Source organism: Nocardia anaemiae NBRC 100462 (genome assembly GCF_001612725.1).
Taxonomy (GTDB): Bacteria; Actinomycetota; Actinomycetes; order Mycobacteriales; family Mycobacteriaceae; genus Nocardia; species Nocardia anaemiae.
In genome coordinates, this window is the sequence record NZ_BDAZ01000062.1 from 1 (window position 1) to 98,314 (window position 98,314).

The 98,314-nt window shown below is 65.4% G+C and carries 89 protein-coding genes and 9 pseudogenes; 52 read left to right on the forward strand and 46 right to left on the reverse strand.

Features of this window, described 5'->3' with window-relative positions:
- Window positions 1–293 precede the first annotated feature (293 nt).
- The 4 genes from NA5_RS30130 to NA5_RS30150 all read right to left on the reverse strand — a co-directional run bounded on the left by NA5_RS30130 (window position 294) and on the right by NA5_RS30150 (window position 3,829).
- Window positions 294–644 (reverse strand): S-adenosylmethionine decarboxylase family protein, encoded by a 351-nt coding sequence (locus tag NA5_RS30130; protein WP_169811381.1) that lies wholly within the window; start codon window positions 642–644, stop codon window positions 294–296.
- Between the two features lie 35 nt (window positions 645–679).
- Window positions 680–1,219, reverse strand: coding sequence for a hypothetical protein (locus NA5_RS30135; protein ID WP_157110707.1), 540 nt, complete (start codon window positions 1,217–1,219; stop codon window positions 680–682).
- Between the two features lie 1,472 nt (window positions 1,220–2,691).
- The gene (locus tag NA5_RS30145; protein WP_062992152.1) at window positions 2,692–3,000 is read right to left on the reverse strand and encodes a hypothetical protein; all 309 of its coding nucleotides are present in this window, start codon (window positions 2,998–3,000) and stop codon (window positions 2,692–2,694) included.
- 526 nt (window positions 3,001–3,526) lie between these two features.
- Window positions 3,527–3,829 carry a hypothetical protein gene (locus NA5_RS30150; protein WP_218020190.1) on the reverse strand — a complete coding sequence of 101 codons (303 nt, stop codon included), beginning with the start codon at window positions 3,827–3,829 and terminating at the stop codon, window positions 3,527–3,529.
- Window positions 3,830–4,197: 368 nt separating this feature from the next.
- Here NA5_RS30150 and NA5_RS41455 point away from each other — a divergent pair, with 368 nt between their 5' ends.
- The 5 genes from NA5_RS41455 to hemB are packed head-to-tail and all read left to right on the forward strand — an operon-like array spanning window position 4,198 to window position 8,089.
- Entirely contained in the window at window positions 4,198–4,482 is a 285-nt protein-coding gene (locus tag NA5_RS41455) for a glutamyl-tRNA reductase (protein ID WP_169811379.1), read from the forward strand.
- A gap of 17 nt (window positions 4,483–4,499) precedes the next feature.
- A complete protein-coding gene (locus NA5_RS30155; protein ID WP_371856471.1) occupies window positions 4,500–5,180 on the forward strand; it encodes a maleate cis-trans isomerase family protein in 681 nt (226 codons plus the stop codon).
- Window positions 5,177–6,325 carry an FAD-dependent oxidoreductase gene (locus NA5_RS30160; RefSeq protein WP_062992154.1) on the forward strand — a complete coding sequence of 383 codons (1,149 nt, stop codon included), beginning with the start codon at window positions 5,177–5,179 and terminating at the stop codon, window positions 6,323–6,325. The genes NA5_RS30155 and NA5_RS30160 overlap by 4 nt, the downstream gene beginning before the upstream one ends.
- 1 nt (window position 6,326) lies before the next feature.
- Window positions 6,327–7,115: an aspartate/glutamate racemase family protein gene (locus tag NA5_RS30165; protein ID WP_062992156.1), complete on the forward strand. Its 789-nt coding sequence runs from the start codon at window positions 6,327–6,329 to the stop codon at window positions 7,113–7,115.
- On the forward strand, window positions 7,112–8,089 hold the full coding sequence (gene hemB / locus NA5_RS30170) for a porphobilinogen synthase (protein WP_062992158.1): 978 nt from the start codon (window positions 7,112–7,114) through the stop codon (window positions 8,087–8,089). The genes NA5_RS30165 and hemB overlap by 4 nt, the downstream gene beginning before the upstream one ends.
- Before the next feature lie 66 nt (window positions 8,090–8,155).
- Here hemB and NA5_RS42485 read toward each other — a convergent pair whose 3' ends face one another.
- Window positions 8,156–8,908 carry a glycosyltransferase gene (locus tag NA5_RS42485; RefSeq protein ID WP_245672463.1) on the reverse strand — a complete coding sequence of 251 codons (753 nt, stop codon included), beginning with the start codon at window positions 8,906–8,908 and terminating at the stop codon, window positions 8,156–8,158.
- 33 nt (window positions 8,909–8,941) lie between these two features.
- On the opposite strand from NA5_RS42485, the gene NA5_RS30180 reads away from it, so the two are divergent.
- The gene (locus NA5_RS30180; RefSeq protein WP_245672464.1) at window positions 8,942–9,721 is read left to right on the forward strand and encodes a glycosyltransferase; all 780 of its coding nucleotides are present in this window, start codon (window positions 8,942–8,944) and stop codon (window positions 9,719–9,721) included.
- Between the two features lie 17 nt (window positions 9,722–9,738).
- On the opposite strand, the gene NA5_RS42490 is transcribed toward NA5_RS30180, so the two are convergent.
- Complete coding sequence (locus tag NA5_RS42490; RefSeq protein WP_245672465.1) at window positions 9,739–9,984, reverse strand: DUF5994 family protein; 246 nt, start codon at window positions 9,982–9,984, stop codon at window positions 9,739–9,741.
- 509 nt (window positions 9,985–10,493) lie between these two features.
- Here NA5_RS42490 and NA5_RS41460 point away from each other — a divergent pair.
- The 3 genes from NA5_RS41460 (at window position 10,494) to NA5_RS43055 (ending at window position 11,863) form a co-directional block, all read left to right on the forward strand.
- Window positions 10,494–10,637 (forward strand): hypothetical protein, encoded by a 144-nt coding sequence (locus tag NA5_RS41460; protein WP_169811382.1) that lies wholly within the window; start codon window positions 10,494–10,496, stop codon window positions 10,635–10,637.
- A gap of 425 nt (window positions 10,638–11,062) precedes the next feature.
- Window positions 11,063–11,563 (forward strand): esterase/lipase family protein, encoded by a 501-nt coding sequence (locus NA5_RS43050; RefSeq protein ID WP_307188887.1) that lies wholly within the window; start codon window positions 11,063–11,065, stop codon window positions 11,561–11,563.
- Window positions 11,564–11,566: 3 nt separating this feature from the next.
- Window positions 11,567–11,863, forward strand: a complete 297-nt coding sequence (locus NA5_RS43055; RefSeq protein WP_307188888.1) for an alpha/beta fold hydrolase — start codon at window positions 11,567–11,569, stop codon at window positions 11,861–11,863.
- 353 nt (window positions 11,864–12,216) lie between these two features.
- Here the strand turns inward: NA5_RS43055 and NA5_RS30200 are convergent, their stop codons facing one another.
- Both NA5_RS30200 and NA5_RS42495 read right to left on the reverse strand, forming a co-directional pair.
- On the reverse strand, window positions 12,217–12,825 hold the full coding sequence (locus NA5_RS30200; RefSeq protein ID WP_245672466.1) for a LysE family translocator: 609 nt from the start codon (window positions 12,823–12,825) through the stop codon (window positions 12,217–12,219).
- 112 nt (window positions 12,826–12,937) lie between these two features.
- A pseudogene (locus NA5_RS42495) lies at window positions 12,938–13,247 on the reverse strand (IS3 family transposase); the annotation flags it as partial.
- 3 nt (window positions 13,248–13,250) lie between these two features.
- On the opposite strand from NA5_RS42495, the pseudogene NA5_RS30210 reads away from it, so the two are divergent.
- A pseudogene (locus NA5_RS30210) lies at window positions 13,251–13,928 on the forward strand (ATP-binding protein); the annotation flags it as partial.
- A 194-nt stretch (window positions 13,929–14,122) separates the two neighbouring features.
- Here the strand turns inward: NA5_RS30210 and NA5_RS30215 are convergent.
- Both NA5_RS30215 and NA5_RS43320 read right to left on the reverse strand, forming a co-directional pair.
- Window positions 14,123–15,238 (reverse strand): hypothetical protein, encoded by a 1,116-nt coding sequence (locus tag NA5_RS30215; protein WP_062992170.1) that lies wholly within the window; start codon window positions 15,236–15,238, stop codon window positions 14,123–14,125.
- A gap of 1,278 nt (window positions 15,239–16,516) precedes the next feature.
- Window positions 16,517–16,849: a wax ester/triacylglycerol synthase domain-containing protein gene (locus NA5_RS43320; RefSeq protein WP_062992174.1), complete on the reverse strand. Its 333-nt coding sequence runs from the start codon at window positions 16,847–16,849 to the stop codon at window positions 16,517–16,519.
- Window positions 16,850–16,854: 5 nt separating this feature from the next.
- Between NA5_RS43320 and NA5_RS39665 the strand changes: the two genes are divergently transcribed.
- From NA5_RS39665 to NA5_RS30245, 4 genes are all read left to right on the forward strand, one after another.
- Window positions 16,855–17,199 (forward strand): hypothetical protein, encoded by a 345-nt coding sequence (locus tag NA5_RS39665; RefSeq protein WP_157110711.1) that lies wholly within the window; start codon window positions 16,855–16,857, stop codon window positions 17,197–17,199.
- 94 nt (window positions 17,200–17,293) lie between these two features.
- Window positions 17,294–21,295: a trehalose-phosphatase gene (gene otsB / locus NA5_RS30235; protein WP_281201767.1), complete on the forward strand. Its 4,002-nt coding sequence runs from the start codon at window positions 17,294–17,296 to the stop codon at window positions 21,293–21,295.
- Between the two features lie 683 nt (window positions 21,296–21,978).
- Entirely contained in the window at window positions 21,979–22,689 is a 711-nt protein-coding gene (locus NA5_RS30240) for a hemerythrin domain-containing protein (RefSeq protein ID WP_062992178.1), read from the forward strand.
- A gap of 147 nt (window positions 22,690–22,836) precedes the next feature.
- Window positions 22,837–23,196 carry an ArsR/SmtB family transcription factor gene (locus tag NA5_RS30245; RefSeq protein ID WP_062992295.1) on the forward strand — a complete coding sequence of 120 codons (360 nt, stop codon included), beginning with the start codon at window positions 22,837–22,839 and terminating at the stop codon, window positions 23,194–23,196.
- 227 nt (window positions 23,197–23,423) lie between these two features.
- Here the strand turns inward: NA5_RS30245 and NA5_RS30250 are convergent, their stop codons facing one another.
- Window positions 23,424–25,160, reverse strand: coding sequence for a SulP family inorganic anion transporter (locus tag NA5_RS30250; RefSeq protein ID WP_062992180.1), 1,737 nt, complete (start codon window positions 25,158–25,160; stop codon window positions 23,424–23,426).
- Window positions 25,070–26,902 carry a phosphoenolpyruvate carboxykinase (GTP) gene (locus NA5_RS30255; RefSeq protein ID WP_062992182.1) on the reverse strand — a complete coding sequence of 611 codons (1,833 nt, stop codon included), beginning with the start codon at window positions 26,900–26,902 and terminating at the stop codon, window positions 25,070–25,072. Before NA5_RS30255 ends, NA5_RS30250 begins: the two co-directional genes overlap by 91 nt.
- A 124-nt stretch (window positions 26,903–27,026) precedes the next feature.
- Between NA5_RS30255 and NA5_RS30260 the strand changes: the two genes are divergently transcribed.
- Window positions 27,027–27,398 carry a DUF5313 family protein gene (locus NA5_RS30260; RefSeq protein WP_062992184.1) on the forward strand — a complete coding sequence of 124 codons (372 nt, stop codon included), beginning with the start codon at window positions 27,027–27,029 and terminating at the stop codon, window positions 27,396–27,398.
- 100 nt (window positions 27,399–27,498) lie between these two features.
- Here the strand turns inward: NA5_RS30260 and NA5_RS42500 are convergent.
- Window positions 27,499–27,619, reverse strand: a pseudogene (locus NA5_RS42500) (universal stress protein); the annotation flags it as partial.
- A gap of 176 nt (window positions 27,620–27,795) precedes the next feature.
- A complete protein-coding gene (locus tag NA5_RS30265; RefSeq protein WP_062992186.1) occupies window positions 27,796–28,557 on the reverse strand; it encodes an SDR family NAD(P)-dependent oxidoreductase in 762 nt (253 codons plus the stop codon).
- Between the two features lie 249 nt (window positions 28,558–28,806).
- Between NA5_RS30265 and NA5_RS30270 the strand changes: the two genes are divergently transcribed.
- Both NA5_RS30270 and NA5_RS30275 read left to right on the forward strand, forming a co-directional pair.
- Window positions 28,807–29,427, forward strand: a complete 621-nt coding sequence (locus NA5_RS30270) for an Rv1733c family protein (RefSeq protein ID WP_157110712.1) — start codon at window positions 28,807–28,809, stop codon at window positions 29,425–29,427.
- A gap of 44 nt (window positions 29,428–29,471) precedes the next feature.
- Window positions 29,472–30,350: a universal stress protein gene (locus tag NA5_RS30275; protein WP_062992191.1), complete on the forward strand. Its 879-nt coding sequence runs from the start codon at window positions 29,472–29,474 to the stop codon at window positions 30,348–30,350.
- A gap of 348 nt (window positions 30,351–30,698) precedes the next feature.
- Here NA5_RS30275 and NA5_RS30280 read toward each other — a convergent pair whose 3' ends face one another.
- From NA5_RS30280 to NA5_RS30305, 6 genes are all read right to left on the reverse strand, one after another.
- Entirely contained in the window at window positions 30,699–31,865 is a 1,167-nt protein-coding gene (locus NA5_RS30280) for a site-2 protease family protein (protein ID WP_062992193.1), read from the reverse strand.
- Between the two features lies 1 nt (window position 31,866).
- Window positions 31,867–32,532 (reverse strand): DUF2267 domain-containing protein, encoded by a 666-nt coding sequence (locus NA5_RS30285; protein ID WP_062992195.1) that lies wholly within the window; start codon window positions 32,530–32,532, stop codon window positions 31,867–31,869.
- A gap of 113 nt (window positions 32,533–32,645) precedes the next feature.
- Window positions 32,646–33,644 carry an Acg family FMN-binding oxidoreductase gene (locus NA5_RS30290; protein ID WP_062992297.1) on the reverse strand — a complete coding sequence of 333 codons (999 nt, stop codon included), beginning with the start codon at window positions 33,642–33,644 and terminating at the stop codon, window positions 32,646–32,648.
- 202 nt (window positions 33,645–33,846) lie between these two features.
- Window positions 33,847–34,851 (reverse strand): Acg family FMN-binding oxidoreductase, encoded by a 1,005-nt coding sequence (locus NA5_RS30295; RefSeq protein ID WP_062992197.1) that lies wholly within the window; start codon window positions 34,849–34,851, stop codon window positions 33,847–33,849.
- A gap of 441 nt (window positions 34,852–35,292) precedes the next feature.
- A complete protein-coding gene (locus NA5_RS40765; RefSeq protein WP_157110713.1) occupies window positions 35,293–35,520 on the reverse strand; it encodes a hypothetical protein in 228 nt (75 codons plus the stop codon).
- Between the two features lie 151 nt (window positions 35,521–35,671).
- Window positions 35,672–36,124, reverse strand: coding sequence for a CBS domain-containing protein (locus NA5_RS30305; RefSeq protein WP_062992201.1), 453 nt, complete (start codon window positions 36,122–36,124; stop codon window positions 35,672–35,674).
- A 227-nt stretch (window positions 36,125–36,351) separates the two neighbouring features.
- On the opposite strand from NA5_RS30305, the gene NA5_RS30310 reads away from it, so the two are divergent.
- Entirely contained in the window at window positions 36,352–36,831 is a 480-nt protein-coding gene (locus tag NA5_RS30310) for a pyridoxamine 5'-phosphate oxidase family protein (protein ID WP_084484539.1), read from the forward strand.
- Between the two features lie 401 nt (window positions 36,832–37,232).
- Here the strand turns inward: NA5_RS30310 and NA5_RS30315 are convergent, their stop codons facing one another.
- From NA5_RS30315 to NA5_RS30375, 14 genes and pseudogenes are all read right to left on the reverse strand, one after another.
- Window positions 37,233–39,932 (reverse strand): cation-translocating P-type ATPase, encoded by a 2,700-nt coding sequence (locus tag NA5_RS30315; protein WP_084484545.1) that lies wholly within the window; start codon window positions 39,930–39,932, stop codon window positions 37,233–37,235.
- A gap of 27 nt (window positions 39,933–39,959) precedes the next feature.
- Window positions 39,960–40,109 carry a hypothetical protein gene (locus NA5_RS40770; RefSeq protein ID WP_157110714.1) on the reverse strand — a complete coding sequence of 50 codons (150 nt, stop codon included), beginning with the start codon at window positions 40,107–40,109 and terminating at the stop codon, window positions 39,960–39,962.
- A gap of 150 nt (window positions 40,110–40,259) precedes the next feature.
- A complete protein-coding gene (locus NA5_RS30325; RefSeq protein WP_062992204.1) occupies window positions 40,260–40,859 on the reverse strand; it encodes an Rv1733c family protein in 600 nt (199 codons plus the stop codon).
- A 5-nt stretch (window positions 40,860–40,864) separates the two neighbouring features.
- Window positions 40,865–41,176: a DUF1918 domain-containing protein gene (locus tag NA5_RS30330; RefSeq protein ID WP_062992205.1), complete on the reverse strand. Its 312-nt coding sequence runs from the start codon at window positions 41,174–41,176 to the stop codon at window positions 40,865–40,867.
- Window positions 41,177–41,195: 19 nt separating this feature from the next.
- Window positions 41,196–42,167, reverse strand: coding sequence for a hypothetical protein (locus NA5_RS30335; RefSeq protein WP_157110715.1), 972 nt, complete (start codon window positions 42,165–42,167; stop codon window positions 41,196–41,198).
- Window positions 42,168–42,578: 411 nt separating this feature from the next.
- A complete protein-coding gene (locus NA5_RS30340; RefSeq protein ID WP_062992207.1) occupies window positions 42,579–43,550 on the reverse strand; it encodes an Acg family FMN-binding oxidoreductase in 972 nt (323 codons plus the stop codon).
- A 31-nt stretch (window positions 43,551–43,581) separates the two neighbouring features.
- The gene (locus NA5_RS30345) at window positions 43,582–43,854 is read right to left on the reverse strand and encodes an SHOCT domain-containing protein (protein WP_062992208.1); all 273 of its coding nucleotides are present in this window, start codon (window positions 43,852–43,854) and stop codon (window positions 43,582–43,584) included.
- 139 nt (window positions 43,855–43,993) lie between these two features.
- Window positions 43,994–44,464, reverse strand: coding sequence for a GNAT family N-acetyltransferase (locus NA5_RS30350; RefSeq protein ID WP_062992209.1), 471 nt, complete (start codon window positions 44,462–44,464; stop codon window positions 43,994–43,996).
- Between the two features lie 126 nt (window positions 44,465–44,590).
- Window positions 44,591–47,290: a magnesium-translocating P-type ATPase gene (gene mgtA, locus NA5_RS30355; protein ID WP_084484540.1), complete on the reverse strand. Its 2,700-nt coding sequence runs from the start codon at window positions 47,288–47,290 to the stop codon at window positions 44,591–44,593.
- 109 nt (window positions 47,291–47,399) lie between these two features.
- Window positions 47,400–48,071: pseudogene (locus NA5_RS39670) on the reverse strand (HAD family hydrolase); the annotation flags it as partial.
- A 179-nt stretch (window positions 48,072–48,250) separates the two neighbouring features.
- The gene (locus NA5_RS30360) at window positions 48,251–49,123 is read right to left on the reverse strand and encodes a universal stress protein (protein ID WP_062992210.1); all 873 of its coding nucleotides are present in this window, start codon (window positions 49,121–49,123) and stop codon (window positions 48,251–48,253) included.
- A gap of 279 nt (window positions 49,124–49,402) precedes the next feature.
- Window positions 49,403–51,145 carry a GAF domain-containing sensor histidine kinase gene (locus NA5_RS30365; RefSeq protein WP_062992212.1) on the reverse strand — a complete coding sequence of 581 codons (1,743 nt, stop codon included), beginning with the start codon at window positions 51,143–51,145 and terminating at the stop codon, window positions 49,403–49,405.
- Between the two features lie 68 nt (window positions 51,146–51,213).
- On the reverse strand, window positions 51,214–51,855 hold the full coding sequence (locus tag NA5_RS30370; protein ID WP_062992214.1) for a response regulator: 642 nt from the start codon (window positions 51,853–51,855) through the stop codon (window positions 51,214–51,216).
- Window positions 51,856–51,886: 31 nt separating this feature from the next.
- On the reverse strand, window positions 51,887–53,437 hold the full coding sequence (locus NA5_RS30375) for a bifunctional aminoglycoside phosphotransferase/ATP-binding protein (protein WP_245672467.1): 1,551 nt from the start codon (window positions 53,435–53,437) through the stop codon (window positions 51,887–51,889).
- Window positions 53,438–53,771: 334 nt separating this feature from the next.
- On the opposite strand from NA5_RS30375, the gene NA5_RS30380 reads away from it, so the two are divergent.
- On the forward strand, window positions 53,772–54,767 hold the full coding sequence (locus NA5_RS30380) for an Acg family FMN-binding oxidoreductase (RefSeq protein ID WP_062992216.1): 996 nt from the start codon (window positions 53,772–53,774) through the stop codon (window positions 54,765–54,767).
- Window positions 54,768–54,945: 178 nt separating this feature from the next.
- On the opposite strand, the gene NA5_RS42505 is transcribed toward NA5_RS30380, so the two are convergent.
- The 4 genes and pseudogenes from NA5_RS42505 to NA5_RS30395 form a co-directional block, all read right to left on the reverse strand.
- Window positions 54,946–55,356, reverse strand: coding sequence for a DUF302 domain-containing protein (locus NA5_RS42505; RefSeq protein ID WP_062992305.1), 411 nt, complete (start codon window positions 55,354–55,356; stop codon window positions 54,946–54,948).
- 9 nt (window positions 55,357–55,365) lie between these two features.
- Window positions 55,366–55,920, reverse strand: a pseudogene (locus NA5_RS42930) (GyrI-like domain-containing protein); the annotation flags it as partial.
- Window positions 55,841–56,368 carry a flavodoxin family protein gene (locus NA5_RS30390; RefSeq protein ID WP_062992218.1) on the reverse strand — a complete coding sequence of 176 codons (528 nt, stop codon included), beginning with the start codon at window positions 56,366–56,368 and terminating at the stop codon, window positions 55,841–55,843. The gene NA5_RS30390 and the pseudogene NA5_RS42930, both read right to left, overlap by 80 nt.
- 114 nt (window positions 56,369–56,482) lie before the next feature.
- A complete protein-coding gene (locus tag NA5_RS30395; RefSeq protein ID WP_062992220.1) occupies window positions 56,483–56,896 on the reverse strand; it encodes a hypothetical protein in 414 nt (137 codons plus the stop codon).
- Window positions 56,897–56,966: 70 nt separating this feature from the next.
- Here NA5_RS30395 and NA5_RS43065 point away from each other — a divergent pair, with 70 nt between their 5' ends.
- From NA5_RS43065 to NA5_RS30475, 16 genes are all read left to right on the forward strand, one after another.
- Window positions 56,967–57,323, forward strand: a complete 357-nt coding sequence (locus NA5_RS43065) for a SulP family inorganic anion transporter (protein ID WP_062992222.1) — start codon at window positions 56,967–56,969, stop codon at window positions 57,321–57,323.
- Window positions 57,324–57,398: 75 nt separating this feature from the next.
- Window positions 57,399–57,995 (forward strand): Rv1733c family protein, encoded by a 597-nt coding sequence (locus NA5_RS30405; protein WP_062992224.1) that lies wholly within the window; start codon window positions 57,399–57,401, stop codon window positions 57,993–57,995.
- Window positions 57,992–58,915 (forward strand): universal stress protein, encoded by a 924-nt coding sequence (locus NA5_RS30410; RefSeq protein ID WP_062992226.1) that lies wholly within the window; start codon window positions 57,992–57,994, stop codon window positions 58,913–58,915. Before NA5_RS30405 ends, NA5_RS30410 begins: the two co-directional genes overlap by 4 nt.
- 69 nt (window positions 58,916–58,984) lie before the next feature.
- Window positions 58,985–60,304 carry a wax ester/triacylglycerol synthase domain-containing protein gene (locus tag NA5_RS30415; protein ID WP_063813693.1) on the forward strand — a complete coding sequence of 440 codons (1,320 nt, stop codon included), beginning with the start codon at window positions 58,985–58,987 and terminating at the stop codon, window positions 60,302–60,304.
- A gap of 62 nt (window positions 60,305–60,366) precedes the next feature.
- Entirely contained in the window at window positions 60,367–61,371 is a 1,005-nt protein-coding gene (locus NA5_RS30420) for an Acg family FMN-binding oxidoreductase (protein WP_062992307.1), read from the forward strand.
- Window positions 61,372–61,632: 261 nt separating this feature from the next.
- Complete coding sequence (hypF, locus tag NA5_RS30425; RefSeq protein ID WP_062992230.1) at window positions 61,633–63,960, forward strand: carbamoyltransferase HypF; 2,328 nt, start codon at window positions 61,633–61,635, stop codon at window positions 63,958–63,960.
- A gap of 2 nt (window positions 63,961–63,962) precedes the next feature.
- Window positions 63,963–64,226: a HypC/HybG/HupF family hydrogenase formation chaperone gene (locus NA5_RS30430; protein WP_062992232.1), complete on the forward strand. Its 264-nt coding sequence runs from the start codon at window positions 63,963–63,965 to the stop codon at window positions 64,224–64,226.
- Window positions 64,223–65,338 (forward strand): hydrogenase formation protein HypD, encoded by a 1,116-nt coding sequence (hypD, locus tag NA5_RS30435; protein ID WP_062992234.1) that lies wholly within the window; start codon window positions 64,223–64,225, stop codon window positions 65,336–65,338. Before NA5_RS30430 ends, hypD begins: the two co-directional genes overlap by 4 nt.
- Window positions 65,335–66,387, forward strand: coding sequence for a hydrogenase expression/formation protein HypE (gene hypE, locus NA5_RS30440; RefSeq protein WP_062992236.1), 1,053 nt, complete (start codon window positions 65,335–65,337; stop codon window positions 66,385–66,387). The genes hypD and hypE overlap by 4 nt, the downstream gene beginning before the upstream one ends.
- 107 nt (window positions 66,388–66,494) lie before the next feature.
- Complete coding sequence (locus NA5_RS30445; protein ID WP_062992238.1) at window positions 66,495–67,733, forward strand: 4Fe-4S dicluster domain-containing protein; 1,239 nt, start codon at window positions 66,495–66,497, stop codon at window positions 67,731–67,733.
- On the forward strand, window positions 67,720–68,226 hold the full coding sequence (locus NA5_RS30450) for a Crp/Fnr family transcriptional regulator (protein ID WP_062992240.1): 507 nt from the start codon (window positions 67,720–67,722) through the stop codon (window positions 68,224–68,226). Before NA5_RS30445 ends, NA5_RS30450 begins: the two co-directional genes overlap by 14 nt.
- A gap of 80 nt (window positions 68,227–68,306) precedes the next feature.
- The gene (locus tag NA5_RS30455; protein WP_062992309.1) at window positions 68,307–69,134 is read left to right on the forward strand and encodes an FAD/NAD(P)-binding protein; all 828 of its coding nucleotides are present in this window, start codon (window positions 68,307–68,309) and stop codon (window positions 69,132–69,134) included.
- Window positions 69,134–69,907, forward strand: a complete 774-nt coding sequence (locus tag NA5_RS30460; protein ID WP_062992242.1) for an NADH-quinone oxidoreductase subunit B family protein — start codon at window positions 69,134–69,136, stop codon at window positions 69,905–69,907. Before NA5_RS30455 ends, NA5_RS30460 begins: the two co-directional genes overlap by 1 nt.
- Window positions 69,891–71,183, forward strand: a complete 1,293-nt coding sequence (locus NA5_RS30465) for a Ni/Fe hydrogenase subunit alpha (protein ID WP_062992244.1) — start codon at window positions 69,891–69,893, stop codon at window positions 71,181–71,183. Before NA5_RS30460 ends, NA5_RS30465 begins: the two co-directional genes overlap by 17 nt.
- 55 nt (window positions 71,184–71,238) lie before the next feature.
- Window positions 71,239–71,730: a hydrogenase maturation protease gene (locus NA5_RS30470; RefSeq protein WP_062992246.1), complete on the forward strand. Its 492-nt coding sequence runs from the start codon at window positions 71,239–71,241 to the stop codon at window positions 71,728–71,730.
- Window positions 71,731–71,832: 102 nt separating this feature from the next.
- Window positions 71,833–72,126, forward strand: coding sequence for a hypothetical protein (locus NA5_RS30475; protein ID WP_062992248.1), 294 nt, complete (start codon window positions 71,833–71,835; stop codon window positions 72,124–72,126).
- 141 nt (window positions 72,127–72,267) lie between these two features.
- Here NA5_RS30475 and ppsA read toward each other — a convergent pair whose 3' ends face one another.
- The 3 genes from ppsA to NA5_RS30490 form a co-directional block, all read right to left on the reverse strand.
- Window positions 72,268–74,550, reverse strand: a complete 2,283-nt coding sequence (gene ppsA, locus NA5_RS30480) for a phosphoenolpyruvate synthase (protein WP_062992250.1) — start codon at window positions 74,548–74,550, stop codon at window positions 72,268–72,270.
- 157 nt (window positions 74,551–74,707) lie between these two features.
- Window positions 74,708–75,262: a flavodoxin domain-containing protein gene (locus tag NA5_RS30485; RefSeq protein WP_062992252.1), complete on the reverse strand. Its 555-nt coding sequence runs from the start codon at window positions 75,260–75,262 to the stop codon at window positions 74,708–74,710.
- A 388-nt stretch (window positions 75,263–75,650) separates the two neighbouring features.
- Window positions 75,651–76,631 carry a 1-phosphofructokinase family hexose kinase gene (locus NA5_RS30490; protein ID WP_062992254.1) on the reverse strand — a complete coding sequence of 327 codons (981 nt, stop codon included), beginning with the start codon at window positions 76,629–76,631 and terminating at the stop codon, window positions 75,651–75,653.
- A 173-nt stretch (window positions 76,632–76,804) separates the two neighbouring features.
- Between NA5_RS30490 and NA5_RS30495 the strand changes: the two genes are divergently transcribed.
- The 5 genes from NA5_RS30495 (at window position 76,805) to NA5_RS40780 (ending at window position 82,107) form a co-directional block, all read left to right on the forward strand.
- Complete coding sequence (locus tag NA5_RS30495) at window positions 76,805–78,193, forward strand: wax ester/triacylglycerol synthase family O-acyltransferase (RefSeq protein WP_062992256.1); 1,389 nt, start codon at window positions 76,805–76,807, stop codon at window positions 78,191–78,193.
- A gap of 362 nt (window positions 78,194–78,555) precedes the next feature.
- On the forward strand, window positions 78,556–78,888 hold the full coding sequence (locus tag NA5_RS30500; protein WP_062992258.1) for a hypothetical protein: 333 nt from the start codon (window positions 78,556–78,558) through the stop codon (window positions 78,886–78,888).
- Window positions 78,888–81,173, forward strand: a complete 2,286-nt coding sequence (locus tag NA5_RS30505; protein ID WP_062992260.1) for a heavy metal translocating P-type ATPase — start codon at window positions 78,888–78,890, stop codon at window positions 81,171–81,173. Before NA5_RS30500 ends, NA5_RS30505 begins: the two co-directional genes overlap by 1 nt.
- An 83-nt stretch (window positions 81,174–81,256) precedes the next feature.
- Window positions 81,257–81,400, forward strand: coding sequence for a CBS domain-containing protein (locus tag NA5_RS40775; RefSeq protein WP_157110716.1), 144 nt, complete (start codon window positions 81,257–81,259; stop codon window positions 81,398–81,400).
- Window positions 81,397–82,107 carry a dienelactone hydrolase family protein gene (locus NA5_RS40780; RefSeq protein ID WP_157110717.1) on the forward strand — a complete coding sequence of 237 codons (711 nt, stop codon included), beginning with the start codon at window positions 81,397–81,399 and terminating at the stop codon, window positions 82,105–82,107. The genes NA5_RS40775 and NA5_RS40780 overlap by 4 nt, the downstream gene beginning before the upstream one ends.
- A gap of 98 nt (window positions 82,108–82,205) precedes the next feature.
- On the opposite strand, the pseudogene NA5_RS42520 reads toward NA5_RS40780, so the two are convergent.
- Window positions 82,206–82,295: pseudogene (locus NA5_RS42520) on the reverse strand (universal stress protein); the annotation flags it as partial.
- A gap of 137 nt (window positions 82,296–82,432) precedes the next feature.
- On the opposite strand from NA5_RS42520, the gene NA5_RS30525 reads away from it, so the two are divergent.
- Together NA5_RS30525 and NA5_RS30530 are read left to right on the forward strand one after the other, a co-directional pair.
- Window positions 82,433–83,398, forward strand: coding sequence for an ABC transporter ATP-binding protein (locus tag NA5_RS30525; protein ID WP_245672468.1), 966 nt, complete (start codon window positions 82,433–82,435; stop codon window positions 83,396–83,398).
- Window positions 83,399–83,402: 4 nt separating this feature from the next.
- Complete coding sequence (locus NA5_RS30530; RefSeq protein WP_062992268.1) at window positions 83,403–84,197, forward strand: ABC transporter permease; 795 nt, start codon at window positions 83,403–83,405, stop codon at window positions 84,195–84,197.
- A gap of 69 nt (window positions 84,198–84,266) precedes the next feature.
- Here NA5_RS30530 and NA5_RS30535 read toward each other — a convergent pair whose 3' ends face one another.
- A complete protein-coding gene (locus tag NA5_RS30535) occupies window positions 84,267–85,706 on the reverse strand; it encodes a wax ester/triacylglycerol synthase domain-containing protein (RefSeq protein WP_063813686.1) in 1,440 nt (479 codons plus the stop codon).
- A gap of 493 nt (window positions 85,707–86,199) precedes the next feature.
- Here NA5_RS30535 and NA5_RS30545 point away from each other — a divergent pair, with 493 nt between their 5' ends.
- Window positions 86,200–88,038 (forward strand): AMP-dependent synthetase/ligase, encoded by a 1,839-nt coding sequence (locus tag NA5_RS30545; RefSeq protein WP_062992272.1) that lies wholly within the window; start codon window positions 86,200–86,202, stop codon window positions 88,036–88,038.
- Between the two features lie 263 nt (window positions 88,039–88,301).
- Here the strand turns inward: NA5_RS30545 and NA5_RS30555 are convergent, their stop codons facing one another.
- Both NA5_RS30555 and NA5_RS30560 read right to left on the reverse strand, forming a co-directional pair.
- Window positions 88,302–89,807, reverse strand: coding sequence for a DUF6119 family protein (locus NA5_RS30555; protein ID WP_062992276.1), 1,506 nt, complete (start codon window positions 89,805–89,807; stop codon window positions 88,302–88,304).
- A 475-nt stretch (window positions 89,808–90,282) separates the two neighbouring features.
- Complete coding sequence (locus NA5_RS30560; protein WP_157110718.1) at window positions 90,283–91,080, reverse strand: hypothetical protein; 798 nt, start codon at window positions 91,078–91,080, stop codon at window positions 90,283–90,285.
- A gap of 388 nt (window positions 91,081–91,468) precedes the next feature.
- Between NA5_RS30560 and NA5_RS30565 the strand changes: the two genes are divergently transcribed.
- The 6 genes and pseudogenes from NA5_RS30565 to NA5_RS43325 form a co-directional block, all read left to right on the forward strand.
- Entirely contained in the window at window positions 91,469–91,924 is a 456-nt protein-coding gene (locus NA5_RS30565; protein WP_157110719.1) for a DUF4760 domain-containing protein, read from the forward strand.
- Window positions 91,912–93,126, forward strand: a pseudogene (locus NA5_RS30570) (FAD-dependent monooxygenase). The gene NA5_RS30565 and the pseudogene NA5_RS30570 overlap by 13 nt, the downstream one beginning before the upstream one ends.
- Window positions 93,127–93,351: 225 nt before the next feature.
- Complete coding sequence (locus NA5_RS30575; protein ID WP_062992282.1) at window positions 93,352–93,660, forward strand: recombinase family protein; 309 nt, start codon at window positions 93,352–93,354, stop codon at window positions 93,658–93,660.
- A 167-nt stretch (window positions 93,661–93,827) separates the two neighbouring features.
- Window positions 93,828–94,139 (forward strand): annotated as a pseudogene (locus NA5_RS40790) (transposase); the annotation flags it as partial.
- Between the two features lie 16 nt (window positions 94,140–94,155).
- A complete protein-coding gene (locus tag NA5_RS30580; RefSeq protein WP_062992313.1) occupies window positions 94,156–95,304 on the forward strand; it encodes an IS30 family transposase in 1,149 nt (382 codons plus the stop codon).
- Window positions 95,305–95,316: 12 nt separating this feature from the next.
- Window positions 95,317–95,781, forward strand: a pseudogene (locus NA5_RS43325) (IS3 family transposase); the annotation flags it as partial.
- A 340-nt stretch (window positions 95,782–96,121) separates the two neighbouring features.
- Here the strand turns inward: NA5_RS43325 and NA5_RS41475 are convergent.
- The gene (locus NA5_RS41475) at window positions 96,122–96,277 is read right to left on the reverse strand and encodes a hypothetical protein (RefSeq protein ID WP_169811380.1); all 156 of its coding nucleotides are present in this window, start codon (window positions 96,275–96,277) and stop codon (window positions 96,122–96,124) included.
- Here NA5_RS41475 and NA5_RS43330 point away from each other — a divergent pair.
- From NA5_RS43330 to NA5_RS30600, 3 genes are all read left to right on the forward strand, one after another.
- Entirely contained in the window at window positions 96,236–96,628 is a 393-nt protein-coding gene (locus tag NA5_RS43330; protein ID WP_371856470.1) for an ankyrin repeat domain-containing protein, read from the forward strand. The two genes, NA5_RS41475 and NA5_RS43330, sit on opposite strands and share 42 nt — an antisense overlap.
- Window positions 96,592–97,368, forward strand: a complete 777-nt coding sequence (locus tag NA5_RS30595) for a HalD/BesD family halogenase (RefSeq protein WP_443093750.1) — start codon at window positions 96,592–96,594, stop codon at window positions 97,366–97,368. The genes NA5_RS43330 and NA5_RS30595 overlap by 37 nt, the downstream gene beginning before the upstream one ends.
- 118 nt (window positions 97,369–97,486) lie before the next feature.
- A complete protein-coding gene (locus tag NA5_RS30600; protein WP_218020193.1) occupies window positions 97,487–98,185 on the forward strand; it encodes an alpha/beta hydrolase family protein in 699 nt (232 codons plus the stop codon).
- The last annotated feature ends 129 nt before the right edge of the window (window positions 98,186–98,314 follow it).

Genomic DNA, 98,314 nt, shown 5'->3' on the forward strand with positions numbered 1-98,314 from the left:
ACCAGCGTCACACTGATCGACAGTTCGCCGCTGTTCCCAACACCCCAGGGTGGCCGTCGGCGGCCCGGAGGGTTCCGGCATGTCATCGCCAACTCTCTGGCCGAACGGCCTTGTCACGCTGGCCATTCAGTATGGGCATCTTCGCCAACCATATCGGGCAACCCGCAACTTCGCGATGGACGCCCTCGGCCAGATGAAGGCATCCGGTGTCCGGAACCTCATCGAGCCGTACTATGGCGAGCCCGCGGTTCGGCCGTTGTCTCGTCAGGACCATCACGGCGATCCGCCCCACGCTATCGGACGATGAGGGTTTGCCGAATCTCGTCCGAGCCGAACCAGTCCGCGCTGAACCGCAGCGCAAGTTCGGCGTCGAAGCGTCGGCACGAGAAGATGTTCAGATAGGCCCGACCCAGCTTCTCGCTGAAATGCCCTACGACGCTGGAGGTCTCGATCAACTGCACCAGGGTATAGCCGGAGGTGGCCGGATCGTTGTGGCCGAAGTGCTCGACTATCGGCTCACCGTAGGGGTTCATCTCGATCAGCCTGACCAGTTCACGGGCATAACCCCGAATGGTCTCGGCGTCGCTGATCGCCTCGGGGGCGCAGCCGCCAAGGTCCAGGATCAATTCCATCCCGAAGCTCATCGCGCCCACGCTGTCGTGCCGCCACCGGTGCACCATCAACGCTCCCCGAATTCGTAGGCGACGAATGTCTGGGTATCGAGTGTGCGCAATCGCGGATCGCTGTAGCGCCCCAGAATTCGCAGCGAGGACGCGAGCACGGCCTTCTCGTCGACGTTGAACGAGCAGTAGTCCATGAGCGCGACGCCACCGGCGTGGCGCTGCGGGGCGGACATGGCCTCCAGCATGGCCGCGAAGCCGCCGAACCGGTCTGGCCGGACACCGATGAAACCGATGTACCACAACGTGCGGGCCGCATAGTGCTCCGGATAGATGCGCCGGAAATAGGCGGACGAGATGAGCGGCCACGCGTCCAGGTCGTTCGTCGACACACCAAGCCCGACAAGGGAGTTGTCGTCGTCGAACAGCAGGTACTTGGCGATCCGCTCGTCACCCATAACATCGACGAACTCGTCGCGGTGCATGAGATGGCGCTGCGCGGCCATTGCGTTGATCTCGGTGAACGTTTCACGGTAGAAGGTCCACGCCTCGTCGCGGTCGAGCGTCGGACCCATTTCTGGCGTCTCGATGATTTTCACAGTCTTGCTTCCGCCGAGATTTCGGACCGAAGTGCCCTTCCGCCCGTTCAGGTCGGGGTTGAACGCTATCGGCGGCAGACTGGGCGGAAAAGAGCCAATATCGTCGAACTGCGCTGGGCCGGACATGCGGCGCGCGAACACCCGGCGCTGTTCGTGGCAGGGGTCCGCGCAATCGCAGCCCACCCGAAATCGCCACTAGGCGTGGTCACCGATTTCGGCGGCAGGCACTTCCAGCACGCGCGCCAACAATTGCCGCAGGTCCTCCGGGTCCACCCGCTCGGGAATGCTCCTTGTCAGCGTTCCTCCAGGTCGAGTTCACGGTTTCCGACGCTGCTTCCGACCGTGGCGGATGCCGCAGCGTGCGGTGCGCACAGCTGGAGGGGCACGGCCTCGCCGCCGTGCGGATCGCGGCGACCACCTGGTCGACACGGTCGCTGTGGCAACCACCACCGATCAGCGCCCGGACGATTGCTCGTGGTCACCACCAAATCCGGAGTCGAGCTCGGCCGCCTAGTCCTCGCCACCGCCGAATCCTACAATTTTGCAACGGATTTCAGGCGCGGAACACTATGTGGGTGGGCGTGGGCGGTCCTCGGCGGCCGATGCGCTGATGGCGGGAGGCTCCGGTGTCGCAGGCATGTTGGATTTCGATTCGGCAGAACCGGTTTCCGTTTCGTTCGTATCCTGATCCGATTCCGATTTGCGGTCGGTCCGCACCCATGGCGTGGGGCGTGTGGTGAACGTTGCCGTCCCCCTGGGTGGGCGGGTGGTCGACCACGGTGAGGTGACCGACTTGCGGTCGGTCGGCTCGAGTTCGGTCGGACGGTCGGCAGCCGGACGAGATGTCTTGCACAGCCGGTTTACCTGATGTCGGGCGGGGAGCCGACGCCCCGGGGGCGGCCGTCCATGGAGTCGCTGGTGCCGACTGGTCCGTCGGTCCGACCGCTTGTGGCACGAAGGGAGCTGACTCGCTGGCGGTTGTTGCGCCGAAATCGCTGTCTGCTCGGTTGCCGAGGGTGATCGGGCCGGATTCGCGGATATCGATCCGGCTTTCGGGTTGGTCGGCCGACTGGGATGCGGCCGCCGAGGACTCGGTCGCCGGAGAGTTAGTCGTATCGCCGCGAGGCGATACCTGCTCATTCGGTGCCGAACCCTCGGCTCCGCTCGGTGCGGTTGCGCCCGCCAACTCACTGGTTGACGCACTCATTGGGTTCGAGAGATCTGCTCGGGAAGCCGATGCGGTGGTCTGGGCCGTGCTCGACTGTCGGCCATCCGCAACTTTGGCGGAGTTCTCGACACCGGGGGCGGGTTTGTCAGTGATCTCGTGACCAGCATCGGGCGCCCAGACGTCTGCTGGGGTCGGATGGTGGGCGGTCGACCCTTCGGCCGACCGGTGCGGCGAGTCGACACCACTCGTAGTCGGCGGTTGGTCGAAATCGGTTCGGGTCGGTGGTAGATCGCTTGCGCCGCGCTCAGGAACATCCGAGTCGTAGGGAGCGTAGGGGCCGTACCAGCTTCTGATCGAGCGTGGTGTCAGCGAGGAACTCGCCCGGTTCGCGCGAACCCATGCGTCGTGGACCGAATCCGACGTGGGCCTCGGCGATCTGCTGGTCGGCCTTGCCGACAAGATCTGGAAGGGCAAACGCGTGCCCGAACTCGAACAGCTGGTCGTGCAACGACTCGCCACTGCCGAGGGTGAGGAGCCGTGGCAAGTTTTCATGGCCATCGACGACGAGCTCACCCGCATCACCGCCGATGCCGATCAGCGGCTCGCCTTCCAAGCCAACTACCCGATTACCGCTCGAGTTGCCCCGATTACGGTCAGGGGGTGGATCGTCCTCGGCGAGCGCGGCGAGATCGCCTTGACACGCCGGACCCACGATGAACGATCAGCGTCGGCGCGTCTGCGGCATGCAAGTCACCCGCGGCTGGGATGCGCAAATTCGGCGAACAGGACACGGCCGAGCGGGAACTCAACGTCGACGAGCAGAAAACCGTTGTCTGCCAGACATTTCTGCCCACCAGCAGCGAAATTCTCCTCGCCCCACGCCAACCCCGAAAGCCCGTGTTTCCGCCGTGCGCGCCGCGGCAAAGAGCAGGTCGATGGCAGCGAGGCGACCGTCGTAGCGGACAGCCCGGTCGCCGTGCGAAGGCCACGTACGAGCCCCGCACTGCGGCATCCCAGCGGTCGACCTCGGTGGTGCGATGTGCGTCGGCATCGCGACGCTTAGACCGGGTACATGTCCGCGATGACCCCGCCGTTTTCCAGTTGCCCATGTTTTGCGTGCCCCGCCGACCAGCACGAACCTACGGTCCGTCCTGCTCGTGGGCAGAACCCGGCCCGGACAATTCTTCGGGGTGAACGACCTTGCCGATGTCGTGGGTCGCCGCCCCGAACAACACCGCCACACGGTCGACCTCCACCCCCCCGTAGTTCGTTGCGACCCAGTCGACCAACTCGCAGGCCACATCATGCACTGCCCGCAAGTGCGCTCCGAGCCGGGGCGGAGCGTCCAGACTCTCCAGCAAGACCTCGACGCGCTCCGGCAGCCTCCGAAGATCCAGCCCGCCGCGATCAGTCAGGGCTCGTCGAAGTACTACCGAGGACACGGCGACAACGGTAATGCCAGAACCGATGGGACCAACCGTCCACACAACCCCAAGCAATGAAAGGCATTGTCCCCGTGCGCCAGGCTCGGTGTCTCGTCCCGTGCCGAACTTGCCGTGGTCGTCCCCAGCGTCCGGCACCGGCCATACCTCGACCAGGAGAGAACCCTTCCCGCACCCCGCGTCGTGATACCTCGGGGCGGGCTTCGGTCAGCCGTTATCGGTCGACAAGCGTGACGAATGTAGGGGTTTCCCGACTGCCTCGATCCACGCACAAGCGACAGACTTTGGGTGACCGACTCGCCGCAAAGGGGCATCGCCGGCCGAAATTCCTCGTGGGCAGACAACCGGAATTTCCGGTAGGAGCATCGATGACGACCAGTGGGAGACCCATTCGAGAGGCGCACGGGGGGGTCACCGAGACGTTGTCATCGCTGCAGAACTGGGTGGAGGCCGTGTGCGAGATGGAATTGCGGCGCTTGGGCTCCCGCGCACCCGGGCTCGACGCCGATGCCCGAGCGGAGGTGGCCCGTGCGATCCAGAGGGTAGTGGACGGCCTGCTCGGCGACCTCGGATCCCGGGTGGCCCGCGACGCCGCCCTTGTCGACGCGCTTCGGGTGTTCTTCGAATTCGACCGTGTAGGAGGCAAGCAGTGATCAGAGTGGGTGTGGCAGTGCCACCAGCAAACCCAGCGGTGGAGCCGGAGTTTTCCCGTCTCCTCGGCGCGCGGGCGGACCTCCATGTCACCCGCTTCCCGGTACGGCCCGGCTGCTCGCTGGCCGAGCGCCTGGATGCCTATAACGATGCGCTGCCCGAGATGATCCGTTCGTTCGGCGGCTTGCGGCTCGACGCGCTGGTCATGGCCTGCAGCGGCTCCCGCTACTTGCTGGGCCCGGCCGAGGACCGCCGCAATTGTGCCGAACTGAGCGCAGAGTTCGGTCTGCCGGTCGCCTCTGCCACCGAGGCCATCAGGCGGGCGCTGGAACACCTTGGTGCCGACGAGGTCACGTTGGTCTCGCCGTACCAGCCATGGTTGACAGCAAGCGCCGAACGGTTCTGGACCACGGCGGGCATCCGGATCGCGCAGGTGGTCGCGGTGCAGGCCGGGACGCATTTCGCGCCCTACGAGGTGACCACGGACCAACTTGTCGCTCAGATCGAGCAGGCCGCGGTGTCGCGGGACGCGGTGCTGCTGCTGACCGGCACCGGTATGCGAACGCTGCGCGCGATCGATCTGCTGACGGAGGGGAATGAATGGGTCGTTCTTACCTCCAACCTGTGTGGTGTCTGGTGGGCGCTGACCAGCGCGGGCCTGCGTGCAGGACTGGGGCGCGTCGAGCAGGTCGCGATATGAGCGTCGACGTGATCGTCGTGGGGGCGGGGCCGGTCGGGCTGGTCGCGGCGCTCACCTTGGCCAGGGCCGGGGTGTCGGCGCTGGTGCTGGAGCGCGAGCCGGAGCGGGCAACGCGCTCGCGCGCGGCCACCTTTCACCCGGCCACGCTCGACCTTCTCGACGAGCTTGCGGTGGCAACGGATCTGGTTGCGCGCGGCCTGCTCGTGGACCGCTTGCAGTGGCGCGACCTGTCCGGGGTTGTGTTCGCGGAGATGACGATGGGCGTTTTGGCAGGCATGACCGGCTACCCCTTCCGACTGCATGTGGAGCAGTCGGTGCTGACCACACTGTTGCTCGGCGCCCTGGAGGCGCACCCGGAGGCTGAGGTCCGGTTCGGTACTCCAGTCGAAACCGTTACCGACACAGGCACATCCGTGCGGATACGCACCGCATGCGGTTGGGAACGGGCCCGGTACCTTATCGCGGCCGACGGTGCGCACAGCACCGTCAGGATCTCGCTCGGTCTGCCGCTGCCTCAGTTCTTCTACCCGACGCAGGCGCTACGGATCTTCACCCGCTCACCGTTGGACGAACTGCTTCCGGGCCTGGCGCCGGTGACCTACATCCGCGACCCGGGTCAGTCGTGCAGTCTGCTGCAGTTGCCCGACCACTGGCGGCTCATCCTCCGGCTGCCCCGCGACGGGCCGACGCCGCAGTACGTGGCTGGACTGGAGCTGAGCGAGCTGAATGTCATCGACATGCATCGCTACAGCCTGGCCAGTGGCGTACTCGGCGCATTCCATCACGGCCGGGTGTTGTTCGCGGGCGACGCCGCCCACATCACCTCCACCGCAGGCGGTCTCAACATGAACGCCGGCATCCACGACGCGGTCGATCTCGGCAGGACCCTGGCCGATGTGCTCGCCGGGCACGCGTCATCGGGCGCGTTGGTGGATTGGTCACGGCGCCGCCGCACGGTACTGGTCGACCATGTCGTCCCGACCAGTGAGGCCAGGGTCGTGGGCGTGCAGGACGGTGACAGCGCCCAGTTGTCCGCGGCTGTCGCCGCGCTCAGTGCCATTGCCGCCGATCCTCAGGCCACCAGGGCTTATCTGGTCAAGGCCGCCATGCTCGACACTGTCCCTCTTCCGGTAAGGCACATCTGATATGCGAATTCGGTTCCAGAAGCATGCCGTCGAGGGGCGCTCACCGCTGCTCGACAAGCTCTATGTCGACCATCTGGCGAAAGTCTCCGATCCCGACACCACAGTCGAGATCCGCACCCTGCCATCGCAGCTCTATGCGGCAGAGCTGCCCGAGGAGTTGGTCGGGTTCGGGGCGCTCGGACTGCTGTTCGGCGACTATTTCGCGCGCGTGGCCGTCTCGGCCGAACGCGACGGCTGTGCGGCGTGGATCAGCGGCGCAGGCCAAGACCCGGGGCTGGCAGCCGCGCGGGTGCGCGCCACCATCCCCGTTGTCGGGTATGGCGATGCCACCTGGCAGGCCGCTCGGCACGAGCGTCATCGGCTTGGCGTGCTCGGCTTCATCCCGCATCTGGTCGAGCCGGTCACCGCCAATATCGCTTCCGCAGGCGCCACCCTGGCCTCCTACCAGGTGATCGATGACGGCGCCGTCGTCGCCCGTGCGCTGGCCGAGGACTTCGAGCCGTTCGTGCGGGAGTACACCGCTGCCGCCGAGCGGGCCGCCAAGTCCGGTGCGCAGTGGCTGGTGCCCGCGGAGGGCATACCCAACGAGATCCTCGTCCACCTGGAGATCCGGGAGCTTTGCGGGCTGCCGGTCATCGACCCCGGCGGGTTGGCGATCAAGACCGCTGAGCACCTGGTGAGACTCCGTGATCTCGGTATAACGGCCAGGGCTGCAACCGGATATTGGTGCAGGCGGCCGTCCCCAGACATCGTCGCACACGTCGAGCAGATCTTGGAGGTCAGGTCATGAGCTTCCCCGCCGACCGGCCCCGGCGACTCCGCCGTACCGCCGCACTGCGAGCGCTTGTCGCCGAGAACCGGCTGCACCCGTCGGAGCTCGTTCAGCCCATGTTCGTGCGCGAGGGCATCGAGGAGCCGAGGCCCATCCCCGCTATGCCCGGTCAGGTCCAGCACACGCGCGAGAGCCTGCGCAAGGCGGCCGCGGCCGCGGCGCAGGCGGGCGTGGGCGGCATCATGATCTTCGGTGTGCCCGAACTCAAGTACCCCGACGGTCGCGGTGCGTGGGACGAGCACGGCATCGCACAGCTCGCGATCGCCGACGTCGCGGCGGAGGTGGGCGACGCGACCGTGGTGATCGGCGATGTCAATCTCGACGAATACACCGATCACGGCCAGGTCGGACTCCTCGGCGCCGACGGCGACGTGGACAACGACGCCACGCTGCTTGCCTACGTTCGAGTTGCGTTGGCACAGGCCAGAGCTGGCGCCGACCTGGTAGCGCCGAGTGGGATGATGGACGGCCAGGTCGCCGCAATCCGTGCCGGACTGGACGGCGCCGGATATGAGCGCGTCGCCATACTGGCTTACGCCGCCAAATATGATTCCGCGTTCTACGGTCCCTTCCGCACGGCTGTCGAATCCTCGTTCATTGGCGCCAGATCCACACATCAACAGGATCCGGCCAACCTCCGCGAGGCGATCCGCGAGGTGATGCTCGACGTCGAAGAAGGCGCCGACCTGGTCATGGTCAAACCGGCAGGCCTCTACCTCGATGTGGTGCGCAGAGTGGCCGACGCGGTGGACGTGCCGGTCGCTGCCTACCAGGTTTCGGGGGAGTATTCCGCGATCGAGGCTGCGGCGTCGCACGGGATGTTGCAGCGGGACAGAGCCATCGAGGAGAGCCTCACCGCCATCCGCCGGGCCGGGGCGCGGATCATCCTCACCTATTGGGCCACCGAGTTCGCGCAGCGACTGCATGGGTAGCGATGATCGGCGGGTTTGGCCACTACCCGGCCAGGGTGAGTCGGCGCGCCTGTTGCTGCGTGGAGATCAGCGCGAGCGGGCGTCGACGTGCACGGCATTGGCGACGCCGCGGCGCCGAGCGCGCTCTACGAGGCCGCTGCGATAGGACTCACCGTGGCGCGCAAGTACTCTCGGATGTGTCTGTCCCACCACCCGGTACTGTGCGGCCGGGCGCAAGTCGGCGATGTGGGCCATCGCGTCGATGCCCCATTCGATGCCTTTTCCCTTGCCGAGCAGGCCCCAGGTCAGGATTATCGGCGTCCGGGAGATCGGCTGGTGTTGGTCGCCGGGCTGTCCGGAGCGATTGTCGGTGCCACCGTGCGGAATCACCCGGACCTTGGCCGGGTCGAGGGCGTAGTGGTCGATGAGTCGTCGGCGAGCCGTGTTCGTCATGGTGACGACGGCCGCGCAATTGTCAGCGAGCTGGTCGAGGATCATCCGCTGCTGTGGTGTCGGGTTGACCGGCACCGTATGCAGCACGACGATGGCCGGAACCCGAAGGGCGCGAATGACTTCGAGGACATCGACGCCGTCTCGCCCGCTATAGATGCCGTATTCGTGCTGGATGATCGCGATATCGAAGCGGTTGAGCGCGATAGCCGCGGCGGCGGCACCGCGGTGGTCGCTGCGCTCCCACTGGTGCGCCACCTCAGCGGGCGGTGTCGGATCCGGAGTGTCGACCACGGCAACGACACCGACGGTCGGGCGGCGCCCGATATCGACCGGCGCAGAACCGATTTCGCCGGGCGCGGTCAACGCATCGACGAGTGCGCAAACCATTTCGACTTCATGCCGCCGACCTACAGCAGGCTGGTGTCGACACCGATGGTGACGACGATTCACGGCTTCTCCTCACCGAAAATCCTTCCGATTTACCGGGAATTCGGTGACATCGCCCACTATGTGGCAATCTCCGACGCCGATCGCGACCCGGATCTGCGCTATGCAGCGACGATTCATCACGGTATCGATCTCACCCAGTTCACATTTCGGCCCGAGCACGGCGAATATCTGCTCTTTCTGGACAGAATTCATCCGGATAAAGGGACGCACCTGGCGATCGAGGTAGCGCGGCAGGCCGGACTGCCATTGATCATCGCGGGCGTGATCCAAGACGAGGAATACTTCCGCTCGGCGATCGAACCGCATCTCACCGGCACCGATGTGACCTACCTCGGTCCGGTCGGTCCGGCAGAGCGGGACGCGCTACTCGGAAGTGCCCGTGCACTGCTGCATTTGATCGGTTTCGCCGAGCCGTTCGGCCTGTCGGTCGTCGAAGCCATGGCCACCGGGACACCGGTCATCGCAACACCATTGGGTTCGATGCCGGAGATCATCCGCCACGGTCGCACCGGATTCCTCGTCGCCGAGGTCGCGGGTGCCGTCGCGGCGGTATCGGATATCGAGCGAATCGACCGCTCCGCCTGCCGGGACGATGTCTTCGAACGCTTCACCGCTGACCGCATGATCGATGCCTATCTGGCTCTGTTCACACGGACCGTACGAGATCGCGGACGTCGCGCCGAATCGGCCGAGCCGGCACCGCAACAGGCCATCGGCTCGCCCGGTCTGTTCTCACACGCCGGACTGTAATCGACAGTGCCCCAAGGCTACTGATTCTCAGACCGGATGCCGAGTTGGTTCGGCCTTTCGGTTCGTGATGCCCACCGCATTCGCTTGTTCGGGACGCTGATCAGATCGTGCAGTTCAGCGGTGAGATTGGCGGTCCACGGCCACCACGCGCCACCGAACTGCCCCGAACTGGAGTCGCTTCGACGCAGCAGCAGGCGTGGCGTGCGGGTAGGTGTCCGGAACGGTTGCAGGTCGCGTGGAGGCGGGCCAATGTTCCCGACCATGTCGCGGTGATTGGTTATCAGGCGCTGCGTGCGATGTGAGTCATGATCTGGTCTCGATTCCACCGACGGCCAGGGGCGCGGGTTCGGGCTCGACAGCGGCCAACAGGGCCGCGCGCGGTGGCCGACGGGATTAGCCGGAGCACGATCAAGCCGCTGTCACGGCCGGAGGCGAACATCGTGTTCCACCGCTCGAAGCGATAGGGATCGAGTCGGACCACGAGGTTGTCGACGATTATTAGCCGTTGGCCGACAACGTATCCGGGCCCAGCCGAACGTCCGTAAATAGCCGACGAGCGCATCCTAGGTCGGGTATGTGCCGTCGTGAAGCGTGAGCGCGTCGACAGGGCGTTGCTCATCCTCTCGGCACCCGCAGCGCCGACGATGATCGCGCTCGTCGAGGAAACGCTCGAATGCCAGCGCGCCTCGCCCTGCTCCGGGCCGGAATCTCCCCGGGGGCGTACTGTCTTGGGAACGAGACCGCCGAGGTCTTGCAACCAAAGGATGCCCAGTTGTCCGACAAATCTCCGCGTAGCACGATGTCCAAAAAGCAGGGGAAATCGATCAAGGAGAAACGAGCGGAGAAGAAGGCCAAGTCAGCCGCCGCTCAATCCGGCGTTGAAGCCTTGGAGAACAGGGACAAGAAGCGCAAGTAGACATACTCCTGTGCGGCATCGGAGCTCAGCCCTCACGGGCTCAGCTCCGATATGGGGAGATCGACGTCCTGCCGAGTCGACCAACGAATCTCCCCGGACTCGTCGAGCCACTGGGGACGCGCTCGATCCTTGCTCGGCGACCCACGCGCACCGCGTACGGCATGAGTCCGGCGGCGATCGCCCGAGACAGGCGATCTGACGGAGGTCCGAGGCTCCCTTCCTGAATGGTTTGGGACGTTCAGTCGAACGCCCAGGGCGGTGAGAGTGGGGCCGAACGTGGGCCTCGATCAACGGCAGCCCCACTATTCGTTGCCCTCGCCCAGGAATTGCGGTTCGACGGGGCAGGAGCGAAACTGTCCATCACGCATCCGCTGGACGTGTGGCAGGTCACGAAGGTCCACTGGACCAGGTCAAAGGGGAACGGCATGTCGAACACGCCGACACCAGTGGTATTCATTCACGGGCTGTGGCTGCACGCCACCAGCTGGGGGCCATGGCTCGAGCATTTCCGCGCGGCCGGCTATGCGCCCGTTGCCCCCGGCTGGCCCGGCGAGCCCGACACAGTCGCCGCGGCGAGGGCCCATCCGGAGGCGGTCGCCGACATCGGAATCGATGACGCCGCAGCACATTTCGCTGCCATCATCGAGGAGCTGCCCGCCTCGCCGATCATCATCGGTCACTCCTTCGGCGGACTGCTCACCGAGAAGCTGATGGGCCGGAACCTCGGAATCGCCGGTGTCGCAATCGATCCGGCCCAAATCAAAGGGGTGCTGCCGCTGCCGCTCGCGCAGCTGAGATCCGGACTGCCAGCCCTCGGCAACCCCACCAACCTGCACAAAGCGGTGTCGTTGACCGAGAAGCAGTTCCGATATGGCTTCGGTAACGCGGTCAGCGAGCAGGAGTCCGCCGAGTTGTTCGAGAAGTGAACGGTGCCCTCGCCCGCGCGGCCGTTGTTCCAGGCGGCCGCGGCGAATTTCGTCCTGCATTCCCAGGCCGAGGTTGACACCGCCAATTCGAATCGTGGTCCCCTGCTGCTCATCTCGGGTCTCGAGGATCACACCGTCCCCGATGTGGTGACCAGGTCGACGCTGAAGCAGTACCGCGATTCCGCTGCGGTCACCGAACTGCGGCAGTTCGAGGGCCGCGGCCATTCCCTGACCATCGACAGCGGCTGGAAGGATGTGGCGGACGCGATCCTGATGTGGCTGGCGGACAAGGGCTTCTGACACGAGGAAAGACGCAGTCATGGATCTGGGTTTGACCGGCACTCTGGCGTGGTGACGCGCAGCGAGCCGCGGTATTGGGCCGGCCGTCACTCGAACCTTGGTCGACGAGGGCGCGGTCGTGGTTGCCGCGGCTCGGCACGCCGGAGACGACCTGAGGACCCCTCGCCGGCACCGGGCGTGTCGACCGCCTGAATACTCGCGGCGTCGATCACCGCTCGCGACCAGTCGATCTACCCCGGCTGCCCATCTCGTCGAATACCGTCCGGCGCAGCCGGGTCCATACGATCAAACACCATGCGGCACAACAGCTTCCTGCTCATACCAAGCGGATTACATCTATGTAGGGCAATATCTCAGTGTTCGAGGGCCAGCCGCATTCCCAGGCCGATGAAGATGCCACCCGTGGCGGTGTCTATGCGCCTACGGGCGTTGCGCCGAGCAGTGAGCCAGCGTCCGATCCGTCCAGCCAGCAGACCGATAGTGCCGTCGACGAGGAATTCCAGGGCGATCAGGATGATGCCGAGGATCACGAATTGCGTCCCGACCTGGCCCAGTTGGGGGTTGATGAACTGAGGCAAAAAGGCGATGGTGAACGTGACCATCTTCGGATTGAGCAAATTGGTCGTCAGGCCAGCGAGGTAGGCGCGCCGGCCTGACATCCGGCCACCGTCGGCAGGTGCCTGGTCATGGTTGTCGTTGCGGTGGCGCACCATCTGGATGCCCAGGTAGATCAGGTAGGCCGCGCCAGTGATCCGAATGGCCGTGAAGGCGGTCGGGACAGAGGCGAACAAGGCGGCCAGGCCAGCCGCCGCTACGGTGACGTGGACGGCCTCGCTGGTGGCCACGCCAGCGGTGGCCAAAAGGCCCGCTCGCCGACCTCCGCGGATACCGCACCCGAGGACGAACAGCATGTCGGGACCGGGAGTAATCATGGCAACGACCGTGGTCAAGGTGAACGCCACGAGTAGGTGATCATCGATAGGCACCATCCGAGTGTCGCAAACCAGTGTCCGGTAGGAAACCGATGTCCAGCAGGCCCAATCGAATTACGCCCATGTGAGACACCGTCTTGTGACTCGTTTCGGTTGGATTGTGTTGTTGTATAGGACAATTGCGGTGGTGTCGGAGCGGGTGCTGTCGTCGGTGGTAGGTGCGTTCGATCCAGCCGACGATCGCCAAGCGCAGATCCTCACGTGTGGGCCAGCGACGGCGGTCGAGCACATTGCGTTGCAGCAGCGCGAAAACGATTCCATCGCCGCGTTTGTCACCGCAGGCGCCGACGCGGCCCATGGATCCACATAATCCGTTGCGCGCCAACACCGATACGAACTTTCTGGATCGAAACTGGGCTGCCTCGATCCGAATGCACCAGGGTGCCTTTCGGCCCGACCGGGCGCGGCGCCGGTCCGAACGCCGTATCCGCGCCGCCGGGCTTGCTCGCGAAAAGTCGTTGAGGGCGTTCGACTTCGACGCCAACCCGAACATCGACCCGGCCGTGGTCAACACCCTCGCGGCTTGCGACTGGGTCACGAAAGGCACCCCGCTCTGCCTGATCGGTGACTCCGGCACCGGCAAGAGCCACTCGCTGATCGCTCTGGGTACCGAAGCTGCGATGCACGGCTACCGCGTGAAATTCACTCTGGCAACGAAACTGGTGAACGAACTCGTCGAAGCCGCCGAGGAGAAAGTCCTCGCGAAGACGATCGCGCGCTACGGGCGGGTCGATCTCCTGTGCATTGACGAACTCGGATATATGGAACTCGATAAGCGCGGAGCGGAGTTGTTGTTCCAGGTTTTGACCGAGTGCGAGGAAAAGAATTCTGTCGCCATCGCATCGAATGAGGCGTTCTCCGGCTGGTCGAACACGTTCCCCGAACCGCGTCTCTGCGCCGCGATCGTCGACCGGCCGACCTTCGGCGGACGGATCATCGAGACCGGCACCCAGGCCTACCGACTCACTCGCACTGCCCTGGGCAACACTGGCGGCACCTCTGCTACACCCGCACCGCAACAGTCGGTATTCATCGACACCCCACCGCAGCAGCGACTGGAAACGGCACCCTGACCACCTGCCTGTCCGCGAATTACGAGACCACCTCCGACGCTCCGAGCCCGACCCCGCACTCCGAAGGCGCGACCCGTGACCACACCCGACAGCTTGGTGGGACGCGGAAGGAGCCGCGCACAATGTCGGGTTGGCGCTGGCAGTGGCGCGGGAACAGGCCGAATTCGCGCGCGAGGTCATCGCGCGAGCGGCGTCTACCCCGCGGTGGCCGGGCCGTTGGGTGGGGGTGCGAGTCGGGCGGCGGCCTCGAGCTGATCGCGGAGGGTCGAGATCACCGCGTCTCGGGACGTATTTTCGAGGTCGGCGACGCGGGCGGTGAGTACATTGATCAGAAACATGGCAGGCGTGAGAACCGGTGAAACATCAACTCCGACGATGACATCTTGGGGCTTTGTCACGATTACCGGTTCCAGATCGGTGAGACCGGCAAGTACGTGATCGAGCGCCTGCCCTGGATTGTCGGGGTCATCGAGCGCTGTTGCCGTTTCCAGGAGGAAATTGCCGACGCGGCTCGCGTGTTCGGTGAGACCGACTTGGGCGGTGGTCCCGGTAGCGAGTCGGGTGTCGTTCGCGAGCACGCGGTCAGCTCGAACTTGAAGCGCCCCAGCGTGGCCGGAGCGGGTGGTTATCGAGACGTTGATTCCCACTGGCCTACCCGCTTCGTCCCACAGGGGTACGTCGTCATCGTCGGATTGCGGGTCGGCGGCGAGGTCTTGGACTGCGGATCGGTCGACGATGCCGCCGACGAGTGGCATCCAGATGGACGACACGTCGTGCGGTGCACCCCCGTGCAGCACGACGGTCCATTTGCCCGCCGTGACAGCTATCCGGCCGAAGATGTCGTAGTCGTCGGAGACCTCTGACCTATCGACGGAAGCCAGGGGCGCGATAGCCCGAATGGCGTCGGCGAGGCCATTGGGACCGAATGTGTCGACGATGTCGACCGCGAACGCGCCGCCCTGGTCCGGGTTGGTCCAGTCGATGTCCCGGTCGAGGCGAATCCAGCGGTCTGCGAGCTGGCTGATCTGGCGGGACGCTCGTCGCGCCCACCAGTCGACGTCGCCGCGCACAGCGCTGATGGTCGGCGACGCAAGAAATTCCGCTTGGTCGAAGCCATAGTTGTCTTTGATCGTGCCGGTCGCGTACCCACTCGCGGTGAGGACGAAATCGCCGGTGACAGTGCCGAATGTGGTGGAGTATGCCGCCGAGACTCCGACGACCCCGCTCTCCGTGAGCCGGTCCGCAGCCTTGAGGAGTGCCTCTGAAGGTGAGTCGACGATGGATTGCCACTCCGGAACATCCGTGGACACGCAGTCTCCTCATCGGTCTTCGTTGCACTGTGCCTGAGCCTAAAACCGATACACAGGCACCTGTTCCATGTGATGGGAAGGGACGGCTTACCGACCTACGGGCCGACCTGAACCGGTTCGTCACCGTTGTTCAGAACATCACGATCCCGCGGAATACCTTCACACCCCACCGTTCTGACACACCCGACGACCGGACACGCCGACCGGCGTGACGTCGAAATTCATGGATACGCCTGCCCTGGATCGGCCCCGAGTGACGCCAGGATTCGTGGATAGGCGGTCTTGGAATTCGTACTTACGGCCACCAGATCAAACTGATCAGCAGCGGACGCTGGGGCAAGCGCCAAATCGTCCATCTCGCCGCGTTCGCCGCTATCGCAGCCTCGGCCGTCGCGATACTACTCGCGGTCCATGCACTCGCAGGCCCTGTATACGCGCGCAACGGGTCTCGGTCACCGGTGGCGGCCAAGGCGATGGCCGAAGACCGTACGCGCAGCCGGCCGGGCACATCGGCATGCGAGACCGAGTGCAGGGCGCGTGTCAGTTCGCTGGCCAACCCCGTCGGCGGAGTCGCCGTGGTCGTCGAATCCGAGCAGATTGCTGGCCTGGCGGCACAGCAACGCATTTTCGGGCGACCGGCACCGGTCTGCGATCAAGAGCAGGTGGTCGAAACCTGCTCACGATCGGCGGCGGAAACGCGAGGAGATCCGCGGTCTCATCAAGGAACTCGGAGATATTCGGCACGTGTTGTCCGGGGCGGATCCGCTGGACAAAGCCGAGGTCTACCGGCACCTCAACCTGCAGATGACCTACCATCCCGCAAAACGACTCGTGCGGGTCGAGACATCTCTCGACCCGGACGGTTGGGGTTATGGCAAGTGTCCGGAGGGGGTATCGACCACTACGCCAACCTCCTGCGACATCGAAAACTGCTGGTCATCGGGAAATAGCGGTGGCGTGACGATTCTGGTGCGTTTGTGCCGTAGATGGCTGTGGGTGTGGTGGGGCCGGACGGGGTGCTGGATTTCCTGAGCCAGCCCCGTGTGAGCGTTCGGCGGCGAATAATCGATGACAGGACCGAGATCCTGGATTGCATCGCCCGTCACGGCGAGCAGGTGCGAGGAGATGCCCGGTCGACGTAGTTCGCGACTCGGTGTCGATTGCGATCTTGCAGGTTAGCGAGGATGACTTGTTCGTCGCCGACCGAAACTTTCAAACCCGAGCCATCGCCGCGGCCGTTATCGCTCGATTCAGCCCCTAGTCACCGAGCGGCTCGGTTTACCCGGAGCAACTCGATGCTGCAGAACATGATCTGACGACCGGAAATGGCTCGCACCAGCTCACCCGTCTCATACGGGTGAATGCGAACCTCGGATCGCAGAAGCTCTCGCGCAGGAAGACCCCGGAGACGGCATCGACGAGACTGTAGTGTGCCCGCACAATCAACGACCAGCGGTCGTTGGCGCGTTGCTCGACCACCGTGCACTGCCATAGCTGGTGGTCCCGGTCGAGTCGCTCTGCGAGTTCGGTCGCGATCAGTTCGAGCAACGTCTGCTTATCACCCGGCTCGGGCCGCGCGGCCGTCATGGACTGGCCCACCGCGACCGTCATCGGGTGTGGCCAGAACACCGGTGATCTTTGCGGCGACGGAAGGCACCGACGAGGAGGGTCTTTCGGCTCTGCCGCACGGTTCGCGCGAGCGGCATGCTGTGCTCGTGCTCACCCCACCACCACGGCGACATCCGATCCGGACGGTCGGCTGGAGGCCGTTCGATCAGACGGTCGACCGACTGTGCCTGGAGTTCGACGGCCAGTTCTCCCGAATCCGGGTAGCTGCGATGGTTCGGCGGTGTGCAGAGGATCTGGCGGGCACGCCACCCGGCGCACTGCCCGAACTCTGTGAGCGGTTGGCCCGCCAACGCCTCCTCGACACGATGCCCATACCCGCTGCGTGCGGGTAGACCTGCGGAGTTCGATGTGGACGTCAGTGCCGCCGCGGCCACGCCGGGAGTTCCGGCCCTTGATCAGAGGGACGGATCGCCCGACTCTGAACAGGTGAGAGCAAGCGGACGGCCTGCACCGGTGATCGATGTACGCCGCCATGACGCGGTGATCTTCGATATGGACGGGGTGGTCACCGACAGCGCGTCGATACATGCCGCGGCGTGGACTGAACTGTTCGACGCATTTCTCGCCGAATGCCCCGCCGAGCCGGGCCAGGACCGCGCACCATTCACCGACGCGGATTACCAGCGTTTCGTGGACGGTAAACCGCGGTACAGCGGTGTGGCAGATTTCCTTGCGGCGCGCGGAATTTCGCTGCCCTGGGGTGATCCGTCCGATCCGGAGCACGCTGCTACCGTCTGTGGTCTGGGCAATCGTAAGGATCATCTGTTCTGGGATCGGCTGGCTCGCGACGGAGTCCGGGTTTTCGAGTCCACGGTCGCGCTGGTGCGTGAGTTGCGTGACGCGGGCATCGGCACAGCGATCTTCTCGGCGAGCCGTCATTGTGCCCAAGTGCTCGAGGCCGCGGGTGTCGGCGATCTGTTCGCGGTGCGCGTCGACGGGACGGTTGCCGAAGAGCTGGGGCTGGCCGGCAAGCCCGACCCGGCGATGCTGGTGGAGGCCGCGCGTCGGCTGGGTGCGGATCCGAGCCGGACCGTCGTCGTCGAGGATGCCGAAGCGGGCGTCACCGCCGGTCGGCGGGGCGGGTTCGCTTTGGTGATCGGTATCGACCGGACCGGGCACGCCGACCAGTTGCGTTCCCACGGCGCCGATGTGGTGGTCACCGATCTGGCGGAGGTCCGCGTGCGTGCCGGATTCCGGCGCATGTCCGAGGTTTCGGGGGCGCTGGAGTCCTGGCCCCGTATCTCCGCCCTGTTCGATACCGAGAACGTGGCCGTACTGATGGATTTCGACGGTACGGTCGCTGAGATCGTCCCGGACCCGGATACGGCCACCCTGGTTGAGGGAGCCGCTGCGGCGATCACTGCGCTCGCCGAGGTGTGCCCGGTCGCGATCATCAGCGGCCGCGATCTGACCGATCTGCGAAAGCGGGTGCGGCTGGCGGGAATCTGGTATGCGGGAAGCCATGGCTTCGAACTGGTCGCTCCCGACGGCGGCTATCACGTACACGATGCGGCGCCCGCCGCCGAACAGGCGATCGCCAGCGCAGCCGCAGATCTGGGCCGCCGGGTCGGCGATATTCCCGGAGTTCGGGTGGAGCACAAGCGATTCGCCGTCGCGATGCACTATCGCAACGCAGCGCCCGATGTCGTCGCCCGGGCAATCGGTGCGGTGCACGCGGTCGCGCAGCAGGGCGGGTTGCGAGTGACGAACGGCCGCAAGGTGACCGAGTTGCGTCCGGATGTGGACTGGGACAAGGGCCGGGCCCTGGACTGGATCCTGGATCATCTGCCGGGTCCGGAATTGCCGATTTATCTCGGCGACGATCTCACCGACGAGGACGGCTTCGATGCCGTCGCATCGCACGGCATCGGAATCGTGGTGCGTCACAGCGAGGACGGAGACCGGCGCACGGCAGCGCGATTCGCGGTGGACAGTCCCGCCCGCGCCCGCGACCTCCTCGACCGGATGGCGGGGACCCTGGCTCGCGCATCCGACTCGGCGGCCGATGCCTGGACACTTGTCTTCGACGGGTACGACCCGCATACCGAGAAATTGCGCGAAGCACTGTGCACGGTGGGCAACGGTTACTTCGCCACGCGCGGTGCCGCACCCGAATCGCGGGCCGGCGAGCACCACTATCCCGGCACCTACGCGGCCGGAATCTACGACCGTCGCAGCGACAAGCTCGCAGGGCGGACGGTGGACAACGAGAGCCTGGTGAACCTGCCGAACTGGCTGCCGGTGTCGTTCCGGATCGATGACGGCGAATGGTTCGACATCGACACCACCGAATTGCTGTCCTACCGACAGGAACTCGATCTGCGCCGAGCGGTGCTCACCCGCAGTTTCCGATTCCGCGACACCGCGGACCGGATCACGCAGGTCACGCAGCGACGGTTCGCCACCATGCACCGGCCGCACGTATGTGCCATGGAGACGGTGATCGTCGCCGAAAACTGGTCGGGACGGCTGGTGATCCGCTCGACACTCGACGGCGCCGTCCAGAACTCGTTGGTGCAACGCTATCGAGCCCTGTCCGGTGACCACCTCACCCCTGTTCGGGCTACGAAGCTGTCCACCGATTCGGTACTGCTGGTCGTGCAGACCAGCCGTTCTCGGATCCCAGTGGCGATGGCGGCCCGCAACAGAATTCAGCGGGACGGGGAAACGATCACCGACACTGGGCAACTCGTCGAGCAGAACGGCATGATCGGACACGACATCGATATTCAGATGACCGCCGGGGCGGCGGCGACCTTGGAGAAGGTCGTCACCGTCTTCACCGGGCGCGACCACGCGAGCTCAACTCCGGAGGAGGAGGCCGCCCGCTGGATGAGCTGCCAACCCGGGTTCGCGGATCTGCTGGACGGACATACCGCGGCGTGGGAACACCTGTGGGACAGGTTGCGTATCGATCTCCAAGACCGCGAGAACGCGGTGCGCATACTGCGTCTGCACCTGCTTCATCTGGTGCAGACACTCTCACCCAACACCGCCGACCTCGACGTGGGTGTTCCAGCGCGAGGCCTGCACGGGGAGGCCTATCGCGGACATGTGTTCTGGGACGAGCTGTTCGTATTCCCGGTGTTGAACCTGCGCTTTCCCGCCCTGACGCGCTCGCTGTTGCGCTACCGCTACCGGCGATTGGCCGAAGCACGCCGCGCCGCAGCTGAAAGCGGTTGGGCAGGTGCGATGTTCCCCTGGCAGTCCGGCAGCGACGGCCGCGAGGAAAGCCAGCAGATGCATCTCAACCCCCGGTCCGGGCGTTGGAACCCCGACCCCAGTCATCGGGCCAGGCACATCGGCATCGCCATCGCCTACAACGTCTGGCACTACTATCAGGCGACCGACGACCGCGAATTCCTCACCGAATACGGCACCGAAATGCTAGTGGAGATCGCCCGGTTCTGGGCGAGCATCGCCACCTACGACGCCGAGCGCGACCGTTACCGCATTCATGGCGTAATCGGCCCGGACGAATTCCACTCCGGCTATCCGGCAGCACCGCACGACGGCATCGATGACAACGCCTACACCAACGTCATGGCGGTCTGGGTGATTCTGCGGGCGCTCGACGCGCTGGAACTGCTGACCCCGCGCGATCGCGCCGAACTGATGGAAACCCTCGGCGTCGCAGCCTCAGAGCCGGCGCACTGGGCCGAGGTCAGCCGCCGCATGCATGTGCCGTTCCACGACGGTGTTATCAGCCAATTCGAAGGCTACGACCAACTGGCCGAACTGGATTGGGACCGCTACCGGCAGCGCTACGGTGACATCCGAAGGCTGGACCGAATCCTCGAGGCCGAGGGCGACGACGTCAACCGGTACCAGGCGGGCAAGCAGGCCGACGTGCTGATGCTGTTCTATCTGCTGTCCTCGGACGAACTCCGAGAACTGCTGCAACGGCTGGGATACGACCTGCCCGGGGAGATGATCCCACGCACCATCGACTACTACCTCGCTCGCACCTCACACGGATCGACCCTGAGCAGCGTCGTACACACCTGGGTGCTGGCTCGTGCCAACCGTGACCGCGCCATCGAGTTCTTCAACAGTGTCCTGGAATCCGATATCGGGGACATCCAGGGCGGAACGACCGCCGAAGGTATCCACCTGGGCGCGATCGCGGGCAGCATCGATCTGGTGCAACGGTGTTTGACCGGGCTGGAAACTCGTAACGGGCGTTTGATATTCACACCCCACTGGCCGGAATCCTTGGGTTGGCTGGAGTTCCCGATCAGCTACCGCGGTCACCGGCTGACCATCCGGATCAGCGGCGACGGCGTGCAAGTGCGGTCGGAGCCGGGTGAGCTGGCGCCGATCGAAATCGAATGCCGAGGCCATGTCGAGCAGCTACCGCCCGGCTGGACCTTTCGGGTGGAGCGGAGATCGGCGCGGCCCCGCATCTACGGCAACGACAGCCAATAATCCTGGAAGCGCACGAAACAGTCGTTTTCGCGCGCGGAACTGGGAGCAGCAGCCGGAGTCGGCGCACCTGCTTCCTCGCGGGCGTTTTCAACCGAGTCGGCTTGGGCACATTGCTTCCTGATCGGGTCCGCGGGAATGGTGAGCCTGCCAGTAAACTCCACCTGGCCCATGCGGTTTTCTAAGTGGCGATGCGACTGCTGGTGTTCCCATCGGCCCCTACCACCACCCCGGCCGAGGCCAGCTGACGTTGATCCACATCATGTTCGGCGCGCCCACCTGTCGCCGGGCCATCACCCCTCATCGACTCGCTCTGCGATGCTTTGTTCATTTCGCTACCCCTTGTGTTGTTCCTGCTCGCGGGTATCTGGTTGTCGGACAAAGCATCTCGTCCGACCGACTCGGCTGTGTGGGGACGAACTCGTCGGCCGCGATAATCGACAAGCACGAGACGGCCGCAAGAAATGGGGGAGGGTTCGATCGATCGAGGTTTCGAACCGGCGGTCCGGGTCGAATTCCCAGCCGCAGTACTGATGCACCGAGGACAACGACAAGATTGCGGCCATCCGAGCCGAGCGCCGCGATGGCGTGACGATCATGGTTGGTGATGGTGTGAACGACGCTCCCGCCTTGGCCGCCGCTGATGTCGGCATCGCCCTGGGTTCACGCGGATCGACCGCGGCGGTGTGGCCGCCGACGCGGTAATCGTCGACGACCGAATCGATCGGCTGGCCGACGCCGTGAAGATCGCGCAGCGCTCGCATCGGCTGGCCGTCCAGAGCGCTGTCGCGGGGATGACTCTGTCGTTGCTCGCCATGGTTGCGGCGGCATTCGGTCTGCTCGTGCCGGGCGCTGGGCGCTCTGGTGCAGGAAGCAATCGACGTGTCGGTCATCCTGAACGCGTTGCGCGCGTCGCGCGCTGGCCAGCGACGCAACACCGCCGCGATCGATCCGCTGGTGGCGCGATTCGCGCGCGAGCACGAACACCTGATGACCGCGCGGCTTCAGTTCGGCAGTCCGCCGACGCCCTCGCAAACGGGACTGGACCGGTCACGAATGTCGCGGTCCGGCACTGCCTGGACCAGCTCACCGAGCATGTCCTACCGCATAAGCGCGCCGAGGAATCCCAGCTGTATCCCGCACTGGCGCAATATCTTCAGGACCCGGAGGCCATGGTCACGATGAGCCGTGAACACACCGAGATCGAGCGCTTGGTCGACCGGTTCCGCCGCCACCTCGACGAATCCCCGAACGGGCTACGCAAGGATCAGGTCGATGCTCTTCGCGCCACACTCTATGGACTGGATGCCGTCCTGAACGTGCATTTTCGCTCAGGAGGACGAAGCCCTGTTCACCCTGGCGCGCACCGAAACGTGAAGCCGGTGTGGCCGCGATAGCGAGGGGATCGAGGGACGATGATCAGGCCGAGTTCGGTGTCGTAGCGGCGATAGAGCAGGTGCGCGAGTGATCTCCAAGGGTCGATGGTGAGTTGCTAAGATTAGAAAGTATTCTCAGTGCCGGGTATTCGAGGAGTGGAGGAGTTCATGGCGGATGCGCGCCAGCCGCTCTATCGAATGAAGGCGGAGTTCTTCAAGACGTTGGGCCATCCAGCGCGGATCCGGGTATTGGAGTTGCTCAGTGAGCGCGACTACGCGGTCTCGGAGATGTTGCCGGAGGTGGGTATCGAACCTGCCAATTTGTCGCAGCAACTGGCGATTTTGCGACGGACCGGGCTGGTTACCGCGCATCGGGAGGGGTTGTCGGTGTCATATGCGTTGACTTCGCCTCGGGTTGCGGAGTTGTTGTCGGTGGCTCGCGCCATCCTGACCGGCGTTGTCGCTGGTCAGGCGGAGTTGCTCGAGGAGCTGTCCGAGCCAGGGTTGGTCGGCGAGGCCACGGGCTGAGGCGGATCCTCATGATCCGGTTGTCTCTCGACATGCCAACTGCTAACGGATTGCCGAGCGACCGCGGGAGGCCGAGTGCCGGACGGTGCTGGTCCGCCGTCTTGCGTGCGGCTCCTTCGAGCGTCCCGGAACGCAGCATGACAGTGTCACGTCCGCAGTGACCTGTCGCCAGGTAGACCGCACCTGACGACGGGCGATCGACCAGCCCAGCCTTGCGGATCGGGTTCTTACCGGGCGACCGGAACGTCGCTGGCGGGGAGGTAGCGTCGAGCGTGGTCGATCGCCGCGCCGGTGTCGGTGAAGATGGCCTCATCACCTCCGGCGGGAAGGGCGCCGATCGCGGACAGGCGCTGGTGGTGATCGGTGCGTAGTCCCGACATGAGCACAGTGATGTGGCGGTGCTCGAGTTTGGTGATGGCGTCTTTGAGTACGAGTGCGCCGGTGGTGTCGAGAGCGGTGATCTTGGACATGCGCAGGATGACGACTTCGACGTCGGCGACCTCGGCCAACTCCAGCAGGAACCGGTGTGCGGCGGCGAAGAACAGCGGGCCCTCGATGCGGTAGGCGACGATGTGATCGCGCAGCAGTTCATGCTCCTCGGCAAGGTGGTCGCTTTCGTCGAGCGGCACCTGTTCCAGGCGGGCCTCCCTGGCCACCGACCGCAGGGCGAGCACGATCGCGAATCCGACACCGACCGCCACCGCGGTGACCAGATCCAGTGCGACGGTGACGAAGAACGTGACCGCCATGATGATCGTGTCGCCGCGTGAGGCCCGCGCGATCGCGGTGAGTGAGGCGGTTTCCACCATGCGCACGGTCGTTGCGAGCAGGACACCGGCGAGTGCGGCGACCGGGATGTCGGCGACCAGCGGCGCGGCCAAGTAGATGATCGCGGCCAGGATGATCGCGTGCGTGAGCGCGGCCAGCCGGGTGCTGGCACCGGAGCGCACATTCACCGCGGTGCGGGCGATCGCCCCGGTGGCGGGCACACCGCCGAACAGCGGTGCGGCGATATTGGCCAGGCCCTGTCCGAACAGTTCGCGATCCGGGTTGTGCCGGGTGCCGACCGCCATGGAGTCGGCCGCGGTCGCCGATAGCAACGACTCCAAGGCCGCCAGCGCGGCCACCGCAAGCGCAGGCGCCACCAGCGACCCCAGCTGATCGGGATGCACGAAACCCAACGATGGCGCGGGCAGGCCCGCCGGAATGGTGCCGATCCGAGTCAGATTCAGATCGAACAACTTGGCGACGACCGTGGCGACGGCGACCGCTACCAACGCGAAGGGCAGCTTGGGCAGATAGCGGCCGCCGATCAGGATGACCACCGCCACAACCAGCGCCATCACAGGTGGTGCGATGCTCGGCTGTTCGACGTAGCGACGCATCGCGTCGAACGCCGACTGCCAGACCTTGTCACCCTCGGCGTGCACGATGCCGAGCGCGGCCGGAAACTGTTGCAGCGCAATGACCACGGCGATACCGGCGGTGAACCCCTCGATCACCGGGGCGGGCATGTAGCGCACCGCGCGGCCGACCCCGGCGACCGCAAGGACCACCAGCACCAGTCCCGCCATCAGCCCGACCGTGAGGACTCCGCTCGCGCCGTGCGCGTGCACGATCGGCACCAGCACCACCGTCATCGCACCGGTCGGGCCCGACACCTGGAACCGCGATCCGCCGAACACCGCGGCCAGCGCGCCCGCGAGCACCGCCGTGGCCAGACCCGCGGCCGCACCCAGACCGGAGCTGATGCCGAATCCGAGCGCGAGCGGCAGCGCCACCAGCGCGACGATCAACCCGGCCATCAGGTCCGCACTGGGCGCACGAACCGCGGGGCGCCATTCCGACCAGGTGGGTAGTAGAGCCCGCACGGTCACCGATTGCCGAGCAGGCGCAGTTTCAGCGCGGCCAGCTGCTCGCGCAGTTCCTCGGGCAGCCGGTTGCCGCCGATGGTGGCGAACCATTCATCGATCGAGCGTGTCTCGGCCACCCATTCCTCGATATCGACGACCAGCGCCGACTTGACCAGGGCGCGGTCGGCCTCGGCTACTCCGGACAGATCGAGCCCATCGGTGGCCGGGACATTCCCGATCGGTGTCCACTGTGCGGCCGCGGTGCCGTCGATCCGTTCCAGCGCCCACTTCAGCACGCGCACGTTATCGCCGAAGCCGGGCCACAGGAATTTGCCGTCCGCATCGCGGCGGAACCAGTTGACCTGGAAGATCTTCGGCAGCTTCGCGGCGTCCGCGCCCGCACCGAGCGAGAGCCAGTGTGAGAAGTAGTCTCCGACGTGGTAGCCGAGGAACGGCAGCATCGCCATCGGATCGCGGCGCACCACCCCGACCCGGCCCGCGGCCGCGGCGGTGGTCTCCGAGGACAGTGTCGAGGCCATGAATACCCCGTGCGCCCAGTCGAAGGATTCGGCGATCAACGGGATGGTGGTGGCGCGGCGGCCGCCGAAGAAGATGGCCGAAATCGGCACGCCCGTCGGGTCGTTCCATTCCGGGGCTACCGACGGGCACTGCTGGATCGGTGTGCAGTAGCGCGAATTCGGATGTGCGGCAGGTGTTTCGGAGGCGGGTGTCCAATCGTTGCCGCGCCAGTCGGTCAGGTGGGCCGGTGGCTGGTCGGTCATGCCCTCCCACCAGACATCACCGTCGGCGGTGCGCGCGGTGTTGGTGAAGATCGAATTGCCGAGTTCGATGGTCGTGATCACGTTCGGGTTGGTCGATGCCCCGGTCCCGGGTGCAACACCGAAGAATCCGGCCTCTGGATTGACCGCGTACAGCCGCCCATCGGCGCCGAAGCGCATCCAGGCGATATCGTCACCGATGGTCTCGGCCTTCCACCCGGCCAGCGCCGGTTCCAACATGGCGAGGTTGGTCTTACCGCACGAGGACGGGAACGCCGCGGCGACGTAGTGCACTTTGTCCTGCGGGGAGGTCAGTTTCAGGATCAGCATGTGCTCGGCCAGCCACCCCTCGTCGCGACCGAGTACCGAGGCGATCCGCAATGCGAAGCACTTCTTGCCGAGGAGCGCGTTGCCGCCATACCCGGACCCGTAGCTCCAGATCGTGCGTGCCTCTGGGAAGTGCGCAATGTACTTGGTCTTGTCGCACGGCCATGGCACATCCGCCTCCCCGGTCGCCAGTGGCGCGCCGACCGAATGCAGGCACCGCACGAAATCGACACCGCCGGTCAGCTTTTCCCATACCGGCGCACCCGAGCGGGTCATGATCTGCATCGATACCGCGACGTATTCCGAATCAGTGATCTGCACACCATATTTCGGCTCCGCTGCGTCCAACGGTCCCATGCAGAAGGCGATCACATACATCGTGCGGCCCGCCATCGAACCGCGGTAGTGCTCGGTCATCACCGTGCGCATATCCACTGGGTCGACCCAATTGTTCGTGGGTCCCGCGTCCGACTCGTCTTCCGAACAGATGAACGTGCGATCCTCCACCCGGGCCACATCGTCGGGATCAGACGCGCACCAGAACGAATTCGGCTTGGTGCGCAGCGGCACAAAGGCGCCCTTGGCCACCAGCTGTGCGGTCAGCCGGTCCCACTCCTGTCGGGAACCATCGCACCAGACGATGTGATTGGGCGCGGTCAGCTCGGCGATCTCACGAGCCCAGGCGGTGATCTCCTGATGCGGCGTGGGGGCTTGGGGATTCAGGGTGGGCGCAGAGCTAACGGTCACGAGTGTGCCTTCCTTCGAAAAACGCTACGTGTTTAATTTAGAAATCATGCAATCAGTTGAGCAGGCGTAACCCACCTCGTCCAGACTAATCTCTTGATTGCGCACTTTAGCAAACAGGAGAACGATGCCGAACACCGCCGTACTGCCGCGCCCGCAGCGGATCGGCTACATCCTCGGCCGCACTTTGCCTCCATCGATGTCGGAATGGGTGCTCAACGACCTGACCGGAGCGGGCGCTGCGCGCCGCTATCTGATGCGGTTCCTGCTCCCGATCACCCCGGTGCTCATGTTGTTTCTGCTGGTGCCCGGCCCGAAATGGATGGGTCTGGCGATGATGGCGCTGCTGTACCTGCCGCTCATCTACTTCACCGCCGCCCTGATGTACGTCTACCGGCGCAGCCGCCTGATCAAGCACGGCCTCGACCCCGCGCTGGCCGACGCCGAGTCGGGGCGCTGCGCCGAAGCCGACTACGAACGCCGCCACGGCCGCGACTGACGGGGGCCGCGCCGGGCAGACCAATCATGGCCATCCCCGGCGATGCCGGTCGGCGTCCGGCGGCATCGCGGCTGCGGGTAATCAAGAGCCGGTTCGGGTATCAGGGGCGGGCGACGATGAGTGGGCAGCCGGTGGCGTATAGGACGGTTTGGCTGACCGAGCCGAGGGTCATGTCGGCGAAGCCACCGCGGCCCGCGGCTGCCGACGACGACGAGCTGGGCGTTTTTCGGACTCGGCGATCACGAACTGCAGGGCCCAAAGGCCGCTTGTACCAAGGGATATGCCATAAGATCGAGCCCTTGGCTCACAGAGCACTCGAGCCGGGCAGCATCGCGCTCGGGCCACTCGGGTCAGGGAAGTGGTGTCGTCGGGATTCGCGGCTGGGCGGTGGCGATCATTACCATGTTCCGTGCGCCTGAGCAGGCGCGACGAGTGTCATGCCGGCCGTGGCACCGCCATCGATGACGAATTCGGATCCGGTCGAGAAGGTGGCGTCAGTGACGATGAAGCCGACCATCGCCGCGACCTCTTCCGGTTCACCGAACCGCGGAAGTGGTTGTCCCGAGGCAATACTCGCGTCGAAGCCAGCGGTCATCGGGGTGTGTATCGGACCGGGGTGTACCGAGCAGACCCGGATCCCGGCGTCGCCGAGTTCGAGAGCAGCGGCCTTGGTCAATCCGCGCAGGCCCCACTTGCTCGCCACGTATCCGGCGATCCCCGAGTAACCGACCAGGCCGGCGGTCGAGGAGATATTGACGATGACGCCGTCGCCGTTGGCGCGTAATCGCCGTGCCGCCAGATGCATGCCGAGCCAGGCACCGAACAGGTTGACGTCCACGACATGACGGAACATCGCTGGGGATTCGGACTCGATGCGGCCGAAGTCGACGATGCCCGCGTTGTTCACCAGGACGGCGAGCGGTCCGAAGTTCGCTTCGGCATCGTCGAGCACCTGACGCCAGCCGGATTCGTCGGTGACGTCGAGATGTCGGAATAGCGCTGTCGGGCCGATGGATTCGGCTGTCGCAGTGCCCTCGGCATCAAGGAGATCGGCTACGACGACGCGGAGGCCGGATTTGACGAGGGTTTGCGCGATTGCCGCGCCGATGCCGTGCGCGCCGCCGGTGACCACGGCACTGCGGCCGTGAAATTCGGGCATGGTGTCAACCTCCGTTCGATGATGGCCGAAGGTCTCGGTCTTCTGATGGAAACTTTGTCGATCTCGACGCTACGGCCCCGCAGCGTCCTCGCCCAGTGCCGAACTGACGCTGGCCGAGGGACCTTGGGCCATCGGTGAAATAGCGAGGCCGGTGGACTCCGGACAGCGATGACCTTTGTCTCTGCCGGTACACGCGCCGATGCGCGATGCTCGGTTCAGTGCAATCGCCTCCGGAAGAAGGTGATGGCGATGTCGGAGTACTCGGCGTTCCCGATTCGGGACGCGTGGGCACCGCGGCGACGGTTGCGGCTGCTGCGCCCGTGGAGCCCGAATCCCTTGCTGCGCCCCTCGGATCGACTCGAGGCCGTGCTGGGACCATTGATCGCAGTCGCTGTACTGGTCGCGATCCCGATTGCCGGTGTGCTGGGGACATCGGCATATACCGAGGCCGCGGCCCGGATCCGTGCCGAGGACGCGGCGAAATCCGCGGTCAGCGCGGTGATCACGGCGGAACCCGAGCGGACGCCGTCGCGTCTGTTCGAGGCGCGGGTGCAGTGGACACACGATGGCCGCCCCGGCGCCGCGACGGTGCGGGTGCCGAGTCATGCGGCGGTAGGCGATCACGTGACCGTGTGGCTGGGACCGGACCGGATTCCGACGGCTGCGCCACGGCGCCCCGGTGCCGCCGCGCTGAGCGGTATCGGCGTCGGCGTCGTGGTGCTGAACGGCACCTGGTTCGTCGTATGGCTGCTGGGGCAGGGCGCTGTGTGGCTGTTCGAACATCGTCATAGGGCGGTCTGGGATCGGCAGTGGCGTCAATTCGAAGGTCCGACCAAAAGGACCGGTAATGAGGTTGCCTCAGCACGGTGACCCGGGCATCGACCGGCGCTCGGTCATATCGAAAGGAAGCGACGATGGGCAATTCCACAGGGCCACAGATCATCGCGGCTGTCGACGGCTCGGCGAGTTCCTATCACGCGGTTGTGTGGGCGGCGGTCGATGCCGTGCTGCACCACTGTCCGATGCGCATCCTCACCTCGGTAGCGATGCCGGACTTCGGCCCCGACAAGGCCTTGAGCGAAGCGGATGTGGAGTGGTTGCGCCGCGACGGCGAGCGGATCGTCGCCGAAGCGGCCCGGGTGGCTCGTCAGGCCACACCGGGCCAAGAGCTGGATCTGGCGACTGAGGTGATATTCGCATCGATCACGCCGACCTTGATCCTGCGCTCGGCGCAGGCCAGGATGCTGGTCGTTGGCAGCCGGGGCATCGGCGCGTTTCAGCGCGGACTGCTCGGCTCGGTCAGCACCGCGCTCACCCACCACGCGCACTGCCCGGTCGCGGTGATTCACGGGAATTCGGCGCTCGATCCGGTATCGGTGAGTAAGCCCGTCCTGGTCGGTATCGACGGATCGGAGAATAGTGTGCCGGCGATCGAGCTGGCGTTCGAGGAGGCGTCGCGGCGCAAGGTCGGGCTGACAGCGCTGCATACCTGGAGTGATGCCAGCGGGATGGATCTGCCGCATTCGGGTTGGGAGGCCGCGCGTGAGTCCGAGCAGACGCTGCTGGCCGAGAATATGGCCGGTTACCGCGATCAGTATCCCGACGTGCCCGTGACACGAATACTGAAACTGGACCGACCCGTTCGGGCTCTGCTCGAGGAGTCGGCGAATGCGCAACTCCTCGTGGTCGGCAGCCACGGCCGCGGCGGATTCGCGAGCATGCTGCTCGGATCGACCAGCAATGCGCTGCTGCACACGGTGGAGTGCCCGATGATCGTGGTGCGCAAGAGCTGAGTTGCGGCCGTCGACGCCCTGCCTACACCGAGGCCCGGCGGGGGCGGGCTGGTCGCGCCCAGTGCCGATCCGCCGAGGAAGACCGCGGCTAGCAGGGCGGCGGACCGTGAGCAGTACCAAGGCGGCGGCGAGCCGAAATCGCCTGGCCCCCAACACGAGTCGCCACTGCCAGCGGACGCCGAGCACCAGGACATCCGGATCGCCGCGATAGTGTTCGAGCAGACTGGCCAGCACTCGCCCCGCCTCGTGCCGGTCCCGGAAGATCGGTCGCGGTGGTTCCTGCTGTACTCGTGTGTGGCTCATCGCAAGCCTCCCGTCAACTGGCCACTAGCAGGCCGAATTGTCTTCTCAGAGTTCGCTGTCCGGTGGCCGATACCGTTCGGGTCGGCGGGCGGGCAGTCCCAGCGCGCTGCGTTGGACGGCTAGGGTGAGATCTGTCGCGGTGACCACGCCGATAAGTCGGCCGTGCGGATCGATCGCCGTGATGACGTCGAAGTCGGGGCGCAGCACCACCTGGGATGCCACCGTGGAGAGCAATTCGTCGCCGGATACCCGGGCCGTCGGCGGCAGCGGGCGGGCAACCTCGCCCACCGCGGTGGTCTCGCGGGCCGCCACGGATAGTCCGGTGAGATCGGACCAGCCGAGCTCGCCGATCGGCCGTCCTACCGTGTCGACCACCGGGAACACGCGGTGCTCGGTGTGCACGATCTGCGAGCGCAGCAGATCGGCCACCGACCAGGTCGCGGGAACCGAGAGCGGATGTTCGGTCATGACATCGCGAATCCGGATGTCGCCCAGTCGGTGTCGCAACCCGGCGGCGGTCAATTCGACACTGGCCGACGAGTACAGGAACCAGCCGAGCAACATCAGCCACAGCCCACCGCCCGCGCCGACCAGCAGCAGTTCGACGCCACCGAGGATCAGCAGAGCCAGTCCGACGATTCGGCCGCTACGCGCGGCAATGGTGCTGGCGCGTAACCGATCCCCGGTGCGCTGCCAGATCAGTGCACGCAGTACGCGGCCACCGTCCAGCGGTGCGCCCGGGATCAAATTGAAAATGGCCAGCACGAGATTCATCGCGGCCAACCAGCCGAACATCTCCGGTACCGGCCCGCTGACCGTCGCCGCGACCACACCGGTCATGCCGAACAACGCGACGCCGAGCACGAGGCTGGTGAGCGGTCCGGCCACTGCGATGCGCAGATCCGAGCGCGGGTCCTTCGGTTCGTCGCCGAGTTCGGATACGCCGCCGAGTAGCCATAACACGACCACTTCGACGCGAGTGCCGCTGCGGCGGGCGATGATCGAATGCGCCAGCTCATGGCTCAGCAGGGAGGCGAAAAGTCCGACCGCGCCCGCCGCGGCGACCAGCCAGACCGCCACCGAATTCCCGTGCGCATCGGAGAGCGAGCGGCCGAGCAGATAGGTGAACAGGCCGAGGGTGACCAGCGCCGACCAGTGCGCGCCGATGCGAATACCCGCGACTCGACCCAGCGGGATCGTCGCCCGCAACATCTCAGCGCTCCCGTGCCTCGGCGCTGGCCAGACCTTCGGCGAGCAGGATGCGATGTGCCTGCTGGGCCGCTCGCGTCGACCGGTCGCTATCGGGTCTGTCGGAGGGCAGTCGCTCCAGTCCGCGTGCCAGCATTGCGACGGCGTCCCCGAGCGCCTGGATGCGATTTTCGAGCTGGGCGGTGGGATCGAGCGCAGGCGCCATGGCACCCGGTTCCCACTCGATCAGCGACTCGTCCACCGCGGGCCGCGCCCCGCACAACACGCCGTACAGATGCATCGGCAGGACGGCGAAGATCCGGTTCAACTGCCCAGGAGAAAACAATTCCGAGAGCGCGGCCGTGACCGCGGCCGTGATCGGACCGACCTCGTCCTCGTCGATACCGGCCTCGCGAGCAAACTGCCTGGTGAATTCGGCGATGCCGTGCCGGACCGGAACATGGCTGGGCACCCAGCCTTCGTAATAGGCCCCGCGCAGGACCTCGGGCAGTTGCGCGCTCAGATGTGCCGAGCTGCTGACATTGATGCGGTCGCGCACGGTGTGCAGCCAAGCGCGTAGCGCTCGGTAGGCGAAGGCCGGGTCGTCGGTATCGAGATTGTCGGCGACGGCGCGCAGCCAGTCGTGTGCGGTCTGCACGGCGGGCGCGAGGGGATCGTCGTGGTGGGGCATCGTTTGCCTCCTGGAAGCGTAGCGGTGTTATGGGGCCCAAGCCTGCGCTGCGGGCGGCCACTGACCTAGGGCCGAAGGATGCCCTCGGACAAGCCGATGGTCCGCGATCGGATTCAGGGACGAGGCGAGCGCACCTCGAGTACCTCGTCGAGTGGTCGCCGTGGTGTCGCAGCCGGTTCGTTGTCCTCGGGCGCGATGCCGACGCGGATCACGACTTGGGGCACGTCCGGATCGGGAATCAGATCGGCGATTACCGAACGGCTGGTGACAAGTTCGGTGATATGGGTGAGCGAGCAGGTGGCCAGGCCACGGGCCGTGCATTCAAGCAGCACCTCCGACAGTGCCTCGCCGGTACACAGCCATTGTGCGGGCGTCTCACCGAGGGTGCTGAGCACTATCAGTCGGGACTGGTCCTCGAGCTGGCTGCGGCGCAGCGAATACGGTGCTGGTGGAAAACCGCGGCCGACATCTACCCTCGCCGCCTCGGCATCCGATGCCAGCGCGGCCGCGGGGACACCTTCCTTGACGTCTGAATGTCCACTCCACCAATGTAATTCGGTTTGATAGAGCATATCGTAACGGCGCAGTGCGGTGGCATGCTCAGTGGCAGCGGCGACCCGGGGCCGATCACTGTCGGCGATCTCGTCGACGGCCACATGATGTGGTCTCGCCAGTTCGCGAATGGTGTCTAATGCCTCGTTCCAGCCAGGCGGTGCCAGCATCGGTAACCGGTCGGTGCGGCGTTGGCGGATGGCGCGGATCCGAGCGGCGGTCGTATTCAATGAGCCCGGCCACGACCGGAATTCGAGCGTGGCCAAATAGTTCGGCAGATTCGGATCAGGGGTTCGGATTGTATGGGCGAACCAGCCCATCGACAGGAAGGCCAGGCGGGCATGGTCGAGCACGGTGCCGCAGCTGATCACCAATTGCCTGCCGAACGGATCGGCTGACCGCAACAGTCGGTCGTTATCGCTGAACAGATGCAATCGTTCGCCATCGAACACCCAACGCCACGGCTGAGTGTTGTGCACCGATGGGGCCCGGCAGGCGAGCATCAGCGCCATTCGCACAGTCCGCAGCTCCGGAGTACCGGTACGATCGCTTGCGTTCATGCCTCGAGTCTTGCCGCTGACCCCGTCTACCACTACGGCCACTGCGCACTCGTTCGAGGGCCGATGGTCCCCCCACGTCATCAAGGGAATCGCCGAACGGCTCGCGGCATTTTCCACGATATCGAGGTGCCGCGTTTCGAAGCACAGCGCGAGCGTACATCGGCCCGCGAACATGCTCGTGCCTGATCGTCTGGAAGACGGACTATTCGTGCCTCATCGTCAGGATGTCGGACAGGGGGCGGCGGGGAGTTGGTGGTGGGGCGGGTTCGTCATCGGGAGCGGTGCCGACACGGACGATCACCTGAGGGATCCCGGGGTGGGGGAGCATGTTCGCGATGATCTTTCGGGCCGAGGGGATTTCGGTGATGTGGGTCATCGGGCAACTCGCCAGCCCGGTGATGGTGACCTCGAGCAGCACGGCGGAAAGTGCTTCGCCGGTGTGCAACCATGTAGTGACGGATTCGCGTGGTGAGCTCAGGACCAGCAGGTGGGCGTGGTCTTGGAGGGGCTCCCGGCGCGTCGAATGTGGTGCGGCCGGGAAGGCACGGCCGACGCGGACGCGGACGAATTCGGCATCGGAAACCAAGGATTCGCGCGGGACGCCTTCCGGGTCACCGGAATGTCCGGCCCACCAATGTAATTCGGCCTGGTACTCCATGTCGTAACGGCGCATCGCGGTGGTCTGAGCAGAGGCCGCGCCGAGTTTCGCGTTAGCGGTTTCGTCGAGGAGATCGAGTTCGAGGTCATGGGGCGTGACCAGCATGCGAGCGGTGTGCAGGAGTTGCGGTAGGCCGGTGGGCGCGGACAGGGGCAGTCGGTCGGTGCGCCGCTGATCGATCGCGCGGGCGCGGGCCAGCACGCCGGTCGGTGGTTCGGGCCACCGCCGGAATTCAATCACCGCCAGATACTCGGAGCGGGTGGTGTCGGGCAGACGGGTGGTGTCGGTGTGCCAGCCTTGGGCGGCGAATGCGGTGCGTACGTGGTGCAGCATCGCGCCGCAGCTGATCACCAGTTGCCTGCCCAGCGGGTCCGCCGAGGCCAGCAGCCGGTCGTCGTCGCGGTACAGGTGCAGTCTGAGGCCGTCGAACACCCAACGCCACGGCTGGGAGTTGTGCAGTGACGGCGCTCGACTGGCCATGCGCATGGCTGCCAGCACCGTCGGATGGTCCGGCACGGAACGTACGGAGGATGGGCTGGTTTCGGTCATACCCTCGAGTGTCGATGCCTACAGTGCCTGTCGATATGGGCCTTGCGCCTGTTGTCCAAGGTCCATGGTCACCCGCCAGTTCGGGCGATGCGGGTGTGGACACAGCGATGAGTGCCTGCACAATCCTCGGCACCTCGAGTGCAGCAGCGATCTCGAAGGCGTACGCGACTGGGGTACTGAGTTCGGTTCCGTCCACGCCGACCGCCACCGGCATGCCGTGCGGAATCGGTCGGCCGTTCGCGCCGTGCCCCACTCCGACCGGGCAATGTGCATGCCGGGTGACCCGCACGGTGGTCGGCCCGACCAGGCGCTATCCGAAGGCGTTCCGTGCACCGACCACAACGATGCGGGCGTGTGCGCTCAATGCCACCAGCGCTGCGCTGGTGGCCCCTCGGGGCGTACCGCTCTGACGGTCAGCTCCGGATCGCAAGTTGGCACGAGTCACCGGATGTGGTCGATGGTTGCGCGGGCGGCATCCGACGAGCGTGGCGTATGGATATGCGCCGCTAACTGCTGGGCGGGCGTAACTTTATGGGGCAGCGCATAAGTGAGGAGCAGCGAGGTGCGTAGGGCGGAGGCCGGATAGGCCGCCCAGCGTGCTGGGTTCATCGCCGTCGGTGTTTGGTCCACGCCGACAACGATCATGTTGCGGTCGGCTTTGGTACTCATTGTTGCGCACCCCTTGCCGCGAGTTGTGTCGCCATGGCTGATGCCGCGCGGTCCGCTTTCGCTGTCGTGCGGGCGGTGCGGTAGGGGGATTGGTGTTCGGTAATGAGGTCCTCGGTCAAGCGTTCCGGGCGCTTTGGGCACCGGGCTCGTGTTATTGCGCACCTTTGTCGGTTGATGCTGGAAGATGTTGTACGCATATGGCTTCCACGAATTCACCGACAGTAGCGTCGGGTAGGTGGCGGGACAGGTCCGCCTCGGTGATGATGCCGACCAGCTTGCCCGCCTCGGTCACTGGGAGTCGTCGGATCCGATGCCGCTCCATCAGTGCCAGCGCGGCATCGATGTCGGTGCCGATATCGATGGTATGCAGGTCCTCACCCTGGGCCATTTCGCCCGCGGTGGTCGCGTGCGGATTCGCCCCGGTGGCAATGCATTTGACGACGATGTCGCGATCGGTGACGATCCCGACCGGATGTCCCTCGCCGTCGCAGATCGGCAATGCGCCGATATCGAGCTGACGCATCCGCTGCGCCGCGGTTTCCATGGTGTCGCGAACTGTGATGCTGGCGACGTCGGGCTGCATGATGGCCTGTGCGGTGGTCATAACTGGCTCCCTTCTCAATAGACCGTTGGCGCTCATCATCGACATGTCCAAGTGGATTGGCGAGGGTCGAAAGTCACCCCTGGCGGGGAAACGGGATAGCGGCGGCTTCCGCAGCGCGGCTGTGATGGAGCCTGAGTCCTCGATTCATGGGACCTTTTACCCTGTTCAGCGCCGTTGCGGCACGGTGAGATTGCTGAGTTGTCTGCCGAGGAGAAGGGGGTTGTCTGGTGAGTACGTCCGAGCTATCGGCTGCCGAAGAGCGCTCGAGCGAGTTCGCTGCGACCAGCTACCCCGCGCACGCGGTCGTCGAACTTGATCGTGCGACGGCGTTGGACCTGCTCGCGAGCGTCCCGATCGGTCGAGTGGTATTCAGCCGGAACGCATTACCGGCGATTCATCCGGTCAACCATCTGGTCGAGGCAGACGGCCGCATCGTCGTGCGCACCCGCCTCACAGCCATGCTCACCTCGAGCGTGCGTGCCAATTCCGACGTGGTGGTCGCCTACCAGGCCGACGAGATCGACCCGCACCGGCGCACCGGCTGGTCGGTCGTGGTGACCGGACTGGCCCGCCCGGTCACCGATCCCGAGCGCATCGCCCGCTACGAGCAGCTGCTGCATCCCTGGGCAGACCGCATGATGGATACCGTCGTCGAGATCGAGGCCTCGATCGTTTCCGGTATCCGGCTCGTCGACAAGACAGGGTAGAGCAGTCGGTGAACGAGCATCGGCCCGACATCAGGACCTTTCGTCGGGCGCTTCGGGTGGTGATTCTGGTCTGCGCGGAGGTAGCGATTTGATCAGGCCTCCGACCAGGAGGTCAGCGACCTGCCACGCCACGCCGCCGAGCGGGGGCCGCGCCGTTGATGGTTTCGGCGGGTGACCCGCCGCTGCGTGACTGCGCGCGGCCTCATGGGCGCTGCACGGCCACTGGGTCGCGTTGCCGTCGCTGATGGACGAATTTCGGCACTGCGGTGCGCATCTCGTCGCAATGGCACGACAGGTCGCGCACGATATCGCGCCGGAGCTGAATCGGTGGTGACAATGTCCGAGTCCGCTGACCCCTTCGCCCATGCCGTGCAGACCTCGCCCGCGGGGGTCTTCTGGCGCTACGCCCGGGACGCCGTAGTCAGTGTTGAACGCCCGGAACCGGCGTCGCTTTCGATCCCGAGGGAGCGTCCGCGCGAAAAGTGTTTGTAGGCCGTGTCGGCCGACAAGAGGGTAGGGATCGCGATGAGAGCAGCGAGTGCGCCGGTGCCGGTCGGACCGGCTTGGCCGAGCAGGTGGGCGATCGGCGGTAGGTAGAGGAAGGCGGCGAGCATGCCGAATTCCGCGAGGACGGCTCCCAGCAGCAACCGGTTGGTGCGCAGGGGCACCCGCCAGAACGGCCGGATCGTGCTGCGGCAGGCGAAAGCGTTTGCCGCCTGGCCGAATACGATCGCGGTGAATGTCGCGCCGGAAGCGGCCGCCAGTGCGGGTCCGGTGGGGAATGCCTCGCCGGGCCGCCAGCTCATCGCGAGGAACGACAGCACGAACACCGTGAGGCTCGTCGTTGCCTCGACCGGGCCGAGGACCCCGAAGGATCTGACGAACAGCTTGCGGTCGAGCAGGTGACCGCGGATCGGCGGTCGGTCGAGTACGTGCGGTGCCGGTGGTTCCGCGCCGAGGGCGAGTGCGGGCAGGACATCGGTTCCGATATCGAGGGCCAGCACCTGCAGGACGCCGATGGCGAGCGGAAAAACGCCGCCGGAGAGCGCCCAAACGACGAATGGCGCAAGCTCGGCGACATTGTCGGTGAGGTGATAGGTCAGGAAGCGGCGGATATTGGCGAAGGTCGCTCGTCCCTGTTCGACTGCGGCGACAATGGTGCCGAAATCGTCGTCGAGCAGCACTAGATCGGCCGCCTCGCGGGCCACGTCGGTGCCCGACTTGCCCATGGCCACCCCAATCGCGGCCTCCCGCAGGGCGGGTGCGTCATTGACTCCGTCGCCGGTCATCGCCACGACGTGGCCGCGGGCCTGTAAGGCCTGCGCGATGCGGAGTTTGTCCTCCGGGGTCACGCGGGCCACGACGACCGCGTCCTGATCCAGCAACTCGCCCAATTCCGTTTGTCTGCTGGGCAATTCGTGTCCGATCAGGACCGGTGTGTCCGAATCGCCCAAACCGACCTCGCGGGCGATGGCTCTGGCGGTCTCCGGATGATCCCCGGTGATCATGGCGACCTGGATGCCCGCGCGACGGCATGCGGCCAGTGCGTCCGCCGCGCCATGGCGGGGTGGATCCTCGAGTGCGACAAGGCCCAACAGCGTCAGGTCACGCTCGGCCTCGTCGGCGGAGGCGGGCAGGGCGGTGACGATCCGACGCGCAACTGCGATGACCCGGAGTCCGCGCCCGGCCAACCGGTGCAGCGCCGCTTGCGCCTCCAGTGGCGCGGTACAGCGCGCAAAGATCGCGTCCGGCGCGCCTTTCACGAGCACTCGATCCGCGACGACCACCGACATGCGCCGTCGCCGCGCGTCGAACGGGAATCGGGTGCTTTCGGGGAGTGTGTCGGTGTCGTCCGGGACTGCCAGCCGATGCGCGAAGGTATCCAGCGCCGCCTCCATCGGGTCGCCCTGTGCGACCCACTCGTCGTCGCGGTGGACCGCGCGGCCCGTGGAGCAACGCCGCGCCGCCCACGCCAGTTCCCGCACGGCATCCGAACAACCGGGCGGGTATTGCACCTCGCCCGTCGGCTCGTACCCGTCACCGCTGACCGTCACCGTGCCGCCGGGCAGCCACACCTCCACTACCGACATCTCGTTCTTGGTGAGTGTCCCGGTTTTATCGGTGCAGATGAATGTCGTCGATCCCAGTGTTTCCACGGCCTCGAGGTGCCGGACCAGCGCGCGACGCCCGGCCATCCGCTGTGCGCCGATGGCCAGCGACAGCGTGACGGTCGGCAGCAGCCCGCAGGGCACCACCGCCACGGTGACACCGACCGCGAACAGGAAACCGTCGGAAGCCGGGGTGCCGAGCAACAGCGCCACCGCGAAGAAGGCGACACCGACCACGACTGCGACGGCGGCGATGATTCGAGAGATCCGATCCAGTTCGCGCCGCAGCGGAGTGGCCGCCGGGCGCTGTGCCTGAGTGAGTTTCGCGATCGAGGCCAGCCGGGTCTGCTGCCCAATCGCTACCACGGTCGCCTGGGCCTCGCCCTCGACGATGAAACATCCGGCGTATACCGCCTCGCCCACCCCTGGGTGGTCGGGCACGCTTTCACCGGTGAGCGCCGAAGTGTCGACCGCAACCGCGTGCACCCGGTCCAGGCGCAAATCCGCCGACACGCGATCGCCCTCTGCCAGCAGCACGACGTCATCGGTCACGAGCTGTTCGGCCGGTACTTCCGATACGGTCGCGTCCCGCAGGACGGTGACCTGCCGCGGCAGCAGCTCACGCAACCGTTCGGCGGCGTGCTCGGCCCGCTGCTCCTGCGCGAACGCGAACGCGCCGTTCAGCAGGACGACTACGAATACCGCGATTCCCAGTTGCGGCATACCCGCTACGAATGCCAGCGCTCCGGCGATCCAGAACAGCAGCGCGAAAAAGTGCACCAGCTCGGCCATGAGGCGACGCCAGGCTGGGACCCGACGCCGCACCGGCAATGCGTTGGGACCGTTGTGCGCCAGCCGCCGAGCCACTTCGTCCGCGGTCAGCCCACGCTGCCCGGACACAAGCTCGGCCGCGCTCCCGAGGCTGCGGGCCGCGGTATCGCGCGCGGCGAGCTGGGCTCGCTCGTTCGGTTGGGCTCGGATTCGCTCGGTCATGGGCACCTCCACCGCGGTCGTGCTCGCCTAGATCCCGTCTCGCGGATGTGGTTTGCGTGGATGACGATCGGGATGGCGGCGGGTCCACCGCGCCGCGAACAACAGCGCGAATAGGCACAACAGCGTTGCCAGCCAGACTCCGGTCGCCACATAGGCGATGACGGCACCGGCACTCATATCCATGGTCCTCCGGTCTCGGTCGGTCGCCGCATCGGTGTGCGGCGACCGACGGGGCGCGACGACGGTGTCACCTGCTCGATCCCGCACAGAAGTCGAAGGTCATCGGCAGGCATCGATCGGCAACGGGCGGGTGCGTCTCGGTCGTCGTCATGAGTCCTGTCCGACCGGCGGGCTCATTCCGCGCCATTCCCGGTCCAGCGCCGCAGAGCAGTGGGCGCGTAGTAACCGGCCGGTGCCGCAGCCCAAAAGAATCGCACCGCTCCAGATTGCTGCGAGTACCGTCGCGCCGATGCCGATGCCACTGTTGGCCGCGTTGATAGGGCGTACCGGCGGGGCGGTCACTGTGCCATTGCCATCGAGCCACACTCGTACCTCATCGCCCGGCGCGGATTTGTCGGGTACATCGGTGGTCGTCGTACCGGAGCGGCCGCTCTGATCCCAACGCACGGTGGCGTCGAATCTTTCGGTGCTCGACCCGTAGGCGTCGACTGTCACGATCCGTTCCGGCTTCGTCGTGATCGTCGCTGGCACAGCGACTTTCGTCGAGTTCTCGACTCGGATCCGGTTCGCGGCGGCGGTGTAACCCGCGGTACCCGCCGCGCCCGCGACCGGAACCGCGACGAGCATGACGATGATCGCGAACAGCCACACCAGTGCCTCGACGCGATCCGATACTCGCATCAGCGAACTGGTGCGCCATGGTCGTCGGCGCCACAAGCGGATCGGTATGGACGGGTATTCCGACATTCAGGTCACCTCGTACCCTGTGCGGTGACGTCCGGTTCGGATATCGCTGCCGCTGCCGGGGATGGATGCGACAACTCATCTCGCAGTGCCGCGAAACGGGCCGCAGCGCGCTGCTCACGCTCGTACAGCTGCACACTGCTCAGCACATAGGAATCCGGGCCGGGGAAGGTCAGCGCGCGATGCCCGGTATCGGACCAATGCACCAGGTAAGGCGGCGAACCATCGGGTGAATGCACCTCCTCGATGAGGCCGCGCCGAGTCGGGCCACGGTTGGCGCTACCCTCGACGATCAGCCAGTCTCCTGGTTGTGCGTGCATGAGGGGACCTCCGAGTAGTTCAGGCTGCCGTGCGCAGGATGCGGACGAGGAAGTAGCCGGTGATCGCGGCCATCGTCGCGGCCATCAACAAGCCGCCGACGATGCCGATCAGCACCACGAGGGCTGTGGACTGTCCGGGCTGCCACAACGGGCTGGTGAACGTCGCGAAGACGAACAGCCCGGCCAACCAGGCCAGGGCCGTCGCCCCGATCCAGCGCCCCGCATCGATGACGAAGTGGCGCAACACAAACCACTGTGCGACGCCGAGTGACAAGACCAAGACGATCCCGCCGGATACCGCGGCGGGCACCAGCACCCAGGGCGACCATGTATCGAGTCCGTCACCGGCCAGCACCGAGACTGCACCTATCGACCAGGCAACCAAAGCCCCGAGCCCGGTCGCGGGAATCCAGTCGCCCGGAAACATTCCCCGCACTGCCGCTCGCAACACCCTGGCCTGAAACCAGCCGAGCACCCAGCCCTCGATCGTGCCCGCGACGAGCAATCCCACGGCGGCGGTGACCGGTGCGGCGTCCCGCACCAGGGCACCAGTCACCACGGGTCCGGCGAAGCCGAGCAACTCACCGGCTGTGACTGTGGTGGACCAGCGTCGCCACATTCCGCGCTGTTCGGTACCTGCGGTGAGGGCGCCCGTCATGGGTTCGCGCGTGGCGGATAGCGAATCAGATTGTGCCACATGACCCATACCGCGGTACCACCGGCCATCGAGCCACACCGAAAGTGGCCGGGGATTATGGAAGTTGCGCCACCACGTCTTTGTCTCGGCGCGACCGACTCGGACGACGACGTTGTCGCCCGTTCGGGCATAGGACACGGGTAATGCGATATGACGACCCGAACGCCGTGCCTGATATCGCAGCTCGCACAGGTTGTGCCGCAGTCCGTGGGCAAGTGCGGAATGCAATGCCGACAACATCACGGACGCGCCGAATCCCTGTGCCCGATATCGAGTCGCGCTGGCCGTTGTCATGTATCAATCGTCACGCCGCCGCTGGTGCAGCGACAGGACCGAATGACATCGACCCCGCAGACGTTGGCCCCTGAGAATTGCACCGCCTGTCCCGGGACTCCGCCACGCTAATTCTGGCCTGCGCGTGAGAAACCAGGGCCTTTGGTCCCGCTGGATTGGCCAGCACACGCCGTAGCGTGCTTCCCCGCCTCCGACGTTGCGGAGATCCGCCGTCGACAATCGATCGGCAAACACGCGATCGGTAGTATCCGGCCTGGTCGGCGAGCGGGTCGGATACTACCGATCAACGCTACTACGCACACGTGCGAGATGCTCCGATGGTGCTCGGCGACAGGATCCGCCCACGTGGCGAATTCGCCTGGGGGATAGCCAATCCAGCGTTCTGTAGCAGCAGCTGATCGAAAGGTCCGGCTACAGCGGGCGCACTACCTCATCCAGCGGGCGCCGCGGCGTGCGTGGCACCTGCGCGGCACTCGTCGCGGCCCAGCCCATTCGAACGATCAGCTGTGGGAAACCGCTATCGGACAGCACATCCGCGCGCACCAAGTTACGTGTGCCCGGCAGCTCCAGCGGTTCGGTCAGCGGGCAGGTGGCCAAGCCGAAGGTGGTGGCGGCCAGGAGCACCGCGCTGGTGGCCTCTCCCGCCCGCAACCGGGACAGCGGATCGTCGGCGGCGGTGTGCACCATCAGTAGCACGCCGCGCTCTTCGAGGTCGTGGATCACCGCCTCGGTCAGGGTGGGACTATGGAATTCTCGGGTCAGCGGATCCACGGCGGTGACAGCACTGCGAGCAGGCACGCCCTCCGACGCGATATGCCGCCCGCTCCACAGTGCCAATTCGGTCTGGTAGGCGGCATCGTCGTGGTGCAGTCGCGCGGCTTCCTGAAATGCCTGCACCAGCCTGGTCCGGGTCGCACCGCCGACGACCTCGTGTACCAGTGCCCCCTCGGCGGCACCAGCTTCGGCGACATGCCGGGTATGCGTCGGCGGAACCTCCCAGGAGGTGACGCGCCGCCGATCGGTGCGTCGCCGGGAAATGGCTCTGGCCACCGTGATGACATCGGCGGTGGGTATGACCTCGGTGAATTCGATGGACGCGAGGTGTTGCGGCTTGGCCGGATTGGGGAACCGATGCACCACCGTGTGCCAGCCGAACGACCGTGCCGCCACTCGGAAATGATGCAACGCCGCCCCACAGCTGAGCAGCAGATCTCGCCCATCCGGGTCAGCCAGCGGCAACTGCCGGGTCTCATCGCTGTAGAGGTGCACCGTACGGTCGCCGACGCGCCATTGCCAGGGCTGGGTGTTGTGCACCGACGGTGCGCGCACGGCCAGCGCCAGCGCGGAACGCACGGTATCGGGATCGGGATGCGCTTGGACCATTGCCTTTTCCTTTCCTCCTCGAACCGAGAGGTCAACCGTTCGCCCTGCGGCTGGTGTGTCCACGCAGGGTTTCCAGTCGGCTCACGTACTCGTCGCGGTCGATCTCCCCGCGGGCGAATCGTTCGGCCAGCAACTGTTCGGCGGTCGGGGCATGGTGGATGGATGGTCGGCCGTCGTAGGGCTGTACGGCGGATCGGACCAGCAGCACGAAGCCCGCGATCAGCAGTCCCCAGAACACCACCATCCCGAGGCCCATCCAGGCGTATCCCCACCCGCTCATATCGTGGTCGTACCAGAACATCATCGTGCGCCATCTCCTCGAAGCGGGTCGGACGCTATGCCCGGCCCGATGCGTATTGTCGAATCCAGCATGTGCTGCGGCCCTGCTACGGGGCAGGGGAGAAACGCTCTGCTTGCAGGGACGATGGTCAATCGGTCGATGATCACAGGTGCACGCTGACTCGGGCGATACCGTCCTCGCGGTGCGCGGTCACAGGGAAATCGGCGTCGATGATGAGGCGCATCATCTTCGAATTGCTCGGCATGACATCGGCGACGAACCGCTCGATCCGCCGCTCCCGAGCCAGTGCCGCCAATTGGTGCAACAGTGCCGTGCCGATGCCGTGCTCCTGCACATCGTGGGCGACCACCAGCGCGACCTCCGCCGCCCTGGTGCCCGACAATGTCACGAAGTTCGCCACGCCGACGAGCCGAGCGTCGAGAAATGCGCCGACCGCGCCATGGGTGGAATCATCGCGAGCGATCGCGTCCGCGACCTTGTCCAGGTGCTTCGGTGCGGGTGTGAAGAACCGAAAGATACTGTCCCGCTGGTCCATCTCGGCGTGAAGCTCCCGAATTGCCGCGGCGTCTTCGGCGGCGAGGCGACGGATGGTTATCGTCGGGGTGGCGGTCATGGCTGATCCTCTCGGGCGAATTGCTGACCGGTCCGGCGGGTGTGTCGAGTCCGGCTGGCAGGGGCATCGACGGTCGTCGTCTCCAGGGTCGCTGTTGTGGGGTGGGTCACCACAGTGCCGAAAGACCTATCCGGCGGGCCTTTGGTCGAATGCGCGTCCGGCTCGACGTCGGTGTCTGCGCGCGGTATGCCCCTGTCGGACAAGAGAGTTGGTTGTGCTGAAGCGTGCGGCGCGGCGCTCGATCCGGTGCCCGCTCGCGCGTGGCCGCTGTTCGCTCACCGGCGGCGGGGTGCGGAAGAACCGGCGCTTACCCAGTTCCGCGAGACCGAGATAGGCCACCACCATGATGGTCAAGGCCAAGAAGAAGCCGTCCGGTAGTGAACGGAAGCCCAGACTGTGTGCCAGTGGTGTAGCGGGTAGGACAGCGCCGATCCCGACCGCGGCGAGCGCAGCCGTCATGAGTGCCACGCTGGGGCGGCTGCGGAAGAATGGACTGCGCCGAGTGCGGATGACGAACAAAACCAGCGTCTGAGTCGCCAGGGATTCGACGAACCATCCCGTGTGGAACAACGTTTCATCGGCGTCGAACACCAATAGCATCACCGCGAAAGTCGCGAAATCGAACAGCGAGCTGATCGGACCGAACACCAGCATGAACCGGCGGATCAGGCCGATATCCCAGCGGGCGGGGCGGGCCAGCTGTTCCGGATCGACGGTATCGGTGGGGATCGCCAGTTGGCTGGTGTCGTAGAGCAGATTGTTGAGCAGGATCTGCGAGGGCAGCATCGGCAGGAAGGGCAGGAACGCGGAAGCTCCTGCGGCACTGACCATATTGCCGAAGTTGCTGGAGGTGCCCATCAGGACGTATTTCATGGTGTTGGCGAAGATGCGGCGGCCCTGCACGACACCGTCGGCGAGTACCTGTAGATCCTTCTCCAGCAGCACTACGTCGGCGGCGTCCTTGGCAACGTCGGTGGCCGAATCCACCGAGATGCCGACGTCGGCGGCATGCAGGGCGAGGGCGTCGTTGACGCCGTCGCCGAGAAAGGCGACATCGAGTCCCGCGCGGCGCTGCACGCGCACGATCCGCGCTTTCTGTTCAGGGTCGACGCGTGCGAAAATGGCTGTCGTCGTGATCTTTTCGGCGAGTTGGTGATCGTCGAAGCGGTCGATATCGGTGCCCGTCAGGACATCTCCCGGCGGTAGGCCGAGCTCGTCGCAGACCCGGGCGGCGACGGTCGGGTGGTCACCGGTGATGACCTTGACGGTCACACCGAGTTCGGCCAGCCGGGCCAGTGCCACGCACGCGGAAGTCTTGGGTGGATCGAGGAATACCAGGAACCCGCGCAGGCGCAGCGCATTCTCATCGTCCGGTCGCAGTGAATTCCACCCTGGCGCCGGACGGTTGGCGACCGCCACGATGCGGTGCCCGGCGGCGAGTTCGGTGTCGAGGACAGCGTGGACGGTATTCGGTACGCCGGTGCAGCGTGACAGCACCGACTCCGGTGCGCCCTTCGTGATGATCGATCGACGGCCATCGGGATCTTCGGCGAGCACCGAGACCAGGCGCCGTTGATGATCGAAGGGCAGGACCGCGAGTCGGTCGTACTTCGCGGCCGAATCACGTGGTGCCGCAGTCGAATCCCACAGCGCGGTGTCCAGCGGCTCACCGCGGGTGAGTCGGCCCTCGCGCGCGAGCGCGTCCGTGCAGACCAGACCGAGCAGCATCGCTTCGTCGGAGGCCGAACCATCCGGACCGACCGACCGCATGAACTCGAGGCGTCCCTCGGTCAGTGTTCCGGTCTTATCGGTGAAGAGTATCTCGATGTCGCCGAGGTCCTCGATGCACACCAGCCGCTTGACGAGCACTTTGCCCCGGGCAAGCTGCCGGGATCCGGCGGCGAGACTGGTGGACACGACGGCGGGCAGCAACTGCGGTGAGATGCCCACCGCGATCGCCAGTGAGAACAGCAACGCGTCCAGCAGTGGTCGCTGCAAGACCACGTTCACCGCGAAGATCCCGATCGTGAGCACGGCGGCGGTATACACCAGCAGCATGGAGAACTTGCGTAGGCCGATCTGGAATTCGGTATCCGGATGAGTTTCGCCCAGTCCCAGGGCAATTCGGCCGAATTCGGTGGCTGCGCCGGTCGCGACGACAACCCCGCGGCCGGATCCCGAACTCACCACCGTGCCCATCAGCGCACACGAATCCCATTCGGCCAGTGCGCTGTTCGCGGTTACCGGAGTGGTCGATTTCGCTGCGGCCGTCGACTCGCCCGTCAGCACCGATTCATCACAATGCAGCGCGGTGACCGAGATCAGCCGCAGGTCGGCCGGAACCAGTTCACCGGCCCGCAAATCGACGATATCGCCCGGTGCCAACTCGACGATATCGACCGATCGCGGCCGCCCCGCACGCACGACGACTGCACGATGCCGGATCCGATCGTGCAGACCTTCCGCGGCCTTCTCCGCACGATATTCGTTGCCCACCCCCAGGCCGACGGAGGCGGCGAGAATCAGCCCGATGATAACCGCGTTGGTGCGCTCACCGACGAAGAACGACACGACCGCGGTGAACGCAAGCAACAGCAGCAGCGGTGAACGCAACTGGCGCAACAACACCGGCGCCAGCCTGGCCTGATGGGTCCGCACCGCATTGGGTCCCCATCGGCGTAGACGGCCTGAACTCTCGTCCTCCGTCAGCCCGGCATCGGTGACCGCCAGTGCGGTAAGGACATCGGACGTCGGTAGCGCGGCGGCCGTGGCGGTCGACAGTGGTCGCACCGCCGCCGGCGGCAGTGTGCCGATGCCGGATTCCATAACTCGATCGTCGTCGCGTCGGACATCCACGAGCCAGGGGCCAATGGCCCTGCACTCGCGGTCTTACGACGGCACCTTCTGGGCACCTGTTCGATTCGGCACGGCGGGCCGCCTCGATGAACATCGCGGGATCAGATTTGCCGGGCAATGACATCCGCGCTGCATCGGTGCCATCGACGCGGACGGTGAACAGATCGGTGAGACCTGCGGCATCCACGATCGCGGCGCTGTTGCGGCTGGCGGTGACCAGCGCGGTTGGAATCTGGGCCGAGCGGAGCCGGGTGAGCAGGTCCTTGGCATCGGGGAATACCTGCGCCCCGGCGCGGCCCACCTCGGCGGCGAAAAGCAACTGCTTGCGGGCCGCAAGCCCCGCGACGGTCATCCGTTCAGGCGGGTCTTCCGGGGCGCCCTCTGACAGGGTGATGCCGCGCGATCTGAGGAAGGAGCGGACGCCGTCTGTACGGACCCGCCCGTCGAGCCACTTGCGATAGTCCTGATCGGGGTCGAACGGCGGCTCGTCGGGGCCTGCTATCGCGGGCAAAATCTGATCGAACAGTGCCCGCCACGCGGCTGCGTGCACTGCTGCGGTGTCGGTGACCACGCCGTCCATATCGAAGATGACCGCACCGAACCCATTGGCGATGCGCCCGGTCGGCACCGGGAAATTTCGAGCCACACAGCAGCTATGGTTCGCTTGACCAGTTGTGTCAGCTAGTGCCTTAGGTCCCGGTTGCGGCGGCGCTGGGCCTGGAACAAATGCCCACGGTGTGGCGGCGCCCATGGCGGCTTCCCCGCGCGGGTGAACGGGCGCCACCACAACTGCTTGAGTGTTCTGGTTGTCGTCGTGGTGGCTGTGTCCGTGGGCCTGGTGGTGCAGGGCTACCGGACGGGTGTCAGCGGTGCGAAGGCCGCCTGGCACGACCGGCTCGGATCGTAGGCAGCCGGGGCAGGATCGGGCTGTCAGTCCTGGGGGCGGGCGATGATCACGGGGCAGTCGGCCGCATGCAGGACGGCCTGGCTGGTGGAACCGAGGGTCATACCGGCGAAGCCGCCGTCGCCGTGGCTGCCGACCACGATCAGTTGTGCGCGTTCGGCGGCGGCGAGGATGCGTTTGGCGGGGCGGTCCTCGGTGACCACTCGCTGGACGCGGACATCGGGGTACTTCTCGGTGTAGCCCGCCAGGCTTTCGGCGAGCAGTTCTTCGGCCTCGTTCGCCATATCAGTGCGGGGGATATAGCGATTGAATTCGGACCAGGTGTGCACTGCTACGAGGGCCGCGCGCCGCCGCGACGCCTCATCGAAGGCGACGTCGAGGGCACGGATGCCGCCCGGGGAGCCGTCGACACCGATCACGACCGGGCCGAGCGCCCGCTCGGGGGCCACCGTCTCCGGGATCACCGCGACCGGGCAATGTGCGTGCCGGGCCAGTGAGGTGCTTACGGACCCAAGTAGTCCACGCCGGAACGCGCCGAGGCCGCGGGTGCCGACCACCACCAGCCTGGCCTCCTTGGATCGGTCGCACAGCACAGGGACCGGTGGTGCCTCGACAACGAATGTCTCGATATCGAGCGGGTGAATCGAATCCGATACGGCGACAGCGGTTTTGCGTGCGAGCCCGACCGCGGCGGCGCCGGCTTGGCGATAGACGTCGTAGTCGATCTGATTGAAGGCGATATTTGGTCCGTAGTCGACCGGTGCGCCGATCGCGTAGATGATGTGCAGAGGCGCGCCGTGTCGGGCTGCGTCGACGGCAGCCCACCGCACGGCTTCGACGGAGTCGGCGGATCCGTCGGCGCCGACGAGGACGGGCGGATTGACGGTATTGGTGGACATGTGATTTCTCGGCTTTCTGGAGCGGATCGGCGCGGGCGCTTGATCACGTCGGCACCGACAACCACTGCGCCCGAGGCAATTCGATGCGGGATCGCTACGATGCGACATGTGGTCATGGGCTGCTGTCGGTCCAACGATCGGGTACACGTAGGTTAGGAACTCTGCGGGATCCCGCACGCCTGTCCAAGGTCCCGAACCCGAGGGCCCAAAGGGGCACGAAACTGAGGGCCAACGGCGGTGACTGCTCGCCTACCGCGCATATGGCCGCTGCACAGTATGTCAGGGCAGCGGCGCCGACCAGCGCAGCACTGTGCCACCACCGGGGCGGTTCTCGATGCTGAACGTACCACCCGCTTCCTTCGCCCGCGCCGCCATATTGGCCAATCCGCTGCGTCGCGCGATGTCATCGGGGACGCCGATGCCGTCGTCGGTCACCTCGATGCTGACGTCGTCACGCACTTTCAACTCCACCGATACGGTGCTCGCCGATGCATGCCGCACCACATTGCTCACGGCCTCGCGTAGCACCGCCTCGACGTCGTCAGACAGCGGTGGGGCGAGCACCGTCACCGGGCCTGCCAACCGCACGGTGGTGTGCAGCCCGGAATCCGCGGTCATATCGACGATGATCCCGTGCAGGTACTTGCGATATTTGGAGGAATCCGCGGTGGTATTGCTCTGCAGATCGAAGATCGAATGGCGGATGTCCTGCACAATCGCCTGCACATCGTCAATCGTTGCCAGCAGCCGAGATCGCACCTCGGGCGCGCGAGCCCGCTGCGCGGTGCTCTGCAGCGATAGCCCGACGGCGAACAGCCGCTGGATGACGTGATCGTGCAGGCCTCGGGCGATCCGATCGCGGTCGGAGAGTACGTCGAGTTCGCGCATACGCTCCTGGGTTTCGGCCAACCGCAAGGCAAGTGCGGCTTGGTCGGCGATGGTGGCCATCATCGTTTGCGCCGCAGTGTCGAGCGGTGGCGCGTCGGCCGGACGCAGGGTGGTGAGCACTCCGACGACGGAACGTCCGGCTCGCAGCGGGAGTATCAGCGCCGGGCCGAATTCAGGGGAGTCACTGAACGGGTCGTATGACAGTTTCTGGACCGACATAACCTGTCCGCGGCGAAACACTTCACCGGAGTTCGATGCCGCGACCGGTAGCCGTTGGCCGATGAGTTCATCGGCATCGAGGCCTGCTGCGGCGACCACCATCAACTCGGTGACCTCGTCGGCCGGGATATCGGGATCTTCAGGCAAGGCGATGAAGGTGCACGCCGATTCGGTCAGAGTGAGGGCTCGCTGGACGACGAGATCGAGAACCTCGTTCGATTCGGTGGCGACCAGCAGTTCGGTAGCCACATCCCTGGTCGCTTCGAGCCACTGCTGGCGGGCGCGGGACAGCTCATAGAGCCGGGCGTTCTCGATGGCGATGCCCGCGGCAGCTGCCAGGGCCCGCACCACTACCTCGTCGTCCTCGGTGAACTCCAGTCCGCCCGCTTTCTCGGTGAGGTAGAGGTTGCCGAACACTTCGTCACGGACTTGGACCGGAACGCCGAGGAACGTGTGCATCGGCGGGTGGTGTTCGGGGAAGCCGACCGAGGAGGGATGATCCGAAAGGTTGGTCAGCCGAATGGGTTTCGGTTGTTGGATGAGCAGGCCAAGCACACCGTGCCCGCGTGGCAGGTCGCCGATCAGGACGCGGGTGCGGTCATCGATGCCCTCATACACGAATTCGGCGAGCTGATTGTTCGTCGGATCGGTCTCCCGCACACCCAGCGCTCCGTATTGCGCGTCGACCAGCTCAATGGCGCTGTGCACGATCGTGCGCAGTGTGTTGTCAAGATCCAGACCGGCGGTGACGACCAGCATGGCCTCCATCAACCGATCCATCCGGTCGCGCACATCTACGATCTGCGCAATGTGGTCCTGGACCTCCATGAGCAGTTCGCGCAGCCGCAGCTGAGACAGTGTGTCGGTCACGGGTGGCCGACTGCTGTGCGCCCCGGCCGAAGCCTGGCCTTCCATACCGGGCATTCTTCCACGATCAATCCCACCGAGCCCGATCAGCGGCCGCGAATGGACTGGTCGGTCACCTACAGTTCCTGCTGGTTCAGTTTCGAGGCCAGAACGGCTGCCTGGGTGCGGCGTTCGACGCCGAGTTTGGTCAACAGCCGCGAGACGTAGTTCTTGACCGTCTTCTCAGCCAGGAACATCCGGCTTGCGATCTGCCGATTCGTCAACCCCTCGCCGAGTAGGGACAGCAGGGTGCGCTCCTGGTCGGTAAGGCTCGCGAGCGGCCCGGTCTTCGCTTCCGCCTCCGCGCGCAGCTTCGCCATCAGCGCCGCGGCAGCCCGGTTGTCGAGCAGCGATTTACCCGCACCGACCTCACGGATCGCATCGATCAGCTCCAGGCTCTTGATGTCCTTGACCACGTAGCCGCTGGCTCCGGCCAGAATGGCGTTGAGCATGGCCTGCTCGTCAGTGAACGAGGTCAGGATCAGACAGCGCAGCTTGGGCTCTGCGGACAGCAGTTCACGGCACAGTTCGATGCCGTTGCCATCAGGCAGGCGGACGTCGAGAACGGCGACATCGGGACGTAGCGCCGGAATCCGGGCGAGCGCCTGCGAGAACGAACCCGCTTCACCGACCACCTCGAGGTCGGATTCGAGGGCGATGAGATCGCCGATACCGCGGCGCACGATCTCATGATCATCGACCAAGAACACCCTGATCATGTCTTATGCCTCTCCCTCACACCGAATTCACTCAGCGTACGGAGCGGTCCGGTTCGTTGGATCGGCGTTGGACCTCTCTCTCGTGACCAAAGTCCCTTGATCTGTCCGATTCGGCCGCCGCTGCCCATTCTCCGCCGATTCGCCAGGCTCGGCATGCCGTCTCCAGGGTGTCGGCGAGTATCCGGCCGGTGTCCAAGGCGATGGCCTCCGGCCAGGGCGCATCGGCGGTGGACATGGCGGCGGCGATGGCAGGGGTCGCGTCGGAATCCCCGGCCGGGCGTTGCCGAATGCGTTCGTTCGCCAGCGATTCCGGGCAGTGGCATCGCAGTTGCACCAGTTCTGCGCTCGCTTCGTCGGCGAGCACGGCGGCGCGTCGTCGTTCGTCCGGATCGATCCAGCTCGCGTCGAGGATCACCGAGACGCCGGATTCGAGCAGCGCTCGAGCGCGGATGCGCAATTCGGCATAGACACGAGCCTTGTCGACCGGGGAGTACATTCCGACGCCGTATTCGCCGACCGGGTCGGTCACCTCTTCGGATGCGGCCAATTCCCTGCGCACCCTGTCGGTGCCGAGTACTACCGCACCGGTCGGCAGTGAAAGGTGTTCGGCGACTGTGGTTTTCCCGGTGCCGGGCAGTCCGCCGACAAGGGTGAGGCGGACCGCGGCCCGATCCAGACGGCGTGCCGCGATCCGCAGGTGGCGCCAAGTACGGTCGCGAGCTGTCACATCGCCCTGTTCGAAGCGGATCACATTCACCTTGGCACGGACGAGCGCGCGGTAGGCAACGTAGTGGTCCCGCAGGGACGACGGCGCCGAATCCTCGGTCACGCGTTGATAATCGTCGAGCAGGCGAGTGCTCAGATCATCGTGGCCGAGGTATTCGAGATCCATCGCCAGGAAGGCGATATCGTCCAGGCAATCGACGTAGCGCAGCTGATCGTCGAAGTCGAGGCAGTCGAGCACCCGGAAGCCATCGGGTAGCTCGAAGATGTCCTGGGCTTGCAGGTCGCCATGTCCATCGACGATGCGGCCCTGGGCGATCCTGCGGGTCAGCAAGGGTTTTCGGCCCTCGAGGTAGCGCATCGCACGCGCTTCTATCCGCGCGAGCAAGTCCGGAGCCACGAGATCGGCGGGTTGCGCCCGTAGGGTGCGCAGAAGCGCCTGCCATCGATCGCGCAGCGCCTCCGGGGTTCCGGCCAGGTCGATGTCCGGGCCGCGGCGAGCCGCGTGGTGGAACTGTGCCAGTACTCGGACCAGCGCTGAGATTTCCGAGCTACCGGCCGCCGCGTCGGTCAGGATATGGGTGAGCCTGCGGTGCTCCGGCATTCGGCGCATAACGAGTACCGGTTCGCTCGGGCCACCGGTGGTGTCGCTCAGGTGCGCGACACCGAGATACACGTCCGGGGCCATCCGGCGATTGAGTTCGAGTTCACGTACGCAGGCCCGCTCGCGCAGGTCCGGCGTGCTGAAGTCCAGGAAGTCGGTAGCAATCGGTTTCTTCACCTTGTACGCACGGTCGCCGCACAGCACAACGACGCCGGTATGGGTTTCGCGTAGATCGGCGGGCGACCCGTTCGACACGATCACGAGGCGAGCCGTTCAGCAAGCGCGGTCAAGGCCATGCCCGCCGCGGCGCCGCCGTCGACGACGGCGCGGTGACCGTGCAGGTCTGGTCTATGGACCGCGGACATGGCGATCGGATCCTTCCGGTTGTGGTGGTCCCAGACTTGCGCACCGACCCGGTGCGCGGTGATGGCCGAAGGTCCTTGATCCGCAGGGTCTTCGGGTCCGATCTCGGTGTCAGGACAGGGTTCGGCGAGAGTCGGCCGAAGTCCTGCGAGTAGGGGTCGTCGTGCCCTTACCCGGGACCGCGCGCCGATGGGACCGTGGGGCGAAATCGATGAAGGAAGGCGAAATGGAGCACGGATTGCCCGACGACAACACCGTGAAGACAGCGCTGGCGCTCGCGGTGCGGGCGCCGTCGGTGCACAATGTCCAGCCGTGGCGGTGGCGGATCAATAGCTGTTCCATCCACCTCTACCTGGACCCGGAGCGCGCAATGCCCTCGTCCGATCCGGATCAGCGCGAGCTGGTGCTGAGTTGTGGAGCGGCCCTGCATCACCTGTGCGTCGCGTTGGCAGCGCTCGGCTGGTCGGCGGTGGTGCATCGGCTGCCGAATCCGGCGGATCCGAACTACTTGGCCGCGGTCGAGTTGCTGCGGCATCGGCCTACACCGCTGGATACCGCGCTGAGCGCGGCGATCTCGAGACGCCAGACCGACCGCAGGCATTACTCTTCATGGCCGATCCCGCACGGATATCTGGGCTTGGTGACCGAACGCGCCGCCGCGCTGGGGGCAACCGTGACCCACGCCGGTAACCGTCACCGCGAGGTGTTGATCGAGGCAATGCGGACCGCCGCCGCCTTGCACGCCGGAGATGTGGAATCCCGCTTCGAATTGGCGAATTGGTCTGGCAGGCACAGTTCGGACGACGGGGTACCCGCCAGGAACACCCCTCGCGTGGAGTCGCATGACGAACTGCCTGCTCGCGAGTTCGCAGCACCAGCGTTGGCCGACGGTGCGCTCGAACCCGATTACGCCGAACTACTGGTGATCAGCACTTCGGCCGACGATCGGCTGTCGCGGTTGCGCGCGGGCGAGGCGATGAGTGCGGTGCTGCTGACCGCCACCAATATCGGACTGGCCACCTGCCTGCTCACCGAACCGCTCGAGCTCGCGGACCTACGCAACAGAATGCGCCTCGAGGTGCTCGACGGCGTCGCCCAACCGCAGGCGGTTCTACGGATCGGTTGTCTTCCGACCAATGCACCGTCGTTGCCGGTGACACCGCGACGGTCGGTGGAAGATGTGCTCAGTCCGTTCGAGCCGACTGCTCCCACCTGCTCATGAGTGACAGCGGGGACCGCTGAAACCACCTGTCCTCGGTGGTCCCGTGTCCTCGGTCGCCGACCGTCCCCGATATGGTCGGCAACCCGGTCGAGATCAGCGAGCCGGACTAGGCACCGAGTAAGCGCGAATAGGGTGACCGACCGTATATGGTCGGCCACGCTGAGTGTGGGAGACGCCGCTAAGCCGGTGCGGCGCAACGCTTTACCACCGCATCCAAGGCTGCCGCCAAACCGGCGCGGGCTTCCTGCGCGATCGGCTGCAGCGCGGGCTGTTGCGTATTGGCGACGAGGATGTCCGGGTCGATGGCTTCGACAATGGTGGCGCCGTTGTCGGTGCGCACCACCACATTGCAGGGCAGCAGCAGGCCGATGTGCCGGTGAATGCCGATCGCCCGGTGCGCGAGCATCGGGTTGCAGGCGCCGAGGATCAGGTAGTCCTCCATCTCGATGTCGAGTTTCGCCCGCAAGGTCGCGCGCACATCGATTTCGGTCAGCACGCCGAAACCTTGTTCGGCCAAGGCCTCGCGTACGGCGGCGACGGTCTCGGCGAACGGGGTCGGCACCCGCACGAGGAGTTCGGCGGATGCCACGGGAATGCGGATCTCGGTGAGCAGGTCGCGTGCGTCGACGACCTCGTCGGGAGCGACCAGATACACCTCGGTCGGCGGTCCCACCGGATGGAACGACGATGTGCGCAACCAATTCTCCAACGCTCGGTACGCGTCGCCGATGTGTTGATAGTCGCCGCGATGGGCGGTACGGGCGTAGAGGCACGGCTCAGCTCGGCGCACCGTCACTTGGTCGCGGTTGTCGCCGATGGGCCCGAGCGTGACTGGTAGCGCGAAGTCGACCTCGGTCGATGTGGTCGCGCGGAAGTCACCGAGGTAGGTGGTCGACGGCGGCCCGGCCGGTGCCAGACCGGTGCTGGCCGCCAGCTCGTACAGTGCCTGCATCCCGGCGCCGATATCGTCGCCCGCGTGGTCGGCGCGGATGGCGCGCCGCAGTTCGAGAACGGTCTGCGGGCGCGCTTCATCGATCAGGACGCGGTAGTGCACTGTCGTAATCCTTCGGGTCTCAGACCCGATGCGTGAAGCGATCGAGTTCGGAATGTGCCAAGCGCTCGGCCCAAAGTCGAGCGCGTTCGAGCTCACCATGGGCAAGGGGGCCCTGCATGCCCTCGACGAAGAAGTCCACTGGATCGTCGGCGAGCTCATAACCCAAGCGCCGCAATCGTTTCCCGGCGCCACGTGCGGCCGAGCCCGGCAGCCACCGCGGTTTGGCGGCTTTCGTGCAGAAGGCCGCGGCCCGAGACCCCTCGGACACCGGCAGCGCCGCGTCGAGCCATTCGCGGATGCCGATATCGACCGCGACCGGCGCATCGGTGTTCCCGGCGGCATCGCGGCGGGTTCGCGTGCGACTCAGGCCGAAGGTGTGAGTAGGTCCGCCGACCACCAGTAGATCGATTGTCGGCTCCGGCATCTGCGCGGCGGCGGCGACGCTGAGCACCTCCACCTCGGCGTGTGAGCGTAATCCGTCCGCGATCGCCCGGGCGATCGCGGCGGTATTGCCGAACATCGATTCATAAACGACCCGAGCCCGCATCTCAGTCTCCTAATTTCGCTATGACCGGCGGAAGTGATTTCGACGCTACGTCCGGGCTACGGTGGCGCACAGAGCCGAACCGACGCTTCCCGAGTGACTTTCGACCGTCGGTGATCAGGTGCGGGCGCCGTCGCGTCGTAGCAATGCGCCGCCGAGGAGCAACACCGCGAGGCCGAACCCGACACAGATCGGCTGTAACCAGCTGAATTCGCGGATGACCACGAGCTGCACCATGATCCAGCCGACCAGGGCCAGACCCGAGATCATTGCAGCAGGCGGTGTCCGCTCGTCATCGCGTGCCGCGAACAGCGCGGTCACCGTCATCGGGAATCCGACGACGAGCGCGAGCATGAGACCGGCGAAAGCGGGGCTGTGGAACGGAATTCGGTCCTCGATGGTAGCGCCGAGGTCGAGCACTCCGGTCATCAAGCCGAGCACGCCGACGACTGCCCAGGTGGCGACGAGGCCGGACAACAGGCACAGTAGAGCCTCGCTGGCACCGAGTCTGCGGACATGCATGGTGATCATGAGTCGACTGTGCGCGGCAGCGGACCGCCCTGGACAGGGTCCGACGACCCCATGATGTGGGCTGGAAGTCGTGTTCGGTGTCTCTCGTTGGCTACGTCGCGGCAGCTGCCCCTTCGCGCCACACCTGGACCAATGGGAGTGGCAGACCAGTGTGCTCGGTGTCGGTATCGCGGTCGTCGGATTCTGCGATAACGCGCTGACCGTGAGGGCATTCGCGGCCAGGCACGGTCAACAGGTCGTGGTGAACACCGAGCTCGCCGCACTCGGCCCGACGAACCTGGCTTCCGGTCTGCTGCAAGGCTTTCCGGTGAGCTGCAGCGGCAGTCGAACCAGCATCGCCGACGCGATGGATCCGACGTTGCCGACAGCCGTTGCCGCATTCCAGCAGGACCAGCAGCCGGGGCCACTCGGCCCACCCGGGAGATGACCTTCTTCTCTGCCCGCGCCGCTGTCGAGTCGCGATGCTCGTTGATATCGAGCCGTCGGACGAGGTGAGGTGGCGATGTCGGACAGTGTGACGATCCCGCTGCAGGGGTGGCGGACCCGCCTTTTCGGCGTGTGGTGGCTGCGGCCGTGGAATTCGAATCCGCTGATGCGCAGCTCCGATCGGGTCGAGGCCGCAGTGCGGATCATCGCAGTGGTCGCGGTACTGGTCGCGGTGCCGGTCGCAGGTGCCCTCGGCACCGAGGCATACACCGCCGACGTCGCCAGGATACATACCGAGCAAGCGACGAAATCGGTGGTGAACGCGGTGATTACCGACGAGCCGCAACGTACCTCGGAACACGGCGTGGAAGCACGGGTGCAGTGGCAGCAGAACGAGCGCATCGACACCGCGACCGTACCGGTGCCGCGCCAGGCGCAGCCCGGTGACCGGGTCGCGGTCTGGCTCGGACCCGACGGTGCGCCGACCACCAGGCCGCGACAGGCGGACGCGGCCCCGATTACCGGGATCGGTGTCGGCGTGATCGTACTCGTTGGCACCGGGTTCGTCGGCTTGTGCCTCGTGCGGGGCACGCAATGGCTGTTGGACCGCCGCCGGGGCACCAGATGGGACCGGGAATGGGTCTCGCGGACGATCAAAGAGGACCGACAATGACCTCGAAGGGACAGCACGTGGCAGACGAAAATGCTTCGCTCGCGGAACAACCCGATGCACCGATCCTCGCGGCCGTCGACGGCTCGGCGAATTCATATCAGGCGGTCGCGTGGGCGGCGGCCGAGGCCGCGTTGCATCATCGCAGGCTGCACCTTCTCACCTCGGTGGGGATTCAGATGGGCTACGGTCCCGGTGTACTGCTGACGGAAACCGACACCGAATGGCTGCGCAGCGAAGGCGAGCGGATCCTGACCGAGGCAACTCGCCTCGCACGGACGGCCGCACCTGGTGACGATCTCGCCATCACCACCGAGGTGACCTTCAACCTGATCATTCCAACGCTGATCGAGCGCTCCGCGCACGCGCACCTGCTGGTGGTCGGCAGCCGGGGCAGCGGCGCGCTCCAGCGCGGATTGCTCGGCTCGGTGAGCACCGCCGCTACCCATCACGCGCACTGCCCGGTCGCGGTGATCCACGGGATCGCCGCGCTCGATCCGGTCTCGGCGACCCAACCGGTTCTGGTCGGCGTCGACGGCACCGAGAACAGTGCCCCCGCCATCGAACTCGCTTTCGAGGAGGCCTCGCACCGCAAGGTGGACCTGATCGCCTTGCACGCGTGGAGCGACACCAGCGCGGTAGACCTGCCGATGGTCAACTGGGAGACCGCCCGCGGCTCGGCGGAGGCGGTGCTCGCCGAAAGCCTTGCGGGCTGGGCCGAACGCTATCCAGATGTGAAGGTGCATCGAATCGTGGTGGTCGACCGGCCCGTTCGCGCGTTGCTCGACGAGTCGGCAAACGCCCAGCTGGTAGTCGTCGGCTGCCGCGGCCGCGGCGGATTCACCAGCATGGTCCTCGGTTCCACCAGCAACGGGTTATTGCATTCGGTGGAGGTGCCGATGATCGTGGTGCGTTCGAACTGATCTCGAACACTCGGCGCGACAGTCGATCTCGACCGCCGCCCCGGCTGTCTTCGGAGGAGGAGCATGGTGATGCCGGAACCCGCTCCGATCGAGCGTGCCACGGCCACGGATATCACCGTATTGGTTGCCGATCGGACATCGGTGCCGATGAATATCGGCGCGATCCTGGTATTCGGTGATGCAACCGCGCCGAATCCGGCCGCCATCCGCGCTCTGCTCGCCGACCGCGTTACGCGCATACCTCGGCTGCGACAAACATTGCGTCGCGCACCTTTCGGCTGTGGACGACCGATCTGGGTCGATGCGCCCGATTTCCAGGTGGACCGACAACTGGAGGAGGTACGACGGCCAGAATCGGGCGGCGATCGTGCATTGCTCGATATCGCGGCCGAATTGCTGTGTACGCCGCTACCCGACGACGGTCCCCGGTGGCGAGCGCATCTGGTGACAGTGCCCGGATGCGTTGGCTTGGTGGTGATCATGCATCACGTGCTCGCGGACGGCGTCGGAGGTTTGGCGGTATTGAGCGCGTTGGCCGACGAAAGCCCCGCGCTACCCATTCGGGATTTTCCGCGGCCGCCGCCGCGGCGGTTGGCGTTGGCCGCGGACGCGACTCGGGAAAAGATACGGGCATTCCGCTCGCTGCCCGCCGATATCCGACGCGGGTTCATCGGTTTGCGCGAACTCGGCCTCAGTTGGGCGAGTATGCGTCCGATCGAGCGGACCTCGCTGAACCGGCGGACTTCCCGGCGACGTCGCCTGGCGTGGGTCACGGTGCCGTTGGACGATATCGTCACCACCGCGCACCGGCACGGCGGCACGGTCAACGATGTCGTGCTAGCGGCCGTCACCGGCGCGCTGCTGCACGTCCTGCACACCCGCGGTGAGTGGCCGGATCGGCTGGTGGTGTCGGTACCGGTCTCGGGCCGCCGCGGCACCGCCGCGAACGAACTGGGCAATGACACCGGGGTCCGGCCGATCTCGGTTCCGGCCACCGGCGATGACTCGACTCGGCTCACCGAAATCATCACCGCGACAAAGGCTTCGAGCCGCACGAGATGGCGAGCATCCTCTGCGGCGCCGCTGGGAGCGCTATTCCGGATGCTGCATCGGACGGGGCTGTTCCGACTGTTCGTCGAACATCAGCGCATGGTGCACACCTTCGAAACGAACCTGCGTGGCCCGACCGTCGCGCTACACCTCGCAGGCAGCCGAGTGGAGACGATGGTGCCCTTGGTGGCGACGCCCGGAAATACCGGTGTGACCTTCGCGGTCCTGTCCTACGCGGGCACCCTCGGAGTCGCCGTGATCGCGGATCCGGTGATCGTTCCCGACCAGGACGCCCTCGCCGAGTCACTGAGTACGGCTTTCGAACGCCTCGTTCGGTGATCTGCGCTGGGGCAGCCGCCAGGGGTGTGGCGGATTGCCAGGGTGACGCCCAGACTGGAGCCATGACCGAAGGAGACGTAGCTCACACTGCCGTGGTGCCCGACCACGACACTCTGGTGGCGGTTTTGCGGTTGGCGCAACGTGCGCCGTCGGTACACAACACCCAGCCCTGGCGGTGGGTCTTCGATGGCAGCCGGTTGCACCTGCACACCGATCCCGACCGATTGCTATCGGCCGCGGATCCACACGGCCGTCAGCGGATCATCAGCTGCGGCGCCAACCTGCACCATCTTCGCACCGGCTTTGCCGCTCACGGCTGGCATACCGACATCACCCGGCTCCCGGACCCCGACAGCCCCGACTATCTGGCGATGATCGCCTTCCGACCGTGGCCCGACCCGCCAGCCGGGATCCCGGCGCGGGCACGCGCGATGGAACAACGCCGCACCGATCGGCTGCCGATGCTGCCACCGCACGGCTGGGCCGAGGTCCTCGCCTCTGTGCGCAGACTCGTATCACCCCACGACGTCGCCCTTGACGTGCTCGACGACAGCGCACGGGCACGGTTGGCCGCGGTGTCGGAACATACCGCGGCCGCCCGCAAGGACGACCCGATGTATCAGACCGAATTGTATTGGTGGGCTGGACATCCCGACACCACGGAGGGAATTCCGCCGACCGGGTTGGTGTCGGACGCGGAGTTCGCACGGGTGGATGTCGGGCGAGTGTACCCATCCGCGCCGCATTCGATGCGCCGCGGCGAACTCACCGATCACTCCACGCTGGTGGCGTTGAGCACCAAAGGTGATTCGGTGTCACAGTGGCTGCACACCGGTGAGGCATTGTCGGTGGTGCTGCTCGAATGCACCGCCGCCGGTTTGACGACGTGCGCACTGACCCATGTCACCGAGCTACCCGCGGCTCGTCGAACTATCGCGGAGCTGGTCGACACCCGGACCACACCCCAGGTCCTGATCCGCATCGGTGCCGCGCCTGCCGAGGAGACGCCGCTGCCGCCGACGCCGAGGCGCCCGGTCGAGGAGATCTTCACGATCGACTCGCAGTGACCGCCTTTGCCGAGAGTTCGCGCTTCCTAGGCTGGTGCGGTGGGCGTCGCACGCTCTCCTGATCCTCGTCGCGATGCTGACCGAAGTCCCTACCGTTCGGGCATGCTGCATTGGATCGACACACTGATCCGGTGTGCGCATCACCGGATCACGCGTGCCAGTTGGTCGCACGGTGCAGGACTTTCGGCCCTTGAGGTGCGCTGTGGGCACCCACCATCGTGGGGTCATGCGCATGGATGATCAACCGGCTACCGATTGGCCATGGCGATGACGCGGTCGGCCACGGTCGACGTGCGTCGATGCATCCGGATCCGGGTTCATGGCGTCGTGCAGGGCGTCGGATTCCGTCCGTTCGTCTATCGGCTTGCCCACGGTCTCGGTTTGACCGGTGATGTGCGCAATGCGGGCGGCCACGTTGTCATCCGGGTAGCCGGACCGACCGTATCGGTGGCCGATTTCCTTGCCCACCTCGCGGAAACTGCCCCGACATCGGCCCGTGTCGATCGCATAGAGGCCGAGTCGATGGCGGTCGAAACCGTGCTGGGGCCTGGCTTTTCGGTGGTCGGCAGTATCGCCGACGCCCGGGTTACCCCGCAGGTGCCGCCGGATCTGGCGATCTGTGCGGCGTGCCTGCGTGAGCTGTTCGACCCGACCGATCGCCGCTACCGGTACCCATTTCTCAACTGCACTGACTGTGGGCCGCGCGCGACCGTCATCGACGGGCTGCCCTACGACCGGGAGCGCACCGCGATGCGCGCCTTCGAGCTATGCCCGGCCTGTTCGCGCGAGTACCACGACCCCGCCGATCGACGATTCCACGCCGAGCCGACCAGTTGCCCGGACTGCGGACCGCGGCTGGCATGGCATGCCGACAACGAAATATTCAGCGCGGCAGGAGAAGACGCGCTGCAAGCGGCCAGTGCGGTGGTCGCCGGGGGCGGCATCGTCGCAATGAAGGGTATCGGCGGATATCAGCTGGTGTGCGACGCCGGAGACGACGCGGTCGTGGCCCGGCTCCGCGAAACCAAGCCGCGCCCGACCAAACCGCTCGCGGTCATGGTGGCCGATATCGCCGCCGCGCGGGAACTGGGCAGTGTGGACGCCATAGCGGCCGAGCTGCTCGGCTCCGCGGCCGCGCCGATCGTGCTGCTGCCCCGCCGTGCCGATGCGCAGGTGTCGGCGGCGGTCGCCCCGGGATCGGCCGAGATCGGTGTCTTTCTGCCGTACAGCCCACTACACCAGCTGCTGCTGTCGGAACTGAAGCGGCCGCTGGTCGTCACCAGCGGCAACCGCGGTGGGGCGCCGATCATCATCGATGACGCCGCAGCGCTAACCACGTTGCGGCCGATCGTCGACGGGATTCTCACCCACGACCGACCCATTCGGACCCGTTACGACGACTCCGTGGTTCGCGTCGTCGCATGCCGGATCAGCAGCGTGCGGCGAGGCCGCGGCTATGCGCCGACCCGGATTCCTTTGCCCACATATGCCGCGGCGCCGATTCTCGCGGTGGGCGCGCAGTTGAAACACACCAGTACCCTCGCCGTCGGCGAGATGGCGATCGTCGGACCGCATACCGGCGATCTGGAGAACCCGGATGCTTACACGGCGTTCGAGCAGGCCGCGGACACGCTGTGCCTACTGCACAACGCGCGGCCGAAAGTCGTTGCGCACGATCTGCATCCGGGATATCTGTCCACCCGGTACGCACGCCGCTGGCCCACAGAGTCTCGCATCGCGGTGCAACATCATCACGCACACGTTGCCGCCACGGCTGCGGAGCACGGCGTCACCGGTCCGTTCGTCGGTATCGCACTGGACGGATTGGGGCTCGGTGAGGATGGCACGTTCTGGGGTGGCGAAATTCTGGTGGCGGATCTGTGCGGCTACCGCAGGTTCGGCCGTTTCGGCACCGCACCGATGCCTGGCGGAGCGGCCGCGGTGCGCAGGCCCGCACGGATGGCGCTGGGATACCTTTTCGGGGCAGAGCGATTCGATGATCACACCGAACCGGTGGCGGCCGGTGGCCTGCTGGACCGTATGGATGCCCGGGAGGTCGCGGTCATCCGCGGCATGATCGAGCAGGAGTTGAATTGTCCACGCGCGTCGAGTGCGGGACGGTTGTTCGACGCGGTCGCGGCCCTGTTGGGCATATGCGACGACAACAACTACGAAGGCGAGGCAGCGGTCCGGCTGCAGGCTGCGGCGGTCGGACGGACCGGAGCGGCGCCACTGCGGTGGGCGTTACACCAGCGCGACGGCCTGCTGGTGTACGACCCCACCCCGACTCTGCGCGACGTCGTGGCACTGGCCGCCGACGAGCCGGTCGGGGAGGTGGCGGCTCGATTCCATCGAACCGTGGCGACCGTGATGGTCACCATGGCCGCCGCGGCCGCCGCGGTATCCGGCACCGATGTCGTCTGTCTGGGTGGCGGGGTCTTCCAGAACGCCCGGCTGACCACCGCGGTGCTGGACGGTCTCGCGGCTACGGGACTGAACGGCCTGGTCGGCGAACAGATCCCGATGAACGACGGCGGTATCAGTTACGGCCAAGCGGCCATCGCGGCCGCGCGCATGAGTAGGAGCTGATCATGTGCCTGGGTGTGCCCGGCCAGATCGTCGCGGTGAGCGACGAATCAGCCTTGCGGATGGGAACGGTCGATTTCGAGGGCATCCGGCGGCCGGTGTGCCTGGCCTACGCGCCGGATGCGGATATCGGCGACTACGTGATCGTGCATGTCGGTTTCGCCATCAGCCGGGTGGACGAAATCGAAGCCGCCAAGACGCTCGCGGTGATCCGGGCCATTCCGGACGCCCTGGCCACAGAACTCGGCCCGGAAGCGGAGGCATTATGAAATACCTCGACGAATATCGTGACCCGGTACTGGCCCAGCGGCTGCTGAACGAGCTCCGGGCGAGTGCCACCCGTCCATGGGCGATCATGGAAGTCTGTGGCGGACAGACGCATACCCTGGTCCGCCAAGGGATCGACGAACTACTGCCCGCCGGGATTCGGATGATCCACGGCCCCGGTTGTCCGGTCTGTGTCACACCGCTGGAGATGATCGATCAGGCGGTATCGATCGCAGCCCGGCCGGAGGTGATCTTCACCAGTTACGGTGACATGCTGCGGGTTCCGGGCAGCACGGGCGATCTGCTCGGTGTCAAGGCCCGCGGCGGCGACGTCCGCGTGGTCTATTCACCATTGGATGCCGTGACCATCGCGCGGGAGAATCCCGACCGCGAGGTGGTGTTCTTCGCGGTCGGTTTCGAAACCACCGCGCCCGCCAACGCGATGGCGGTGCTACATGCCGCGACCGCCGGGATCGGCAACTTCAGCGTGCTGGTCAGCCATGTGCTGGTGCCACCTGCGATCACCGCGATCCTGGATGCGCCTGAAAACCAGGTGCAGGGTTTTCTGGCCGCCGGGCACGTCTGCGCGGTGATGGGCTGGACCGAATACGAGCCGATCGTCGCGCGGTACCGGGTGCCGATCGTGGTGACCGGATTCGAACCGCTGGATTTGCTCGAGGGCATCCTGATGGTAGTGCGGCAACTGGAGGACGGTCGCGCGGAACTCGACAATCAGTACGTCCGCGCGGTGCGTCGTTCCGGCAATCCCGCTGCGCAAGAGGCGATCCGGCGGGTATTCCGGATCACCGAACGCAACTGGCGGGGGATCGGCGCCATCCCCGAGAGCGGGCTGACCCTCGCCCCCGAGTTCGCCGATCATGATGCGCAACAGCGATTCTCGGTCGATGACACGCAATCCACGGAGAATTCGGACTGCATCGCGGGCGCGATTCTGCGTGGCACCGCGCTCCCCACCGATTGCCCCGCCTACGGCATCCGATGCACGCCACGGAATCCGCTGGGGGCGCCGATGGTTTCGGCCGAAGGCACCTGCGCGGCCTTCTACAACGCCGGTCGGCAACCGCGTCCGCTGACCGTGGAGGTCGTGCGATGACCGCCGTCGATCCGGTGCGGGCCAGTTGCCCGATGCCGCGTACGGAAACCGAACGAGTGCTGCTCGGGCACGGTTCCGGTGGGCAGCTGATGGCTGAACTGCTCGATGAGGTGATCGTCGCCGAGCTCGGCGACGGTTCGGCACAACAGGATGCGGCCATCGTCGAATTGGGCAGCACCAGTGCGGTTTTCAGCACCGACAGCTTCGTGGTCACGCCACGGTTCTTCCCCGGCGGTGATATCGGGACCCTCGCCGTGCACGGCACCGTCAACGATCTGGCCATGCGTGGGGCGCGTCCGGTCGCGCTCGCCCTGGCCTATGTGCTCGAGGAAGGGCTGCCGATCGCCGAATTGCGGGCCATCACCGCCTCGGTCGCCGCGGCCGCGGCTGCCTGTGGGGTGCGGGTGGTCACCGGCGATACGAAGGTGGTCGACCGCGGTGCGGCGGACGGGATCTACCTCACCACCACCGGTATCGGTGCGCAGCTGGCGGGTGCCGATCCGTCAGCGACGCGCGGCGCGCCCGGGGATGTGGTGATCGTGTCCGGGCCGATCGGCGCACACGGCATCGCGATCCTGTGCGCCCGCGGCGGTCTCGGATTCGAGGCCGATATCCGTTCCGACAGTAGGCCGCTTCACGAATTGGTGGCGGCGATGATCGCGGCATGCGGCCCCGATATCCACGCGCTGCGCGATCCGACCCGGGGTGGTGTGGCCAGTGCGCTCAACGAACTCGCGTCCGCCTCCGCTGTGGGCATAGACATCGTCGAGGCTGATGTGCCGGTGCCCAGCGACGTCGCCGCGACCTGCGAACTACTCGGCCTGGATCCGCTGCATGTGGCCAATGAGGGGTGTCTGGTCGCGCTGGTCGCCGCGGATGCCGCCGACAAGGCGCTGGCGGCGATGCGGTCGGTGCCCGCCGGAGCGCAGGCCAGGGTGATCGGTCGGGTCACCGACGGACCGGTCGGCCGGGTCACCGCGCGCACGCTGATCGGTGCGGGCCGCATCGTGGACATGCTGGTTGGTGAACAGTTGCCCCGCATCTGTTAGGGCATTGGCCTTGCGCTGGTGGGACCTTCGCCTCTCGCGCCTCGGCCTCCCGCGCGACGAGACTCGAAACAAGAGCACCTGTCCGTCGATCGAAGGGAGGCCCGGTGATGCCCGTCGACACCGAGGTGATCGACCGCGCGGGTCTCGACCGTCTGGTGGATGTGCTGCGCGATAACGGGTATCGAGTCATCGGCCCCCAACTGCGCGACAGCGCGATCGTGCTCGACGAACTGGATTCGGGGACACAGCTGCCCAGCGGTTGGGGAGTCGAAACCGCACCCGGCCGATATCGGGTGTATCGCCGCACCGATGCTGCCGTATTCGCACATTCGGCCGGGCCCGGGTCGTGGAAGCAGTTCCTGCACCCGCCGCGGCGCAAGATTTGGGAGACCGGGCCGGACCTGAATCCGCGACCGGCTGCGCAGGTCCCGGTCCGCATGGCTTTTCTCGGTGTCCGCGGCTGTGACCTCGCCGCCATCTCGGTGCTCGGACGCGTGCTCGGCGGCGGCGCCCATCCCGACCCCGCGTTCGTCGGACCGTCCGGCACTCGGGCAGTGCGGCCCGCCGACACCACGGCGCGGGCTGTGGATACCGGCATTCGCCAGGATGCCGGGGACCTAGGGGATGAGGGGGCGCAATCGGCCGTCGATGACCGGGCGCCGTTCGTCGTCGCGGTGAACTGCACAGAGCCGGGCGGCGTGTGCTTCTGCGCATCGATGGGCACTGGTCCGGGCGTGGCGCCCGGATACGATCTCGCCCTCACCGAGCGCCTCGACGACGACGGCCATCGGTTCCTGGTCGATGTCGGCAGTGAGGTCGGCGCCCGAATTCTCGCGCAGGTCACTACTCGTCCGGCGGACGCCTCGGAGGTTCGCGATGCGCGCGAAGCGGTGGCCGCGGCCGCAGGCCGCATGGGCCGCGCCATGCCGGAGACCGATATCCGCACCCTGATCCGCGATTCCCGGGAGTCGCCGCACTGGCAGGATGTCGCGAGCCGCTGCCTGACCTGCGGCAATTGCACCATGGTGTGCCCAACCTGTTTCTGCACCAGCACCGAGGACGTCACCGATCTCACCGGCGAGCACGCCGAACGCTGGGAGCGGTGGGCGTCCTGCTTCGAACTGGACTTCTCCTATCTGCACGGCGGCAGTGTTCGGCAGACCGGTGCGGGCCGGTACCGGCAGTGGCTCAGCCATAAACTGGGCACCTGGTACGACCAGTTCGGCAGCTCGGGATGCGTCGGCTGCGGGCGGTGCATCGCCTGGTGCCCGGCCGGTATCGATCTGACCGCCGAAGTCGCCCGGCTCGCCGAACTGGCCGCAGGAGTCGACGATGATCACCGTTGACGAGTTGTCCGAGTTCGCCCAGCTGGCTTCGCTGAGCCCGGCGGAACTGGCCGCGCTGGCCACGTGCGGGCGTGCGGTGTCCTATCCCCCCGGGCACCGGTTGATCGCCGAACGCCAACCCGCGCAACAATGCTGGCTGATCCGCCGGGGCCGGGTAGTGCTGGACTCGCCGGTTCCAGGGCGCGGCGATATTGTCGTGCAGACCCTCGGCAGCGGTGACCTGCTGGGTTGGTCCTGGTTGGTGCCGCCCTACCGCTGGCATTTCGGCGCTGTGGCGACCGAAGCGGTGGACGCGATCGAATTCGATGCGGCGGCGCTGACCGAATTGGCCGAAGCGGACCCGAAATTCGGGTATGCGCTGACCTTGATGCTGTTCGAAGCGTTACTCGATCGGCTGCAGGCCACCCGGGCCCGGCTACTCGATCTCTACCAGAACCCCGCCGAATCCTGCGACGACTATGCGTGCCGAATAGGCGCCGGGCGAGGTGCGTGATGACTCGAGCATTGCGCAGCGATTCGGTGCGCGACAGCAGCCGGGCGACGGGCAGGCGGGTCGAAACGGTGGGCCGCCGGATGCCGGTCGGCGAGGCGATGCTGCCGTACCGGGTCATCCACCGCATCCAGCAGACGCGGGACACCGTGACGCTGCGACTGGAGCCGGTCGGTGTTGCGACACAACGTTTTCAGGCCGGTCAGTTCATGATGCTGTACAGCTTCGGTGTCGGTGAGGTCGCGATCTCGGTCAGCGGCGATCCGGCCGCGGACAGCGATGTGCTCGAACACACGATCCGCGCGGTCGGGGCGGTCAGCGGGGCGTTGCACGACACCGGAATCGGCGGTGTGATCGGCGTGCGCGGCCCCTTCGGCGTCGGTTGGGATCTGGCGTCGGCGGCCGGGAACGATCTGGTCATCGTCGGTGGCGGGGTCGGACTCGCACCGTTGCGCCCGGTGGTCCTCGGCGCGCTCGCCTCCCGCGCGGACTACCGGCGCATCATTCTCGTCACCGGCGCGCGAACTCCGTCGAACATACTGTTCGGGCGCGAGCAGAACGACTGGAAGACGAATGCTTCAGTCGAAGTCCATCAGAGCGTCGACCATCCCGAACCCGGTTGGACGGGGCGGATCGGTTTCGTCACCGAGCCGCTGGCACAACTGCGGCTGGAACCGGCCCGCACGACCGCGTTCCTCTGTGGGCCGGAACCGATGATGCGATTCTGCGCACAGACCCTGTTACGCAAGGGAATCGCCGCGACCGACATCAGGGTGGCGCTGGAACGCAATATGCAATGCGGGGTCGCGCGATGCGGTCACTGTCAACTCGGAACACTGCTGCTCTGTCGAGACGGCCCGGTCATCGACTACGCAGTGGCCGAACCACTACTGGCCGTCCGGGAGTTGTGATGGATACCCCGACCCTCGCGGTATGGAAATTCACCTCGTGCGATGGCTGTCAGCTGACGCTGCTGGACTGCGAGGACGAACTACTGACCCTGACGGCCCGGATCCGCATCACCCACTTCACCGAGGCATCCAGTGCGGTCGAGCCGGGCCCCTACGACGTATCACTGGTGGAGGGTTCGATCACCACGCCCGACGACGCGCGCCGGATCACCGAAATCCGCGCGCAATCTCGGATTCTGGTGGCAATCGGTGCGTGCGCGACGCACGGCGGGATCCAGGCGCTACGCAATTTCGCCGACATTACCGAATTCACCTCGGTGGTCTACGCAAGCCCGGAATACATTTCGACACTTGCCACCTCGACCGCGATCTCGGAGCACGTTCCGGTCGATTTCGAGCTGCGCGGCTGCCCGATCGACCGGCGCCAGCTACTCGATACTCTTGGTGCGTTCCTCGCGGGTCGCGCCCCCGATATTCCGAATACCAGCGTTTGCACCGAATGCAAACGCCGCGGCACCACCTGTATATCGGTCGCCGACGGTATTCCGTGTCTGGGACCGGTCACGCAGGCCGGATGCGGTGCGCTGTGCCCGGCCTACCACCGCGGCTGCTTCGGCTGCTTCGGACCGATGGCGAAGCCCAATATCGGTGCGTTACTTCCCATTCTGCGTATCAACGGCATGGACCAGCCCGACATCGACCGGGTTTTCACCACATACGCGGCGGCGGCACCGGCCTTCGCGGACCGGACCCGCGATGAGTCACCGCAGTAGGCAATTGAAGGTCAGTTCGCTGGCCCGCGTGGAAGGCGAAGGCGCACTGCGAGTCATCGTCGCGGACGGGGTAGTCGAGCGCGCGGAGCTGAATATCTACGAACCGCCCCGATTCTTCGAGGCATTCCTGCGTGGGCGCGCCTATACCGAGCCGCCCGATATCACCGCCCGCATCTGCGGGATCTGCCCGGTGGCCTACCAGACCAGCGCGTGCAACGCGATCGAGCAAGTCTGCGGCATCAGCCTGGACGAGCCGCTGGCCGCCCTGCGACGGCTGCTGTACTGCGGTGAGTGGATCTCCAGCCACGCCCTGCACATTCACCTGCTGCACATTCCCGATTTCCTCGGCTATCCGGACGCGATCACCCTCGCCGCCGACCACCGCGAACTCGTCGAACAGGGCCTGGCTTTGAAGAAGGCCGGGAATATGCTGCTCGAACTCATCGGCGGACGGTCGATCCATCCGATCAATGTCCGGGTGGGCGGCTTCTATTCGGTTCCCGACCGCTCCGATTTCGCCCGGGTAGCCGAACAACTGCGCCGTGCACAGGATTACGCCGTGCACACCGCCCGACGCGCCGCTGGTTTCGATTTCCCCGATGTCGAACTCGACCACGTACTCCTCGCTGCCACCGAACCGGACCGATACGCCATCGAACGCGGCGACGTGCACACCACCGACGGCCTCCGCTTTCCCGCAGCCGAATTCCCGGCGCACGTCACCGAGCAGCAAGTACCGCATTCCACCGCACTGCACGCGCGGCTCGACGGCAACCAGTATTTGACCGGGCCGCTGGCGAGATACACCCTGAATTCCCGGCAGCTTTCGCCGACCGTCCGGCAGGTCGCGGCCGAGATCGGGCTGGGTGAGCAATGCCGTAACCCGTTCCGTAGCATCCTGGTTCGCGCGGTGGAGGTCGTCTACGCCGTCGACGAGGCATTGCGGCTGATCGAAGGCTACGAACGTCCGTCCCGCCCTGCCGTACCTACCGCACCCCGTGCGGGCGTCGGTCACGGTGTCAGCGAAGCGCCACGCGGATTGCTCTACCACCGATACGAGGTCGACGCCGACGGCACCGTCCGCGCCGCCACCATCATTCCGCCGACTTCCCAGAACCAGGCCGCCATCGAGGACGATCTGCGCCGCGTCGTGGCCGCCAACCTCGCCCTCGACGACGCCGCGCTCACCACACTGTGCGAGCGCATTATCCGCAACTACGACCCCTGCATCTCCTGCGCCGCCCACTTCCTCGATATCGACGTGGTGCACCGGTGAACGAGCGGATCATCGCCGTGCGCCCGCCGGAGCTCAGTGCCGACGAGGTGCGTGCATGAGCGGGGTGCGCGCGGTCGTCATCGGTGTCGGCAATGAATTTCGCAGTGACGACGGCGTCGGTCCCGCTGTGGCCACCGCCGTCGAGGAACTGGAGTTGCCCGGCGTATCGGTGACCCTGTGCGACGGCGAGCCAGCCGGACTGCTGGATGTGTGGGCCGATGTAGAACTCGCGATCGTGGTCGATGCGGTGCTGTGTGAACCGAGCACTCCGGGCCGCATCTGGCGCACCACCATCGACGCCTTGCGCGGCGTCACCCGTGCCGCCAGCTCACATGCCCTCGGCGTCCCCGACGCCCTGCCATTGGGCCGAGCCCTCGGCCGAGTGCCCGGCGAACTCGTGGTCATCGCCGTTGAGGCCGCCAGCCTCGATCTAGGCGTCGGCATGTCCGAACCGGTCGCGGCCGCGGTATCGCGGGTGGTCGAAGCCGTGCTGACGGAACTGGCTCGACTGGGAATCACGACCAGGGGTGTCGGCGGTCACCTTTAGTGCCGATCGGCCCTCGAATCGAGGGACCAGTGGCCCTGCCCAGGTGTGATTACCCAGCAATACGGTGGGCAGCAATGTGACCACTCAGCAAGGCAGCAGCAAATGACATTGGTGAGATCCGAGAACACCACGGCCGACGTCGAACCGACCGATGCGGTGGAGCACCTCCGACAAGACTTTCCCGCCGTTTCCGCCGAGGTACTCTCGGCCACCGTCAGCGGAGCGCAGCGAGAGCTGAACGACGTACCGGCCGGATGGCTGCCCGAACTCGCCGAACGATTGGCGTGGTGGCGTATCAGCACCGCCACAGGAACATCCCGTTCATGGACGCCGACCTCGGCTGCCAACGGCAGTTCAAGACCGTCGGCTCGCAACGGCTCCACGCTGCCGCGGTGAGAACTGTGAGAGGTTGATAGGCGACTTGTCGGCCCTTGCTGATGCCGCCACCTCCGGGCAGCCGCTCTTCTGGTAGGCCGCCTCCGCATCATCCGGCGAATGCACGCCGTGAAACACCGCGGCGCCGGGAGTCCGGAGGGGTCAATCCGGACGGGCCGCCAGGGCGTGGTCGAGTAACAGGCGACGTTCCGCGGCGGCGACGGCCCGGCGGGTTGCGGGGGCCGCGTCAGGGGTGACGGAGACCGAGGTAATTCCCATGCGGACAAGGTGCTCGGCGAAGTCCGGGTGATTGGAGGGCGCCTGGCCGCAGAGCGACGACGTGATCCCGAGATGGCGAGCGGTGGTGATGATGCGGGCGATGGCGTCCAGTACGGCGGCGTCGGATTCGTCGAAGAGTTCGGCGCATTGTTCGGAGTCGCGGTCCACACCGAGCATGAGCTGGGTGAGATCGTTGCTGCCGATGGAGACACCGTCGATGCCGAGGCCGACGTATTCGGGGAGCCAGTGCACAACGGAGGGAACCTCGGCCATGACCCACCGGTGCAGGCCACGCTGGCGGCCGAGCGGGCTCGCGTCGACGAGTTCGAGGCAGGCCTCCAGTTCCCAGCGCGTGCGGACGAACGGAATCATCAAGTGCAAGTTGGGAGTTCGTTCCCGCACGCGGGCCAGTGCGGCCAGTTCCAGTGCGAACACTTCCGGTTCGCGGATGTAGCGGTAGGCGCCGCGGTAGCCGATCATCGGATTATGTTCCACCGGTTCGTAGTTGGCGCCGCCGGTGAGGGCGCGGAATTCGTTGGTGCGGAAGTCGGTGGCGCGGTAGATGACCGGGCGCGGCTGGAATGCCGTGGTAATGCGGTGCAGCGATTCGGCCATGCGGTCGACGAAGAGGTGTTCCTCGCCGCGGGCGATGAGCTCACGGGGGTGACGGCCGCCGAGCGCCTGGGTGAGCAGGGTTTCCGCGCGCAGCAGTCCCACACCGTCGACATCACCGGCGGCGGCACGCTCGGCCGCTTCGGGGAGTGCGAGGTTGACGTAGACCCGAGTCGCGGTGGTTTCGGTCCCGCCGGTCACCACGACGGGCGCGGTGGTCGTCGGACTCGACTTCGGTTGTCCGGCACGGACTTCGCCCGCCGAACCGTCCACGGTGACCGTGGTGCCATCGACGAGCGTGGTGGTCGCGGTGCGCGCCCCGACTACACAGGGAACACCGAGTTCGCGGGCCACGATCGCGGCGTGACAGGTCATTCCACCGCTGTCGGTGACCACCGCGGCCGCGCGGGTGAGAGTGGGCAGCCAATCCGGGTTGGTCATCGGCGCGACCAGTACCTCGCCGTCGCGCAGTGATTGACCCTGCGCGGGCGAGGAAAGAATGCGCACCGCACCGCTCGCGCTGCCGGGTGCGGCGGCGAGGCCGCGAACCAGCACCTTCGTCGGCACCGGGGTCGCGACGGGATATTCGGCCGATCCGTCGGGCAGCGTGGTGATCGGGCGCGCCTGTACCAGCCACAGATTGTCATCGTCGAAGGCCCATTCGACATCCTGGGGCTTGCCGCCGTGATGCTCCTGCACGGCCAGTGCGAGGCGCGCGACGGCCAGTGCCTGCTGTTCGTCCAGGACCGGGGCATCGGCCTCGGGGCCGGTCAGTTCCACCCGGCGATCCCCTTCGGGGCCCGCCACGATCGCGAAACTCTGGTGGCCGCTGCGGGTTTCGAGCAGGGTGGGGCCTGCCGCATCGAGCAGGTAGGTGTCGGGTTCTGTCGCACCGGAGACGACGACCTCGCCTTGGCCGCGTGCGGCGTCTATGACCATCCGGTCCCGGCGTCCGGTCGCGGGGTCGGCGGTGAACGCCACGCCGGATCGCCGCGCGGTCACCATGCGCTGCACTACCACGGCCATGACCGGGCGCTGACGCATGCCGCGCCGCGCGCGGTAGGTCACCACCCGCGGTGTGAACAGGGAAGCCCAGCAGTCGTTGACGGCCGCGAGCAGTTGCTCGTCGCCGTGCACGTTGGTGCGGGAAATGTTCATGCCCGCGAATGAGGAGGTGGCACTGTCTTCGCCGACGGCGGAGGAGCGGACGGCGACCGGAACCTGCTCGCCGAGTGCGTGATACGCGGTCAGGATAGTATCGCGAGCACCGCCGTTGAGGGCGGCTTTGTGTACGAGTGCGCGCATGCGGCGACACAATTCGGTCACGCGCGGGGTGTCAGCGCTGGCCGCGAGCGCCTCGGACTGCAGGCGATCGAGTTCCGTGCCGTCGGGACCATTCGAGATGACCTGCTCATAGCAGGCCCGCAGGATCACGAAACCAGGTGGCACCGGCAGCTTCGCCGCCACCAGCTCGCCCAGGTTCGCCCCCTTGCCACCGGCTCGATCCGCATCGTCGAGCCGCAGCTCGTCGAATCCTGCTACGTAGTCGCCCATCTCGGCTCCCGTCACTTTCCGCGTCTCGAAATGTCTTTGCCCTCAACATCGCCCGGTCTGGCAGCGGCGGCTGCGACCGAAGTCGCGGGCTTGGGCCCAGTGGTCCCGAGGGCGATCTCGGCGGGAGCGTCGCTGTGCGACATCAGCTCGGCTTCGACTACGAGACAACGGTGTTCGACTGTGCGGTGGACAGGCCCAGCGATTGCGCGATGGACGTGGACCACGTACGGATGGCGGCCCAGTCGCGCAGATCGCCGTAGCGGCCGCCGCCCATCAAGCGATAGAGAATCCTTGCCTTCAGCGAGACGCCGACGTGTTCGTAGTGTCCGGAGAACGCCTGGTAGTCCCGCGGCGATATCGAGTCACGCAGCGCGGCGATCTTCTTCGGCACGATGCGGCCGATCCGGCTGCCGATGGGCCCACCGAGCGCGGGTCCGAGGCCGACGCTGAAGAGCCAGACGTTCTTGTTCCGCAATGCCTCCCGGTGTGTTCGCACGAAGGTCACGGCGGCGGGCAGGAGCTCCATATCGTGGATCGCACTACCCAGTACGACGGTGTCGAAACGGGACAGCTCCGGTGCGTGCTCGGCGTCGGCGAGCTCCACTTCGGCGCCTTGTTCGCCCAGCTCGGCGGCGATGAACTCCGCGATATCGCGGGTCGATCCCTTTTCGGTCGCGTATATGACCGCGATGCGAGATGCGTTCGATTCCATACCCACAGCGTTGCGTAGGAGCCCGTCCGCTGGTGAGAGCCGTGATGCCTGTTCAGGGGGGACCAACGTCCCCATTCGGTACGTGCCACGTCCCGCGGAGGGGACGATGCTGATGCGTCGCCGCTGTGCTCGGCCTTCGGTCCCGAACCGGTGCGGCAGCGGCTGACGATCGCGCAGGCCAATGCGGTCGTGACGTCGAAGGGACTGTACCGACTTCCTGACTTTCGTCGAAAAACTCACGAAGGCAACGGGAGTGCGGATCGACGAGGACGACTACGCACACCTGGCCACCATCGGATCCTGCGTGGAATTCCTCACTGCGGCGCAGTAATGAGGCGCCAGGCTGCTTGGTTCCGACAGCACACCTGTTCGAGGGGCGGCGGGGCCGCTATTGCCGGATCGACCAGTGCGTATGCACCTCCGCTAGCAGTTCCTCGACGGTAGTCGCCTCGAATACCTCGGTACCAGGCAGCAGGACCGTCGCCGCGGCTGCCGCGACCCCGTACTCGCAGGCGCGCACACAGTTGTCGCCGACCGCGAGACGGTAGGTCACTCCGGCGATCAGGCTGTCGCCCGCACAGGCGTCGCTGCGCGGCGGCTGAAGGAGCACCGGCGCTGCGACCTCATGGTGCGCGGTGCGGGTGGACAGCACGGCGCCCAGGGCGCCGACCGTGGTGATGGCGTTGCTGACCGCGCCAGCCTCGAGGACGTACTCGTTGGCGGCCCTGGCGTCGGCGAAGGTCGCGATGGGGCGGCCGATCAGGGCCGCGGCCTCCTTGCGGTCGACGCGGTTCACGAAAACCGGTTCCTGTATCACCTTCCGCAGCTGTGCTCCCGCCACGTCCAGTACGACACGGACGCCACCAGCAGTGGCCTGCCGCACGGCCTCGGCGCAGAAATCCTCGCGGACTCCGGGCGGCATGCTTCCTGTGATGACAAGGTAGGAAAAGCGCTGCGCCATCCGGATTACGGTCGCCAGGCATCGCTGGCCATCCGCTTCGCTGAGCACCGGGCCGGGCGGCACGATGTGGTAGCTGTGCCCGGAGCGCGTCTCGGCGATGACCAAGGCTTCCCGCGTTTCCCCGTCGATCTCGATGCGTCGGTGGTCCAGCCCTTCCTCGTCGAGGAGCCGATCGAGCCGTTCGCCGATCTCCCGGCCGGAAGTGTGCAGTGCAGTCGCGCAACCACCCAGCCTGCTGATGCAGCGGGCGACGTTGATACCACCGCCGCCGCCTCGGACCGAGCACACCCGGGCCCTGTTCTTGCCCTCGCCGTACAACTGTTCCACCTCCAGACAGATGTCCACGGTCGGATTCAACGTGACGCTCAGAATCGACGACGGGGAGCGGTCTGGATCGCCGCAAGCCATATCTATCAAGGTCCACCGATGTCGGTGTGGGACATAGGGCAATTTGGCGCTTCGACTGTCGACCTTTGTCTCTCACCCCTAGCGGTACGAGCGCGTGAGGATTATCGAGTGGCAGTGCCAGACTGTCCCATCCCGGGTACCGGCTGCCACCATCGATCCATTCGAGGTTGATCATGACCGAGCTGGGCCCGTTGGATTCGGGATTCATGGAGTTGGAGGACACCGACCGCCATATCAGCCTGGGCATCGGCGCGGTGGCCATCGTGGCGGGTCCGCCGCCGACGCGTGCGGAGTTCACCGCGAGAGTGGCCAAGGGGCTCGAACACAACACCCGACTCCGGCAGCGGGTGCGCAGGGCGCCGCTCGACCTGACCGCGCCGGTATGGGAAGACGACCCGAATTTCGATCTGGCGCACCACATTCGGTGGACCGCGCTGCCCGAGCCCGCCGACGAGTCGGCACTGCGCGAACTGATCGCTGTGGACCTGGAGGAACGGCTCGACCGAGATCATCCGCTGTGGCAGTGCGTGGTCGTCGAGCACTTGGCCGGCGATCGCTGGGCGATGATCGTCAAGGCCCACCACAGCATGGTCGACGGCATCTCGGGGATCACCTTGTTCGAGGGCCTCTGCGATGGGCCGGGGGACGACGGCAGCGTGCACGCCGCCCGCGCGGAGGATCGTTCGGTCGGAGGCCTGTCGAGGCTGGTGGCGAAGGGAATCCGACTGCCGCTGGTGGCGCCGCGGTTCGCGGTCTCGCTGGTGCGCGGTCTGGTGCCGGTGGTGTACGCCGCGGTAGCGCCGAGTGCCGCGTCCTCGTTGAACGGGCCGATCGGACGGCAACGACGCTATGTGGTCGCCCGCGCTTCACTGCCGGAGATCCGGGAGATCGGCGCGGCCTTCGATGCGACGGTCAACGATGTCGCACTCGCGGCCATCGCCTCGGCTTACCGAGCCGTACTACACAAGCGCGGCGAGGAACCCACATCGGGCAGGCTCCGCATTCTGGTGCCGATATCCGTGCGCCCTTCGGACGCGAAATATGTTATGGACAACAGGGTCTCGGCCATGCTGCCGTATCTGCCCATCGAAATCGAGGATCCAGTTCAGCGACTCGTGGCGGTGCACGACCGGATTTCCCAGCATCGCGCCAAAGGCGAGGCCGAGGCCCAGAAGTCGATGCTATCGATGGCCGAATTGCTGCCGTTCGCGGTGGTCGCCTGGGCATTCCGGCTGGCCGGACACTTCCCGCAGCACAGCGTAGGCGCCCTCGCCACCAATGTCCCCGGACCGCGCCGACCATTGACCGTACATGGTCGCGAAGTACTGGAAATCCTGCCCTGCATCCCCATCGCCATGCGCCTACGCACCACGATCGCGATCCTCAGCTACCACGAGCGGCTCGTCTTCGGCATCACCGGCGACTACGACACCACCCCCGACATCGACCTGATCGCCGAAGGTATCGAACACGGCATCGCCGATCTCCTCGAGCAGTCCCGCCGTCGCCCGGTAGTGGTGGCACTCCGGGGTTTAGGCGCTGCGGCGGGGGAGCACGACTAGAACTGTCACCTGGATGGCCGACACGGTGGTGATCCGGACGCCTCCTTCGGTACAGCGATGGCCGTTGTGCAATGCCATGCGGCGCGCGATGCCCATGGTCATCTTCTTGCACTACTGCTTCTTGGCGGACAAATACGTGGCGGCAATGACCATCACCGCGAAGATCACGGCGATGAGTACGGCCGCGGTCGGCCAGTCCATGACAACTCCTTCGAACCGGATGCGGACCCGATTCCACTGTCGTCGTAGGGCCGAGCGAGCATGTAGGGGAATTCGGACCTGCGCAGGGGGCTTTCGACCTCTCTTGCACGGACGCATCCGATGCGACAGTCAGAGCAGCGCAAGCGATTAGGAGCACTGGCATGAGTTCTTCCGATTTCCAGGTCGAATATCTGCAGCGGCTGTCACAGGGCGGGGTCCTGTTCGAATGGTGGCTGCTGGCGATAGACGAGTACCCGCCATTCCGGTTGGACCAGGGGCCGCGGGAGCTGTCGGATTCGGAATCACTGCAGATCCGACTGCTCGACCTGGCGCGACCACTGGGCGAGGCCTTCGACATTCTCGTCGGCGGAGTCGACACGCCGTGCACCACGACAGTCCCGTTCGCGGTGACCTGTCCCGGCACTCTCGCCGCCGATACCGGCGGGCATCTCGCTGAGGTGGAGCGCTTCGCGGTAACCGAGGTTCGGTGCTGATGTTCCGGCAGGCGTTGCTCGGATCCGTGATCGGCGTACTACTCGCGGCGGGACTGGTCGCGCACCCGTTCGACACGGCCGCCGCCGATCTGTTGTGGCTCGGGGCGACCATGATTGCGCTGGTGCCCGCGCTGTGGTGGGTGGCGGCCGACCTTCGCAGGCGGCGCTACGGTGCGGATCTGCTGGCGGTGGTCGCTTTGATCGGTGCGGTCGCGGTCGGCGCGTATTTCGCGGGTGCGCTGATCGCGTTGATGGTGGCCACCGGCCGGTTGTTGGAGGCCTATGCTGGGCGTCGAGCGGGTCGCGATCTGTCGGAGCTGTTGCGACGAGCCCCAGTTCAGGCGCATCTGCGGCGGCCGAACGGAATCGAGACGGTTCCGGCCGCCACTGTGGGACCCGGCGATGTGGTCGTGGTACTGCCGGGGGAGACCGTCCCGGTCGACGGTGTGCTCAGCACCGAGGGTGTGTTCGATGAGTCGACGCTGACGGGTGAGCCGGTGCCCGTCGTCCGCAACGTGGGCACGGACGTACGCAGCGGGGTGACGAATGCTGGTGCGGCCGTGGATATTCGGGCCGCAGCGACGGCCGAGCAGAGCACCTATGCCGGAATTGTGACGCTGGCCGGCCAGGCGGCCGCGGCCGCAGCGCCGGTCGCGCGCCTGGCCGATCGGGTAGCGGTGTGGTTCCTACCGATCGCGCTGGTCATCGCAGCCATCGCATGGGCGCTCACCGGTGACCCGGTCCGTGCGGTCGCCGTGATCGTCACCGCGACGCCATGTCCGCTGCTGCTCGCGGTGCCGGTGGCAATCACTGCAGGGATGTCGCGCACAGCGCGGGCGGGAGTAGTCGTCAAAGATGGTGCCGCCCTCGAAACACTCGGGCGCGCAAGGTGTCTCGCGATGGACAAGACGGGCACCGTGACCGTCGGCCACCCCGAGGTGATCGATATCGTCACCGCTCCTGGCACGACCCCGGAGACGATACTGCGGCAGGCGGCCGCGGTCGAACAGTATTCACCGCATGTGCTGGCCAAGGCGGTGCTGGGCGCTGCGACCGCACGCGGGCTGAAACCCGCTGCAGCCGTGAATATTTCAGAACAGCCCGGGCAGGGGGCGACGGGTACGGTAGAGGGCGATCGGGTGCGGGTCGGCAGGCTGCCCGCCGATGCTGACCCTGTCCCATGGGTCGGTGCTGCGGCACGGCGCGCGCATTTGGATCTGGCGGGCATCATCTGGGTTTCGGTGAACGATGCCCCCGTCGCGGCGCTGCTGGTGCGCGACAGTCTTCGGGTCGACGCGGCGCGGACCATGCGCCGGCTACGCGCAGCGGGCCTGCACAGACTACTGCTGCTCACCGGTGACCGGGTCGACAACGCGACCGAGGTGGCGCGCATGCTCGGCCTCACCGAGGTCGTCGCCGATGCCGATCCCGCCGACAAGATCGCCGCGATCCGCGCCGAACAACACGACGGCGTGACCGTGATGGTGGGTGACGGCGTCAACGACGCCCCGGCCCTGGCCGCGGCGGATGTCGGCGTCGCGCTCGGCTCGCGCGGGTCGACCGCTGCGGTACAGGCCGCGGACGCGGTAATCGTGGACGACCGCATCGACCGGCTGGCCGATGCCGTAGATATCGCCCAGCGAACGCGTCGGCTGGCCGTGCAGAGTGCGCTCACGGGCATGGTGCTCTCGCTGGTGGCCATGATCGCGGCGGCCTTCGGATTCTTGGTGCCCGCGGCGGGTGCGCTTGTGCAGGAGGGGATCGACGTCGCGGTGATACTGAACGCACTGCGGGTGTTGCGCATCGGCCGTGGTCGCCGCAGCACCGCGATAGATCCGCTGGTGGCGCGATTCACGCGCGAACACGAACGGCTGCATGCCGCCCGAGCATCGGTGCGCGATGCGGCGGATGCCTTGGCGCGCGGTCCGGCCCCCAGCGCCGACGCCGCGCTGCGCCGGGCTCTGGATGTGCTCACCGCCGACGTCCTGCCACATGAGCACGCCGAGGAGACACAGCTGTATCCGGCACTGGCGAGCTACCTGCGCGACCCGGAGGCGATGATCACCATGAGCCGCGAGCACACCGAAATCGAGCGCCTGGTCGAGCGGATCCGCCGCCATCTCGCCGAGTCGCCCGACGGCATCGGCGCGGATCAGATCGATGACCTGCGCGCCACTCTGTACGGCTTGGACGCGATCCTCACACTGCACTTCGCCCAGGAGGACGAAGCGTTGTTCACCTTGGCACACAACCCGAGAGAGCACGATGCGGGCGTCGCTCGATAGCGTTGACCTTCGCGACATTGGTCACATCGCGGCGGGCACTCGGCCTCTCGTCGTCGCCGCGAGACGAGAGCACGCTGATAACGATGTACGCACGCGACATTCTCAGCCGTCCGGTTGTGACAGTACGCCCGGAAACGCCACTGCACGAGACGATCTCGCTGCTGACCGAGAACGCCGGACCTGACTGGCCGCACAGAAATCACGCTGAGGAGAAAGGATCGCTGTGACCACAGTTGATACGCCCATGGCACGAACGGTGTGCGATGAAGAGGTAGTAATAATTCCAGGGGATGTCGCGTTGCTCGGGCGGCTGCGGATGCCCGAGCATCCGATTGGCATCGTCATCTTCGCGCATGGTTGCGGCAGCGACCGGCACAGTCTGCGCAACAGGTTTGTGGCCGATGCGCTGGCCGGTCACCGGCTTGCGACACTGACGATCGATCTGCTCACACCCAGCGAGGTGATCGAGGGCGGCAAGGCCTTCGATGTCGAACTGCTCGGTCGTCGTTTGATCGCGGCGCACCGCTGGCTCCGTGCGGTCCCGAGCCTGCGCGAGTTTCCGGTTGGTTACTTCGGCGCCGGTTCGGAAGCGCCGGTGGCACTCTGGGCGGCCGCGGAACCCCGTAGCAGGGTTCGTGCTGTGGTGGTGCGCGGCGGCCGACCGGATCTGGCGGGCGGGCGGCTGGTGAATGTGCTGGCGCCGACGCTGTATCTGGTCGGCGGCCAGGATTGTCGCGTGCGTGTCGAGAACCGCCGAGCGGCGGAGTCGATGCGGTGTGAGCATCGCATCACCGAGCTCGCGTCCGCCGCCCCGTTGCTCGAATCCCAATTGTCTCGCCGCGTCGCATATTTGGCGGCAGTGTGGTTCACCGAGAACTTGACGTCGAAGCCGCTGACATCGGCCGCATCCGAACCGGAGCGCCGCGCAGGCTGATGTCGAAGGTGGCGCGTGGCAAGCGATGGCCGCGCAAGGGCACCGTAATCGTCTTGTCCGAGCAGGCTCTGGATTGCGATCAGAGGGCCGACAATCCCACGGCAGTGGATGATCGGGCAATGCGCCTGCTGCACAAGCCAATTGCTCGTCGAGCCGAGCAGCAGTCCCGGGAAACCGCCACGCCCGCGGCGGACGGTAGGAAGGCGAAGCTCGGGAACTGCTGGCTTTGATCATCGACTGGTGGGCGATAGGCAACTCGGTGCAGCCGACGGTGAGGGTTGGCGGGGACCAATGTCCACGGCGGGAGGGCCGCACGACCCTGTCGATGCCGGAGTCGGCTCGGGCACAGTTGACTCAGCCGGTTTCGGACCACACCGCGATCGGAAAGTTGTGCAAGGCGGTTTCGTCGATGATCGAGCTGGACGGGCTGACCAAATCCTACGGCCGCAAGCAGGCGCTCGCGGAGGTGACATTGCACGTCCCCGCCGGAGTTGTCTTCGGCTACCTGGGCCCCAACGGCGCGGGTAAGACGACGACCATCCGTATCCTGGTGGGACTGATGCGGCCTACCAGTGGTTCGGTGAGTGTCTGTGGTGCGGACACCGTCCGGGCGCGGGAGGCGGCGCAGCGCCATATCGGTTATCTCCCAGGACAATTCGTTGCCTATCCCGATATGACGGCGCAGCACTATCTGACGTATCTGGCCAACTTGCGTGGCGGGGTGGATCCCACCGTCCGTGACACACTGATCAAGCGGCTGGATCTGGATCCCACGGTCCGTATCGGTGCGATGTCGCATGGTAATCGCCAGAAAGTCGGCATTGTACAGGCTTTCATGTCCGAACCGGATCTGCTCGTGCTGGACGAGCCGACGACCGGGCTGGATCCGCTGATGCAGCGCGAATTTCTCGCCATGATCCGTGAGGCGCGCGACGCGGGGCGGACAGTTTTCCTTTCCTCACACGTGCTTTCGGAGGTGCAGGCCGTCGCCGATACCGTCGGGCTGCTACGGCAGGGTCGGTTGATCGAGATCCGATCGGTCGCCGACCTCACCGGCCGGGCACCGCACCAGATCGATCTGCGATTCGCGGGCGATTCGCCCGACTCCAGCGTGCTGCGACGGATCGCGAGCGTGCGGGAGGTCCAACGCGACACCACCACCGTGCATATCGAGCTGTCGGGTTCGACCGCGGAGCTGCTGAAAGCCATCGCCCCGTACGACGTCGTCGACATCACCAGTCGCGAACCCGATCTGGAAGAAATCTTCCTCACCTACTACGGACAGGGATGAGGCGATGCTGCGCAACGTATTTCTGAAGAGCCTGCACGATCAGCGCCACGGACTGTTGGGCTGGGGTATCGGAATCGTCGCCGTCGTGCTGCTGGAATCGGCACTGTGGCCATCGATCTCGAATATGGCGGGCCTTCGGGACTTCCTGAACAGCTATCCGGAGCCGCTGCGCAAACTGTTCAATATGGACCAATTCATTACGGGCACCGGATTTCTCAACGCAGAACTTTTCAGCGTGCTGCTGCCGATCCTGTTCCTGGTGTTCGCGATCGGCCGCGGTGCTCGCGCGGTCGCGGGCGAGGAAGAAAGCGGTGTACTGGAGGTTCTGCTGATCACCCGGCTCTCACCGATACGCCTCGCCCTGGAGCAGGCCGCCATGCTGGCCACCGCAGTGGTCACCCTTGCCGCGGTGCTGTTCGGGGCAATCGTGGTGAGTTCGGCGATATTCGGTCTCGGTGTCTCGATCGCGGCCGCCGCGACCGGTGCGCTCGCGATGGCACTGATCGGCATCGAATTCGGGTGGCTGGCACTGGCTCTCGGCGCGGCGACCGGTCGCAGGATCGTTGCGCTCGGCGGTGCGTCGGTCTTCGCTGTCGCCGCCTACGTCCTCTATGTCGCGAGCAAGATCGTCGACAGTGTGCGCCCGTGGGGTCCGTTGTCACCGTTCCATCAGGCGATCGAAGGCGGGCCGCTCGGGGCAGGACTCCCAGCGGCGTACGCGTGGCTGGTCTTGGCAGGCGCAGTGGTCGTGCTGACCGCGCTGCCGGTGTTCGATCGCCGTGATATCGCGGGTGTTTGAGCTCCGATGTCAGCCAGAGGGGGTGGCATGCGGTGGCCTGGCTGCAGGACCCGATGTGCCCCAAACCTGCTACCCCGCCGGTACTGATCCGGTCGGCGCGGATTGGAATGCTCCGGCCGTGGGTTTCACACCGCCGTCCGGAGCGGGTTCACCGCTGAGGCGGAGTACGGTCTCGAAACCCGCTGCGAGACAATCGGTGAAGATCGCGAGGTCGGGTATGGCGGCGGTGTCGGCGTTGATCCCGATGCAGCAGATTCCGGCGTGTGAGGTCAATGCGACGTTGAAGGCCGTGCCGATGGTCGGTGCGAATGCGTACATCCGGTCGATCCGCGCGCCGGCGAGATAGAGCGGCACCGGGGACCCCGGGATGTCGGAGGCGACGAAGTCGACATGTTTGAGCATGGTGGCAAGCAGTCCGACCGGCAACCTGTTGAGCGCGGCCGCGACGGCGCCAGACAGCGGTGTGGCGGGCTCGCGCCGCCACCTGGCGACGACGGCGTCCACGGCGCGCATCAGGTCCGCAGTTTCGGCGATGTCGACCGGTAATGCGAAGCGGGCCAGGGTGATTCGATTGCCGCCGAGCGGATCATCGCCCGCGCGAAGGCTGATCGGCATGGTCAACCGCAGGCGATCGACCTCCACCCCGTGCCGGTGATGATAGGTGCGCAGTCCGATGAGCACCGCGGTCAGAAACGCATCGTTCATCGTGCATCCTGCGGCATCGGCGGCGCGGTGCAGGCCCTCGACGGGGACATCGAACACCGCCAGACGACGACCGAGGCTTCGCCCGGTCATCACCGGTGACAGCGTAGTAGTCACCGGTCGGACCAGCCGAACCAGCGATGTCGCCACGGCTGCGCTGTCGCGTACCACCCGGACCGGGTGGGTGAAGGTTCGCCGTGCGGTCGGCCACGTTGCCGTGACGGCGCCGCGGAGTAGCTCGGAGCCGACGGACCAATTCCACGCCAGAATATCGCGCAGCCCGCCGCTACCGTCGGACGCAAGCTCGGGCGGACGACCGCGATCGGTCCCGGCGCGATCGAGATCGCAGATCTCGGTGGCGATCCGGATCCCGCCGACCCCGTCGGTGAGACTGTGGTGCACTCTCAGCACCAGCGCGCATCCATCGCCGAAACCGCTCAGCAGCGTCAACCGCCACAGCGGCCGAGCCGGATCGAACGCGGTCATCGCCTCGGTGCGGGCGAACTCGAGCACCGCGGACTGATCCGCCGGTTCCGGCAGCACGCCACGTCGCAGATGCCACGACAGGTCGAAATCCGGATCGGATGTCCACCGGGGCGGGGCCAGACCGAGCGGCACTGTGACCAATCGATCCCGCAACTTCGGTACAACGCGGGTGCTGCGATCGATCGTGCGTACCAGGCGATCCCAATCCGGGTCTGTGTCCAGCATCAGGATCGACACGATTGTCGAGCGCAGGACTGGATCCTGTTCCATGCTCCACGAGAACAGGTCGGACTGTGACATATGGGATTCGCGTGCGCCCATCGACTGCTACCTTCGAATGCTCCGCGGGAATGCCGTGAGCCGCTTGGCGTTCCGGTTTCCTCGGACAACCGGCAGCCGCTTCGGCTCCGACATCAGGACCACGCGGATCATGTCCCCCGATCCGTCGATCGCCGCGAATGACGACCGAGCATGGATGTAGGCCAGCTCCGGAGGTTCGGCGGTGAACGCGCTATACGCCCTGGGCGACCAGCGGGCATCCCATCCAACGCTGAGACGCCTCCGCTGGATCCCACCGGCCCGGTAGCCGACATGCTGGGCGGTATCCATACCAGCAGTGTGCTCGTTCCCAGCCGATTGCACCCGATCACGAAGACTCTTGTATCGAGGGCTTTCGTCCTCGAGGCCGACAGGGAACATTCCGTCAATGCTCTCCGTCCGGAGCGGTTCGAGGGATGATGCGGGTCTCCGCTCGTACAGGCTTCCGCGTCCAAGTACCTCGTCGATCGGTGTGGGTATTCCGTAGAATGAAGCGATGACGTTCCTCCGAAAATCCGAGGAACCTCCCGACCTCAGCAAGATCGAGAAGCGGGCACCGTCGGTCGCCCAGATGCTCGTCAACCGTGTAGCCGCGACTCCCGACGCGGAGGCGTTCCGATTTCCTGACGGCGAGGGCTGGACCAGCGTGTCCTGGAAGCAGTTCGGTGAGCGCGTCGACATCCTCGCCGCTGGCCTGATCGCACTGGGAATCCATGCCGAAGACCGGGTCGCGCTCGTGTCGTCCACGCGGTACGAATGGGTGCTCGCCGACTTCGCTGTGATGTGCGCTGGTGCGGCCACCACCACCGTGTACCCCACCACCAACGCCCCCGGCGTCGCGTTCATCGTCGCCAACTCGGGCAGCCGCATCGTGGTCGCCGAGAATCAGGATCACGTCGACAAGCTGATCGAGCATCGCGCCGCGTTGCCCGACGTGCGACAGGTGGTGATCTTCGACGGCGAGGGCGACGGCAACTGGGTGATCACGCTCGGTGACCTCGAAGAGCGCGGACGTGGCCTGCTCGCCGAATCCCCGGACGCGGTCGCCGACCGCATCCGCGACATCCGGCCCGAGCATCTGGGCAGCATCATGTACACCTCCGGGACGACCGGAACCCCGAAAGGGGTTCGGCTGCCGCATTCGGCATGGACCTACAGCGCCGCGGCAATCGACGCCCTGAACGTTCTCAGCCCCGACGACCTGAATTTCCTGTGGTTGCCGCTGTCCCACGCGTTCGGCAAGGTGATGTTGGCGCTGTCACCACTGATCGGGTTCCCTACGGCGATCGACGGCCGGGTCGACAAGATCGTGGACAACCTCACGGTCCTTCACCCCACCATCGTGGCGGCCGCCCCGCGCATCTTCGAAAAGGCGCATGCCCGGATCGAGGGCATGATGGCCGAAGAAGGCGGGATCAAGAAGAAGCTCTTCGACTGGGCGGTCGGGGTCGGCCTGAAGGTCTCGCGTGCCAGGCAGGCAGGCAAGAATCCGTCGTTGCTGGTTTCCTTGCAGCACGAAATCGCCGACAGGCTGGTGCTTTCCAAAATCCGTGAACGCTTCGGTGGTCGGCTACGGTACTTCGTTTCGGCAGCGGCCCCGTTGGATCGCGATGTCGCGCAGTGGTTCGACGCGATCGGCATCATCGTGCTCGAAGGCTATGGCCTGACCGAGACCGCCGCCGCCTCATTCATCAACCGCCCAGGTGCGTACCGGTTCGGAACGGTAGGCAAGCCGTTCCCCGGCACCGAGGTCGAGATCGCCGAGGACGGTGAGATCCTGCTCAGAAGTCCCGGTGTGATGAGTGGCTATCACGACCGCCCCGAGGCAACCGCCGAGGCATTGGACTCCGACGGCTGGTTCCGCACCGGCGATATCGGCGAGATCGACGCCGACGGATTCCTGCACATCACCGACCGCAAGAAGGACTTGTTCAAGACCTCCCAGGGCAAGTACGTCGCGCCCTCCGCGATTGCCGCCACGTTCAAGGGAATGTGCCCATACGCAGCGGAATTCATCGTCTACGGCGAGACACGCCCCTATTGCGTCGCATTGGTCGGCCTCGACGTCCAGAGCGTCACCGAATGGGCTGGCAAGCACGGTCTGGCAGACAAACCGATCGCCGAAATCGCGCGGGACGAGAAGACCCACGACGTGATCGCAACCTACGTGGACCACCTGAACACCCAACTCAATCGCTGGGAACAAATCAAGAAATTCGACATCATCGACCACGAACTATCCGTGGAAGCCGGTGATCTCACACCGAGTATGAAACTGCGCCGCAAGATAGTCGTCGAGAACCTTGCCGACAGCATCGACGCCCTTTATCGCTGAAGTCGACCGATGACTTTCGCTTCACATATGCCCATTGGAGGCATACCGAAACTACCGACGTGACCGGATGTTCGTGGAACGGAGGTCGTGGCGATCAGATTGATTCCGAAAAATCGGCCGCCTCGATCTTCCTGTACTTCCGCGAGATCATCTTCGAGCGTTCCGGTGAACGGCAGGCTCGGCTGCATAAAACCCTCGTAGGGATACCAATCGTCATTTTCGTAAATGCTGGCGTCTGCGCGTCGCAGTATAGCACCGATTCTTCAGTCCCGCCGTTTAGATTTCACGCGGCGGCTGAGCTTGATAACTGGCGTAATTCCAAGATCATGGCATGTCCGCGCCCATGCTTCAATCTTCTGTTTCAGGATGATGGAGTTAGAGTCTGCGATGTTCTGCGGCACCGACTTAGCCTCGTATCCGAGCCAGAGGCAGTACCTGGAAAAGTCTGGGATCTGCCTCACTCCTGCACGGTTGCCGAACAGCGCAAGGAGGCCCCTTGCCTGGTCGCACACGTAGTGCAACTTCTGCGCGGTGCCGAACTTGACGGCATAGACAGTATTTCCCTTCTTTAGGTCCCATGCTTCGACAGGCGTCGACCGTTTCGTCTTGAAAATGTCGAAATTCTTATCCGCTATCTCGTATCCTGCATTGATGACGGCCTCCGATTCGTTGAAACTCGGCTCCGTAATCTCAATTTCGAGAAACTCCGGCTCGGCCATCTCGACGTCGATGTCGCGCACATACTCGTCGAGGAAGTCGAGATAGTCCTGGTTGAAGTGCATCCATTTGCCGTTAGACAAGACGACCCGCTGAGCATCGGCAATGAAATCCAGAGATGCCTTCAGGTCGTCAGCCTGGCTCACGCCATCGCTTTCGTTTATGACCTTAATCTTGAGTATTTGCTCATCCGTGAGTGAGTGCTCGTTGATGTAGTCACGCAAGTTATCGATCGAGAGGGAGTCCAGCTCCTTTATGGGTTTCCAAGGTGCCTTCAGGCCGAAGGTGCCGTCGTCGCCAAACATGAAATCGACTCCACACATTTCGAAGCTGTTTCTCGTGAAGTCAGTATCACCGTCGGACGACCTGATCTCCTTGATGAGCATCTGGTCGAAATGATCCACCTGGGTCTTCTCGGTTATAACCACTGTTCGAGGCAACCTGAAACGCTCGGGTTGTGTCAATTCTGCACAGAGTGCAGATAGAAAGTTGCCGATTCCTTCCAGTTGAATTTTGGGGGACAACTGTGCAGATGTGCCAAACTTTCCCGTTGTGCCAAAAATAGCGTGCTTGTCTAGCGTTATGCGGGCCTGGATGAAATCGACCGATTCACCGCTCGCGACATCGAGGCTAGTGTTGGACGCGTAACTCCTGATCTCTTTGCGAGTTTTTCCTTGAAATCGCTTTGACGCAGTTTGGCTCACATCGTCCTGGTTGACGATTCGCTTTGCAAGGTCGATGCCAAAATCGTAGTCGCAATATGGTCGAACGTAGAAGTGAGCGAACCCATGCGCGAGGGCGAAGCATGCCTCATCTGATTCGAACAGATAGACCGCAGAGTGTCCAATTCCCGTTGGAAACTGGCGATCCTGGAACAGCGGCTTGTATGTGTACAACCACTTTACGGGCTTCTCGGTAGTTTCCAAGAAGTAGAACTGGCTATGCCACACGGGCTGCTCCTCTTCATGCAGGAGCTCCATGCCCATGAGATTCAGCCTCGTTCGAAAGGGGGCGATCTCACCAACTGGAATCATAAAGATGTTAAGCTTCATTTGTATCGCGCCCTCAGTCGAATAACTCGATTGCTATTGTTCGTCGTGTCGAATCGGGTCATAATTTGGCAAAGCTATTGCCACCCAGTAGGGTGATGCCGCGAATAATACATACTCCAAATCCGCATTACAGTAGAGGGTCTGGGAAATCCGGGTCCCTCTCTATCGAATTGTTCGACCGACCGTGTGCCATTTCACTGGCGGCTGATTACTTTGTTGCTGTAGCCACGTTACTTGTGGTAGCGGGAGGAATCTATTTGACTGATCCGCCAGGGGCGCGGCGCTTCCTCTCCGGAATGATGCCGGTTGTTATCCGATTGCTTGTTGGATTCATCTTGATTCTCCTTACCCAGGCGGCGATTGTCGGCTTTGGCCGTGGCGGGGGCGGCGGAAGAGATAGGACACTTCAATTACCAGATGCGGGCGACGCCCGCGCAGTAAGTGATGACCGTACGGGCGTCGCGCTTTTTCTGGCCTATGGCTGCGGTCGGCAGGCTGTTTCGGGCAAGCCGAGCAGCTGCATCATGTCCTGAACTGGCAAGAGCGCAAGGCCCAGGAGTTGATCCTCCACGATCCGGCAGAATTGCTCAGCCTGGGTCTGGGCGTCCCCGATTGTCCCAGCGACGTAGCCGCAGTATCCGCGGATGGCAATCGAGGCGGCTTGCTGCGCCGCGTCGATCACTTCACCGGCGCCACCTGCCAGAACAGTCAGGTATGGCGGGACCAGCTGTGTGGCATCTGCCATTCGGTTGCAGTACTGGTTTAGCGTCTCCACGAGCCCGCGGTCGGTTTGGGGAATTGCTGGCGCGGGCGGCCCGGCTGGTCCGGTTCCGTCGATCACCACCCTGACTGGGCTGGGATGTGTCAGGGTGATCGCCCCGTCATAACGATCTGCACAGGTGCCGCTGACCTCGTAGGCTCCGTTTCCGAGCGGGCCGAACCTGAGCTCTCCGAAACCGCCACCATTGAGCTTGACGCGGCCTTCCAGGCTCGAATCGCCAGCCACCCGGACGACGCAGAGACCGTCCATCGGGCCGTTGGTGTTCACGGCGTTCTGGCGACCCGAGATCTGGACCTTGATGAAGCCGCCGGCCTCCGTCGAGATCCGCACCTGACCGAATCCGTAGGCTGTCGAAGCGGCCGCGCCGTGCGGCGAGACACTGTCCGCAGTTGCCGGCGGGGCAAATGCCGCGCAGAACCCGGTCGCGGTTCCGGCAATGGCCGCGAGCATCGCTGCCCTTTTCGCGGCATGCGTCGTCCTTGATTTCCTCATCCTTGTTTCCCTCCGGTTTAGCCCCGACATCCGAATGCGTGGGCTAATGAAGGGTAAATCGGAATGCGCCTCGTTGTTGCCTAAACCAGAAACTGTCAAGCCCTAGCGACGGCGAATTACGTCCTCGCAGAAAACAAACCGTGAGATTAGGGGTAACACCAACATTGCCCTTACCTGCAAAGCATGTGGCGCAGACATTGCCGTGCGGCAGACGGCTCTACTGTGCCATTCGTTGGTGCGCAAGGCTGGGACGCCCAGAAATAAAAACCAACTGGTCGGAGAAAAAAATTGTCTTGACGGCTCTTTAACTCAATCGCAAGACGCGCCGATTAAGGTGTAACAGAAGAGTTGCACTCGCGATTTCCCGGCCATGGGTACCCTTGTTGCCGTGGCCGGCTTGCACGTTGCGGTCTGCGGTCTGATCTGGGCAGTCCCCGTCTTTGCGCATCAGGCAAAAGAGTCACGTCTAGCGCTTGACCGAGGAACGCAAGAAATAATCGCGGAGAACATCCGTCAACGCCAGCGCGCAACGCTGGACTTCATCGGCACGACGATTGAGCGGCAGCACGCGCTGTACACCAGGATCAATGCTGACCCAGACTTTTTGACGAAAGCCTCAAATCCAGAGCTTGAAGAGTTTATGGCCCTGCGCTCGTACCTCGGCTATCTGGAGAACATTGCCGCCGGAGTAAACATGAGCATCTTTGATCAGGTCGTGGTCGATCGCACCGTAGGCAGTCGACTTGTACGCGCGACCCGCAGTTGGGGAATGGCCTCGACGGGGTGGGTCTCCGCTGCGGGGCCGATGAGTTCGATGACCGAGGTGCACCGATGCGCATTCTGATTTCCGGGGCCAATATCGCGGGACCCGCGCTCGCCTACTGGCTCAACCGGTACGGATTCGACGTCACCGTTGTCGAACGCGCGCCGGGCGCCGCGCAAGACGGGCGGTCACGCGGTGGATCTGTTCCGACCGGCCATGGCGATCGTGTAGCGGATGGGGGTAGCCGAGGAAGTTCGAGCGAAGGCTACCGGGACGGATACGCTCGTGATCCCTCGGCCTGCCGCGCGTCCGGTAACGCTGGATCTGCGCAAGTTGTTCACCGCTGTCTCCGACAACCATGTGGAGATCATGCGCGACGATCTGAGTGAAATCCTTTACAAAGCAACATGTTCCGATGTCGACTACATCTACGCCGACTCGATCTCCACGATCGGCGACGACGGCGATGTCACCTTCGAGCGCAGCCCGGCGCAGCGCTTCGAGGGTGATCATCGGAGCCGATGGGCTGCACTCGAATGTGCGGGCACTGGTCTTCGGCCCGGAGTCTCGGTTTTCCACCTGGCTCGGCGCCTATCTGGCGATCTTCTCCGTTCCCAACTACTTGAATCTGCACGGTGTGATGGAGATGACCGTCGATGTCGGCTGGTCGCGGGCATCTACGGCGCCGCCCACATCGACGATGGGCGCGCGGGGTTCTTCCTGCGCCCGCCGCAACCGCTGGACTACCACTATCGCGACATCGAGCGGCAGAAACAGTTGCTGTACGAGCACGTCGGCGATATGGGCTGGCAGGTGCCCCGACTGCTGTCCGAGCTGGAGGACACCCCCTCGTTCTACTTCGACTCCATCACACAACTGCGATTGGACACCTGGTCGCGTGGCCGGGTCAGCCTGGTCGGCGACGCCGCGTACTGCCCTGGTCCGGCGGTCGGCGGCAGCACCAGCATGGCAGTGGTCGGTGCCTATGTTCTCGCCGGTGAACTCGCCGCCCACTCCGGTGACTACGCCACCGCGTTCGCCGAATACGAACGGAAGATGGGCGATTACGTTCGTCGCAGCCGTCGTTTCGCTGTTTCGGCGGCGAAGGCGATCGTCCCGCCCGCCGTTTCGAGCTGTGGGCGATGGTCCAGGCTGTGCGTCTGATCGATGTCTTGCCCGCACCGGTCGCCCGTGCCGCCGCCAAGCTCAACACCAAGGGGGTGCGCCTGCACGACTCGATCACCGTCAAGGACTACACGGGATTGGACAAGACGCACGAATAGTTCCGCACGTGAACGAGGAGTGCGGCCTACAGGCGACAGCGCACCTGTGCCGCCACCTCGATTGCGACACTGTCCGGTAACGAAAGGTGTGCCGGGATCGGTGTTGCACCGTGCGTGCGATACCGTCCGCACGGTGGCCAGGGCAATCGGCAGCGCAGGACATCAGTATCGGCAGGCGGGTATGGCGACCGTTGTGTCGGCGGAGTTTGCTCCGCTCGGTGTTCAATGATCGAGCCGCTTCGCCCACTGCTGTACGGCTATCTTCGGTTGGATCTGATCGAGGAAACCATCGAGGAGTGCGACGAACGTTTCCGGCAGTATGCCGCTATGAACGGGTTCGATTTGGCCACGGTATTCCATGAAAAGGCGCCCGATGCCGGGGCCCTGTTCGATCTGTTCGCGGAGTTGCGGCGCTCGGGAGCACACGACGTGGTGGTGTTATCGATCGATCACTTCAGTGGGCATCAGGCCACGCGTGAGTCGCTGCTGAACTACCTACACCGAGCCGGTGTGCAGATCCGCACACTGCACTGACGGGACTGTCTCACTCGCGGTCCGGCCACCTGGCGCCCAGCACCAGCAGCCGATCGTGAGGTTGCAGGGGTGATGCCGTCGGTTCGTCGCGCCATCGGATGCGGCCGTCGCGCACGACGCCCAGCAGCAGCGGCCCGCTGCGGGCTACAGAACGTAGGGATGGTGTCGTGTCGTCGAGGAAGAAGTACCCGGTCGAGTTGCGTGAGCGGGCCGTGCGGATGGTCGTGGAGGTCCGGGACCAGTATGCGTCGGAGTGGGCGGCGATGGGGGCGGTAGCCGAGCTGTTGGGGGTTGGGCATCCAGAAACTGTGCGTGGGTGGGTGCGGCAGAGTCAGATCGACGCCGGTGCTCGCCCGGGGGTCACAACTGATGTGTCCGACGAGCTGAAGCGACTGCGGCGGGAGAATGCAGAACTCAAGCGTGCCAACGCAATTCTTAAAGCTGCGTCCCTAGATTCAACTGGTCAATGCAATGGTGCTGGTGGAGCGAGGGTTTGTGGCGAGGGTTGGGCGGCCGGGGATGTCGGAGGCGATGAAGGTCGAGTTGTGGCGTCGGTGGCGGGCCGGTGAATCAATCAGCGTGATCTCGCGCGGGTTGGACAAGCCCCCCGGATCGGTGTTCACGGTATTGAAGCATCACGGTGGGATAGCGCCGCGTGCGCGGACCGTCCGCGCGGGCCATCTCACCGTTGAGGAACGAGAGGCGATCTCACGCGGGATCAGTGCTGACCAGTCGTTTCGTATGATCGCCGAGGCCCTGGGCCGTTCGGTATCCACGGTCAGCAGGGAGGTCAACCGCAATGGCGGGCGGGACGTGTATCGGGCTGTTGCGGCTCAGGAACGTGCTGACGATCAGCGTCGCAGGCCGAAGCCAACTCTGTTGGCTCGCAACCGGATTCTGCGCGAGCGGGTGGTGGAATTACTGGACCAGGAGTGGTCTCCCGATCAGATCGCCAAGCGGCTGCGCCGTGACCATCCCGATGATCCGGAGATGACTGTCAGCCACGAGACGATCTACCGGTCGGTCTACACCACGCGGTGGAAGATCATTCCCAAACAGATGTGCAAGAAGCTCCGCACGGGCAGGCCGATACGAAAGAACAAGCGGCACAGCGTGAAAGGGCAATGGCGCTCCCAGATCATCGGGGCCCGGTCGATCAACGACAGGCCTGCCGATGCCGAAGACCGCAGCGGTTCCGGGCATCTGGAGGGTGATCTGGTGATTGGCGGAACATTCAGCCAGATCGCGACCCTCGTCGATCGCAAGACCCGTAACCTCACCATCGTGCAACTGGCCGACCGACGCACTGAGACCGTTGTCGCGGCGCTCATCGACCGCTACGCGTCGATGCATCCAGCGCTGCGCCGCTCCCTGACATGGGATCGCGGGATGGAGCTGGCTGATCACCAAATACTCAGTGCCGCAACAGGTATCGAGGTGTTCTTCGCGGCGCCACGTAGTCCATGGCAACGCGGCACGAACGAGAACACAAACAAACTGGTGCGCCAGTATTTGCCGAAGGGAACCAACCTCAGCACCTACAGCCAGGCCGACCTCGACGCGATCGCCGACCGCCTTAACAATCGGCCACGCAAATGTCTCGACTATCGGACACCTGCCGAGTGTGTTGCGTTGACAGCTTGAATCTAAGTCGGCTTTCTTCGCCGCCGAGATCGACCGGCCCAGTCGCTGATCGTTCGGTTCATCACCGAACACGCAGGCCGCCGCGAGAGAGATGGCCTGCGATGGGGCGTCGAGTCGATCTGCGTCGCGCTCACCGAGCTCGGCGTGAAAGCCGCCCCGTCAACTTATTACGCCCAGCGTGACAAGACTGCCACGGCCCAGCAGCGACGCGATGAGGATCTGATCCCGCAGATCCAGCGTGTCCATGCCGAGAATTTCGGCGTCTACGGCGCGAGAAAGGTGTGGTTGCAATTGAATCGGGAAGGAATCCGCGTGGCTCGCTGCACCGTGGAACGGCTCATGCGGCGGCTCGGACTGCGGGGTGCGGTGCGCGGCAAGGTTAAACGCACCACGATCGCCGACCCAGCCGCGGCGCGGCCGGCGGGTCTGGTGCAGCGGAAATTCGCGCCGTCAGCGCCGAACCGTCTGTGGGTGGCCGTTGCCTTGCCATCCATCGGCGAGAAGTTCCTTGCCGATCGTGTCGTCGAGCTTCTTCAGCTCATCTCGGATCGCCTGGGCCTTACCCGAGGTAAGTCGTGCCGCCTCGCGTAGCCGGTCCACCTCGACCTGGAGCTCCCCGGACACCCCGCCTCCCTCCCTCGTGCAGCTCGCCCCTGAACTATATGACGCAGAGCCCACCCGCCCGGTTCCATACACACCATGGCTTGCCTGGACAGATGGGCCGCGATCGAGTCTGCGATCGCGAGGACAGGCAGCTGACCTCCCGATGTCGTCTGGACCAGGCGTGACGTTATGTTGTCGAACTGGTAATGAACGGTCAGAAGAGCGCGGCGTTGCGCGACATGGGGTCGATCCAGTTGGTCTGCAGGCACAGCTCGGGCAGGCAGGGGCGCGACTGATCTTGCGGGAGAACGGTATCCGGCTCGGCGCTGTGCCGCGCTTGCTCGGCACCGAGGATGTCAATACTCGACACAACGACGACCGGACGCCACTGCATTTCGCGGCACAGGCCGCCGCGTCGGAACTAGTGGCACTGCTGCTCGACTCGGGAGCCGACATCGACGCCGTGACTGACAAAGGGATGCCCGGCGATCTACTGGGCGATGATGTCCTCGGGCACGGAGCCGATCGGCACTGTCCGCTTACTGCGAGCCAGGGGAGCCAGCCCAGCCAGGGCGAACACGAAAAATCGTACGTCGGAAGGGCACTGGAAGTATCTCCACCTGAGCGCGTGCTCGTTGATCATGCTGCCGGGGACCGCGATAGTCGGATAATGCGGGGCGGCAGATGTATGGCCACCGAACGTATGGAGGGGACTTGTTAGTCGATCAGCGATGGGTGTGGTCGGAGGACGAACGGGACGGGTGGGGCGCTCAGACACTGGCTGATGATGCGGGGATCACGGTGGCACGCAAGGAGTTTGAGCGCACTGGCTGTGTCGCGGTGTCACGGTTGATTCCTGCTCGGCTGCGGTCGGCGGTGGCCTCAGAAGCTCTCCGGTTGGTAGAGCACATGGGTGTGCGGCGTGATCTCGTTCTCGCCGCGACCGGATACACGCCGCGGCGGATGCGTAACGTGACTCGGGCCGATATCGCGTGCGACGGTTCGGTGATCGAGGCGATCTACGATTCCGCGACGGCAACACAGCTGCTGTCGGCGGTGGCTGGGGAACCGGTATTTCGGTGTCCGTACGAGCCCGAGCAGTTCGTGATCACCAGGCTGGAACAAGCTGGTGATACGCATGGATGGCATTGGGACGATTACAGTTTCGCATTGGTATGGGTGGCGGAATGTCCACCGACCGACGAGGGCGGGTTCGTGGAGTGCATCCCGGACACGGTCTGGGACAAGGCGAAGCCAGAGGTAAACCGGCTTGTGCGGGATCGAGTGGTACACAAGTCGAGTGTCGGCGCGGGGGATGTGTACTTGATGCGGGCGAACACAACGTTGCATCGGGTGTATCCGATCCGGCGTGGGCGACGCACGATTGTGAACATGGCATTCGCGTCGGCGGGAGAGCTGAACGCGGCGGTCTCGCACGAGACGATGGACATCCTGTGGTAGATGCCAGGGGCCGAGTGGACGGGAGCTGACCGGTGCAACGCCTCGAATTGAGTTCTGTGGACGGTATCCGGCTGGACTTCGCGTCCACCACACCGCGGTCGAGCCCGCGCTGGGAGTGGTGCTGTTGGTGCACGGCATCACGGTGGACATGGATGAGGGCGGGGGCATGTTCGTCCGGTTGGCGCAGCAGTTGGTGTCACAGGGATTCCATGTCGTGCGGTTCTCCTTCCGGGGGCACGGTGGCAGCGGTGGAACGCAGCAGGGGATGACGATCGCCGGTGAATGCCTGGATCTGCAGGCCGCAGTGACCGCGGTCCGCGAGCGATTCGCTGGGCAGCGAATGTCGATTGTGGCGGCGAGCTTCGGTGCCGTGTCGACGGCGCTGTCGTTGTCGTGGCTCGATGATCTCTATCGGCTGGTGCTGTGGAACCCGGTGCTGGATCTGCGGCGCACTTTTCTGGTTCCGGAGTTGGCGTGGGGCGAGGAGAATTTCGGCGCTGTTGGGCAGAAATGCCTGGCCGACAACGGTTTTCTGCTCGTTGACGGTGAGTTTCAGCTCGGTCGTGTTCTGTTCACCGAGTTCGCGCATTACCAGCCGCTGGATGACTTCCATGCCGCAGACGTGCCGACGCTGATCGTGCACGGCGACCAGGACACGGCAGTGTCGTATGACGTCGCCGCCCTGGCCGCGCGATCACGGTCACACACCTCGCTGCACACGATTGCCGGGTCAGACCACGGATTCGACTCTCGGGCGCGCGAAGACCAAGCGATCAGCACGACAGTCGACTGGCTGCTCGAACAGTCGATGTTGTGACGGGGGTGAAGCTTTCGCAGCTGTATGCGCCGATCCGGCTCGGTGGATCCGTCGTTGTCGGGGAGCATTGCACGCTCGGGTATCCGAAGGAAGCCCGGATCCGAGACGCGCAACGCGGGCAGCACACAG

Bases quoted from the DNA above. Each gene is read 5' to 3' on its own strand.
- NA5_RS30280 (WP_062992193.1), bottom strand. From the start codon at position 31,865: ATGTTGCGGGCGACGATCCCGCTGGGTCGAGTCGCGGGTATTCGCATC.
- NA5_RS30130 (WP_169811381.1), bottom strand. From the start codon at position 644: ATGAGCTTCGGGATGGAATTGATCCTGGACCTTGGCGGCTGCGCCCCC.
- NA5_RS30410 (WP_062992226.1), top strand. From the start codon at position 57,992: ATGACCTCGAAGGGACAGCACGTGGCAGACGAAAATGCTTCGCTCGCG.
- NA5_RS30525 (WP_245672468.1), top strand. From the start codon at position 82,433: ATGCCGGAGTCGGCTCGGGCACAGTTGACTCAGCCGGTTTCGGACCAC.
- hypE (WP_062992236.1), top strand. From the start codon at position 65,335: ATGACCGCCGTCGATCCGGTGCGGGCCAGTTGCCCGATGCCGCGTACG.
- NA5_RS30305 (WP_062992201.1), bottom strand. From the start codon at position 36,124: ATGACCACCGCACAGGCCATCATGCAGCCCGACGTCGCCAGCATCACA.
- NA5_RS30475 (WP_062992248.1), top strand. From the start codon at position 71,833: ATGACATTGGTGAGATCCGAGAACACCACGGCCGACGTCGAACCGACC.
- NA5_RS30500 (WP_062992258.1), top strand. From the start codon at position 78,556: ATGAGTTCTTCCGATTTCCAGGTCGAATATCTGCAGCGGCTGTCACAG.
- NA5_RS30160 (WP_062992154.1), top strand. From the start codon at position 5,177: ATGAGCGTCGACGTGATCGTCGTGGGGGCGGGGCCGGTCGGGCTGGTC.
- NA5_RS30445 (WP_062992238.1), top strand. From the start codon at position 66,495: ATGCCCGTCGACACCGAGGTGATCGACCGCGCGGGTCTCGACCGTCTG.
- NA5_RS30340 (WP_062992207.1), bottom strand. From the start codon at position 43,550: ATGGTCCAAGCGCATCCCGATCCCGATACCGTGCGTTCCGCGCTGGCG.
- NA5_RS30450 (WP_062992240.1), top strand. From the start codon at position 67,720: ATGATCACCGTTGACGAGTTGTCCGAGTTCGCCCAGCTGGCTTCGCTG.
- NA5_RS30530 (WP_062992268.1), top strand. From the start codon at position 83,403: ATGCTGCGCAACGTATTTCTGAAGAGCCTGCACGATCAGCGCCACGGA.
- NA5_RS30415 (WP_063813693.1), top strand. From the start codon at position 58,985: ATGCCGGAACCCGCTCCGATCGAGCGTGCCACGGCCACGGATATCACC.
- NA5_RS30485 (WP_062992252.1), bottom strand. From the start codon at position 75,262: ATGGAATCGAACGCATCTCGCATCGCGGTCATATACGCGACCGAAAAG.
- hemB (WP_062992158.1), top strand. From the start codon at position 7,112: ATGAGCTTCCCCGCCGACCGGCCCCGGCGACTCCGCCGTACCGCCGCA.
- NA5_RS30555 (WP_062992276.1), bottom strand. From the start codon at position 89,807: ATGAAGCTTAACATCTTTATGATTCCAGTTGGTGAGATCGCCCCCTTT.
- NA5_RS30245 (WP_062992295.1), top strand. From the start codon at position 22,837: ATGGCGGATGCGCGCCAGCCGCTCTATCGAATGAAGGCGGAGTTCTTC.
- NA5_RS30455 (WP_062992309.1), top strand. From the start codon at position 68,307: ATGCCGGTCGGCGAGGCGATGCTGCCGTACCGGGTCATCCACCGCATC.
- NA5_RS30430 (WP_062992232.1), top strand. From the start codon at position 63,963: ATGTGCCTGGGTGTGCCCGGCCAGATCGTCGCGGTGAGCGACGAATCA.
- NA5_RS41455 (WP_169811379.1), top strand. From the start codon at position 4,198: ATGACGACCAGTGGGAGACCCATTCGAGAGGCGCACGGGGGGGTCACC.
- NA5_RS30490 (WP_062992254.1), bottom strand. From the start codon at position 76,631: ATGGCTTGCGGCGATCCAGACCGCTCCCCGTCGTCGATTCTGAGCGTC.
- NA5_RS30260 (WP_062992184.1), top strand. From the start codon at position 27,027: ATGCCGAACACCGCCGTACTGCCGCGCCCGCAGCGGATCGGCTACATC.
- mgtA (WP_084484540.1), bottom strand. From the start codon at position 47,290: ATGGAATCCGGCATCGGCACACTGCCGCCGGCGGCGGTGCGACCACTG.
- NA5_RS30535 (WP_063813686.1), bottom strand. From the start codon at position 85,706: ATGGGCGCACGCGAATCCCATATGTCACAGTCCGACCTGTTCTCGTGG.
- NA5_RS30250 (WP_062992180.1), bottom strand. From the start codon at position 25,160: ATGGTTCGCCACCATCGGCGGCAACCGGCTGCCCGAGGAACTGCGCGA.
- NA5_RS42490 (WP_245672465.1), bottom strand. From the start codon at position 9,984: ATGGTCGGGAACATTGGCCCGCCTCCACGCGACCTGCAACCGTTCCGG.
- NA5_RS30575 (WP_062992282.1), top strand. From the start codon at position 93,352: ATGATCGAGCCGCTTCGCCCACTGCTGTACGGCTATCTTCGGTTGGAT.
- NA5_RS30420 (WP_062992307.1), top strand. From the start codon at position 60,367: ATGACCGAAGGAGACGTAGCTCACACTGCCGTGGTGCCCGACCACGAC.
- NA5_RS30345 (WP_062992208.1), bottom strand. From the start codon at position 43,854: ATGATGTTCTGGTACGACCACGATATGAGCGGGTGGGGATACGCCTGG.
- NA5_RS30165 (WP_062992156.1), top strand. From the start codon at position 6,327: ATGCGAATTCGGTTCCAGAAGCATGCCGTCGAGGGGCGCTCACCGCTG.
- NA5_RS30380 (WP_062992216.1), top strand. From the start codon at position 53,772: ATGGAGCACGGATTGCCCGACGACAACACCGTGAAGACAGCGCTGGCG.
- NA5_RS30595 (WP_443093750.1), top strand. From the start codon at position 96,592: ATGTATGGCCACCGAACGTATGGAGGGGACTTGTTAGTCGATCAGCGA.
- NA5_RS30270 (WP_157110712.1), top strand. From the start codon at position 28,807: ATGTCGGAGTACTCGGCGTTCCCGATTCGGGACGCGTGGGCACCGCGG.
- hypF (WP_062992230.1), top strand. From the start codon at position 61,633: ATGGCGATGACGCGGTCGGCCACGGTCGACGTGCGTCGATGCATCCGG.
- NA5_RS30460 (WP_062992242.1), top strand. From the start codon at position 69,134: ATGGATACCCCGACCCTCGCGGTATGGAAATTCACCTCGTGCGATGGC.
- NA5_RS30470 (WP_062992246.1), top strand. From the start codon at position 71,239: ATGAGCGGGGTGCGCGCGGTCGTCATCGGTGTCGGCAATGAATTTCGC.
- NA5_RS30315 (WP_084484545.1), bottom strand. From the start codon at position 39,932: ATGACCGAGCGAATCCGAGCCCAACCGAACGAGCGAGCCCAGCTCGCC.
- NA5_RS43050 (WP_307188887.1), top strand. From the start codon at position 11,063: ATGTCGAACACGCCGACACCAGTGGTATTCATTCACGGGCTGTGGCTG.
- NA5_RS30495 (WP_062992256.1), top strand. From the start codon at position 76,805: ATGACCGAGCTGGGCCCGTTGGATTCGGGATTCATGGAGTTGGAGGAC.
- NA5_RS30405 (WP_062992224.1), top strand. From the start codon at position 57,399: ATGTCGGACAGTGTGACGATCCCGCTGCAGGGGTGGCGGACCCGCCTT.
- NA5_RS30335 (WP_157110715.1), bottom strand. From the start codon at position 42,167: ATGACAACGGCCAGCGCGACTCGATATCGGGCACAGGGATTCGGCGCG.
- NA5_RS30370 (WP_062992214.1), bottom strand. From the start codon at position 51,855: ATGATCAGGGTGTTCTTGGTCGATGATCATGAGATCGTGCGCCGCGGT.
- NA5_RS30365 (WP_062992212.1), bottom strand. From the start codon at position 51,145: ATGGAAGGCCAGGCTTCGGCCGGGGCGCACAGCAGTCGGCCACCCGTG.
- NA5_RS42485 (WP_245672463.1), bottom strand. From the start codon at position 8,908: ATGGTTTGCGCACTCGTCGATGCGTTGACCGCGCCCGGCGAAATCGGT.
- NA5_RS40770 (WP_157110714.1), bottom strand. From the start codon at position 40,109: ATGAGTGCCGGTGCCGTCATCGCCTATGTGGCGACCGGAGTCTGGCTG.
- NA5_RS30505 (WP_062992260.1), top strand. From the start codon at position 78,888: ATGTTCCGGCAGGCGTTGCTCGGATCCGTGATCGGCGTACTACTCGCG.
- NA5_RS30275 (WP_062992191.1), top strand. From the start codon at position 29,472: ATGGGCAATTCCACAGGGCCACAGATCATCGCGGCTGTCGACGGCTCG.
- NA5_RS40775 (WP_157110716.1), top strand. From the start codon at position 81,257: ATGTACGCACGCGACATTCTCAGCCGTCCGGTTGTGACAGTACGCCCG.
- NA5_RS43320 (WP_062992174.1), bottom strand. From the start codon at position 16,849: ATGACGGTCGCGGTGGGCCAGTCCATGACGGCCGCGCGGCCCGAGCCG.
- NA5_RS30350 (WP_062992209.1), bottom strand. From the start codon at position 44,464: ATGACCGCCACCCCGACGATAACCATCCGTCGCCTCGCCGCCGAAGAC.
- NA5_RS30295 (WP_062992197.1), bottom strand. From the start codon at position 34,851: ATGACCGAAACCAGCCCATCCTCCGTACGTTCCGTGCCGGACCATCCG.
- ppsA (WP_062992250.1), bottom strand. From the start codon at position 74,550: ATGGGCGACTACGTAGCAGGATTCGACGAGCTGCGGCTCGACGATGCG.
- NA5_RS30285 (WP_062992195.1), bottom strand. From the start codon at position 32,532: ATGCCCCACCACGACGATCCCCTCGCGCCCGCCGTGCAGACCGCACAC.
- NA5_RS40765 (WP_157110713.1), bottom strand. From the start codon at position 35,520: ATGAGTACCAAAGCCGACCGCAACATGATCGTTGTCGGCGTGGACCAA.
- NA5_RS30545 (WP_062992272.1), top strand. From the start codon at position 86,200: ATGACGTTCCTCCGAAAATCCGAGGAACCTCCCGACCTCAGCAAGATC.
- NA5_RS30290 (WP_062992297.1), bottom strand. From the start codon at position 33,644: ATGAACGCAAGCGATCGTACCGGTACTCCGGAGCTGCGGACTGTGCGA.
- NA5_RS30390 (WP_062992218.1), bottom strand. From the start codon at position 56,368: ATGCGGGCTCGGGTCGTTTATGAATCGATGTTCGGCAATACCGCCGCG.
- NA5_RS30265 (WP_062992186.1), bottom strand. From the start codon at position 28,557: ATGCCCGAATTTCACGGCCGCAGTGCCGTGGTCACCGGCGGCGCGCAC.
- NA5_RS30325 (WP_062992204.1), bottom strand. From the start codon at position 40,859: ATGTCGGAATACCCGTCCATACCGATCCGCTTGTGGCGCCGACGACCA.
- hypD (WP_062992234.1), top strand. From the start codon at position 64,223: ATGAAATACCTCGACGAATATCGTGACCCGGTACTGGCCCAGCGGCTG.
- NA5_RS30360 (WP_062992210.1), bottom strand. From the start codon at position 49,123: ATGTCCACCAATACCGTCAATCCGCCCGTCCTCGTCGGCGCCGACGGA.
- NA5_RS30465 (WP_062992244.1), top strand. From the start codon at position 69,891: ATGAGTCACCGCAGTAGGCAATTGAAGGTCAGTTCGCTGGCCCGCGTG.
- NA5_RS30395 (WP_062992220.1), bottom strand. From the start codon at position 56,896: ATGATCACCATGCATGTCCGCAGACTCGGTGCCAGCGAGGCTCTACTG.
- NA5_RS30330 (WP_062992205.1), bottom strand. From the start codon at position 41,176: ATGCACGCACAACCAGGAGACTGGCTGATCGTCGAGGGTAGCGCCAAC.
- NA5_RS30560 (WP_157110718.1), bottom strand. From the start codon at position 91,080: ATGAGGAAATCAAGGACGACGCATGCCGCGAAAAGGGCAGCGATGCTC.